Annotated in this window: 97 protein-coding genes, 1 tRNA gene, 1 other RNA gene and 1 pseudogene (2 of these 100 cut by a window edge); 33 read left to right on the top strand and 67 right to left on the bottom strand. The window is 68.5% G+C overall.

Annotation, left to right across the window (positions count from 1 at the left end):
* Positions 1–127, top strand: partial view of a carboxylate-amine ligase gene (locus AHIS1636_RS06530; RefSeq protein ID WP_264795012.1) — the 3' portion only. Its footprint begins 974 nt before the window's first position; 127 of the gene's 1,101 nt are visible here — the last part of the coding sequence; its start codon lies beyond the left edge, outside the window; its stop codon occupies positions 125–127.
* A 90-nt stretch (positions 128–217) separates the two neighbouring features.
* On the opposite strand, the gene AHIS1636_RS06535 is transcribed toward AHIS1636_RS06530, so the two are convergent.
* Together AHIS1636_RS06535 and ssrA are read right to left on the bottom strand one after the other, a co-directional pair.
* Positions 218–946 (bottom strand): AfsR/SARP family transcriptional regulator, encoded by a 729-nt coding sequence (locus AHIS1636_RS06535; RefSeq protein ID WP_264795013.1) that lies wholly within the window; start codon positions 944–946, stop codon positions 218–220.
* A gap of 260 nt (positions 947–1,206) precedes the next feature.
* Positions 1,207–1,576: a transfer-messenger RNA gene (gene ssrA / locus AHIS1636_RS06540) on the bottom strand.
* A gap of 199 nt (positions 1,577–1,775) precedes the next feature.
* Between ssrA and AHIS1636_RS06545 the strand changes: the two genes are divergently transcribed.
* Entirely contained in the window at positions 1,776–2,879 is a 1,104-nt protein-coding gene (locus tag AHIS1636_RS06545) for a carboxylate-amine ligase (protein WP_264795014.1), read from the top strand.
* Between the two features lie 12 nt (positions 2,880–2,891).
* Here the strand turns inward: AHIS1636_RS06545 and smpB are convergent, their stop codons facing one another.
* The 13 genes from smpB to prfB form a co-directional block, all read right to left on the bottom strand.
* Positions 2,892–3,359, bottom strand: coding sequence for an SsrA-binding protein SmpB (gene smpB, locus AHIS1636_RS06550; RefSeq protein WP_262105409.1), 468 nt, complete (start codon positions 3,357–3,359; stop codon positions 2,892–2,894).
* Positions 3,360–3,408: 49 nt separating this feature from the next.
* Positions 3,409–4,875: a M23 family metallopeptidase gene (locus tag AHIS1636_RS06555; protein WP_264795015.1), complete on the bottom strand. Its 1,467-nt coding sequence runs from the start codon at positions 4,873–4,875 to the stop codon at positions 3,409–3,411.
* Positions 4,876–4,879: 4 nt separating this feature from the next.
* Positions 4,880–5,794: a permease-like cell division protein FtsX gene (gene ftsX, locus AHIS1636_RS06560; protein ID WP_264795016.1), complete on the bottom strand. Its 915-nt coding sequence runs from the start codon at positions 5,792–5,794 to the stop codon at positions 4,880–4,882.
* Positions 5,791–6,492, bottom strand: coding sequence for a cell division ATP-binding protein FtsE (ftsE, locus tag AHIS1636_RS06565; RefSeq protein ID WP_264795017.1), 702 nt, complete (start codon positions 6,490–6,492; stop codon positions 5,791–5,793). The genes ftsX and ftsE overlap by 4 nt, the downstream gene beginning before the upstream one ends.
* 281 nt (positions 6,493–6,773) lie before the next feature.
* On the bottom strand, positions 6,774–7,730 hold the full coding sequence (locus AHIS1636_RS06570; protein ID WP_264795018.1) for an alpha/beta fold hydrolase: 957 nt from the start codon (positions 7,728–7,730) through the stop codon (positions 6,774–6,776).
* Positions 7,723–8,373, bottom strand: a complete 651-nt coding sequence (locus AHIS1636_RS06575) for a TetR/AcrR family transcriptional regulator (protein ID WP_264795019.1) — start codon at positions 8,371–8,373, stop codon at positions 7,723–7,725. Before AHIS1636_RS06575 ends, AHIS1636_RS06570 begins: the two co-directional genes overlap by 8 nt.
* Positions 8,370–9,938 (bottom strand): class I adenylate-forming enzyme family protein, encoded by a 1,569-nt coding sequence (locus AHIS1636_RS06580; protein WP_264795020.1) that lies wholly within the window; start codon positions 9,936–9,938, stop codon positions 8,370–8,372. Before AHIS1636_RS06580 ends, AHIS1636_RS06575 begins: the two co-directional genes overlap by 4 nt.
* Positions 9,935–11,155 (bottom strand): branched-chain amino acid ABC transporter permease, encoded by a 1,221-nt coding sequence (locus AHIS1636_RS06585; RefSeq protein WP_264795021.1) that lies wholly within the window; start codon positions 11,153–11,155, stop codon positions 9,935–9,937. Before AHIS1636_RS06585 ends, AHIS1636_RS06580 begins: the two co-directional genes overlap by 4 nt.
* Positions 11,152–12,027, bottom strand: a complete 876-nt coding sequence (locus AHIS1636_RS06590) for a branched-chain amino acid ABC transporter permease (protein ID WP_264795022.1) — start codon at positions 12,025–12,027, stop codon at positions 11,152–11,154. Before AHIS1636_RS06590 ends, AHIS1636_RS06585 begins: the two co-directional genes overlap by 4 nt.
* Positions 12,024–12,881 (bottom strand): ABC transporter ATP-binding protein, encoded by an 858-nt coding sequence (locus tag AHIS1636_RS06595; RefSeq protein ID WP_309298580.1) that lies wholly within the window; start codon positions 12,879–12,881, stop codon positions 12,024–12,026. Before AHIS1636_RS06595 ends, AHIS1636_RS06590 begins: the two co-directional genes overlap by 4 nt.
* Complete coding sequence (locus AHIS1636_RS06600; protein WP_264795023.1) at positions 12,881–13,645, bottom strand: ABC transporter ATP-binding protein; 765 nt, start codon at positions 13,643–13,645, stop codon at positions 12,881–12,883. Before AHIS1636_RS06600 ends, AHIS1636_RS06595 begins: the two co-directional genes overlap by 1 nt.
* A gap of 89 nt (positions 13,646–13,734) precedes the next feature.
* A complete protein-coding gene (locus AHIS1636_RS06605; protein ID WP_373875794.1) occupies positions 13,735–14,934 on the bottom strand; it encodes a substrate-binding domain-containing protein in 1,200 nt (399 codons plus the stop codon).
* Positions 14,935–15,472: 538 nt separating this feature from the next.
* Complete coding sequence (gene prfB, locus AHIS1636_RS06610; RefSeq protein ID WP_264795025.1) at positions 15,473–16,588, bottom strand: peptide chain release factor 2; 1,116 nt, start codon at positions 16,586–16,588, stop codon at positions 15,473–15,475.
* Between the two features lie 108 nt (positions 16,589–16,696).
* On the opposite strand from prfB, the gene AHIS1636_RS06615 reads away from it, so the two are divergent.
* Positions 16,697–17,428, top strand: coding sequence for a DUF72 domain-containing protein (locus AHIS1636_RS06615; protein ID WP_264795026.1), 732 nt, complete (start codon positions 16,697–16,699; stop codon positions 17,426–17,428).
* Between the two features lie 132 nt (positions 17,429–17,560).
* Here AHIS1636_RS06615 and AHIS1636_RS06620 read toward each other — a convergent pair whose 3' ends face one another.
* From AHIS1636_RS06620 to AHIS1636_RS06650, 7 genes are all read right to left on the bottom strand, one after another.
* Positions 17,561–18,067, bottom strand: coding sequence for a pilus assembly protein TadG-related protein (locus tag AHIS1636_RS06620; RefSeq protein ID WP_264795027.1), 507 nt, complete (start codon positions 18,065–18,067; stop codon positions 17,561–17,563).
* Complete coding sequence (locus AHIS1636_RS06625) at positions 18,064–18,555, bottom strand: hypothetical protein (protein ID WP_264795028.1); 492 nt, start codon at positions 18,553–18,555, stop codon at positions 18,064–18,066. Before AHIS1636_RS06625 ends, AHIS1636_RS06620 begins: the two co-directional genes overlap by 4 nt.
* Positions 18,536–18,946, bottom strand: a complete 411-nt coding sequence (locus tag AHIS1636_RS06630; RefSeq protein ID WP_264795029.1) for a TadE family protein — start codon at positions 18,944–18,946, stop codon at positions 18,536–18,538. The genes AHIS1636_RS06625 and AHIS1636_RS06630 overlap by 20 nt, the downstream gene beginning before the upstream one ends.
* Positions 18,946–19,131 carry a hypothetical protein gene (locus tag AHIS1636_RS06635; RefSeq protein WP_264795280.1) on the bottom strand — a complete coding sequence of 62 codons (186 nt, stop codon included), beginning with the start codon at positions 19,129–19,131 and terminating at the stop codon, positions 18,946–18,948. The genes AHIS1636_RS06630 and AHIS1636_RS06635 overlap by 1 nt, the downstream gene beginning before the upstream one ends.
* A 105-nt stretch (positions 19,132–19,236) precedes the next feature.
* Positions 19,237–20,178, bottom strand: a complete 942-nt coding sequence (locus tag AHIS1636_RS06640; protein WP_264795030.1) for a type II secretion system F family protein — start codon at positions 20,176–20,178, stop codon at positions 19,237–19,239.
* On the bottom strand, positions 20,175–21,038 hold the full coding sequence (locus AHIS1636_RS06645; protein WP_264795031.1) for a type II secretion system F family protein: 864 nt from the start codon (positions 21,036–21,038) through the stop codon (positions 20,175–20,177). Before AHIS1636_RS06645 ends, AHIS1636_RS06640 begins: the two co-directional genes overlap by 4 nt.
* Positions 21,035–22,261 (bottom strand): TadA family conjugal transfer-associated ATPase, encoded by a 1,227-nt coding sequence (locus AHIS1636_RS06650; RefSeq protein WP_264795032.1) that lies wholly within the window; start codon positions 22,259–22,261, stop codon positions 21,035–21,037. The genes AHIS1636_RS06645 and AHIS1636_RS06650 overlap by 4 nt, the downstream gene beginning before the upstream one ends.
* A 162-nt stretch (positions 22,262–22,423) precedes the next feature.
* Between AHIS1636_RS06650 and AHIS1636_RS06655 the strand changes: the two genes are divergently transcribed.
* Complete coding sequence (locus tag AHIS1636_RS06655; protein WP_264795033.1) at positions 22,424–24,238, top strand: ABC transporter ATP-binding protein; 1,815 nt, start codon at positions 22,424–22,426, stop codon at positions 24,236–24,238.
* A gap of 19 nt (positions 24,239–24,257) precedes the next feature.
* Here the strand turns inward: AHIS1636_RS06655 and AHIS1636_RS06660 are convergent, their stop codons facing one another.
* The 6 genes from AHIS1636_RS06660 to AHIS1636_RS06685 form a co-directional block, all read right to left on the bottom strand.
* Entirely contained in the window at positions 24,258–25,265 is a 1,008-nt protein-coding gene (locus tag AHIS1636_RS06660; protein WP_264795034.1) for a glycosyltransferase, read from the bottom strand.
* Positions 25,262–26,410 carry a glycosyltransferase gene (locus tag AHIS1636_RS06665; protein ID WP_264795035.1) on the bottom strand — a complete coding sequence of 383 codons (1,149 nt, stop codon included), beginning with the start codon at positions 26,408–26,410 and terminating at the stop codon, positions 25,262–25,264. Before AHIS1636_RS06665 ends, AHIS1636_RS06660 begins: the two co-directional genes overlap by 4 nt.
* Positions 26,407–27,585, bottom strand: a complete 1,179-nt coding sequence (locus tag AHIS1636_RS06670) for a glycosyltransferase (protein ID WP_264795036.1) — start codon at positions 27,583–27,585, stop codon at positions 26,407–26,409. Before AHIS1636_RS06670 ends, AHIS1636_RS06665 begins: the two co-directional genes overlap by 4 nt.
* Positions 27,578–27,943, bottom strand: coding sequence for a DUF2304 domain-containing protein (locus AHIS1636_RS06675; RefSeq protein WP_264795037.1), 366 nt, complete (start codon positions 27,941–27,943; stop codon positions 27,578–27,580). Before AHIS1636_RS06675 ends, AHIS1636_RS06670 begins: the two co-directional genes overlap by 8 nt.
* Positions 27,944–27,947: 4 nt before the next feature.
* Positions 27,948–28,586 carry a glycosyltransferase family 2 protein gene (locus AHIS1636_RS06680; RefSeq protein WP_264795281.1) on the bottom strand — a complete coding sequence of 213 codons (639 nt, stop codon included), beginning with the start codon at positions 28,584–28,586 and terminating at the stop codon, positions 27,948–27,950.
* Between the two features lie 68 nt (positions 28,587–28,654).
* Positions 28,655–29,773 carry a glycosyltransferase gene (locus tag AHIS1636_RS06685; RefSeq protein ID WP_264795038.1) on the bottom strand — a complete coding sequence of 373 codons (1,119 nt, stop codon included), beginning with the start codon at positions 29,771–29,773 and terminating at the stop codon, positions 28,655–28,657.
* A 175-nt stretch (positions 29,774–29,948) separates the two neighbouring features.
* Here AHIS1636_RS06685 and AHIS1636_RS06690 point away from each other — a divergent pair, with 175 nt between their 5' ends.
* The gene (locus tag AHIS1636_RS06690; RefSeq protein ID WP_264795039.1) at positions 29,949–31,091 is read left to right on the top strand and encodes a glycosyltransferase; all 1,143 of its coding nucleotides are present in this window, start codon (positions 29,949–29,951) and stop codon (positions 31,089–31,091) included.
* A gap of 102 nt (positions 31,092–31,193) precedes the next feature.
* Here the strand turns inward: AHIS1636_RS06690 and AHIS1636_RS06695 are convergent, their stop codons facing one another.
* From AHIS1636_RS06695 to AHIS1636_RS06715, 5 genes are read right to left on the bottom strand one after another with little or no spacing between them, the layout of a single operon-like run.
* On the bottom strand, positions 31,194–32,354 hold the full coding sequence (locus tag AHIS1636_RS06695; RefSeq protein ID WP_264795040.1) for a glycosyltransferase: 1,161 nt from the start codon (positions 32,352–32,354) through the stop codon (positions 31,194–31,196).
* Positions 32,355–32,358: 4 nt separating this feature from the next.
* Positions 32,359–33,381 carry a Gfo/Idh/MocA family protein gene (locus tag AHIS1636_RS06700; protein ID WP_264795041.1) on the bottom strand — a complete coding sequence of 341 codons (1,023 nt, stop codon included), beginning with the start codon at positions 33,379–33,381 and terminating at the stop codon, positions 32,359–32,361.
* Between the two features lie 3 nt (positions 33,382–33,384).
* Positions 33,385–34,479: a DegT/DnrJ/EryC1/StrS family aminotransferase gene (locus AHIS1636_RS06705; RefSeq protein WP_264795042.1), complete on the bottom strand. Its 1,095-nt coding sequence runs from the start codon at positions 34,477–34,479 to the stop codon at positions 33,385–33,387.
* The gene (locus tag AHIS1636_RS06710; RefSeq protein ID WP_264795043.1) at positions 34,480–35,115 is read right to left on the bottom strand and encodes an acyltransferase; all 636 of its coding nucleotides are present in this window, start codon (positions 35,113–35,115) and stop codon (positions 34,480–34,482) included.
* A gap of 58 nt (positions 35,116–35,173) precedes the next feature.
* Positions 35,174–36,463 carry a nucleotide sugar dehydrogenase gene (locus AHIS1636_RS06715; protein WP_264795044.1) on the bottom strand — a complete coding sequence of 430 codons (1,290 nt, stop codon included), beginning with the start codon at positions 36,461–36,463 and terminating at the stop codon, positions 35,174–35,176.
* Positions 36,464–36,651: 188 nt separating this feature from the next.
* Between AHIS1636_RS06715 and AHIS1636_RS06720 the strand changes: the two genes are divergently transcribed.
* Complete coding sequence (locus AHIS1636_RS06720; RefSeq protein ID WP_264795045.1) at positions 36,652–40,557, top strand: FtsK/SpoIIIE domain-containing protein; 3,906 nt, start codon at positions 36,652–36,654, stop codon at positions 40,555–40,557.
* Between the two features lie 14 nt (positions 40,558–40,571).
* Here AHIS1636_RS06720 and AHIS1636_RS06725 read toward each other — a convergent pair whose 3' ends face one another.
* A complete protein-coding gene (locus AHIS1636_RS06725) occupies positions 40,572–40,994 on the bottom strand; it encodes a hypothetical protein (RefSeq protein ID WP_309298581.1) in 423 nt (140 codons plus the stop codon).
* Positions 40,995–41,254: 260 nt separating this feature from the next.
* On the opposite strand from AHIS1636_RS06725, the gene AHIS1636_RS06730 reads away from it, so the two are divergent.
* Complete coding sequence (locus AHIS1636_RS06730; RefSeq protein ID WP_005267230.1) at positions 41,255–41,503, top strand: WhiB family transcriptional regulator; 249 nt, start codon at positions 41,255–41,257, stop codon at positions 41,501–41,503.
* 55 nt (positions 41,504–41,558) lie between these two features.
* Here AHIS1636_RS06730 and AHIS1636_RS06735 read toward each other — a convergent pair whose 3' ends face one another.
* From AHIS1636_RS06735 to AHIS1636_RS06750, 4 genes are all read right to left on the bottom strand, one after another.
* Positions 41,559–43,037 carry a sensor histidine kinase gene (locus AHIS1636_RS06735; protein ID WP_264795046.1) on the bottom strand — a complete coding sequence of 493 codons (1,479 nt, stop codon included), beginning with the start codon at positions 43,035–43,037 and terminating at the stop codon, positions 41,559–41,561.
* 6 nt (positions 43,038–43,043) lie between these two features.
* Complete coding sequence (locus tag AHIS1636_RS06740) at positions 43,044–47,876, bottom strand: NAD-glutamate dehydrogenase (RefSeq protein ID WP_264795047.1); 4,833 nt, start codon at positions 47,874–47,876, stop codon at positions 43,044–43,046.
* A 72-nt stretch (positions 47,877–47,948) separates the two neighbouring features.
* Positions 47,949–49,235, bottom strand: coding sequence for a CpaE/TadZ family protein (locus AHIS1636_RS06745; protein ID WP_264795048.1), 1,287 nt, complete (start codon positions 49,233–49,235; stop codon positions 47,949–47,951).
* The gene (locus AHIS1636_RS06750; protein ID WP_264795049.1) at positions 49,232–49,807 is read right to left on the bottom strand and encodes a CpaB family protein; all 576 of its coding nucleotides are present in this window, start codon (positions 49,805–49,807) and stop codon (positions 49,232–49,234) included. The genes AHIS1636_RS06745 and AHIS1636_RS06750 overlap by 4 nt, the downstream gene beginning before the upstream one ends.
* Before the next feature lie 328 nt (positions 49,808–50,135).
* Between AHIS1636_RS06750 and AHIS1636_RS06755 the strand changes: the two genes are divergently transcribed.
* Positions 50,136–50,354, top strand: a complete 219-nt coding sequence (locus tag AHIS1636_RS06755) for a helix-turn-helix domain-containing protein (RefSeq protein WP_264795050.1) — start codon at positions 50,136–50,138, stop codon at positions 50,352–50,354.
* A gap of 31 nt (positions 50,355–50,385) precedes the next feature.
* Here AHIS1636_RS06755 and AHIS1636_RS06760 read toward each other — a convergent pair whose 3' ends face one another.
* Positions 50,386–50,952, bottom strand: a complete 567-nt coding sequence (locus AHIS1636_RS06760) for a hypothetical protein (RefSeq protein ID WP_264795051.1) — start codon at positions 50,950–50,952, stop codon at positions 50,386–50,388.
* A gap of 151 nt (positions 50,953–51,103) precedes the next feature.
* Between AHIS1636_RS06760 and AHIS1636_RS06765 the strand changes: the two genes are divergently transcribed.
* Positions 51,104–51,859: a LysM peptidoglycan-binding domain-containing protein gene (locus AHIS1636_RS06765; protein WP_264795052.1), complete on the top strand. Its 756-nt coding sequence runs from the start codon at positions 51,104–51,106 to the stop codon at positions 51,857–51,859.
* Positions 51,860–51,886: 27 nt separating this feature from the next.
* Positions 51,887–52,519, top strand: a complete 633-nt coding sequence (locus AHIS1636_RS06770; RefSeq protein ID WP_264795053.1) for an Rv3235 family protein — start codon at positions 51,887–51,889, stop codon at positions 52,517–52,519.
* Positions 52,520–52,532: 13 nt separating this feature from the next.
* Here AHIS1636_RS06770 and secA read toward each other — a convergent pair whose 3' ends face one another.
* The 3 genes from secA to hpf all read right to left on the bottom strand — a co-directional run bounded on the left by secA (position 52,533) and on the right by hpf (position 57,351).
* Positions 52,533–55,277 carry a preprotein translocase subunit SecA gene (gene secA / locus AHIS1636_RS06775; RefSeq protein WP_264795054.1) on the bottom strand — a complete coding sequence of 915 codons (2,745 nt, stop codon included), beginning with the start codon at positions 55,275–55,277 and terminating at the stop codon, positions 52,533–52,535.
* 93 nt (positions 55,278–55,370) lie between these two features.
* A complete protein-coding gene (locus AHIS1636_RS06780; RefSeq protein WP_264795055.1) occupies positions 55,371–56,585 on the bottom strand; it encodes a winged helix-turn-helix domain-containing protein in 1,215 nt (404 codons plus the stop codon).
* 34 nt (positions 56,586–56,619) lie between these two features.
* Positions 56,620–57,351, bottom strand: coding sequence for a ribosome hibernation-promoting factor, HPF/YfiA family (gene hpf / locus AHIS1636_RS06785; protein ID WP_264795056.1), 732 nt, complete (start codon positions 57,349–57,351; stop codon positions 56,620–56,622).
* Between the two features lie 981 nt (positions 57,352–58,332).
* Here hpf and AHIS1636_RS20425 point away from each other — a divergent pair.
* Positions 58,333–58,410: pseudogene (locus tag AHIS1636_RS20425) on the top strand (hypothetical protein); the annotation flags it as partial.
* A 51-nt stretch (positions 58,411–58,461) separates the two neighbouring features.
* On the opposite strand, the gene AHIS1636_RS06795 reads toward AHIS1636_RS20425, so the two are convergent.
* Genes AHIS1636_RS06795 through mtrA form a run of 3 tightly spaced genes read right to left on the bottom strand, consistent with a single transcriptional unit; the run spans position 58,462 to position 62,545 of the window.
* A complete protein-coding gene (locus AHIS1636_RS06795; RefSeq protein WP_264795058.1) occupies positions 58,462–60,192 on the bottom strand; it encodes an LpqB family beta-propeller domain-containing protein in 1,731 nt (576 codons plus the stop codon).
* Positions 60,173–61,867, bottom strand: a complete 1,695-nt coding sequence (mtrB, locus tag AHIS1636_RS06800) for an MtrAB system histidine kinase MtrB (RefSeq protein ID WP_264795059.1) — start codon at positions 61,865–61,867, stop codon at positions 60,173–60,175. Before mtrB ends, AHIS1636_RS06795 begins: the two co-directional genes overlap by 20 nt.
* Positions 61,868–62,545 carry an MtrAB system response regulator MtrA gene (gene mtrA / locus AHIS1636_RS06805; protein ID WP_262105501.1) on the bottom strand — a complete coding sequence of 226 codons (678 nt, stop codon included), beginning with the start codon at positions 62,543–62,545 and terminating at the stop codon, positions 61,868–61,870.
* Between the two features lie 253 nt (positions 62,546–62,798).
* On the opposite strand from mtrA, the gene AHIS1636_RS06810 reads away from it, so the two are divergent.
* Genes AHIS1636_RS06810 through AHIS1636_RS06835 form a run of 6 tightly spaced genes read left to right on the top strand, consistent with a single transcriptional unit; the run spans position 62,799 to position 69,046 of the window.
* A complete protein-coding gene (locus AHIS1636_RS06810; RefSeq protein WP_264795060.1) occupies positions 62,799–64,085 on the top strand; it encodes a DUF7847 domain-containing protein in 1,287 nt (428 codons plus the stop codon).
* Positions 64,082–64,726 carry a DUF4129 domain-containing protein gene (locus tag AHIS1636_RS06815; RefSeq protein ID WP_264795061.1) on the top strand — a complete coding sequence of 215 codons (645 nt, stop codon included), beginning with the start codon at positions 64,082–64,084 and terminating at the stop codon, positions 64,724–64,726. Before AHIS1636_RS06810 ends, AHIS1636_RS06815 begins: the two co-directional genes overlap by 4 nt.
* Positions 64,723–65,940 carry a DUF4350 domain-containing protein gene (locus tag AHIS1636_RS06820; RefSeq protein WP_264795062.1) on the top strand — a complete coding sequence of 406 codons (1,218 nt, stop codon included), beginning with the start codon at positions 64,723–64,725 and terminating at the stop codon, positions 65,938–65,940. The genes AHIS1636_RS06815 and AHIS1636_RS06820 overlap by 4 nt, the downstream gene beginning before the upstream one ends.
* On the top strand, positions 65,937–67,013 hold the full coding sequence (locus AHIS1636_RS06825) for an AAA family ATPase (protein ID WP_264795063.1): 1,077 nt from the start codon (positions 65,937–65,939) through the stop codon (positions 67,011–67,013). Before AHIS1636_RS06820 ends, AHIS1636_RS06825 begins: the two co-directional genes overlap by 4 nt.
* 13 nt (positions 67,014–67,026) lie before the next feature.
* Positions 67,027–68,319: a DUF58 domain-containing protein gene (locus tag AHIS1636_RS06830; protein WP_264795064.1), complete on the top strand. Its 1,293-nt coding sequence runs from the start codon at positions 67,027–67,029 to the stop codon at positions 68,317–68,319.
* Positions 68,320–68,335: 16 nt separating this feature from the next.
* Complete coding sequence (locus AHIS1636_RS06835) at positions 68,336–69,046, top strand: DUF4166 domain-containing protein (RefSeq protein WP_264795065.1); 711 nt, start codon at positions 68,336–68,338, stop codon at positions 69,044–69,046.
* On the opposite strand, the gene AHIS1636_RS06840 is transcribed toward AHIS1636_RS06835, so the two are convergent.
* From AHIS1636_RS06840 to AHIS1636_RS06860, 5 genes are read right to left on the bottom strand one after another with little or no spacing between them, the layout of a single operon-like run.
* Positions 69,021–70,106, bottom strand: coding sequence for a uroporphyrinogen decarboxylase/cobalamine-independent methonine synthase family protein (locus AHIS1636_RS06840; protein ID WP_264795066.1), 1,086 nt, complete (start codon positions 70,104–70,106; stop codon positions 69,021–69,023). The two genes, AHIS1636_RS06835 and AHIS1636_RS06840, sit on opposite strands and share 26 nt — an antisense overlap.
* The gene (locus AHIS1636_RS06845) at positions 70,103–70,504 is read right to left on the bottom strand and encodes a chorismate mutase (protein ID WP_264795067.1); all 402 of its coding nucleotides are present in this window, start codon (positions 70,502–70,504) and stop codon (positions 70,103–70,105) included. The genes AHIS1636_RS06840 and AHIS1636_RS06845 overlap by 4 nt, the downstream gene beginning before the upstream one ends.
* Positions 70,505–70,513: 9 nt before the next feature.
* Positions 70,514–71,455 (bottom strand): CPBP family intramembrane glutamic endopeptidase, encoded by a 942-nt coding sequence (locus AHIS1636_RS06850; protein WP_264795068.1) that lies wholly within the window; start codon positions 71,453–71,455, stop codon positions 70,514–70,516.
* Between the two features lie 48 nt (positions 71,456–71,503).
* Complete coding sequence (gene mnmA, locus AHIS1636_RS06855; protein ID WP_264795069.1) at positions 71,504–72,640, bottom strand: tRNA 2-thiouridine(34) synthase MnmA; 1,137 nt, start codon at positions 72,638–72,640, stop codon at positions 71,504–71,506.
* Between the two features lie 55 nt (positions 72,641–72,695).
* On the bottom strand, positions 72,696–73,919 hold the full coding sequence (locus AHIS1636_RS06860; protein ID WP_264795070.1) for a cysteine desulfurase family protein: 1,224 nt from the start codon (positions 73,917–73,919) through the stop codon (positions 72,696–72,698).
* 179 nt (positions 73,920–74,098) lie between these two features.
* Between AHIS1636_RS06860 and AHIS1636_RS06865 the strand changes: the two genes are divergently transcribed.
* The 6 genes from AHIS1636_RS06865 to AHIS1636_RS06890 all read left to right on the top strand — a co-directional run bounded on the left by AHIS1636_RS06865 (position 74,099) and on the right by AHIS1636_RS06890 (position 79,244).
* Positions 74,099–75,325, top strand: a complete 1,227-nt coding sequence (locus AHIS1636_RS06865) for an NAD(P)/FAD-dependent oxidoreductase (RefSeq protein WP_264795071.1) — start codon at positions 74,099–74,101, stop codon at positions 75,323–75,325.
* Positions 75,322–76,254, top strand: coding sequence for a dihydropteroate synthase (gene folP / locus AHIS1636_RS06870; protein ID WP_264795072.1), 933 nt, complete (start codon positions 75,322–75,324; stop codon positions 76,252–76,254). Before AHIS1636_RS06865 ends, folP begins: the two co-directional genes overlap by 4 nt.
* Positions 76,255–76,269: 15 nt before the next feature.
* Positions 76,270–77,073, top strand: a complete 804-nt coding sequence (locus AHIS1636_RS06875) for a pyrimidine reductase family protein (RefSeq protein ID WP_264795073.1) — start codon at positions 76,270–76,272, stop codon at positions 77,071–77,073.
* Between the two features lie 30 nt (positions 77,074–77,103).
* Positions 77,104–78,036, top strand: a complete 933-nt coding sequence (locus AHIS1636_RS06880) for a J domain-containing protein (protein WP_264795074.1) — start codon at positions 77,104–77,106, stop codon at positions 78,034–78,036.
* 77 nt (positions 78,037–78,113) lie between these two features.
* Positions 78,114–78,581 carry a tRNA (cytidine(34)-2'-O)-methyltransferase gene (locus AHIS1636_RS06885; protein WP_264795075.1) on the top strand — a complete coding sequence of 156 codons (468 nt, stop codon included), beginning with the start codon at positions 78,114–78,116 and terminating at the stop codon, positions 78,579–78,581.
* Positions 78,582–78,638: 57 nt separating this feature from the next.
* A complete protein-coding gene (locus AHIS1636_RS06890; protein ID WP_264795076.1) occupies positions 78,639–79,244 on the top strand; it encodes an anti-sigma factor in 606 nt (201 codons plus the stop codon).
* Between the two features lie 66 nt (positions 79,245–79,310).
* Here AHIS1636_RS06890 and AHIS1636_RS06895 read toward each other — a convergent pair whose 3' ends face one another.
* The 4 genes from AHIS1636_RS06895 to AHIS1636_RS06910 form a co-directional block, all read right to left on the bottom strand.
* The gene (locus AHIS1636_RS06895) at positions 79,311–80,072 is read right to left on the bottom strand and encodes a PIG-L deacetylase family protein (RefSeq protein ID WP_264795077.1); all 762 of its coding nucleotides are present in this window, start codon (positions 80,070–80,072) and stop codon (positions 79,311–79,313) included.
* A gap of 8 nt (positions 80,073–80,080) precedes the next feature.
* Positions 80,081–81,028 (bottom strand): electron transfer flavoprotein subunit alpha/FixB family protein, encoded by a 948-nt coding sequence (locus AHIS1636_RS06900; RefSeq protein WP_264795078.1) that lies wholly within the window; start codon positions 81,026–81,028, stop codon positions 80,081–80,083.
* 30 nt (positions 81,029–81,058) lie between these two features.
* Entirely contained in the window at positions 81,059–81,865 is an 807-nt protein-coding gene (locus AHIS1636_RS06905; protein ID WP_264795079.1) for an electron transfer flavoprotein subunit beta/FixA family protein, read from the bottom strand.
* A gap of 155 nt (positions 81,866–82,020) precedes the next feature.
* Positions 82,021–83,574 carry a S1C family serine protease gene (locus tag AHIS1636_RS06910; protein ID WP_264795080.1) on the bottom strand — a complete coding sequence of 518 codons (1,554 nt, stop codon included), beginning with the start codon at positions 83,572–83,574 and terminating at the stop codon, positions 82,021–82,023.
* Between AHIS1636_RS06910 and AHIS1636_RS06915 the strand changes: the two genes are divergently transcribed.
* The 3 genes from AHIS1636_RS06915 to AHIS1636_RS06925 all read left to right on the top strand — a co-directional run bounded on the left by AHIS1636_RS06915 (position 83,573) and on the right by AHIS1636_RS06925 (position 86,720).
* Positions 83,573–83,704: a hypothetical protein gene (locus AHIS1636_RS06915; protein WP_264795081.1), complete on the top strand. Its 132-nt coding sequence runs from the start codon at positions 83,573–83,575 to the stop codon at positions 83,702–83,704. The two genes, AHIS1636_RS06910 and AHIS1636_RS06915, sit on opposite strands and share 2 nt — an antisense overlap.
* A 143-nt stretch (positions 83,705–83,847) precedes the next feature.
* On the top strand, positions 83,848–85,911 hold the full coding sequence (locus tag AHIS1636_RS06920; protein WP_373875795.1) for a TPM domain-containing protein: 2,064 nt from the start codon (positions 83,848–83,850) through the stop codon (positions 85,909–85,911).
* A 68-nt stretch (positions 85,912–85,979) separates the two neighbouring features.
* Positions 85,980–86,720, top strand: coding sequence for a PspA/IM30 family protein (locus AHIS1636_RS06925; RefSeq protein WP_264795083.1), 741 nt, complete (start codon positions 85,980–85,982; stop codon positions 86,718–86,720).
* Between the two features lie 90 nt (positions 86,721–86,810).
* On the opposite strand, the gene AHIS1636_RS06930 is transcribed toward AHIS1636_RS06925, so the two are convergent.
* The 4 genes from AHIS1636_RS06930 to AHIS1636_RS06945 all read right to left on the bottom strand — a co-directional run bounded on the left by AHIS1636_RS06930 (position 86,811) and on the right by AHIS1636_RS06945 (position 91,845).
* Positions 86,811–87,347 carry a DUF6328 family protein gene (locus tag AHIS1636_RS06930; RefSeq protein ID WP_264795084.1) on the bottom strand — a complete coding sequence of 179 codons (537 nt, stop codon included), beginning with the start codon at positions 87,345–87,347 and terminating at the stop codon, positions 86,811–86,813.
* Between the two features lie 96 nt (positions 87,348–87,443).
* Positions 87,444–87,517, bottom strand: a tRNA-Met gene (locus AHIS1636_RS06935).
* Between the two features lie 48 nt (positions 87,518–87,565).
* Positions 87,566–90,562, bottom strand: coding sequence for a UPF0182 family membrane protein (locus tag AHIS1636_RS06940; RefSeq protein ID WP_373875796.1), 2,997 nt, complete (start codon positions 90,560–90,562; stop codon positions 87,566–87,568).
* A 179-nt stretch (positions 90,563–90,741) separates the two neighbouring features.
* Positions 90,742–91,845: a YlbL family protein gene (locus tag AHIS1636_RS06945; protein WP_264795085.1), complete on the bottom strand. Its 1,104-nt coding sequence runs from the start codon at positions 91,843–91,845 to the stop codon at positions 90,742–90,744.
* A 285-nt stretch (positions 91,846–92,130) separates the two neighbouring features.
* Here AHIS1636_RS06945 and AHIS1636_RS06950 point away from each other — a divergent pair, with 285 nt between their 5' ends.
* Positions 92,131–93,555 carry a zinc-dependent metalloprotease gene (locus tag AHIS1636_RS06950; RefSeq protein WP_264795086.1) on the top strand — a complete coding sequence of 475 codons (1,425 nt, stop codon included), beginning with the start codon at positions 92,131–92,133 and terminating at the stop codon, positions 93,553–93,555.
* On the opposite strand, the gene AHIS1636_RS06955 is transcribed toward AHIS1636_RS06950, so the two are convergent.
* A complete protein-coding gene (locus AHIS1636_RS06955) occupies positions 93,552–94,178 on the bottom strand; it encodes a M48 metallopeptidase family protein (RefSeq protein ID WP_264795087.1) in 627 nt (208 codons plus the stop codon). The two genes, AHIS1636_RS06950 and AHIS1636_RS06955, sit on opposite strands and share 4 nt — an antisense overlap.
* A gap of 132 nt (positions 94,179–94,310) precedes the next feature.
* On the opposite strand from AHIS1636_RS06955, the gene AHIS1636_RS06960 reads away from it, so the two are divergent.
* A complete protein-coding gene (locus tag AHIS1636_RS06960) occupies positions 94,311–95,390 on the top strand; it encodes a TOMM precursor leader peptide-binding protein (protein ID WP_264795088.1) in 1,080 nt (359 codons plus the stop codon).
* On the opposite strand, the gene AHIS1636_RS06965 is transcribed toward AHIS1636_RS06960, so the two are convergent.
* Positions 95,387–97,495 (bottom strand): ATP-dependent DNA helicase UvrD2, encoded by a 2,109-nt coding sequence (locus AHIS1636_RS06965; RefSeq protein WP_264795284.1) that lies wholly within the window; start codon positions 97,493–97,495, stop codon positions 95,387–95,389. The genes AHIS1636_RS06960 and AHIS1636_RS06965 overlap by 4 nt on opposite strands.
* A gap of 17 nt (positions 97,496–97,512) precedes the next feature.
* Complete coding sequence (nudC, locus tag AHIS1636_RS06970) at positions 97,513–98,463, bottom strand: NAD(+) diphosphatase (protein WP_264795089.1); 951 nt, start codon at positions 98,461–98,463, stop codon at positions 97,513–97,515.
* Positions 98,464–98,633: 170 nt separating this feature from the next.
* On the opposite strand from nudC, the gene AHIS1636_RS20385 reads away from it, so the two are divergent.
* Positions 98,634–100,130 carry a phosphotransferase gene (locus tag AHIS1636_RS20385; protein ID WP_309298583.1) on the top strand — a complete coding sequence of 499 codons (1,497 nt, stop codon included), beginning with the start codon at positions 98,634–98,636 and terminating at the stop codon, positions 100,128–100,130.
* Here AHIS1636_RS20385 and AHIS1636_RS06980 read toward each other — a convergent pair whose 3' ends face one another.
* From AHIS1636_RS06980 to AHIS1636_RS06990, 3 genes are read right to left on the bottom strand one after another with little or no spacing between them, the layout of a single operon-like run.
* Positions 100,131–103,499, bottom strand: a complete 3,369-nt coding sequence (locus AHIS1636_RS06980; RefSeq protein WP_264795090.1) for an ATP-dependent helicase — start codon at positions 103,497–103,499, stop codon at positions 100,131–100,133.
* On the bottom strand, positions 103,496–106,729 hold the full coding sequence (locus AHIS1636_RS06985; protein WP_264795091.1) for an ATP-dependent helicase: 3,234 nt from the start codon (positions 106,727–106,729) through the stop codon (positions 103,496–103,498). The genes AHIS1636_RS06980 and AHIS1636_RS06985 overlap by 4 nt, the downstream gene beginning before the upstream one ends.
* A complete protein-coding gene (locus AHIS1636_RS06990; RefSeq protein ID WP_264795092.1) occupies positions 106,726–107,100 on the bottom strand; it encodes an MGMT family protein in 375 nt (124 codons plus the stop codon). Before AHIS1636_RS06990 ends, AHIS1636_RS06985 begins: the two co-directional genes overlap by 4 nt.
* Positions 107,101–107,217: 117 nt before the next feature.
* Between AHIS1636_RS06990 and AHIS1636_RS06995 the strand changes: the two genes are divergently transcribed.
* The 4 genes from AHIS1636_RS06995 to AHIS1636_RS07010 all read left to right on the top strand — a co-directional run bounded on the left by AHIS1636_RS06995 (position 107,218) and on the right by AHIS1636_RS07010 (position 110,754).
* A complete protein-coding gene (locus tag AHIS1636_RS06995; RefSeq protein ID WP_264795093.1) occupies positions 107,218–107,937 on the top strand; it encodes a 3'-5' exonuclease in 720 nt (239 codons plus the stop codon).
* 102 nt (positions 107,938–108,039) lie between these two features.
* Positions 108,040–109,032 carry a methionine ABC transporter ATP-binding protein gene (locus AHIS1636_RS07000; protein WP_264795094.1) on the top strand — a complete coding sequence of 331 codons (993 nt, stop codon included), beginning with the start codon at positions 108,040–108,042 and terminating at the stop codon, positions 109,030–109,032.
* The gene (locus AHIS1636_RS07005; protein ID WP_264795095.1) at positions 109,029–109,769 is read left to right on the top strand and encodes a methionine ABC transporter permease; all 741 of its coding nucleotides are present in this window, start codon (positions 109,029–109,031) and stop codon (positions 109,767–109,769) included. Before AHIS1636_RS07000 ends, AHIS1636_RS07005 begins: the two co-directional genes overlap by 4 nt.
* A gap of 151 nt (positions 109,770–109,920) precedes the next feature.
* Positions 109,921–110,754 (top strand): MetQ/NlpA family ABC transporter substrate-binding protein, encoded by an 834-nt coding sequence (locus AHIS1636_RS07010; protein WP_264795096.1) that lies wholly within the window; start codon positions 109,921–109,923, stop codon positions 110,752–110,754.
* Positions 110,755–110,871: 117 nt separating this feature from the next.
* On the opposite strand, the gene AHIS1636_RS07015 is transcribed toward AHIS1636_RS07010, so the two are convergent.
* The 3 genes in view from AHIS1636_RS07015 to hemB are tightly spaced (at most 9 nt apart) and all read right to left on the bottom strand, a layout consistent with a single transcriptional unit that may run on beyond the window.
* A complete protein-coding gene (locus AHIS1636_RS07015) occupies positions 110,872–112,020 on the bottom strand; it encodes an AI-2E family transporter (RefSeq protein WP_264795097.1) in 1,149 nt (382 codons plus the stop codon).
* 9 nt (positions 112,021–112,029) lie between these two features.
* Positions 112,030–113,355, bottom strand: a complete 1,326-nt coding sequence (gene hemL / locus AHIS1636_RS07020; RefSeq protein WP_264795098.1) for a glutamate-1-semialdehyde 2,1-aminomutase — start codon at positions 113,353–113,355, stop codon at positions 112,030–112,032.
* Positions 113,356–113,358: 3 nt separating this feature from the next.
* A protein-coding gene (gene hemB / locus AHIS1636_RS07025) for a porphobilinogen synthase (RefSeq protein ID WP_264795099.1) crosses the window boundary here: on the bottom strand, positions 113,359–113,516 show its end. The gene runs 826 nt beyond the window's last position; only the last 158 of its 984 coding nucleotides appear in the window; its start codon lies beyond the right edge, outside the window — the gene reads right to left on this strand; its stop codon occupies positions 113,359–113,361.

Raw genomic sequence — 113,516 nt, forward strand, 5'->3', positions numbered from 1 at the left:
GGACGCTTCGCTCCAGCGGATCTGGACCGAGGGCACCGGTGCGGACCGGCAGCGGCACGCAATGCAAAGCGGCGGCCAGCCCGCGCTGATGGACCTTTACGCACGCTCCCTCACCGCGGAGGCATAGCAAGCCTGCCTCGGACGGGAACCAGCGGCAGCAGTACGACGGCGGCCCGCGGCCGGGCGCTTCGCCCCGGTCGTTTCGGTCGCGCCCCGGCTACCGGACCTTGCGCTCGCTTCCCGCGTCGTCCATCAGGAGCGGCCCGATCAGGTCGGCGATAATCGCCGACGGGGCCACCCCGAATTCGCGGCGGAGCCGGACCCGGAAGCTTTGGTAGAGGCGCAGCGCCTCGGCGTGGTTGCCCTCCGCCAGGCAGGCCTGCATCAGGAGGCGCTGCGCGCTCTCCCTTAGCGGTTCGATCATTGTCGCCGCCCTGGCAGCCTCCATCGCCTGCTCAGTGTTCCCCTGGTCCAGGTACTGCCGTGCCAGCCGTTCCAGCACCGTCAGCCGCAGGCGCTGCCAGCGTTCCTGCTCGGCGACAACCCAGTCCTCGTACCAGCCCGGGAGCAGGTCTGCGTCCTCGACCAGGTGCAGCAACCCGCGGTTGAGCCCCGGATGGTCCTGCAGGCGGGACGCCCGCATCCGCACGTCCAGCACATCCACGCTGACTGCGCGGGAAAGATCCAGCGGATCCGCCGTCTGTCCGAGCAGGCCCGGCAAATGCTTGTTGATCAGGAAGATGCTCTCGCGCAGGCTGCCGGCGGCCTGGCTCTCCGAGCTGTCCGGCCAGAGCAGGCCGGCCAGGAAGGCGCGCGACTGCCTGCCGTACAGCGCGAGGGCAGCAACCAGCCGCTGCTGGCGCATGGCGACCTTGACCGGCACATGGTCCCGGCGAAGCTGCCAGCCTCCTATCAGCTGAAGTTCCCAACGGCCCTCAGATCCCATTGCGGCCCCCAAGTCGTTACGGATCGCATTGGCTGCCCGCCGCCTGCCTTCCCCAAGGCTGGCCCCCCCCGGCTGCATCCTATGTTTTCAGCATTGCCGACGGCGCTGGCAGTGTCAAACACCAGCCCCGGCCGGTTCAAGGTTCCTGCAAGAACACCACGGGAGCTGCAGCCGCCGGCAACACCCCGCAGGGGAAACCGCCACGGGGCCCGCAGGCGCACAAAAGAGGGGAAGCGCCGGCCGGCGCTTCCCCTCTTCATGAGTGGAGATGGGGGGAATTGAACCCCCGTCCGATGTTGTGTTGCCAGGACTTCTCCGGGCGCAGTTTGCGTCGGGTTTTCTTGGCCCCAGCCATCCTGCAAACAGGTGGCTGACCCGGGCCCAGCCGTCTAAAAGTCCCGGACACTCCGACGGCGAAAGTGTCCAGCAGTGGCCCCCTAAATGACGCCAGCATCCGGGGCGGGAGCGTCCCCGGGCTGACGGACTCGGTCTACTGCTTAGGCAGCGAGAGCGAAGTCAGTGCGCTTAGATTCGGCACTTATTGTTTTGCAGAGGGCGTTTCCGAGATAACTCTGCATCCTCGGCCCGCTTCCCCTGGCGCGACTAACATCGTCGAAACCTGTCATCCCCGTATTGAGTTACCAAACCGCACCATCGATGCGGACTACCATTGTAACCACATTCCGCGCGAATCCATTCCCGGTCCATTCCCGGCCGATAATTCCGCCCGGGCGGCAGCGGGACGCCGGCGCGGCGGCGGCCGCACTGAACTAGTCTCTAGACAGGAGCCGGAGGCAAGGAAGCCTCCCCTCACAGCCAGGAGGTGCCCGTGGTGCTGTTCGGAATCGAGGAAGAATTCCTCCTGGTCGATCCGGTGAGCAGCGAGCCGCAGCCGATGGGGCCCGCGCTGAGGGCCAGGCTGGGGCAACAGGACCATCCGCTCTTCCAGGTCTCCGCCGAATTGCTCGACTGCCAGATCGAGCTGGCCACCTTTCCCTGCGCCGGCCGCGCCGAGGCGGCGACCGCCCTCGTGGCCATGCGCCGCGCCCTCGCCCGCGCAGCGGAGGAAGCAGGCACGCAGCCCGCAGGCATCGGCGTCGTCTACAACGCCTCACAGGTGCCCGCGAAGGTGACCGACACCCCACGGTACCGGCGGGTTGCCAGCAACGCTCCCGCCGTCGTCGCCGATGAGTACGTCACGGGCCTGCACGTCCACGCGGAGATCAAGGACCCGGAGCTGCGTATCCAGGTAATGAACCGGTGCCGGCCGTGGATCCCCACGCTCACCGCGGTCGCCGCGAATTCACCGTTCTGGTACGGCCGCGACAGCGGCTTCGCGAGCTGGCGCACCATCCTGTACCGCCGGTGGCCGATCCAAGGCTGTCCACCGGTGTTCGCGGACGACGCGGACTACCGTCGCCGGCTGCAGCAACTGCTCGATTCCGGCGTGGCGGCCGATCCGGGATACGTCTCGTGGCTCATGCGGCCTTCGGCCAACTACCCCACGGTCGAGTGGCGCGGCGCGGACAGCCAGCTCTCGGCGCGGCACACGCTGCTGGCTGCTTGCCTGTTTCGGGCCCTGGCCGCTACGGAACTGCCCGCGGCGGCGGCCGGCGAGCCGCCGGTGCGGCAGCCGCAGCCGGAGCACCTGGACATCGCTCTCTGGCAGGCGGCACGCTACGGCATGGCCGGAGAGCTGATCGACCTGGAGACCGCGCGGCTCGTCCCCGCGCATGACCAGCTGGGCAGGTTGCTGGAGCACGTTGCCGGCGCACTCTCGGCGCACGGCGACGAGGAGTTCGTCCGTTGCGGCCTGGATCGCATCAGGCGCGAGGGCAACGGCGCGGAGCGCCAGCGGCGGGCCCACGAGGAGGGCGGATTCGCAGGATGGCAGCAGCTGCTGCGCGAGGAGTTGACCGCCGGCGCGGACTAGGTCCGGTGCGGATCAGCGGTTGCGTTCGCGCATGGCGCGCAGGGCCTCGCGCTTGTCCTGCTGTTCGCGCAGCGTCTGGCGCTTGTCGTAGTCTTTCTTGCCGCGTGCGACGGCGATTTCCACCTTCGCGCGCCCGTCCAGGAAGTAAAGCTGGAGCGGCACCAGGGTAAAGCCGGATTCGCGTGTCTTCTGCGAGATCTTGTTGAGTTCTTCGCGGTGCAGCAGCAGCTTGCGGCGGCGCCGCGCACTGTGGTTGGTCCAGCTGCCGTTCAGGTACTCGGGAATGTAGACGTTCTCGAGGTACAGCTCGTCGTTGTAGAACGTCGCGAAGCCGTCCACCAATGAGGCGCGTCCCTCGCGCAGGGATTTCACCTCGGTTCCCATCAGCGCCATGCCGGCTTCGTAGGTATCGAGGACGAGGTAGTCATGCCGGGCCTTGCGGTTGGTGGCCACTACCTTACGGCCACTTTCTTTGGGCACGACGGCGACTCCTTCCGGGGTATCGAAAGAACCAGTATAGCTGGGGGTGCTACAGCAGCCCCATCGGATTGACCAGGGAGCCGTTCAGGGTGGTCTCGAAGTGCAGGTGGCAGCCGGTGGAATTGCCGGTCGTGCCGACGTAGCCGAGGACCTGGCCCTGGCCCACCGACTGGCCGGCGGAAACGACCGACCGTGTCAGGTGGAAGTAGCTGGTGTCCAGCGCATTCCCGCCGACCACGCCGTGGCTGATGATCACCATGTTGCCGGCGGCACCGCCCCAGCCCGCCGTCGCGACGGTTCCGCTGGCAGGAGCGGTCACGGGGGTGCCGCAGGCGGAACCGAAGTCGATGCCGGTGTGCATGTAGCCGCCGCTGCCGCCGAAGTCGATCGTACCGGCCGGTGTCGCACGCCAGCCGTAGCCGGAGGTCACGCTGCCGGCCACGGGATACACCAGGCCGAACGACGAGGGCTCGGGGGCCGCGGGGGCAGGCGGCTCTACCGTGGGAACGATCTGCGGCACGGGCCGGCCGGCCGAGGCGGCGGATTGGCGGGCTGCCTTGATTCTGGCCTGTTCCCTCTCCCAGGCGGCCTGGGCGGCCCTGCGCTCGGCCTCCTCCTTGCGCTTCCGCTCGGCAGCCTCCCGGCGGAGCCGCTCCTGGCGTTCGGCGATTGCGCCCTGGACCTGCTGCTGCTCCTCCTGGACCTGCGCCAGCTGCTTCTGGATCTGCGGCTTGCGGGCCTGCAGCTCGTCGGAGAGCGCCGAGGTCTCCGCAATCAGGGTGTCGACCTTTTCTTTTTCCGCCGCCGCTGCGTCACGGGCATCCTGCTCCGCGGCCAGTGCATCCTCCGCCTGGGCTTTAAGGTCCCGGATTTCCTGCTCAACGGCTTCCAGCCGCGCCTCGGAGTTCACGTTCGTTGCGTTCTGCTGCGAGAGCTTGTCCAGCGCGGCGTTCTGGCTCCGCAGGGCCTGGTTGGCCAGGCCGAAGTCGCTCAGGCCCGAGCTGCCCTCCGAACCGAGGAACAGCTGGAGGTTCGACGGGACGCCGCCCTGCTTGTAAGCCTGGGTGGCAATCTGCCCGATGACCTTCTTCGTGTCCTTGAGTTCGGCCGCGTCGGTCTCCATTTGCCGCGTGATGCTGTCCTTGGTCTGCAGGGCCATGTCCACGCGCTGCGCCAAGGCGGCTACTTTTCCGGTTGCCTCTTCGACGCGCCCCTGGGCTGCGGCGAGCTTCTCCTGGGCCGCAGGAAGCTTGCCCTGGTACTCCTTGAGCCGGGTGACCGTCTTAATGATGTCCGCGTCAAGGAACTCGAGGGACTCCTCGACCTGGGCGACCTCCTGCTTGAGGTCCGCCGCCCGGTCGTCGAGTTCGTCTGCCTGCGCCGGACCTGCCGCCCCCAGGGAGAACGCGAGGAACGCGGCCAGGGCCGCGCTGATGACCCCCTGCGGGAGGCATGTTCGCCGGCCCCTGCGCTCCACGATCCGGTTCCCCAACCTGTTGTTGTGCTCGAGTGACATGATTTTAGACCTTCAGGTAACGACGTAGGGTCAGGAGAGAGGAGACGCCGGCCAGCACCGCTCCCAGCAGGATCAGCATGGGGGCAATCAGCAGTACCGAAGACTCGGAGATGAAGGCAGTGTCCGGATATTCGCGGGCCAGCCAGTCGCCGATGAAGAACCGGGCGACCGCCCACAGCGTCACCGAAGCCAACACGGCTCCGATCACCGCCGCGATGACGCCCTCCAGGATGAACGGCAGCTGGATGACGGCCTTGGACGCCCCGACGAGGCGCATGATGCCGGTTTCCCGGCGCCGGCTGAACGCCGAGAGCCGGATGGTGGTGGCAATCAGCAGAATGGCGCAGACGATCATGATCGCGGCGATGCCTACGGCCACCAGCGACGCCGCATTCATGACGTTGAAGACCCGTTCGAGGATTTCCCGCTGGTCGACCACGACCTCCACGCCGGGCAGCGACGAGAAGATCTCGTTGATGACCTCGTACTTCTCCGGGTCCACCAGGCTGACCCGGAACGACTCCGGCAGCTGGTCCGCGGTTACGGAGTCAACAATCGGCGAGTTGGCAAACTGCTCCTTGAAGTGCCCCAGCGCGTCATCCTGCGACTCGTAGACATAGCTGTCCACGTACTGCGTGACCGCCGGGCTCTTCAGGGTGCTCTCGATCTCTGTACGCTGCTCGTCGGTGACCGGACCGGAGGCGCAGGTCGCCGCCGTCGACGTGTCCACGCAGAGGAACACCGCCACCTGGACCTTGTCGTACCAGAAACCCTTCATCTGGTTGATCTGCAGCTGCAGCATGCCCGCCGCGCCCACGAAGGTCAGCGAAATGAAGGTCACCAGGATGACCGAGGTGACCATCGCCAGGTTCCGCCGCAAGCCAGAACCGATCTCGCCGAGGATGAAGGCCAGTCTCATTTGGCTTCCCCCTGCGCTCCGGCGTAGATGCCCTCGGCTTCGTCCCGGACCACCCTGCCGTCCTTGAGCTCAATGACCCGTTTGCGCCAGTCGTTCACGATGACGTTGTCGTGGGTGGCCATGACGACCGTGGTTCCGTTCTGGTTGATCCGGTCCAGGACCTTCATGATGCCCATGGACGTCGCCGGGTCCAGGTTTCCGGTGGGCTCGTCAGCCAGCAGGATGCCCGGCTTGTTGACTACGGCGCGGGCAATGGCGACGCGCTGCTGCTCACCGCCGGAAAGTTCGTGCGGCATCCGGTGGTCCTTGCCGTCCAGGCCCACGGTCTTGAGGACCTCCGGCACGGTTTCCCGGATCACGGCCCTGCTCTTCCCGATGACCTGCATGGCGAACGCGACGTTTGCCGCGACGGTCTTGTTCGGCAGCAGCCGGAAGTCCTGGAAGACGACGCCGATCCCGCGGCGCAGCTTGGGCACCCGCCAGCTCGGGATGTTGGCGACGTTCTGGCCGGCCACGTAGACGGAGCCGCGGGTGGCCCGATCCTCTTTGAGGACCAGCCGGATGAACGTGGATTTACCCGATCCCGAAGGACCGACCAGGAAGACGAAGTCCCCGCGGTCGACTTCCAGCGACACCCTGTCCAGAGCCGGACGGGAGTTCTGGTCGTAGACCTTGGTGACGTTGTCGAATCGGATCATGACTACTTCTGCCCACTGTGTACCGAAGGATGGGCTTCTGCTCGGGGGAAGAACCATCGGCTTTTTGACTATATGCGCGATTTCTTGGGATTTGCCTGCAGATCAGGGCCGGGCGTGTCGTTTAACCAAACCGCGCAGCAAGACGCCCGGGCCGGTTCCGGTAACTGCCCGGAACCGGCCCGGACGCACGAGACCGTCCCTCAAGGCCGGCTGCCACAGGGTCAGGATAACCAGTGGCCGATGCCGTGGGAAGGCGCGGAGGGCCCGGCAGGAGGAGCCCGTTATCGAGGCGCCGTCGGCGCCGCAACTGCCGAAGGTCCTCCGGGCTCCGCGGGTGCGTCCGGCACGAGCGCCGCGGCAACCGCTTCCGCCACAACGCCGGCTCCCGGGGCGTCCATCACGATCGTGTAGTGGTTGACGTCCGGAACGTCCCGGACGGTGAGCCGTTCCAGTTGCCCCTCCCAGCAACGCGCGTGGGCCTGGGTGTAAAGGCCGGCCGGCTCGTCCATCAGTCCGCGGGGAGCCCGCAGCAGCAAGGTCGGGACGGCCAGCGCCGCCAGCGCCGCCCTCAGGTCCGGGCCGCGGTTCAGGTCCGCCGTGTCTTCCCGCATCGCTTCGAAACGGGTGGCCGGCCGGAGTCCGGACTCCTCCCCAGCGAGATCGTAATCGACGTACTCCTCCACCAGCGGGTTCCAGTTCCGGGCGAACGCCGGATGCTGCCTCCAGAAGCTGCGGTACGCTTCCCGGCTCGCATAGCGTGTGCCGAGCCGCTCCGCTGCCGGTCCGAGGACGGCCTCAATGACCTCGTCGTCGCTCAGGCCCGGCGGAACCTGCAGCGGCAGGCCGCCGTCGATGAGGACCAGCGAGCGCACCAGGCGCGGATACCGGTGTGCCAGCACCACGGAAACGAACGCCCCCATGGAATGGCCGGCCACCACGGCCGACTCCACCTCGAACGCGCCCAGGACGGCCGCCAGGTCTTCCGCGTGGGCGGCCATGCCGTACGGACCGGGCAGGCCGTTGCTCCGGCCGCGGCCCCGCAGGTCCGGCGCGATGATCCGCACGTGCGGCAGCCGGGCGGCCACCAGTCCCCAGGTCTTGTGCGACGCGGTCACCCCATGGACCGCCAGGAGGACCGGAGCGGCCGGATCTTCCGGACCCCAGAGCCCGCAGCGGAGCGCCCCGCCGTGCACGGGGACATCCGCAGTCCGGTAGCCGCCGGTGTTGTGCTCACTCATTCGCCGTTCCTTCCGTCCGCGGACCGGGCTCCGGCGCCAGGGCACGCTCGATGAACTGCATCATTTCCTCGAAGACTTCTTCCGGCACGTCGGGGCGGGGCGCCTTCCCCGGCCCGGGGGTCTCCTCTTCCCACAGGACCCAGCGCATCCCGATCAGTTCGCCGATGCCCATCAGCGCCCACGCCGCTACCGTCGGATCCATCGGCCGCACCTCGCCCTCGGCCTGGGCGTGCTTGAGCCCCTCGATGTAGCCGTTGACGATCCGGGTGTAGTGCATCCGCAGCGCCCCGGGCGAGACGAATTCCGCCTGCCGGACGATCCGGTACAGCGCCGGGTGTTCGGCGGTGAAGCGGAAGAAGGCGCGGAAGCCGGCGCGCTCGGCCTGCAGCCGGTTTCCTGCCTCGCGGGCCGCCTCGGTCATGGCGTGGCGGACGCGCCGGTTGAGGTCCTCGACCACTTCGTCGAATATCTCCTGCTTCCCGGAGAAATACAGGTAGAAGGTGCCCAGTCCGACGTCGGCCTCTTCCGTGATCTTCACGATCGAGGCGTCATGGTATCCCACCGACGCGAAGACCGTTTCCGCGGCCTGCAGCAGCTTCCCCCGGGTGCGCGTGCCCCGGGCCGTCCTGGGTGCCGTGCTCATGTGCGGACCTCCGATCCTTCCAGCGCCTGCCCCGCGGCCCGTTGCCGCAATCGACTGCGCGCTACCTTGTTCAGTGCGGTCCGGGGCAGCCGGGAGACGAATTCGATGCGTCCGGGCACCTTGAACCGCGCCAGGTGTTGCCCACAATGTTCCAGCAATTCCTCTTCGTCGGTCACCCTCCCGTGCCGGACCACGACGTAGGCCGCTCCGGTTTCGCCCCAGCGTTCGTGCGGCTCTCCGACGACGGCGGCCTCCGCGACGGCCGGGTGCTCCAGCAGCACGGCTTCGACTTGGGCCGGCGCCACGTTCTCGCCGCCCGAGATGTAGATGTCCTTGAGCCGGTCGACCACGCGGATGAAACCGTCGGCGTTGCGTTCGACCAGGTCTCCGGTGTGCAGCCAGCCTCCGGCGAGCGCGGCCGCGGTGGCCTGCGGGTCGCGGAAGTAGCCTGCGAAGACGCCCGGCCCGCAGACCCGGAGTTCTCCGGTGGCGGCGCCCTCGAGCAGCCGCCCGGTGGCCGGATCGGCCACGGCGACATCGACATGAGGATATGGCTTGCCCGCGTACCCGAGCATCGAGGCGGCGTCCTCATTGGGCAGGCAGAGCACGTTCGGCGACGCCTCGGTCAGCCCGTAGCCCTGGCTCAGCGCCACTCCCCTGCGGTGCCAGACCCGCAGCAGCGCCGCCGGCATGGACGCGCCGCCCACGATCGCGTGGGACAGGCTGGACAGATCGGCGGCGGCGAAGTCGGGGTGCTCGGCCAGCATCAGGTAGTGCGTCGGCACACCCATCAGCGTGGTCACGCGCCGTTCCGTGATCAGCTGCAGGACCCGTCCGGCATCGAAGGAGCGCTCGAGCACGACCGTGGCGCCTGTCCACCAGGCCAGCAGCGGCTGGATGTTCCACCCGCCCACGTGGAACTGCGGCAGGACGGAGAGTACGACGTCGTTGCTGTTCAGTTCCGCGGTGCGCGAGAGGGAGAGGTTCGTCCAGAAGCAGTTGGCGTGCGTCAGCACGGCCGCCTTGCTGCGCCCCTCCGTACCGGAAGTGAACACCATGAGCAGGGCGTCGGCGTCGTGCACTTCCCGCTGTTCCAGGGCTTGGGCGCCGCGCCGGGTCGGCGGCGGAACGTGCGCCTCCACCCCGGCCGGACCGAGCGGCGCCGTCCGCGCCGCCTCAGGCAGCCGGGCCAGGGCGGCCGCCGCCAGGGCATCGAATTCGTGCTCCACCAGGACAAGCGCCGGGTCGGCATGCTCCAGCTGGTCCGCCAGCTCCGGCGGCGAGAGCCGCCACGACAGCGGGACGAGCACCAGCCCCGCCTTGGCGCAGGCGAAGAACAGGACCACATGGTCCGCCGAATTGCCTGTCACCGTAGCGACCCGGTCGCCGATGCCGTAGCCCGCGGCACGGAATGCGGCGGCGAGCGCTGCCGCCCGGCGGTCCAGGTCCCGGTAGGCCAAGGTCACGCCGCGGTCGTCGATGGCCACGCGGCCCGGCGTCGAGGAAGCCCGGTCCGACGTCCAGCGGCCCAGCGTGTGCAGTCCGTCCTCGGGCCGGGCTGTCACGCGGCATCCTCCAGCACGGCGCGGGCCTTTTCCGTCTGGCCGGCCCTGGCCCTGCGGCCGCGGCCGAGCCGGCCGGCGGCTCCGGTGAGGCCGCCCGGCAGGAAGAGCACCACGAGGATGAACAGGGTTCCCAGGATGAACAGCGGTTCCGAGAGCGGGATCCGCAGGAAGTCCGGCAGGCCCTCGATGGCATCGGAGTTCGCGAGCGAGGTCAGCCGCTGGTCCAGCAGGGTGTAGAAGACGCCGCCCACGATGGCGCCCCAGCGGGAGCCGACACCGCCCAGGACCACCATGACCAGGAGCGTGATGGTGAAATCCGCCGACACGCTCCGCGGGACCGCCCCGGACTGCAGCAGGAGGTAGACCATGCCCACGAGCGAGGCAAGCACGCCGCCGACGACGAAGACCAGCAGCTTGATCAGGTACGGCTGCAGTCCGATCACCCGCACCCGCAGTTCGTTCTCGCGCACGGCGGCGGCGACGTGGCCGGCGCGGCTGTACTGCACCCAGGTGACGATGGCGAAGACGAGCACCAGCACGACCAGGGCCAGCCAATAGAGGTTGCGCGTATTGACCACGCCGACGAGGAAGTCCGGGAGGCTGTCCGTGGCCAGCGCCAATCCCTCCTCGCCGCCGCTCGCCCCGCCCGGGTTGCGGCCGACGAGCACCGAACCTGCTTCGGCGAAGGCCAGCGTCACCATCGCGAAGGGAATCCCCGCGACGCGGAGGCTGACCGCGCCGACGACGTGGGCGAGCACGATCACGACCAGCAGGGTCAGGCCCATCGCCGGCAGCAGCGGGATGTCCAGGTTGTCGAGGATGATGGCCAGCCCGTAGACGCCGGCGCCGAAGTACAGGGCATGGCCGAAGGAGAGCAAACCCGCGACGCCGAGGAGCATGTGGTAGCTCAGCGCGGCAGCCGCCATCAGCATGCACATCGCCATCAGGTGCAGCGATCCCGGCGTGTACGTCGGACCGGGAAGCACGCCCGGCAGCGACAGGTTCAGCAGCGGCAGCAGGCCGAGCAGGGCCACCGCAGCCCCGCCGGCCCCCCACTTCGCCAAGGCCTTCGCACCGCCCCGCCTGCCTCCGCGGTCCGCCGCGGAGGTGTCCCCCGGGCGGGAGGAGGCACCGCCGTCGTTCGCGGACACTGCCTGAGCCTCGGCGTCTCCCGTTTCCGGAGCCGGGTGCTGGGTATCGGTCTCGCTCGTGGTCATGATTTTCTCCCAAGGAGTCCGGAGGGACGGAAGAGCAGGACAAGGGCCAGGGCAATAACGACGACGAAATCGCCGGTTCCGAAGAGGTAGAAGTTCGCGAACTGCTGCAGCAGGGCCACGGCGACGGAGGCCACCGCGGCTCCGGTGAGCGACCCCAGCCCGCCGATCACCGTGACGATGAACGCGAAGATCAGCAGCGAGCCGCCGAGCAGCGGCGAGACGTAGCCGAAGTAGTGCGATGCCAGGACACCGCCCAGGCCGGCCGCCGCGCCGCCGATGGTGAAGACCAGGGTGAAGGCCTTGCGCACGTCGATGCCGAGGGCCGTCACCATGGACCGGTTCTCGACGCCGGCGCGGATGATCATGCCGTAGCGGGTGCGCTTGAGGAAGAGCACCATGCCCAGCAGCACCAGGGCGGCGGCGATGATGGAGATGAATCGGTCGTTCGGGATCTGCGCGCCGAGCAGGTTGGTCGTCTGGCTGAACCATGCCGGGCCGTCGATGAAGACCGGGTCCGTTCCCCAGATGCCCTCGAACAGCGCCACGGTGGCCAGCGACAGGCCGACGGTGATGAGGACCTGTTCGATGTGCCGCTCGTACAGCCGGCGGATAAGGACCAGTTCCGTGAAGGCCGCGAAGAGCGCTCCCACGGCGGCGCCGATCAGGATGGAGACCAGGAAGGAGAACCAGCTGTCGGCTCCAGTGCGGCGGGCGACCTCCCAGCCCGCGAAGGCACCCACCGTCAGGAAGGACCCGTGGGCGAAGTTCAGCACGCCCATCAGCCCGTAGATGAGGGACAGCCCGGAGGCGACCAGGAAGTACAGCGCGCCGAGGCCGAGCCCGGTCACGAGCAGAAGGATCACGGTGCTCACAGCCCTGCTCCCTTCCGTGCCGGGTCGGCTGCCGCCGGGGCGGGCGCCGCTGCCTGTGTGGAGGACGCCGCTACCGAGGAGGAAACCGCCGTCGCGCCCGCCGCCACCGGCGCTTCCGCCTCCTGCGCTTCCTGTTCAGCGTCGGCGTGGACGCCGAGAAGCCGCCGGGTGAGGTCCTCGTCGTCGAGGAAGTCGAGGGCGTTTCCGGTGTGGACCACCCGTCCGCCGGACAGGACCACCGCATCGCCGGCCAGGCGGCGGACCACCTGCAGGTTCTGCTCCACCAGCAGGATCGGCACGGTGGCTGCGGCCTGTTCCAGCGCTTCCGCCACCTCCTGCACGATCTTGGGAGCCAGGCCCTTGGTCGGTTCGTCGATCAGCAGCACCTTATTGTCGTTGAGCAGCGCACGCGCCAGCGACACCATTTGCTGCTGCCCGCCGGAGAGCGTACCGGCCATCTGTCCGGAGCGCTTGACCAAGTCCGGAAAGAGTTGCTCCACGAGTTCGCGCCGCGGGTGCGCGTCCCGTTCGGCCAGCCGCAGGTTCTCGGCCACCGTTAGCTTGCCGAAGACCTCGCGGTCCTCGGGTACGTAGCCCACGCCCCGGCGGATGAGTTTCCAAGTCGGATCCTTGTCGATCCGCTGGCCGTCGAGCTCGACCCTGCCGGTGCGGTCGATCAGGCCGATCAGGGCTTTGATGGTGCTGGTCTTGCCCACCCCGTTGCGCCCCAGCAGCGCGGTGATGCCGCTGGCCGGAACGGTGAAGGAGACGTCCTCGACGACCTGCTGGCCGCCGATCCGCGCGTTCAGCCCGGCGACGTCGAGGATAGGTCTGGCTGTGGTGTGGCTGGTCATCAGACGGGCTCCCCCAAGTAGGCGCTCTGGACGGTCGGATCGGCCATCACGGCCTCGGGCGTGTCGATGGCCAGCAGGCTGCCGTGGTGCATCACTGCTACCCGGTCCACGAGTCCCAGCACCACGTCCATGTGGTGCTCGACCATCATGACGGTGCAGCCCCGGTCCCGGTGCATCCGGCGGATAATGGCGCTCAGTGCCGGAACGTCGCCGGAAGCGACGCCGGCCATCGGCTCGTCGAGCAGGATCAGCGCCGGATCCGCCGCCAGCAGCATGGCAATTTCCACCTTGCGCTTGTCGCCGTGGGAGAGGTCACCGGCGGCGGCCGAGCTCTTGGCACCCAGGCCGACCTCGTCGACATTTTCCTTCGCTGCCCTGGTGGCCGCATCCGAAGCCCCGGGAAACCGCAGGACCGAAAGGCTGCGGCCAATCCGAGCCTGGGCGGCCAATCGGACATTCTCCAGCACGGTAAGCCCCGGGAAGAGGCTCGAGGTCTGGAAGGTGCGGCCCAGGCCCGCTTTCGCCCGGCGGTGGACGGGCAACTGGGTGACATCCTGTCCGTTGATGGCGATCGTGCCGGCCATGGGCCTTAGGACCCCGGAGATCAGGTTGAACAGGGTGGTCTTGCCGGCGCCGTTGGGGCCGATCACGCCCACCATTTCGCCGCGCGGTACCGAGAATCCGACGCCCTCAAGAATTCGGGCGCCGCCAATCTGCAGGCCGACGTTGTCGACGGCGAGCGCAGGCTGGGCGGGGTTGCTCATGGAAATCCTTCGCTAGGTCCTGGCGTCATGGCCGGCGGACCGCGGCTGTCGAGGACGCGGTCCGCCGCACCGGGACGGATGGTGGCCGGTTACTTCTTTTCCGGCGGCGCTACCTCGCCGGCGGGGACGACCTTGATCAGCTCCGGAACCCAGGCGCCGTCCTTTTCTACGAGCTTGGCCTGGTACATGTCCTGGACGAGCGCGTGGTCCGAGGCCCGTACCGTTGTCTCGCCCTTGGGACCTTCGAAAGTGAAGCCCTCCAACGCGGTGACCATGGCGTCGACGTCGTTGCCGCCCTGCTCCACCGCGCGCACGATCATCTGGCCGGCGACGAAACCGTCCGGAGTGAACAGGTCCGGCTTGGCTCCCGCCGCCTCGACCGAGGAGACCATTTCCTTCTCCACGTCGTTGCCGGCCGCGCCGGGGAAGTAGTGGTTCAGGAAGCGGATCTTGTCCGAAGCCGCTCCGTAAGCGCCGAAGGTGGCGGCGTCGCCGAGCCCGGTGACGATGGGGGCGGCATCGAAGGCGCCCTGCTGGCTGAGCGCCTCCCACATTGAGCCGGACGTGGCGCCCGCCCAGGCGGCGAAGACCAGGTCGGGCTTGGCGTCGATCAGCTGGCGGGCGAACGGCGTGAATTCGGTGGCGTCCTCGGGAACCAGAACCTTCTCGACCGTGGCGCCCTGGCCACCGAGTACGGCTTCGACGGCGGCGAGGTTGCCCTGGCCGAAGGCGTTGTCCTGCGCGAAGACGAGGACCTTCTTGCCCTTGAGGTCGTCGACGAAGGTGCCCGCCGTGGCGACGTCCTGCAGGCTCTGCCGGCCGGAGCGGAAGGTGTAGTCATTGATGCCTTGGATGGCATCGGTGGCCGCGGGGCCCGAGATGTACAGGACCTTGTTCTGCTCGGCCTGCTCCGCGAGCTTGAGGGCGATGCCCGAGACGACCGTGCCGGCGAGGATCTTGTAGTCCTGGCCAATCAAGTCCTTGGCGACTGTCACCGCCTTGTCCGGATCCCCGCCGTCGTCATGGTAGGTCAGGTTGAGCTTGGTGCCGTTGACTTCGCCGCTCCCCTCGGTGGCGTAGTCGATGCCGGCCTGCAGGCCCTCGTAGTACGCCTCGCCATAGGCCGCGAGGGGACCCGTCTTGGAATAGACGATGCCGACATTGATGCTTTCGGGACCGCCGGCCGCACCGGCGGCGTCGCCTTCCCCGCCGGGACTGGGCGCGCAGGAGGTGACTGCCAAACCGGTGGCGAGCGCCGCAGCCATAAGGAACTTCTTCGTAGCCTTCACGGGATGCCTTTCGTCGTGGATCCGCTGAGTCGCTGGAGACTGAACCACCCAAGGGCAACCACTCGTCTCCCCCAAAACCTGAAAGGTGATTCAGATTACAGAGAATCTATGACGCGGATCACTCGGCTGTCAATGGCCGGGTGCCGCCACGGGGGTTACGTTCCGGTCACGGATGCTCTGGTAGCACCAGGGAGACGCAGCGGGCAGTCCCTCGCCGCCGGAGTAGCCGGGCTCCTGCGGCTCCGGCATTCCCGAGGGCTATGCCTCCTGCCGCACTCGATTACCCTCGTGCGAAGGCTCTTCCTATCCCCCGGCGGAGCCGGGGCCAGCCCTTCTGCGGGTCGCCCGGTACGGCAAGACCCCGCCCGCCTGGATTGGCGGACGGGGTCCCGTCACTAACTGGAAGGCCTGTCCCTCGCACGTGCCCGGCTGTCCGCATGTCGCGGGAAACAACCTGCCGCGGCTGGGCGCTGGCGGACATTCACACCTGTCGGAGCTGTGCTGTCCTGTTCTCCGCAGGTCCTGCTCGCGGCAGTTCCTATTCGGCCGCGTTCCGGTTGTTGGCACGCCACCGGATACCGGCGTCGATAAAATCGTCGATCTCGCCGTCGAACACCGCGCCGGTGTTGCCCACTTCGTGTTCAGTCCGTAGGTCCTTGACCATCTGGTACGGGTTGAGCACGTAGGAGCGCATTTGGTCGCCCCAGGATGCCTTCACGTCACCCGCGAGCGCCTTCTTCTCGGCGTCTTCCTGCTCCTTCTTGAGCAACAGCAGCCGGGACTGCAGCACGCGCATGGCGGCGGCGCGGTTCTGGATCTGGGACTTCTCGTTCTGCATGGAAACCACGATGCCCGTCGGCAGGTGGGTCAGGCGCACGGCCGAGTCGGTCGTGTTCACGGACTGCCCGCCCGGGCCCGAAGAGCGGAAAACGTCCACCTTGATCTCGTTGTCCGGGATTTCTATGGAGTCCGTCTGCTCGATCAGCGGGATGACTTCCACCGCGGCGAAGGACGTCTGGCGGCGGCCCTGGTTGTCGAAGGGGCTGATCCGTACCAGACGGTGGGTGCCGGCTTCCACCGACAGCGTTCCGAAGGCGTAGGGCGCCTTCACTTCGAACGTGGCCGACTTCAGTCCGGCCTCTTCGGCGTAGGAAGTGTCGAGCACCGCCGTCGGATAGCCGTGCCGCTCGGCCCACCGCAGGTACATGCGCATCAGCATCTCCGCAAAGTCCGCGGCGTCAACGCCGCCTGCGCCGGAACGGATGGTCACGACGGCTTCGCGCTCGTCATATTCTCCGGCCAGGAGGGTAACCACCTCCAGCTGGGACAGGTCCTTCTTCAAAGACTGCAGTTCCCCGGCAGCCTCGGCCATGGAGTCCTCGTCGCCAGCGTCCTGGCCGAGTTCCACGAGAACCTCAAGGTCGTCGATCCGCGAGGAGAGCCTCTCGAGGCGCTCCAGTTCCGACTGGCGGTGCGAGAGCTTCGATGTGATCTTCTGCGCCGCTGCCGGATCGTCCCAGAGGTCGGGGACGCCGGCCTGCTCGCTGAGCACGGCGATGTCTTTCCGGATGCTCTCCACGTCCGAAACAGCTTCAATGGATTCGTACGTCGCGCGGAGGGCACGGATTTCTGCGGGAAAGTCGATCTCAGCCATGGTCCCTCAAGACTACGCCATGCAACCAGAGCTTCCCGTGTCCTGCATACTGGTCCTGCTCGGATGACTGCGAAACGGGGATGAACGCGTGGCTGATGGTGGCGGAAGGTGAGTGTCCACATCGGCACCTCGGGCTGGAGCTACGACCATTGGGATAATGTCCTCTACTCCGCCGGGACGGCGCCCCGCGACCGGCTCGCGTCCTACTGCAGGAAATTCGGCACCGTCGAGCTGAATGCCAGCTTCTACCGTTGGCCCCGCGACGCGACTTTTGCCGGCTGGCGGCGCCGGCTGCCCGAGGGCTTCGCCCTCTCCGTTAAGGCGTCGCGCGGGCTGACCCACGCCAAAAAGCTCTACGCACCCGAGGCGTGGATCGAACGCATCAGGCATTCCTGGCATGAGCTCGGCGACAAGCGAGCCGTCCTGCTGATCCAGTTGCCGCCCGGGATGGAACGCGACGACGCGAGGCTTGATTACTTCCTGGCACGGCTGCCCGACTGGATTAGGGTCGCCGTGGAGTTCCGCCACCCGAGCTGGCATCATCCGGACGTCTACCGCCTGCTCGAACATCATGGGGCCGCCTACTGCGTCATGAGCGGCGCCAACCTGCCGTGCGTGCTGGCGGCGACGGCTCCCTTCGTATACATCCGGATGCACGGCCCCGACCACGAGCATCTCTATGCCGGCTCCTATTCGGAGCAGGACCTGCACTGGTGGGCGGACAGGATCCGCGATTGGCAGGGATCCGGAAGGGATGTCTACGTCTACTTCAACAACGACGGCTTTGGCCATGCCGTTCGAAATGCCGAGACCCTCCGCGGCATCGTCGGTGCTGGCTAACGCAGCCGGGAACGCGCACACCGCCGCTCCCCGAGGCGGGTACGGCATGACTTTAGGAGAACGACGACGGGGCGGTCCGGAAGTCCGCAGTTGCGCAATCCCACAAACCCGCAGATCCGCCGGGGGCTCATTTCATCGCCGCAGTTCAGAGCGGGCGTCGCTGAAGACGGTGATAGGAACGCCGTCCGGGACCAGGAAATTCACCATCGGCGGATGGACGACGGCGGACAACTCCACATGCGCCGTGCGGCTTTCCGGAGATCCCGTGCCGCCGCTGATCGCCAGCCCGCTGAATCGGCCGGCGGCCCCGGTTTCCGCCAAATAGCGCTGGACCGCGCTGTGGACGGCGCCATCGCTGAGCCGCGGAACCGGCCCCCCTTCGCCAGTCTCGACGTCGGCCAAGGTAAACGTGTCTGCGGCGGCCACGGCAGCTCCGTCCGCGACGGACAGGAGCTTCTTCCGCTCGATGTAGACCGAGGAGGCGGCCATGACGACCGTCAGGATCAGCAGGCTGATGGCGACAAACCCGATGATCAGGACCGCGACCTGCCCCTCTTCGTCCCCTCGGCCGGCGGGCGAGGCACCAGTATGCGCGGTGCCGCCCCGCCCGCGCGGCCGGGACAGCGAAAAAGGGCTCATCCGTACTGCTCGACAATCTGGGTGGCCGAGGAGTTGACCCGAGCGAATGACATCCCGAGCCCGGACATCAACGGCAGCGGCACATCGAGCGCGACCTCGACGGTCACTGTCGAACCTGGTTCCAGGCATGCCCCGGACCCGCACCCGATCGAGACCGTGAGGTCTCCGGCATCGAACCCGAAATCCTGGACCGACACGAGGGCGGCCTCCGCTGCCTGGCTGTGGGCTGCGCCCGGCTCTTCCGTCGCGGCGAAGACTTTCGCCGCGTGGTCGGCCGCGCTCACAACGGCGAAAGATCCGCCCTGCACCTGTCCGACGGCGATCACAAAGTACACGACCGGCACAAGCAGGAGGGTGCCCAGGAAAACGAACTCGACGACGGCACTGCCGGATTCGTCGCGCGCTTTGGCTGCTGTCCTCCCCGCGGCCGTCCGGCACGCCCGCACCACGGCTGTCAGCCCGGTCCTGTCAGCGAGGTAATGGCGCATGGCCTTCCACCTCCAGGAGGCCCGCAGGCCCAAGGAGGCCTAGCGCGGGGAACGGAGCCTTGACCGACACCCGCAGGGTCCGCAGGCCGGCCCGGTTGATCTCGTCGACCCGGACATCCCGGGAATAGGCAGGGCTGAGCGTGCCGTCGATCAACGCCTCCGCCCGGGCGAGAGCGTCTGCGGCGCTCCGGTCGGCCAACGACCCGTACCGGGCTCCGGCTCCGGCGGCGTCAATCAGTGTGTTCCGCACATGCAGCACCAGGGCAAGCTGCATGATGGAGACGAAGATGAGTGCCAGCATGCCGCCGACCAGGACGAAATCCACTGCCGCCGAGCCCTTGTCCTGGGTGAGGACGAGCCGGGCACCCGAACGTTGCCTGCCCGCCCGCATCAGGGCTGGCTGACCCGTCCCATGGCGTCGTTGAACAGCCCCTCGAGGGCCGGCTTCGCGATCGCCAGTATCCCGGCCACCAGGACCGCCGACATCAACGTGATCATCACCCACCCGGGGACGTCTCCGCGTTCCGGGTCATCGTCGGTGAATGTGGTCCGCAGCCGGATTGCCGCCTGCGACATTGTTATCGACAACACGGCTGCGATCCGCAGGAAGAACGATTGGTTGCTCATGTCTGGCCTTCTCTCGTTGGGCTTGTCGTGCTGTTGGAACCGTGGACCATGCCCTCACCAACCGAGGTCGATCAGGGCGAGGCCCGGGTAGACGGCAAATAGGACGGTCAGGGGGAGGACGCCGAATACCAGCGGGACCATCATGGCGATCTCTTTCTTGCCGGCCGCTTCCATCAGGTCCCGCTTGGCCATGTCCCGCACGTCCTGGGCCTGTGCACGCAGCACATCGGCCAGGGGCGTCCCTCTTTCGACGGCAACGGTTATGCCGTCGACGAACCGGATCAAGGCGGCCAGCCGGCTGCGGTGCGAGAATTCCTGGAGGGCGGCGAGCAAGGGAGTCCCGGCCCGGGTCGCGGCCAGGACGGAGGCGAATTCGCCGGCGAGCTCGCCCTTGGAGGTGCGGCAAATCCGTTCCAGCGCCCCGGTTGCACTCTCACCGGCGCTGACCGCGAGGGCCATCAGTTCGGCCAGGCTGGGAAACTCCGCCAGCATCTTGGTTTCCCTGCGCTGGATCTGCATGGTGAGCAGGTAGTCGCGGAGCAGGAATCCTCCGGCCGCCAGCCCCACGGTGAATACGACTGCGGCGACCGGATCGAAGCCACCGCTGGCCGCTGAGATGACAGCGAGGGCCACGCCCAGGGCAAGGCCGCCCACCGCCCACACGAGCTGTTCGGCCCGGAAGTCGAGGGGGCTCTGCTTCCGGCCCGCCTGTGCCAGGCGTTTGGTCAATACCGTCGTGCCGTAGTTGAACCGGCCGAACCATGACATCAGGTCCGAGACCACGGGGCGAACGATGCGCTCCAGCGCACCGAAGGGGGTTACGGTACCCGGGCCCGCCGCCAGCAGCCGGGACTGCACGTCAACAGACTTCAACTGCGGCGAGATCCGATCGACGAAACGTGTCCGGCGCATAACCGGCAGGCGGACGAACACCAGCCACAGTCCGCTTCCCAGCACGGCGCCGACCAGGATCCCGAGAGTAAGCGGGTGGCTCATTGCAGCACCCTCTCGTCTTCCGGGAGGGCCCCGAGCCTGAGCATCAGCCGATAACAGACCACCGAGACCACGAGTCCGCCCAGGAGCACCATGGCGCCGGCGGCGGAGTTGTACGCGGCGACGGCCTCCGGCCGGGTCGCCATCAGCATCAGGATGATCCACGGCGCCGCCACCGCCAGGCGTGCGGCGTTGACAGTCCACGATTGGCGGGCCTCGAGTTCGCTGCGCGTCCGGGCGCTGTCCCGGAGGAAGTCGGCCAAGGTTCCCAGGAGCTTTCCCAGGTCCGTTCCGCCCACCTCCCGCGTCATCTTGAGCGCCTCGAAGATGCGGTCCGCCACCGGATCGGCCAGCCGTTCCTTCAGTCGCTCCAAAGACTGGTCGAACCGGCTGCCCGCACGATAATCGGCGCCGAACTCGAGGAAAGCTCCCCGCAGTTCCACGGGTCCGCGGGTACCCAGCTGGACCAATGCCTCCGGCAGGGAGAGCCCCGCCCGGATGGCCGAGCGGAGGTGGTCCACCGCGTCCGGCCAGATTTCCCGCATCGCCGCCACCCGCCGTCGTGCGCGCCACCGGACCAGCAGATAAGGCAGCCACCCGCCGAAAAGGGCGAAGCAGGCGGCAATAGGGGGCGACTGGGTGATGACCAGAATGAGCAGGGCAGTGAACACCCCGGTACCGGCGCAACTGGCCAGAAGGCCCCGGGCACTGACCCTCTGGATGCCAGCCTGCCTGATCATCTCCTGCAGCCGGCTGGGCCTGGTCCGGCGCACGGGCCGCTGGCGCGGGCCGGGAACCTCCCAGCATGACCACCAGATCAGGAAGAGGCCGATCCCGCCCGCCAGCCCGGCGGCGGCCGTCATGGCGTGCTGCCGATCAGCTGCATCACGTTATAGCCGGCCCGGGCGAACTTCTCCTCGCTGGGGCTGGCCGACTCGCTGGCCACCAGGTCCCCGTCCCTCCGGCTGAACAGCGTCGAGGTCTCGATAATCCCGTTCTCCACGCGGCGGCCGAGGGAAACGATTTCGGCGACCTGCCGCTTGCCCGAGGCGGCGCGGGTACAGTGCACGACCAGGTCGATGCAGGACGCCACCGTCGGCAGCACGAAAGCTGAGGAGATGTTCTCGCCGGCCAGCAGCGGTAGCGTGCAAATCTTCGTGATCGCGTCGTGCGCACTATTCGCGTGGACCGTGCACATGCCTGGCAGGCCGCTATTGAGCGCGATCAGCATGTCGAGGCTTTCGGCTTCGCGCACCTCGCCGACAATCAGCCGGTCCGGGCGCATGCGCAAAGCCTCCTTGACCAGCCGGCGCAGCGGGATCTCGCCCCCGCCCTCGAGATTCGCCTGGCGGCACTGCAGGCCCACGACGTCTCGGAGCGGCAGGCGGAGCTCGAAGATCTCCTCCACCGTGACGACCCGTTCACGGCTGCCGATGCTGGCGGCGAGGCAGTTGAGCATGGTGGTCTTGCCCGCCTGGGTGGCCCCCGAGACCAGGATGTTGAGGCCGCTGGCCACGGCCGCGGCCAGGAACCGTGCGGCTTCGGGCGAGAGCGAGCCGAGCTCCACCAGATGCTCAAGCCGCGAAGCCTTGGCGATGAATTTGCGGATGTTGACGGCCCAGTGCTTGCGGGTGATGTCGGGAATCACGACATGGAGCCGCGAACCGTCCGGCAGGGCGGCGTCGACGAAGGGCGACGAGAGGTCCAGCCGGCGCCCGGACGATTTGAGCATGCGTTCCACCAGGTCGCGCACCTGCTGCTGGCTCAGGGTCACCGAGGTCAGCTCGGACTCGCCGCCCCTGGCCACGAACACCTCGGACGGCGAGTTGATCCAAATTTCCTCGATCAGCGGATCATCCAGCAGGGGCTGCAGCGGCCCGAAGCCGGCGACGGCGTCGAAGACGTACTTGCGCGCGTACTCCAGCTGGCCCAGGGGCGGCAGCGTCCCGAGCATGGAACGCTCGTCATAGTCATCGACCGCCGCGTCGACCAGGCGCCGCACCTCGGCGGCTTGCTGGGCAGGATCGATCCCGCGGCGGCGGATCAGCTCGCGCACCTCGTCTTCGACAATCCGGATGCCGTCCATGCCATCCCCCTGGGCGCAGAGCGCCGTGTGCTGGCGGCGGGCCTGTTTGAGACTGTGCCCGCCGTCGGTCTGCTATTTCCGTTCCGACCCTAGGTGAAACGTGCATATCGGAGAAGAGCCGGGACGCGGATTGTGGATAAGACGTCTAATGTTGGTGCAAGTATGAACAGCATCTTCAAAATCATCGGCCCGTTGCTCAAGACCCTCCCGGACGGCAGTCGGCGATTCCTCACCGGTTACGCGGCCGCCTCGGCAGCGTTGGCTTTGCTCGATGTCGTCGCCCTGGGCTTGGTGGCGGCGCTGCTGCCCGGGCTGGTCGGCGGTGAAGATGTCACCTTCCCGGTGCTGGGCAACCTGACCGAGCAGGGCCTGGTGCTGCCGCTACTGATCGTGATCTGCCTGCTGATCGTCCTCAAGGGAGTGCTGGCGGTGCTGCTCCTGCGCTTCGCCACCAAGCGCTTCGCCCGGCACGAGGTGGCGATCGGCGACCGTCTGTTCGCGGCGTACCTCGCCTCCCCGTGGGAGAAACGGCTGGGACGGAACTCCGCGGAGATCGTGCGGTCGGTGGATGTCGGCGTCGGAATCACCGTTTCCGGCGTGCTGATGCCGGCGATGTCCCTGTTCGGTGAGCTCGGCACCTTGGCCGCGGTCGTCGTCGTACTCTTTGTGGCGCAGCCGGTGATCGCCGTTGTCACAATGGTCTACCTGGGGCTGGTGGCACTGCTGCTGGCCAAGGTGATTTCCCCGCGCGCGGTGGCCATCGGCCGCGAGAACCGGGAATGGTCCAACCGGACCGCGAAGACCCTGTACGAGGCGCTCGGCGCGCTGAAGGAGATCACGCTGGCCGACCGGGCGGGCGAGGTGCAGGAGCAGGTCCACGCGACGCGTACCCGGTCCTCCTACGCCCGCGCCGGCGCCATCCAGATTTCGCAGATCCCGCGCTACGTGCTGGAGACCGCCCTGGTCATAGGCTTCGCGCTGCTCGGCGGCGTCGGGTACCTGACCGGCGGTCCGGCCGGGGCCGTCAGCGCCGTCGGTCTGTTCGCCGTGGCCGGTTTCCGGCTGATCCCGTCGCTGACGCGCATGCAGGCGGTGCAGTCCTCCGTCAACACCAGCGGCTCCTTCGCCCGCCAGATCGTGCAGGACATCCGCGACGGCGAGGCCGAGATGGCCCGGCAGACGGCGGAGCGGCCGCAGCACGAGCTGCCCGACCGGGCCGCCGACATTGTGCTGCGCGACGTGAGCTTCAGCTACCCCGATGCCCGCTCCCCCGCGCTCGATTCGGTGAGCATCCGCATCCCGGCCGGCAGCCACGTGGCCTTCGTCGGCTCGTCGGGGGCCGGCAAGTCCACCATGGTGGACCTGCTGCTCGGTCTCCTCGAGCCGAGCCATGGCCGCATCGAGGTGGCCGGCGAGCCACTGGGGTCCGTGCTCAAGTCCTGGCGGCGGCGGATCGGCTACGTGCCGCAGGAGGTCTCGCTGTTCGACGCCTCCGTCGCGCAGAACGTGGCCCTGGCATGGGATCCGGACAAGGTCGACCGGGAGCGCGTGCGCACGGCGCTGGCCCGGGCCCAGCTGCTTGAGACGCTCAACGCCCGCGAGGGCGGCATCGACGCCCTGGTCGGCGAGCGCGGCCTGGCCCTCTCCGGCGGCCAGCGGCAGCGGCTCGGCATCGCCCGGGCGCTCTACGACAACCCGCGCGTGCTGGTGATGGACGAGGCGACTTCGGCGCTGGACACGGCCACGGAGGCGGCGGTGACGACGGCGATCGGCCAGCTGCACGGCGACGTCACCGTCATCACGGTGGCGCACCGGTTGTCGACCATCCGCCACGCGGACGTGGTGTTCTTCATGCGGGACGGCGCCGTGGCGGCCTACGGCACGTTCGACGAGGTCGTGGCCGAGGTTCCCGACTTTGCGCAGCAGGCGGCCCTGGCCGGGCTGGCGGGCACGACGGAAGGCAGTGTCCAGCAATAAGCCGCCGGCGGCGAACGCGTCAGAGCGCGGCGTAGATCCCGGCGAGCTGCTGGACGATCCGCTCGGGGCCGTGGTTGGCGCGGACCCAGCCCGGTCCGTCGAGCTGAGCCGAGACGCCCTGCGGGTCTTCGATCGCGTTGCGGACGTGCTCGCCGAATTCTTCGGCCCGCTCGGGCTGCAGGACCGGCGACGGTCCGGGGTAGTATCCGGCGGCCGGGCGCATCACCACGGGCACGCCGATCCCCACGGCCTGCAGCTCGCTCATCGCCATGATTCCACCGCTCTGCCCGACCACGCAGTGCGCGGAGGCCAGCCAGCGCAGGTACGCCGGCTTCGGCATCTTGGGCTGCAGCTGCACCCCGAGCGCGGCGGCCTGCGCCGCCCCGTTGCCCCAGTCCAGTCCCTGCACGTCGGTTTCCGGCCCGACGGCGGCCATCACCGACCGCGCTGCCTCCAGTTGTGCGCTGCCTCCCTTGGAATCGTCCCAGCGTGACGCGAACACGACGCGCGGCCGGGACGCCGGGGTCCATGCGGGCAGCTCTTCGGTGTCCAGCGGATTGGGGAGGTAGACGGCATCCGCGCGTGCCTCGGCAGCATGTTCCGCCAGGTCCGGCGTGGAGTAGAGGACGACGGCGGCGTGGTCGGCTCCCCACTGGAGCGCCGGGCGCCGGGCTGATTCGTAGAACTGGGTGCGGATGTCGGTGCCGTGGAAGTGCAGCACGAAGGGGCGGTAGGGACGCGAGCGGACCACCCCAAGCCGCGAGCCGGAATGCAGGTGCAGCAGGTCGGCCCGGAGGATGCCCGCGGCCCGTGCCGCCTGCCAGGCCAGTTCCGCGGCTATGCGCGCGGGGCGGGACCCGGCGGTCGGGCCGTGGGCGGTATCCGAAGGGGGAAGGCGGTTGAAGTGCTTCCACGGCAGCCCCTCCCGGCGCCCGTACTTCACCAGCGTGGCCCCGACGTCCGCGGCGTCATACAGGTGCAGGACCTTCGGGGCGGCCGTGGCCCGAGCTGCCGCCTGGCCGGTCACCGCGGCCTCCGCTGGCCGCCGTCGAACAGGGCGTCGATGGCGCGCTCCCACCCCCGGTTCTGGTATTCGGACGAGAGCTCCTCGGCAGCCTGATGGGCGTTCTTCTTCCATTGGTCCACCTGCTCCGGGGTCAGCCCGAGCAGGACCTTCCGCAGGGCGGCGGCGGAGAAGTCCTCCGTTACGGCACCGAGGCCGTGCCGTTCCAGCAGGTCCTGCATCGCCGGAGACGGCCCAATGATCAATGCAGTGCGGGCCTGGACCGCCTCGAAGAACTTGTTCGGCAGGGCGTTCGCCAGGTTGAAGTTGGTCGGCGGGATGACGGAGATGGAGACGTCGTAGTCGCTGATGGTGCGCACCAGCTCGCTGTACGGTACGGGCTCGCGGAAGCGGACGTTGGCCAGGGGCTCGGCCTGGCGCCGCAGTTCGTCCACGTAGGCCGGCTCGTTGGGCATCACTATCAGGTCCAGTTCCAGGCCCTCCGGCGCCCCGTCCATCGCCGAGATGATGTCCTCGATCCGCCGGTAGCGCTGGCCCGCCGAGCTGTAGATCAGGCGGATCGGACGGCTCGTCGGCTTCGGCGCCAGGTCAGCATAAGGCGCCGCATTGGTCACGACAGCGGCCTCGACCCCGAAGTCATGGCCGTACTGCCTGGCGATCCCGTCCGACACGGTGGTCACGGATTTGGCCTCCGGGAGGAAGGTCCGGCAGACCCAGCGCACGTACGGCGCGACCAGCAGCCGCCAGGCAGGCTTATTGAAGTGTTCCTTGGGCGCGAACTCGTGCAGGTCCGCATGCACGCCGTGGGCGCTATCGAGGCTCAGCGCCAGCGGCAGGGTGTTGGCATCGTTGGCCAGCACCGCGTCGAAACGCCTGCCGCGGAGCAGCCTGCTGGCCTCGGCCACGGCCGCTATGTTCCAGTACACCTGCCGGTACCGGCGCTTGAGCAGCCCCTTCGGGTCCCGTGGCCAGCTCGGCAGGCCGGCCGCCAACTTTACGTGGTCCTCGACGCCATCGGGGGCCGCCCCGAAACCGCAAGTGACGACGTCGTACTTGTCCCGGAACAGGTTGACCTGCTTGAGCACCCGGGGATCGCTGCGCAGCGGTGACAGGGACAGGATCAGCAGCTTTCCGGCTTTCGAACTCATGTGGCGTCCTTCCGCCCCTGCGGGCTGTTGGCGGCGGGGACGGCACGCGGCAAACGGCGGGCCTTCCCCAAGACCGAGGCGAGCAGTGAACTTGCGTTGCTGCGCAGCGGAGCTTCCCTGCGCAGGTTGTCGGCTAAATGCCTGGTCAGGCTCCTCCGCAGCGGGCCGGCGGCCTCCCGCCGCTGCAGGGCCCGGCGCACGTCCGCCGGGCTGCCGGTGGCGCGCAGGGCCGCGAGCAGGTCTGCGTCCGGTCCGCTCAATGCTCGGGCGGCGCCGGGCGCTAAGACGGCGATTTCGGCGGTCAGTGCCGAAAGCTCCTGGCAGTCCGCGGGATCCCAGGCGAAACCGGATCCGCGGCGCAGTGCGGCGCTGAGGACGTGGCCTCGCAGCAGCTTCACGGCAATGGCGTCCCGCACGGACGGACGAAGGCCGGCGAACCATTCTCCTTCGACCAGGTGCCTGACGTCGCGGAACTGCTCCTTCAGCGCAAGGACGGCGGACGTCACCCGGACCTCGGCGTCCTCGCCCACGAGGTAGGCGGGAAGGCCGGGCCGATAGGCGACGGGGGCGCCGGAGAACCACAGCTTCAGCCCGAATTCGAGGTCCTCGCCGGTCTGCAGGCCCTCGGTCAGCGACAGCTGGTGCGCCTCCAGCAGGCGGCGGCGGAACAGCCCCAGCGGCGCGGTCCGGTAGGCCAGCCGGTCCTTGAGCGGGTCCACCAGTGCGCTGCGCAGGATGCGGGCGCGCGGTGTCAGGATCGGGCGTCCCGATCGGGTGCGCAGCGGCGCGATGACCGCGTCGGCGCCGGTGGACGCTGCGAGGTCCAGCCAGGCCGCGACGGCACCGGGCTCCAGCGCGTCGTCCGAGCCCATGATCCCGACGAATTCCGCCGTAGCGCACCTGAGGCCGAAGTTGAACGGACCGGCCGGGGAGGCGATGCCGTCGTTGAGCTCCACGACCTCGGCAGCGGACACGTCCAGTCCCGCGAGGGCCTTCCGGACGGGCGCCGGATCCATGTTGTGGCAAACGACGACGGCGGCCGCCCTGCCTTGGCCCGCCGCTGCGACGGATTCGACCGCCCGCCGGATGGGCCGGTCAGCAGTGTGGACCGCGATGACGATCTGCGCTTCCGGCCCCAAGGCCGCGCCGCGACTGTGGCCGGCGGCTTCACCCATCCCGCTGCTCCTTGGCGGCCGCGTCGGGCCGCGGTGCCTCATCGAGCGCGATCCGGCGCGCGAGCTTGGTGATCCGGGCCTCCAGTTGGCGTGCGCGCTGGAAAGAGCTCGCCATGAACACCATGAACGCGACGATCAGCGCGTACAGCACCAGGTCGGTGCCGCGGCCGATACCGAGCAGGTTCGCCACCCGGGTCAGCAGTCCCGGAACGAACACGGAGAGCACCGCCACGGCGGCGAAGGCCACCAGCAGGATCCGGCGCACGGCCTGGTGCTTGGCATTGCCGCCGCCGCGCATGAGAGCCAGGGCCCCGACGATGACGGCCAGGACCAGGACGATTTGGACGAGAATGATCATGTGCTCACCTGAAGAAGAGGTCCGCGAGGATATTGACGCCGTTCAGCAGGGACTGCCCCTTGGCCTTGGAGTACTCGGTGTAGACGATCTCGACGGGATGTTCCACCAGGACCGGCTTCAGCTCGGCCAGCTGGTGGATCAGCTCCGAAGCGTGCGCCATCCGGTTCTGGGTCAAGTGGATTTTCGCGGCGATGGGGGCCGCGATGACCCGCAGCCCGTTGTGCGCGTCGGTCAGCTGCAGCCCGGTGGACATCCGCGACTGCAGGGCGGCGGTGCGCAGGACGAGCCGCTTGAGCCGGGACACGTCCGCCCTGCCTTCAAGGAAGCGCGATCCCAGAACAACGTCCGCTTCGCCGGCACGGACCCTGGCGAGCATCACGGCGGCGTCGGCGACTCTATGCTGCCCGTCCGCGTCGAAAGTGATGACGGCCTCAAGCTCCGGGTCCTGCAGTGCGTACTCGAAGCCCGTCTGGAGCGCCGCGCCTTGTCCCAGGTTGACGGGATGCTGCACCACCACGGCCCCCGCCGCACGGGCAATCTCCGCGGATCCGTCAGAGCTGCCGTCGTCGACGCACACCACATGGCTGAACTCTTCGAGCAAGCCGGTAACAACCGAGCCGATGACGGTAGCCTCGTTGAACATCGGCACGACTACCCAGGAACGACTCACCAGCCCAGTATTCCATAGGGGACATAGGTCCACGGAACCGGTCAGGCGCGGGCCCCCACCATCCGGTAGTGGGCATCCAGCTGCTCCGCGCTGACGGCCAGCGAGCGGTTTTCGACGACGAACCGCCGCGCCGCGCCGCGCATGTCCTGGTAGCCCGCGTCGCCGAGGCTCAGCAGCTCCAGCAGGCCGTCGCGCAGCTGGGAGTAGTCCGCTTCGCCTGCGAGCAGGCCGGTAGTACCGTCGTCGAGCATCTCCGGGATGCCGCCGCTGCGGTACGCAAGCACCGGGGTCCCGCAGGCCTGGGCCTCCAGCACCACGAGGCCCGCCGCCTCCCTCGCTCCCCCTGCCTCCTGGCTCGGTGCCACCAGCACGTGGGCCTTCTGCATCCAGCCGCGGATCGCCTCGCGGTCCAACCGGCCGAGGAAATCTATGTGGGGATGGCTCGCGGCCTGCTCCTTGACGGCGTCGCGCAGCGGGCCGTCGCCGATGACCACGAGCCGGTGGCGGGCCTTGCGCCAGACCGCCAGGGAGGCATCGATCAGGTCCCGGATCCCCTTCTGGGTGTTCAGCGTGCCCACGAACAGCACGATCGGCGTTTCCCGTTCCTCCCGCGCGCCCGGCGCGAAGTAGTCCGTGTCGACCCCCTGATAGTGCACCTCGATCTTGTCTGCGTCCATTCCCAGCGCGGTGGCCCGCCCGGCCAGGTAGTTGCTGACGGCGAGAAGCCGCTGGCTCTGCGCGGATGCGGCCAGCACGTTGCGGTGGTGCCACTTGGCCATCATGGTGTCCGCAGGGTTAGCCAGTGACACGACGTCGGAGCCGTGGAGGGTGGTGATCAGCGGCGTCCCGGAGAGGCGGGCCGCTTCGACGGCGGGGCGGGACCAGGTCCCGAAGTGCTGGTGGACGATGTCCGGCTTGTAGCGGCGCACCGCCAAGGTCATCGCGGGCATGAAGGCCGGCATCACCAGCTCGCGGCGGCGGAAGCCGAGCAGCTGCCCGGGCACGAAGTCAGTGATGGGGACAGTAATGGACTTGTCCTGGATCTCGGCCACGAGCGTGAAGACCCGGAAGTCGTGGCTGCCCTTGAGGTGCTCCGCGTGGGCCACGGCGAAGTAGGTCGGCGGGATCCGCAAGGTGCTCTTGGTGATCGCTATCTTCACGTGCATCCTGACGGGTTCTCGGCGGGCGCGGCTGTCCGGCCGCGGTGGACACAGCAATCCTAGCCGGGCCACCTTGGGTTTTCCGTTGGTGCCCGGACGGTAGGCTTGTCCTGGCTCCACCGCGTCCCTGCCGCCGGAGCCAGGCAGTTGGCCTGAGCCGCGACAGACAAAGGACATGATGGCAGCCCCCCGGATCTTGTGCATCTCTTTCTCCGATATCGAGGCCGATTCCCGGGTCCTGCGGCAGGTTCGGCTGCTGGCCGAAGCCGGCGAGGTCACCACGCTCTGCTACGGCAACCGGCCGCCGGGAGCCACCCACCATCTGGAAGTCGACTCCGCGCTGCCGTCCCTGCCCCAGACCCCGGCGGGCGTGCTCAAGCTGGCCCTGCGGCGCTTTGCCGCCGTCGAGTTGTCCGCGCCGGCCCTCAAACAGGCCCGGGAACTGGTCGGCGGCCGGACCTTCGACCTGGTCGTGGCCAATGAGGCCCGTGCGCTCCCCCTCGCGCACGCGGTTGCCCACGGCGCCCCGGTGTGGGGCGACATGCACGAATGGGCGCCTGAGGAACGTGCCCATGTCCTGCCCTGGCGGCTGCTCGTCAAGCCCTACATGTACAGCATCTGCGCCAAGTATTTGCCGAGAACGACGGCGGTGACTGCGGTTAATGCCTCAATCGCGGCCCTGTACACGGAACAGTTCGGCTGCCCCACCGAGGTGGTCCGCAACGCCGGACCCTTCCGCGACCTGGAACCTTCGCCGCCGGTGCCCGGCAGGATCCGCCTCGTCCATAGCGGCGCGGCGGTACCGGGCCGGAACCTTGAGGGGACCATCGAAGCCGTCAAGGCACTCGACGACCGCTTCACCCTGGACCTCTACTTGGTGAAGGCCCGTGACGGAGGCCGGTACTGGCAGCAGCTCAAGGACCTGGCCGCCGGGGATCCGCGCATCACCTTCCACGATGCCGTCACGCCGGAGGAACTGCCGGCGACGCTCAACCGGTACGACGTCGGCGTCTTCAGCCTCCCGCCGCAGACCACCAACCACCGGCTGATGCTCCCGAACAAGTTCTTCGATTTCGTCCAGGCGCGGCTGGCCCTGGTCTTCAGCCCCTCGCCCGAGACGGCGAAGCTTATGCAGGAGCACGATCTAGGCGTCATCACCGAGGATTTCAGCAATGCCGCGCTGACCCGGGCGGTGGCGTCCCTGACGAACGCCGACGTGGAGCGGTACAAGGCCAACACCCACCGGGCGGCGCGTGCCCTGAGCTCGGCAGAGGACGAATCGGTGACCCGTGCGCTACTGGCCCGGCTGCTCGGCTGACAGGCCAACGCCCGGCCCCGGGGCAGCACGCGCGGCCGGCGCCCGGCCCGGACGCGCCGAGCGGGGCGTGGTGGCCGGGCGCGCGGACGGGGCCGCCTGTCGTCAGGCCCGGCGGACCGCTGCGGCGACGGCCTCCGCGGCCTTCGAACCCACGCGGCGGAGTGAATAGTTCTCCCTGACCCAGCCGGCCAGTCTGGCGCGCTCTGCGGGTGCCGCCGGACTTTCCAGCACCGTGGCCATGGCCTCGGCAACCTCCCCGCCATCCCAGTCCACGCTGTGCCCGAGGTTGTCCCGCTTTACGATCTCCCGCAACGGACCGACCCCGGCGTAGATCACCGGCGCACCGCAGGCCAGGCTGGCGAAGGCCTTCGTCGCAAAGGCGAAATCGTAGCCCCGTCCCGGACGCACCGAGGCGAGGCCGGCGGCGGCCTCCCGCAGAGCCGCGGCCGTTTCGGAGCCGCCGGCCACGCCCATGAACCGGATACGGTTGCCGGCAGGAGCAGCGCGTTCGGCCAGTTCGGCCAGTTCCACGCCCTGGCCATACATCAGCAGTTCGGCGTCAGGGAAGCGGTCCATGACCTTCAGGAATCCGTCCACGAAGACACCGGCGCCCTGGATCTCCGACATCGTGCCGGCATAGACAAAGGTCCGCTTCGATCCGGTCGGCACGGCTGCCTCCGCCCCTGCCCCCGATACTGCCGGGGTGAACGTGTCGGTGTCGATCCCGGTGCCGACCTCCGCGACCTTGGCCCGCCCGCGGGTCAGGCTCCGCACGGCGCCGCTCACGCCCGAGGAAACACTGAGGACGCCGGCGGCGCCGTTCAGGACCCACCGTTCGACGGTCCGCAGCACCGCCACGACCAGGGGGTGGACCCCGATGCCGGCGGCCGCATCGGAACTGACGTCGGCGGCGAAATAGACGTACGGCCGTCGCCGTAGCCGGCTGGCGACCCGGACCACCACGCCGGTGGTCGGCGGCGGCTCGACCAGCACGGCATCGAACCGCGGCGCGGCCAGCAGCCGGAAGAACAGCGGGATATCGAAGCTCGCATACTGGACGTAGCCGCGGACGGCGCCGGTCCGGTCCCGCAGCACGGGCCACCGCCGGATTCCGCGGGTGGACCTTGCCGCCCCAGGGGCACGGCTGGTCAGCACCGTCACCGTGTGCCCGGCCTCCTCGAGCCCCTTGACGGTGGCGGCGAGGCGATAAGCCGCGGCGCCGGCTTCAGGAGCGAAAATGCGGCTGGCAACCAGGATGTGCATGCAGTCAGTCCTGCAGCCGGATGGTCCTGGCCTCGCGGCCGGACGCGGCCATGGCCTCGGCCACCCGCAGCGTGTTGAGGCCTTCCCGCATTGACACGATCCCGGCACCGGCCCCGCTGTCCGCCGGCGCCTCCCCGCGGACGGACAGGATGGCGTCGCGGAATGCCTCGTGCTCGACCTTCAGCGGCTCCCGCTTGGCGATCGCCAGGCGGGTCACGTCGCCCTCGCTGACTCCCCGGAAATTGGCCACGGAGTCCCACTCGGTGCTGATGGTCCCGTTCTCGTAGTAGGTCAGGTCCGCCGTCAGCGTGTCGGCTACGAAGGAACCGCGCTCCCCCGTCACCACGGTCATCCGTTCCTTCATCGGCGAGAGCCAGTTGACCAGATGGCTGGTGATGATGCCGTTGGCGAGCTGGCCGTTCGCCGCCAGCATGTCCTCATGTTCGCGTCCGGAGCGGGTCGTGGTCCGGGCGCTGACGGACTCGTACTGGCTCTCTGCCAGCCAGGCGGTCAGGTCGATGTCGTGCGTTCCCAGATCCTTGATCACCCCGACGTCGGCGATCCGCGACGGGAACGGCCCCTGCCGGCGCGTCGCAATCTGGTAAACCTCGCCCAGGTCGCCATTCTGCAGGCGCGCACGCAGCGACTGCAGGGCCGGGTTATAGCGCTCGATGTGCCCGACGGCACCCACCAGGCCGCGGCTCTCGAATGCGTCGGCGAGCCGCTCGCCGCCCTCGATCGTGGAGGCGATCGGCTTCTCGACCATGGTGTGGATGCCGGCCTCTGCCAGGGCGAGGCCGACTTCCTCGTGCAGGCCGGTGGGCACGGCGCACATCACCATGTCCAGCCCGTGCTCGATCAGCTGTTCAACCCTGTTGTAGAAGGGCAGGTCACCGGCGACGCCGTGCGGGTCGCCGTAGGCATCCGCAACGGCCACCAGTTCCACGCCCTCGGTCTCCTGCAGCACCCTGGCGTGGTGGCGGCCCATCATACCCAGCCCGATCAGGCCGGCGCGCAGCTTACCCATGGCTCAGGCACCTGCCTTCGCCAGCGCGTTGACCGCGGTCGCAATGCGGTCCAGGTCCTCCTGGTCCAGGGAGGGATGGACCGGCAGCGACAGCACCTGCCGCGCGGCGGCTTCCGTCACCGGCAGGTCGGCCGGCCGGCTGAAGGACGGCAGGCGATGGTTCGGGATCGGATAGTACACGCCCGAGCCGATCCGGTATTCCTCTTTCAGGGCCGCGGCAAAGCGGTCGCGCTCATTCTCCGGCACGCGGATCGTGTATTGGTGGTAGACGTGGGTCGCCCCGTCCGCGACCGCCGGCGTTCCGACGCCCTCGAGGCTGGAGGTCAGGAACGCCGCGTTGGCCTGCCGTTGCTCGGTCCAGCGCCGGATCTTGGTCAGCTGGACCCGGCCGATCGCCGCATGGAGGTTGGTCATCCGGGCATTGAAACCGACGAGTTCATTCTCGTACTGCCGTTCCATCCCCTGGTTACGCAGCAACCGCAGCCGGCGTTCGACGTCGTGGTCCCCCGTGGAGACCATGCCGCCCTCTCCCGAGGTCATGTTCTTCGTCGGGTAGAGGCTGAACATGGCGAAGGTACCGAAGGTGCCGACCCGCTTGCCGTTCAGCGCGCCGCCGTGTGCCTGCGCCGCGTCCTCGAAGAGGGCCAGGCCTTGCTCGGCCGCCAGGGCGCCCAGCGCGTCCATGTTCGCCGGGTGGCCGTAGAGATGGACCGGCATGATGGCCTTGGTGCGCTCGGTGATGAGCGGCTCGACAGCGGCGGCGTCAAGGCAGTAATGGTCCGGCTCGATGTCCGCGAACACGGGGGTGGCGCCCGTCAGCGCCACCGAGTTCGCCGTCGCGGCGAACGTGAAGGACGGGACGATGACCTCGTCACCCGGGCCGATACCGGCCGCGAGCAGGCCCAGGTGCAGGCCGGACGTGCCCGAGTTGACGGCCACCGCCGCCCGCCCGTCAAGCAGGACTTCGGAGAACTCCTGTTCGAAGGAAGCCACTTCGGCCCCCTGCGCCAGCATGCCCGAAACCAGCACCGCGTCCACCGCGGCCCGTTCCTCGTCCCCGATGATCGGCTTCGCGGCCGGGATAAAGTCCTTGCTCACTCAGTTCTGCCCTTCTTCCGTATTGGCCGTCGGGTCCGCCGCGGCTTCGCGCAGCAGCCCGTTCTCCTCCGTGTAGGCGTCGCCGCTTTCCGGACACACCCACCGGTGCGCCGGGGCCCCGTCCTCCTGGCGCAGGGGGTGGCCGGATTTGCCGACCCAGCCGATCCTCCGCGCCGGGACCCCGGCCATCAGCGCGAAGTCAGGCACGTCCTTGGTCACCACGGCGCCGGCGGCGATCGTGGCCCAGCGGCCGATCCGCACCGGCGCCACACAGACCGCCCGTGCCCCGACCGAGGCGCCCTCCGCGATGCTCACGCCCACGGGAATCCAGTCGTGCGCGCTCTTGAGCGTGCCGTCCGGGTTGATCGAGCGCGGATAGGTGTCATTGGTCAGGACCGCGGCCGGCCCGATGAAGACCCCGCGGCCGAGCTCGGCCGGCTCGTAGACCAGCGCATAATTCTGGATCTTGGTGTTGTCTCCGATCCGGACCCCGGTGCCCACATAGGCGCCCCTGCCGACGATGCAGTCGGCGCCCAGGACCGCGTCCTCGCGGACCTGCGCGAGATGCCAGATCTTGGTGCCCTCGCCCAGCCGGGCGCGTTCGGAGACATCGGCTGTCTCAGCGATAAATCCCACCGTTATAGCTCCCTTTCGTGCGAAACTGCGTGCCGCCGTCGTACTTGCCGCGGTGCCCTCAGGCCTTGCCGATCACCCGGTAGGTGACCCCCTGCCACTGCTCCGGGCTGCTGACCCTGCGGCCGTCGATGAAGACCTTGATGCCCGGCAGGTCGTCCGGCCCCAGCTTCTTGTACTCGGCGTGGTCCGCCTGTACGACGGCGGCGTCCGCCGGCTCGCTCAGGTGGTACGGGGCGAAGCCGAGCTTCTCGAGCTCAGCGTCGCTGTACAGCGGGTCGTGGACGAGCGCCGTGCCTCCGCGGGACTTCAGCGCTTCGACCGCGCCGAAGACGCCGGAGAAGGCGGTCTCCTTCACTCCCCCGCGGTAAGCGGCGCCGAGGACGACGACGCGTGCCCCGGCCAGGTCGCCGAAGGCGCCTTCGAGCAGGCCGATCGTGTAGTCCGGCATACCGGCGTTGGCTTCGCGCGCCGCGCGGACCACGGAGGCCTCCGGGTCATTCCAGAGGTAGAGCCGCGGATAGACCGGGATGCAGTGGCCGCCGACGGCGATGCCGGGCTGGTGGATGTGGCTGTAGGGCTGGGAGTTGGACGCTTCGATCACCTGGTAGATGTCGATGCCGGCGGTCGCGGCGTAGCGCGCGAACTGGTTGGCCAGGCCGATGTTGACATCCCGGTAGGTGGTCTCGGCAAGCTTGGCCAGCTCGGAGGCCTCGGCGGATCCGAGGTCCCAGACGCCGTTGGGCCGGGCCAGGTCGGGGCGGTCGTCGAAGTCCAGCACGGCTTCGTAGAAGTCCTTCGCGGCCGCGGCTCCGGCCTCGGAGAGCCCGCCGATGAGCTTGGGATATTTGCGCAGGTCCTCGAAGACGCGCCCCGTGAGGACCCGTTCGGGCGAGAAGACCAGGTGGAAGTCCTTGCCCTCGGTCAGGCCGGAGCCGGACTCGAGCATCGGCTTCCAGCGGGTGCGGGTTGTTCCTACCGGCAAGGTCGTCTCATAGGAGACCAGCGTGCCGGGCGTCAGGTGGCGGGCCAGTTCCTCGGTCGCCGCATCCATCCAGGCGAAGTCCGGCCGCGCCTCGGCATCCACGAACAGCGGGACGACCAGGACCACGGCATCCGCGCCCGGCACGGCCTCGGCGTAGCTGGTGGTGGCCTTCAGCCGTCCGGCCGGCACCAGCTCGCTCAGCTTCTCCTGCAGCCGGGCTTCCCCCGGGAACGGTTCGGAGGCCTCGTTGACCTGCGCGACAACGCCTTCGTTGACGTCGACGCCGATCACGTCGTGCCCCTTGGATGCAAACTGCGCCGCGAGCGGCAGGCCGATCTTTCCCAGAGCAATGACGGCAATCTTCACCGGGTGGATACCTCTTCTACATTGTGCTGCGCTGCTGACAGGCGGACCGGGAGGTCCCTGACAAGGTTACCGCTACTGTGTGCCGCCGTTTGCCGCCTCCGGTTTATCCACAGGCGCCGGCCACGGGCAGCGCGCGCCCGGCGGCCGCGGCTAGGGTGCAGGAAAAGCCGCTCCGTCCAAGGATCCGCATGCCGCTGCACCTGTCCGTCGCCGCCTCCGACAACCTGCCGCCGTCCTATGCCCGGCGGGCCGCTGAGCTGCGGGAAATCGTCGCCGACGACGAGTCCGCCGATGCCTCCGCCCTGGCGCAGTGGCTTCTGCTGCAGCTCGGCGCCTCGGCCGATGACGTGTCGCTGACCGTGGCCGGCAGCAGGCTCCAGGACCTCGTTCCGCACCAGTCCCCGCTGGTTAACGGGGCCGTCATTATCTGCGGGCTGCCGGTGCGGCACCCGGAGGGCCCCACAACGACGACGGAGGCAGACGCCGGCGTGCCCGTGCTGACATTGGCAGTGACGGGCGGCCCGGACGCCGGCAAGCTCCTCGAACTGGCCCGCGGCGAGCATGTCCTTGGCCGGGACGGCGCTACGTTGGTCGTAGAGGACCCGCAGCTGTCCCGGCAGCATGCCCGGATCACGGTAGACAACCGGACCATCAGGGTTACGGACCTCGGATCTGCCAACGGGCTATGGGCGCGGGGGCGCCGGGTCCCGGCCGCCGACCTGACCTCGGCCTCCGGGATCACCGCGGGGAGCAGCCCGATGGCACTCTTGCTGGCCGTCGAGCCCGTGCAGGCCCTCACGCCGGACGAGGACCTTGGCACGCCCGTGCAGGTGGCGGCCCCCGCACCCGATCCGCGCGGCAAACTCACCCTTCTGCTGGGCGGCCTGCCGCTGGTGGCCGGCGTGGCACTCGCCGTGCTCACCGGGATGTGGTTTTTCCTGGCCTTCAGCGCGGTCTCCCTGCTGACCGCCGCCATTCCCTACGCGGCCGGCAGCCGGAAGCGGCGCGCCTTCGCAGCTGCGGTGGCGGCTGCCGCGGCCGCGGATGCCCGCAGGCGCATGCGGGCGGCACCGGACCCTGCCACGCTCTTGTACGGCCGGCTCCGGGACGGGCCGTCCGATCCCGTCGCGGCTGCTCCGGAGCACGTGTGGCTGCGCCTCGGCACGGCCGGCCAGGAAGCCAACATTGCATCCGGCGGTGGAGCAGACACAATGCGGAAACCGCACCTGCCCGATGCTCCGCTGGCTGTCGACGTGCTCGCCGATCGCCGGATCAGCTGCACCGGTCCCGAGTCCGCGGTGCGCCGCCTGCTGAACTCCTGCCTCCTGCAGCTCGGCGCCCGGACACTGCAATCCGACCTGGCGGTCATCTGTTATGGGGACGCCGCCGCGCTGCCGGCCGAGGCGCGGTTCCTGCGGGGCGTGGTGCTCGTCTCCAGACCCGAGGTCCTAGCCACGGAACTGCGGAACACCCGGGCGCCAACGGTCCTGCTGGTCTCAGGCAGGCATGACGAGGCCGAGGCTGAGCTCCAGGACTGCGCGATGGCCCCTAGCGTCGTGCGCTTCTTCGCCCCGCGGACCGATGATGGTGTCCAGATCCGGCTCGGCTCCGGGCAGGGATGGCTGCACCGGGACGCTGCCAGCACCCCTTTTCGTCCGGATCTGGTCAGCGCCGCCACCCTGGATCGGTTCGCCCGGCTGGCTGCCCGCAGCCCGGGTGCGGCACCGCGGAAACCACGCGGCGGCGTCCCCGCAGCCTGCGGACTGCGTGCGCTGCTGCCCGGGGAGCCGTCCGCACGCTGGATCATCAACGCCGCTACGCCCGGCATCCGCGCCGTTATCGGCACCGGCGCCGAGGGTCCCCTGATGCTTGATTTGGCAGCTGACGGTCCGCATTTGCTGGTCGCCGGCACGACGGGCGCCGGCAAGTCGGAGCTGCTTCGCTCGCTCGTGCTGGGCCTTGCCTGCGAGCATGCGCCGGACAAGGTCAACTTCCTGCTGATCGACTTCAAGGGCGGATCCGGCCTGGGAATCCTGGCCGATCTGCCGCACAGCAGCGGCCTGCTGACGGATCTGACCCCGTCCAACGTGGCACGGGCCCTCAGCTGGCTGCGGGCGGAAGCCCGGCGGCGCGAGCTCGAATTCGCCCGTCTCGGGGTGTCGGACATCCGCGACTGCCTGCCGGGCCAGCTTGCCCGGCTGATCGTCGTCGTCGATGAGTTCCGCATGCTGGCCGACGAGGTGCCTCTGGCCATCCCCGAGCTGATGCGGATCGCCGCACTCGGCCGTGCCCTGGGACTCCACCTCGTCATGGCTACTCAACGGCCGCAGGGAGCGATCTCCGCCGACATCCGCGCCAACGTCACGTCGTCGATCGCCCTGCGCGTGCAGACTGCCTTGGAATCGTCCGATCTCGTCGGCTCGGGCAAGGCGGCCGCAATCGCGGTCGATACGCCGGGCAGGGCCTATCTGCGCATCGGTCCGACCGAAGCCCGGGAATTCCAGTCAGCGTCTGCCTCGATCATGCCGGAGGCAGCCGCAGCGGCGGCCGCCACGCTCCGGGACTGGCTGAGTCCTCCCGTCTCCGGGCGCCGCAGCCAACCTGCTGCTGCGGCGGACGGCACTGGCCCGGACCCGCTAAGCGGACTGGTCGCCGAAATCAAACAGGCAGCAGCTGCAGCCGGCAGCGCGGTCCCGCTGAAGATTCCTCCGCCGTTGCCCGACCTGCTGGCCCTCGAGTCGCTTCCGCCCTCGTCCAGGAGGGACAGCCTGCCGCTCGGGCTGCTCGACCTGCCGACCGAGCAGCGGCAGCTTCCGCTTGAATGGTCTCCCGAGGAGGACGGCCACCTTGCCGCGCTCGGAGCAAGCGGCAGCGGGACCCGGTTTGTCGTTCAGGCAGTCGCCGCGGGGGTCCTCTCTTCGTCCGCCGAGCGGCATCTTTACGTCCTCGACGGCGATGGGGCACTGGCCTTCACCGCCGGGGCTGCCCGCACGGGCGCCTACGCCGGTCCCCTCGAGACCGATCGTGCGGCCAGGATCCTGAAACGCCTCGCACAGGAGGCAGCCTGCCGGATCGCGGCGGGCGGGACAGGGTCACCCCTCGCCGGCCGTGCCGCCGTCCCCTTGGTTGTCCTGCTGTCCGGCTGGGGCCGCTGGGCCTCTGCCTTCCGCGATGGACGGCTGGGCTCGGCGGAGGAGTCCCTGCAGCACCTGGCACGGGACGGAGCAGCGGCCGCCATTACCCTATGCCTTTCCGGTGACCGGGAGCTCGCCGCCGGACGGCTGCTGGGCATGGCGCCCAACCGCCTGTTCTTCCCGGCGTTCGCCGGCCCGGATGCCCTCATGGCCTGGCCCAGGCTGCCCGCCATGGAAATGATCCCCGGCCGCGCGCTGGTCCATGGCCCCCTCGTTCCCGGCGCCGAAGCCGTCGCCCAGCTGGCCGATGTTCCGGCACCTTCCCGGCCCGCAGCGGCTCGTGAAGGGTCAAGACCTGCAGGACGGCGTCCCTTCCGGATCGAACCGCTGCCGACGGAAGTCCGGGCGGAAGACCTCCCCTCGGCCCCCGGCGGTGGGCTGGTCATCGGCGTCGAGGGAGATGAACTGGGCCCGTCCGTGCTCCGCGTCGATCCCGGCGGCCCCCTCATGGTCCTCGGACCCGCCGGCAGCGGCAAGACAAATCTATTGGCACTGCTGGCCCGGCAGGCCCAACAGCTGTACCGCTGCTTCCGCGTGCCGCCGGACACAGATCCCGGCGCCTACTGGTCCTCGCTCGAGGTGCAGGGACGGGACGTCCTGCTGCTAGTCGATGATGCGCACCGGCTGGGTCCGCCGGCCCACCAGCAACTAAGCCGGCTGGTGGACGCCGGAGCCTCTGCCGTGCTGGCGGCAAGAACGGGTCCCGGCCTGCTCCAGCAGGTGCCGCTCGCCGTGGCGGCCCGCGGCAGCGGGCGCGGCTACGTACTTTCCCCGGCTTCGCCGGCCGACGGCGATTTCTTCGGCCTTCGGCTGGACAGCCGGGCCGCTCCGGCAGGCCGCGCGTACCGGATTGAGCATGGCGGGGCCGTTCCCCTGCAGACCGGCCTTGTGCTCGGCTGACCGGAGAGATGCGGCTATACGGCGCCCGGCGCAGAGCCCTTCGTCAAATAGTCCGTCACAGGCCGGGTGAAGATGAGCAGGAGGACAACAGCCGCCGGCAGCAACAGGAGCAGCCCCGGCAGTACGAGCCCGCTGGTGAAGGTGGGAAAGGCGATGACGATCACGAAGAGCTGCCAGACCAGGGCCGCAGCGCGGGTCCAGCGGTAGCCGCGGAAGAAGAAGTGTGCGGCCGCGAGCAGCCAGCCGGAGAGCAGCAGCAGAAGGACCAGCTGGAAGATGGCTCCCCCCATGGACAGCGGGGTCTGCGTCATGAGGCCGTAGACGAACCAGGCCGCGGCCCCCAGCAACGCCAAAGCCTCCAGCACCAGCACCAGTGAAATGACGACGACGGCGACGGGGCGCGTGCCGGGCGTGGGGTTGGCGGAAGGTATTGACACATTGGCACAGTACCTTAGATAGTCGGTAAGGAACCGAAACCCACGATGCTACACCTGTTTCCGGCAAGGCCGTGTGATGAATGACTCAGGGTTTCAAAGCGATTAAGTCTGGGAACACCCTTGTTTACACAGATTTAACGTGAAACGCTTTAAGCGAAGCGAATGGGGGGCCATGAGAGCCCCCTTTACTGTGAGTCCATTCGTGAAAGATTTCACAAAGAATTTTCAGCTGGACCTGTCTAAAGGAGTATGTGATCAGCATGGATTGGCGTAGCCGCGCGGCATGCCTGGACAAAGATCCGGAACTGTTCTTCCCCGTCGGAAACACAGGGCCGGCTTTGCTGCAGATCGAAGAAGCCAAGAGCGTTTGCCGGCGCTGCCCCGTCATCGACACTTGCCTGCAGTGGGCCCTCGAATCCGGCCAGGATGCCGGCGTTTGGGGCGGCATGAGCGAGGACGAGCGCCGTGCCATGAAGCGCCGCGCTGCACGCGCCCGCCGCGCCTCCTAACGAGCTGCCGCTTCGTCGAAAGGCCGTCGCCCCGAGGGCGGCGGCCTTTCGCGCGCTACCGGAGCCGCTGCGGGTCCAGGTTCAGCTCGATCCCGACGCGGGTTCCGCCCCCTTCGCGGGACGTCCACTCGATGGTTCCGCCGAGTTCGCTCGTCACCAGGGTCCGCACAATCTGGAGGCCGAGTCCCTCTCCGCCCTGGGTGTCGGCCAGCCCGACCCCGTCGTCTTCGACGGTGACCCGCAGCTGCTCCCGGCCGTTCCCGCCATTCCCGCGCCGGGCCGTCAGCCAGACGTTCCCCTTTCGGCCTTTGAGTCCGTGCTCGACGGCGTTGGTTACGAGTTCGTTGATCACCAGGGCCAGCGGGGTGGCGAATTCGCTGGGCAATTCTCCGAATTCGCCGCTTCGCTGGGTGGCCACCGTTTGTGATTCGGAGGCCACTTCGGCCGACAGCCGGAACTGCCGTCCGATCAGCTCGTCGAAGTCGACGTTCTGGGCCAGCCCCTGGGAGAGCGTCTCGTGGACCATGGCGATAGTGGCGACGCGGCGCATAGCCTGCTCCAGCCCCTGCTTCGCCTCCTCGCTGACCATCCTGCGCGACTGCATGCGGAGCAACGCCGCGACGGTCTGGAGATTGTTCTTCACCCGGTGGTGGATCTCCCGGATCGTCGCGTCTTTGGTGACCAGCTCCATCTCACGGCGCCGCAGTTCCGACACATCCCGGCAGAGCACGAGCGCGCCGAACCGCTCGTGCTGATTGCGCAGCGGTATGGCCCGCAGCGACAGGGTGACGCCGCGCGACTCGAGTTCAGTGCGCCAAGGCATCCGCCCCGTGACGACCAGGGGCAGGGTTTCGTCAACCATGCGCCGGTCTTTCAGCAGCGCGGTGGTGATCTCGGCCAGGGACCGGCCCTCGAGGGACTCCACGTCCCCGAGCCGTCGGAAAGCCGAGACGCCGTTGGGGCTGGCGTACTCGACGATCCCCTCGGCATCCAGCCTGATCAGACCGTCACCGACCCGCGGTGCGCCGCGACGGGACCCGGTCGGCGAGGCGAAGTCGGGCCACAGGCCCAGGGTTCCCATGTGCAGCAGATCGTAGGCGCATTGGCGGTAGGTCAACTCCAGGCGCGACGGCATCCTGGAGCTCGAGAGGTCCATATGCGACGTCAGGACGGCCAAGGTCCGTCCGTTGCGGACCATGGGAACCGCTTCCACCCGCATCGCCATCTCCGTCGTCCAGTCGCTCTCGCTTGAGCGCTCGATGACCTGTGAACGCCGCGCGGCGTCGGCCAGCGGCAGCAGATCCGCCCGGATCCGCTCCCCCACGAAATCGGAGTGGAAGACCGTGTGCGTCGTCGAGGGCCGCACATGGGCCAAAGCCACATAGCTGCCGTCCGGCGTCGGCAGCCACAGCGCAAGGTCGGCGAACGCGAGGTCTGCGATCAGCTGCCAGTCCCCTACCAGCAGATGCAGCCATTCGGCATCACCCGGAGCAAAGTCGGCATATTCGTTGATCGGGTCGGTGAAAATTGCCAAGGTCGGCTAGCTCCGTACTGTAGAACGCAACAGGCGCAGGGCCACTGACAGCGAGGCCATGTCGTCCCGGTCAAGCTGGTTGACTTCCTCGAACATTACCCGGGCACGTTCGATGCTCTCGGCATTGCTGCCCTCCCACTCCTCAAGCCGCCGCACCGGCTCGAGGTCGGGATCCGTCGTCGTCATGATCGCCAGAGTGATGTCGGTGATCGTCGAATAGAGGTCGTCGCGCATCGCGGCCCGGGCCAGCGCCTGCCACCGGTCCTCGCGCGGCAGGTTGGTAATCCGGATCAGCAACGCATCGACGTCGAACCGGTCATACACCGCGTAGTAGACGTGCGCGACTGACTCGACCGGTTCGTCGACCCGGCCGGCGATGCGCGCAATGTCGAGCAGCCCGAAACTCTCGAACTGCTCCGCCCAGTGGTGCGCGATGGTTTCCGGCAGGTTCCACTGGTCCGCCTGTTCGCGCCACTCACGGACCCGTTCGAGGTCCTTGCCGCGCAAATAGTTCACCAACCGGCTGCGCAGCGGGTCCATCAGGGGCTTGAAGGTGCTGATCCCCTGGTCGACCGCCGTCCCGCTCTCCACGTGGTTGACGTACCACCGCACCGCCCGGTCGAGGAGCCGGCGCATATCGAGATGGATTGTGGACCAGATCTCCGTCGGGAAACTGGCCGGCAGCGCGTTGAGCCCCTCCACGAACTCGTCCAGGTCGTAGATCTCACGCAGGGCAGAGAAGGCCCGGGCCACCCCCGCCTCGTCCACGGACGTTTCTTCCATCACGCGGAACGCGAAGGTAATGCCGCCCATGTTGATCATGTCGTTGGCCACCACCGTGGCGATGATTTCCCGGCGCAGCGGGTGCATCCCCAGGTCGTCGCCGAACCGCTCCACAAGCTGCCGCGGGAAATACCGCCTCAGAACCTTGTCGAAGTACGGGTCGTCGGCCAGGTTGCTCGACGCCAGCGCCCGTGACAGCTCGATCTTGGCGTAGGCCGCCAGGACCGACAGCTCAGGCGAGGTCAGTCCCTGGCCGCCCTCGATGCGCTCGTGCAGCTCGGCTGTCGTTGGCAGGAACTCGAGCCCGCGGTCCAGTTCCGCATGGCGCTCCAGCCAGTCCATGAGGCGTTCGAAGCTGGGGCTCCAGTCCAGCACCCGCTGGCGGTCGTTGAGCAGCAGGACGTTCTGGTCGATGTTGTCTTCCAGCACCAGGGCGGCTACTTCGTCCGTCATGGAATGCAGCAGCTCGGCACGCTCGCGGGCCGGAAGCTTGCCCGCCGCTACCAGCTGGTCGACGAAGATCTTGATGTTGACCTCATGGTCGGAGCAATCGACGCCGGCGGAATTGTCGATGGCATCCGTATTGAGAATGGTCCCGTTCAGGGCCGCCTCGATGCGCCCGCGCTGCGTCATGCCGAGGTTGCCGCCCTCGCCGATCACCTTGGCCCGGATGTCCCGGCCGTCGACCCGGATGCTGTCATTGGCCTTGTCGCCGACCTCGGCGTTCGATTCGCTCGACGCCTTGATATAGGTGCCGATGCCGCCGTTGTACAGCAGATCGACCGGAGCCTGGAGGATCGCCTTGAGCAGGTCCGGCGGGCTCATCGCGGTCAGCCCCTCATCCAGGCCGAGCACCTGCCGCACTTCCGGCGAGAGGGGAATGGACTTGACCGTTCGGGAGTAGACCCCGCCGCCGGCACTGATCAGGTCGGTGTCATAGTCCGCCCAGGAAGAGCGGGGTAGATCGAAGAGCCGGCGCCTCTCGGCGAACGACCTCGCCGCGTCCGGCGCCGGATCCAGGAAGATGTGGCGGTGGTCGAAGGCGGCCACCAGACGGATGTGCTCCGACAGCAGCATGCCGTTGCCGAAGACGTCGCCGCTCATGTCGCCGATGCCGACAACGGTGAAGTCCTCCTGCTGGGTATCGACTCCGAGCTCGCTGAAGTGCCGCTTAACGGATTCCCATGCCCCGCGCGCAGTGATCCCCATGGCCTTGTGGTCGTAGCCGACGGACCCGCCGGAGGCAAAGGCGTCGCCGAGCCAGTGGCCGTACTCGCGGGAAATGTCGTTCGCGAGGTCCGAGAAGCTCGCCGTGCCTTTGTCGGCCGCCACCACGAGGTAGGAATCGTCGCCGTCGTGCCTGACCACCCGTTCCGGAGGCACTGTGGCTTGGCCCTCGGGCGTCCGCACGAGGTTGTCGGTGATGTCCAGCAGGCCGCGGATGAAAGTCCGGTAGCTGGCCTGGCCCTCGGCCATCCACGCCGCCCGGGCCTCCGCCGGATCGGGCAGTTGCTTGGCGAAGAAGCCGCCCTTGGCACCGGTCGGCACAATCACCGCATTCTTCACGGTCTGGGCCTTGACCAGCCCAAGGACCTCCGTGCGGAAGTCCTCCCGGCGGTCGGACCAGCGCAGGCCGCCGCGGGCCACCTCGCCGAACCGCAGGTGGACGCCTTCGACCTGCGGGGAATACACCCAGATCTCGTATTTCGGCCGGGGGAACGGCGCGCCTTCGATACGGGAGGGGCTGAGCTTGAAGCTGAGGTACGGCTTGTCCTGGAAATAGTTGGTCCGCAGCGTCGCATCCACGACGTTGGCCAGGGTGCGCAGCACACGGTCCGCGTCCAGTGTGGGGACGGCCTGCAGGCCCTCGTCGAGGTCGGCCCGGGCCTCTTCCACGGCCTTGCCCCGGGTTTCCTCCGGCAGATCCGGATCGAACCGGGCCTGGAACAGCCGTGTGAGGCCGTGAGCCACCTTCGGATTGGCCAGCAGAGTGTCTGCGGTGAAACCGAACGACGCCGGGAAACCGAGTTGGCGGATGTACCTCGCGTAGGCGCGCAGCATGGCCACCTGGCGCCACGGTATCCGTTCCTGCAGCACCAGCCGGTCGAAGCGGTCGGACTCGCTGTAGCCGGTAACGACGGCGGCGAAGGCTTCCTGGACCAGGTTTCCGGTTTCCAGGGGATTGACTCCGGCAGGGTATTTCAGCCCGAAATCGTAGAGGAAGAAGTCTTCGCCGTCGGCGGTCATGATCTCAAACGGACGCTCGTCCAGGACGTCCAGCCCGAGGTTCTGCAGCACCGGCATGATCCGGCTCAACGACCTGGGTTCGGGCAGGTACAGCTTGAGCCGCGCATCCTCGTCGCTGCGGGCCTTCGTCTCGGGCAAGTACACATGCATTAGCGGGCTGACATCGCTGTCGGCGCCGTAAGTCTCGAACCGGGCGATGTCTTCCAGCGCGTCTTCAACTTCGTAGTCCACCCGGTAACTGGCGGGGAACGCGTCGGCCCAACGTCGCGACAGGCGGTCGGTCTCCTTACCTTCGGCCCTGCTCCGCAGCGCCTGGTCAATCGCCTCGGGCCACGACCGGGCGGCGGCCGCGAGCCGCTGCTCAAGCACGCCGGCATCTACCTGCGGCACCGCCGAGCCATGCTTCAGGCGGATCCGGAAGAACAGCCGCGCCAAAGCCGACTCGGTCATTCGCGCTTCGTAGTCGATGCTATGGGGATCGAAGGTACGCCGCAGTTCGTCCTCGATGCGCAGCCTGACGGCGGTGGTGTACCGGTCCCTCGGCAAGTACACCAGCGCCGATACGAACCGGCCGTAAATGTCCTCCCGCAGGAAAAGCCGGGTGCGGCGGCGTTCCTGGAGCCGCAGGATGCCCATCGCGATTTCGGCCAGCTCTTCCGATTCCATTTGGAAGATTTCGTCGCGCGGATACGACTCCAGAATGGAGAGCAGGTCCTTGCCCGAATGCGAATCCGGCGGGAAGCCGCACAGTTTCAGGACGCCGTCGACCTTCTCCCGTACGATCGGCACGCTGCGCACCGAACTGTTGTAGGCGCTGCTGGCGAACAGGCCGATAAAGCGCTGCTCGCCGTCGACGTTGCCTTGGGCATCGAAACTCTTGACGCCGATGTAGTCCAGGTAGGCAGGGCGGTGGACGCTTGACCTTGAGTTCGCCTTGGTGATGACCAGCGCGCGCTTCTCGCGGGCGCGTGCCCGGCCTTCCTCGGTGAGGTGCTGCACGTGCCGTCCGGCGGCGACATCGTGCATGATACCGAGCCCGGTTCCCTCGCGGACCAGCAGGACGTCCTCGCCGTTCTGGTTCGCCAGGTCGTATTCGCGGTAGCCGAGGAATGTGAAATTCCCGTCGTCGAGCCAGGACAGCAGGGCCCGGGCCTCGTCCAGATCCGGAATCCGGGCCGCGTCCTTGACGGAATCGAGCGAAGCGGCGATTTCCCGGACGCGCCGGCGCATGGCACCCCAGTCCTGCACGGCAGTCCGCACGTCGCGCAGCACCCGCTGGATTCCGGCGACCAACTCGTCCGACTGCTGCTCGTCCGGGATCCGAGCCGTTTCCACGGCTATCCAGGACTCGATGTAGGAAGCGTTGTCACCCGTTCCGATGATGTCGGAAAGGTTCTGCATTGCGGCCGTGTCGCCGCTGGAAACGCCGGCGTTGGACTGCACCCGGTTCAGTTTGACGAGTTCGTGGGTGCTGCGGTTGCGCGTGGCGACGAAGATGGGGTGCGTCAGCATGCGGATCGCAATGCCCTGGCGGACGATCTCGGCGGTTACCGAATCCACGAGGAAGGGCATGTCGTCCGTGACTATCATGACGATGCTGGCGTTGGCCTCGTGGCGGATCGATACCAGCGGCTGGCCCGGCGCCCGGGCGCCCGCGAGCTCCCGGTGCGCCGTAGCCCTGGCCTCGAGGACGTCAGCGCTGTAGCTACGAGCGTCTTCGTCTGCCAGATGCTCGTAATAGTTCTCGATGTAGGCCGCAGGGTAGTTGTCTGAACTTGGCAGATCCGTGAGATTGGATCCAGACGACATCAAAACGCCTCCCGTTAGGTGGTCCTCGGCCGCACCATTGCGGCCCATGACTGCAAGCCTAACGCCGGTGGGTTAAAACTTCACTTTGGCTCTCCCCCGCCCCCTCCGCGCCGGGACCTCCCTCCCCGCCAACCGGGCAATGGCCAGCCGCAGCGCCGACTCAGGGGCGCTCTCAAGCAGCACGGAGCCGGTCAGCAGCGCCGCATCGGCTGCCGCGAAGTCGGCCGGAAGGAAGGCCTTGACTTCCGTGGAGGGGCCGAAACGCTCCCATGCCTGACCCAGCTGGTCCTCCGGCGCGGGCCCGACCGACGACGCCCGCACCTTGTTCAGGATGATCTGCGGCGAGGCAGTCGGCACGGCCTGCTCCAGGTCGTTCAACGCGCGGACCAGCCGGGGCACGCCGACGGCGTCCGCCGTTCCTATGGCGTAGACGGTGTCGGCCAGCTCCAGGCAGCGCAGCGCGGCGCCATTGCGGCGGGGCGCCATCGTGTCGAAGCTAAGCTCTTCGTCCGACTCCAGGCAGAAGCCGCAATCGATCACTACGTGGTCCGCGTGCTTCCGGGCCAAGTCGAGGACGTTTCCGAGAGCTCCGGGCCGCAGCTCCGTCCACCGCTCAGTCCGGGTAATACCGGTCAGGACCAGCAGAGGCGCACCCTGGACCGCGAGTTTGACGCTGATCCGTTCGAGCGACGCATCGTCGAGCAGCCCCTGGTCGGCCAGGCGGCAGGCTTGGGCCAGCGCCGCGGATTCATCCATGAGACCCAGGAACACGGCCACGCTGGCTCCATAGGTATCCGCATCGACGAGCGTCACCCGCTTTCCCGCTGCCGCCATTTCGGCGGCCAGGTTGACGGCCAGGGTCGTTCGTCCGGGTGCTCCCGCTGGTCCCCAGACTGCAGTGACGGCTCCGGCCGGAGCCGCAGGTTCGTCGGGCTCGCTGACCTCTGCCGGCGGAGCGAGGGAAACCGCCGGATCCGCGTAACTGGCGGCCAGGTTCCGCCGTCCCGGATCGCCCAGCGAAACCACGGCAGCTCCGACCAGATCGGCGATCCGTTCCGGCTCCAGCAACAATGCCCCGTGCGCCACGCCCAAGGCATCAAGCCGGTGCTGTTCGGCGTCGTCGTCGGTCAAGACTACGACGGCAACATCGGCGCTGTGGAGCCGTTCGAGCAGGCTGATGCCGAGGACGGAGCTGCCGCCGGCGATAATCACGGCGCGGGCCAGACCGGTCTGGGCCGTCGCCAGCAGCTCGGCCATGTCGGTGCACCGCCGGACGACGGTCACGGGGCCGTGAAGTCTTTCCAGGCCGCCGACGATGTCCTGCTCTGGCTCCCCGAAGGCGATGACCGGGATCGTCATGAGGAACGACCCGGGTTGAGTACCACGTTGATCTTGGCCCCATTGGACAGGGCATTGAGCAGGCCGGGCATCTTCTCGTCCGTGACCAGCACATGCAGCCGTTCCGATTCAGCCGCTCCAAGGGCCGACGACGCCTCGCTGAGCTCCGAAACCTCGGCCGCCTCCAAGTGCAGTTCCGGCTGGCTGAACCCGTTGCGGCCGTCCGGCATTGCTACCCACACGTCCACGCGGGAGCCCGCCCGGGCCCCTTCAGGTAGCGGACTGTCGATCGTGAGGCTCACAGGCTTGCGGCCCAGCAGGTCAGGGGAACCGAGTGCCGACGCCGGGATCAGCTCACCCCTCCGGAGCAAGGCAGTTGCGATGGCGCCTTGCGGAAGTTCGTCCTGGGCACGCAGATATGCCCTTTCCACGTTTCCGAGCCGTACCTCGACAACCGACAGGTCCTCCATGCGGACCGGTTCCCCGACTCCTATGTCGTCCCTGGCCGCCAGCATGGGCACGGTCTTGTCTGCGCTGCCAAGCAGTGCCGTGACTGCAGCCACGGAGACCAGCACCAGCAGGATTCCCACCATGAGCCGGGGATCCTTCCAGGAAGGCCGCTTTAGCCGCGGTGCAGGCGCGGGCGCATCACCCGGATTACTCATACTTCCCCCTGTTGGAATGGCGCAACGCCCTCTGGCCGGGACGTTTTTCCCGACCGGAGACTTATGGGCGTTCGTGTCTCGGATTGAATCCCATTCTTGTGGCGGCCGGCGCAAAAGCAAGATGCCGGCTCCGGAACCGGGCCCGGTGTGGAAAACTTCCACCACAGGCAATCCACAACACCGCGCCCCAACCGGGACCAAACCGCCGCAAGATGCCATAATTGGGCTGTCCGACTGTCCACCGGGAAGAGTTGTAATGTCGCGGTTCCTGACCTTGACCGATATCGCCGAGATTCTCCAGATCTCGTCTTCGCAGGCGTATGCGCTGGTGCGAAGCGGCGAACTGCCCGCCATCCAGATTGGCGGCCGGGGTCAGTGGCGCGTCGAGCAGTCCATGCTGGACGAGTACATCAAGGAAAAGTACGCGGAAACGCGCCGGCTTGTCGAGGAATCCAAGGCCGAGCACAAACGATAATGCCGAAGGTCCGGCGGCAATCGGTACCGGACTAGGCGTCGTTCCTCGCCGAGGCCAAAGCTGCAACGGCGGTGAAAGGCACAGCATGGACCGATCGGACACTCGAAGCACGGCGCGCCTCTCCGGAGGGAACGGACGCCAGCTCCAGGAAGTCGTTGCCGACCCGGTCAATGTAACCCGTCGCTACTGACGACGCAGGGCCCGCCGCGAAGTACAGCACGACCTCGGCACGGTCCCTCGCCAGGGCACGGAATGCCGAGCCGAGGCCGAGGCGCCGAGCCCCCGCCGAGGTCTCCGGGGCTGCGCGGCGCCCCAGCCCCTCCACGAGTTGAATCCCTGGCAACGGGACCAGAATGCTCCGGACGCGTTCGTGCAGGACGAGCCAGGAAGATCCGACATGGCCGATTGAGCCGCTGAAGGAATGGCCGGACATGGTCGCGACGCGGACTTCTGCACCGGCCTGCCCCCGCAGCCGGTCCGTCAGGAGGACTTCCGCTTGGGCGGCCCTGGCCAGTTCGTTGGCACCCGCCTCCAGCTCCAGCTGTCCGGCTGCATGGAGCTGCGCCTCCATGTCCTCGAATAAGGAATCCCATCGCACGGCATCAGCATAGAACCGCAACCAAACGTAATCAAACGTGCTTAAACGTCTTTACACAGCCAAACCCATATGCCAGTATCGGGCACTATAGCAACTCAAAAACGGTCAAACTGCATCAAACACAGCAATAGCAAAGCTGAGAGGGACGGCCATGAAGCGGATTAGTACCGACGTAATTCTGGCCGCGGCCGTTCTGGGATGCGCATCCCTGCTGCTCTGGTCGGGACTGCGGCTGGACATCGGCAGCCCCCAGCTTGCCCTGCGGAGCTATCCGGACCTGCTGGCAACAGGCGCAGTCGTCCTGGGGCTGCTCCTCGTGCTGTGGTGGCTCTTCGCAATGGCCAGCGCGTTCGTAGGAATCGTGCTGCAAAAATCAGGTCACGCCAAGCTTGCGGCAGCTCCGCTGGCGGTAAGTCCGGCATTCATGAAGCGGCTCGCGGCGGCAGCTTTGGGCATGAACCTGCTGGCCGTGCCGGCCGTGGCCCAGGCCGCCGACGCGGGCCGCTCCCCTGCGGCGGCCTCTTCCTGCGCCGCGGAGGTCATCCCGCCCTATTTCTCTCCCGAAGCTGCCGGTGGACCGGGCAGCGGCCCGAGCCAGCCGCGTTCCGCCTGCCCCAAGGACCAGGCCGTTGATCCTTCCTGGAAGCCATCGGCGCCGCCGGCCAGTCCCGGCCTCATCGCCCGTCAGGTTTCCGGCCCCGCACAACCCGGCGCCGAGGAGCGGACCGTGACAGTGGTTGCGGGAGACAGCCTCTGGCGCATCGCCGCACGGGACTTGGGCACCTTCGCCACTGATGCCGAAATCGCGGGCCACTGGCCGAAATGGTACGCAGCCAACAAGGACACGATTGGCGGCGATCCGCAGCGGCTCCTGCCCGGACAGGTCCTGATCGCCCCCATTGACTAGCACCGCCCCATTCGAGGAAGGCAAGCCATGACCAACGTAACCCGACTCCGCCATGCAGAACCCATTCCGGCTCCGGAAGCCGACTCAGGCCTGCCTGTCCTGGCGCCGGCCAGCGGCGCACCACGCCCTCTCACGGTGCGCCCCGTACGTCCCGTGGACCCGGAAAGCTATTTCGCGCCCATCGTCAGGCTGGAGCCCCGCGTACGTGCACGGCGACAGGCCGAAGAGCAGCACAGCGAGACCGCCCGAGGGGTTCCCGCAGATCCTGCCGCCGGGAAGGAGGATGCAACCGCACCGGCCGAAGAGCTGCGCCAGGTCACTGCCACCGCGAGGTCGGTGGCACAGGCCGCCATGGAAGTCATCGCCGGAACCCGCCCCGTCCAGCAGTTGGCCCGCTGGCTTGAACCGGATTGCTACGAGAAGCTCGTCCAGCGGGCCGCGCTGGTCCAGGCCGGGCAGGAACGGCGGCGGCCGGCGCGCGCCCCGGAGCCGAGGATGCATCGGAGCGCCGTCGTCCGCTCTTCGAGGGTGTGCCCGGTCTCCGCAAACGCCTACGAAGCCTCCCTGGTGATCGTGGAGACGACCAGAGTCCGCGCCGTGGCACTCCGTCTGGAGTTTCGACGCGGACTCTGGAAGGTCGCCGCCCTCGAGATGGGCTAGGGCAAGCCGGCTGCTACTTTCGGCGCTTTCCGTTCCTGCCCGCCCCCGCGCGGTTGCCCTTGGCCTGCGAAGCGGAATCGCCGGCTTTTCCCGACGCCTGCCGCTCCACCCGTGTTTCGGCATCGCCGGAGACCGACGGTGCGGTGAACTGCAGGGCGGCCGGGCGCTGCGGCGCCTCCAGTCCTGCCGCAGTGATCTGCGGGCCTTGAACCGCGCCCCGGGCGTCTGCCGCCACGCCAGGCAGGGACGTGGCCGGCTGATTCACCTTCACCTCGAGATTGAAGAGGTAGCCGATGCTTTCCTCCCGGATGGCTTCCATCATGGCCTGGAACATGATGAACCCCTCCCGCTGGTACTCGACCAGCGGATCACGCTGTGCCATGGCCCGCAGCCCGATACCTTCCTTGAGGTAGTCCATCTCGTAGAGATGCTCCTGCCACTTCCGTCCGATGACGGACAGCACCACCCGGCGCTCGAGTTCGCGCATCGTGGCGGAACCGAGTGCCTCCTCGCGCGCCGCGTAGGCGACCTTCGCGTCCGAAATGATTTCCTCGCGCAGGAAATCGGCCGTGATCTTCGACGTTCCGCCGGCCTCCTCGAGGACCTCGTCGATGGTCAGCTGGATCGGGTAGAGCTGCTTGAGGTTGGTCCAGAGCTGCTCGTAGTCCCAGTCGTCGCCATGGCCCTCCATCGTGGCTTCGTTCACCATCGCGGTAACGACGTCCTCGAGGAAGAACCCGACCTTCTCGTGCAGGTCGTCCCCTTCAAGGATGCGTCGGCGGTCCCCGTAGATCGCCTCGCGCTGCCGGTTCAGGACGTCGTCGTACTTCAGGACGTTCTTGCGCTGTTCGGCGTTCCGCCCCTCGACCTGCCCCTGGGCGTTCTCGATGGCCTTGGAAACCATCTTGGACTCGAGCGCCACGTCGTCGGGCATGCGCGAGGAGTTCATGATGCGCTCGGCGGCGCCGGAGTTGAACAACCGCATCAGATCGTCCGTGAGCGATAGGTAGAAGCGGGACTCGCCGGGATCGCCCTGGCGCCCGGAACGGCCGCGCAGCTGATTGTCGATACGCCGGGATTCGTGCCGCTCGGTGCCCAGGACATACAGGCCGCCAAGGCCCAGGACTTCCTCGTGTTCGGCCTTCACGGCATTTTGGGCTGCTTCCAGGGCCGCAGGCCACGCCGCTTCGTATTCTTCCGCGTTGTCGGCCGGATCGAGGCCCCGCCGTTCGAGTTCGGCCACCGCGTTGAACTCGGCGTTGCCGCCGAGCATGATGTCCGTACCGCGGCCGGCCATGTTGGTCGCAACCGTGACCGCGCCCTTGCGCCCTGCCTGCGCGACGATCGACGCTTCACGGGCGTGGTTCTTCGCGTTCAGCACTTCATGCCGGATGCCCTGCTTGGCCAGCTGCTTCGAGAGGTACTCGCTCTTCTCCACGCTTGTGGTGCCGACCAGCACCGGCTGGCCTGTTTCGTGCCGCGAGGCAATGTCCTTGACCACGGCGTCGAACTTGGCCAGTTCGTTCTTGTAGATCAGGTCCGGCTGGTCGATGCGGGCCATGGGCTTGTTAGTGGGGATTGGCACGACGCCGAGCTTGTAAGTGCTCATGAACTCGGCCGCTTCGGTCTCGGCGGTGCCTGTCATGCCCGAGAGTTTGCTGTAGAGGCGGAAGTAGTTCTGCAGCGTCACGGTTGCCATAGTCTGGTTTTCCGCTTTGATCTCGACGCCTTCTTTGGCCTCGATCGCCTGGTGCATGCCCTCGTTGTAGCGGCGGCCGGCGAGGATTCGCCCCGTGTGCTCGTCCACGATCAGGACCTCGCCCTTGAGGATGACGTAGTCCTTGTCCCGCTTGAACAGTTCCTTCGCCTTGATCGCGTTGTTCAGGAAGCCGATCAGCGGCGTATTGGCCGATTCGTAGAGGTTGTCGATGCCCAGGTAGTCCTCGACCTTTTCGATCCCGGCCTCCAGGACGCCGACGGTGCGCTTCTTCTCGTCGACTTCGTAGTCCTTGCCGTCGTCGAGCCGCTGGACGACCCGGGCGAACTCGGTGTACCACCGGTTCACGTCGCCGGAAGCCTGGCCCGAGATGATCAGCGGCGTCCTTGCCTCGTCGATCAGGATTGAGTCGACCTCGTCCACAATCGCGAAGTTGTGTCCGCGCTGGACCAGTTCCTCTTTGCTCCAGGCCATGTTGTCGCGGAGGTAATCGAAGCCGAACTCGTTGTTGGTGCCGTAGGTGATGTCAGCGTTGTACTGTTCCCGGCGCTCCGCAGGTGTCTGTCCGGAGAGGATGCACCCGCTGGTGAGGCCCAGGAACCGGTACACGCGGCCCATGAGATCGGACTGGTATTCGGCCAGGTAGTCGTTGACGGTCACCACGTGGACGCCCTTGCCGGTGAGCGCGTTCAGGTAGGCCGGGGCGGTCGCCACCAGGGTCTTGCCTTCACCGGTCTTCATCTCGGAGATGTTGCCCAGGTGCAGGGCCGCCCCGCCCATCAGCTGGACGTCGAAGTGGCGCAGGCCGAGGGTGCGTCCGGCTGCCTCCCGGACGGCGGCAAATGCCTCCGGCAGCAGGTCGTCGAGGTTCTCGCCGTCCTGGTAGCGCTGTTTGAGCGTATCCGTCTCGCCCCGCAGCTCAGCGTCGGTGAGTGCGGAGAAGTCCTCTTCGAGAATGTTGATGGCATCCGCGTAGGTGCGAAGCCTCTTCAGCGTCCTCTTGTCGCCGGTTCTAAGGACTCGTTCGAGAATCGATGGCACTACATTGCTCCCAGTCGTTTGCACAGAGGTCTGGCTTGTTCAGTCTACGGGAGAGACGCGTCAACCAGTGCTTTGGTTCCCGGGGCCGCCGTCCTAACCCTGCCTGGCCACGCTGAGGGCCAGGGCGGGAGCCAGGTCGCCGCGGTCCGCCACGCGGACTCCCCCGAGCCCGAGCCACCGGGCCATCAGGACGAGCTCCGCGGCAAGCGCTTCCGACGTGTCCGGCGGGGCGCCGGCTTCGCTGAAGGCGGAACGGACCTCAAGGTATCCGGCGGACCGGTGTGCTTTCAGGTCGACTCTCGCGCAGAGCTCTTCGCGCAGGAGGAATGGCAGCACGTAATACCCGTACCGTCGCTTCTCCGCCGGTGTGTAGATTTCGATCCTGTAGCGGAAGCCGAACAGCTTCTCGAGCCGCTCCCTTTCAAAGACCAACGAGTCGAAGGGGCCGAGGAGGGCCTGTCCTTTCGCCCGCCTGGGCCTCGCTGCCGCAGGATGCAGGTAGTGCGTGCCCTGCCATCCCTCGACCTCGACTTCCTCCAGCGCTCCTTCGGCGACCAGGACCCGGAGTGCGTCCCGGGCCGCCCGCACCGGCACCCGGAAATAGTCCGCCAGGCAGCGGGCCGTTCCCACGCCGTGCGCGCGGGCCGCCGCGTCCATCAGCCTGACCATTGCTTCGTCCTTGTCGACCGGGCGGTCCGCTCCGGCGTCCTTGGGCATGACCTTGGCTGTCGGGGCGTAGAGCCGCTCGAACTGCGCATTCCGCCCGGCCGCACTGATGTCTCCCAGCTCAAAGAGGACCTCCAGGACACGTTTGACGGCATTCCAGTTCCAGCCCCAGTTCGCCGCGTCCTTGTCCTCCCGGTGACCGATGCGGAAAGCCACTTCCCTCGCCGTGAGCGGGCGGGATCCGTCCAGGATTCGAACGATACGCTCCGGGAGATCCCGGCGGAGGTCTGCGTCCAGCCCGTGGCCGCCGATCCACCGGCGCTTCTGCCAGACCTTCAAGTCGGCGAAGAGCGCGGGCCGGATGTAGCTGGCCTCATGCGCCCAATATTCCACTATCCTGCGCGGAGCCCGGCCCGAAAAGCGCTGGAGGATCCCGACGTCGTAATTCCCCAGCCGCGAAAACATCGGCAGGTAGTGGGCCCGGGCCAGGACGTTGACGGAATCGATCTGCAGCAACTGCAGCCGGTCAAAGGTCCGGCCCACCTGCCTTGCCGTGGCAACGCCGGTGGGCCGTTCCTGGTGAAGCAGTTGCGCGGCAAGTGCTATTCGCCGTGCCTGCGAAAGCGGTATGCGGGCGGCCATCTACCCATCGTAGGCAGTCGCGCCGCGAATGGGGCTAGACGCCGGCTTCCTGTGCGGCGCGGTATGCAAGGAGTTCTTCCTTGGCCGCGGCCGTTTCTTCGGTGCAATCGGCGTCGAGGGTGATCACGCCGTAGGTCCAGCCGCGCCGCCGGTAGACGACGCTGGGGGCATTGGTGGCGGAGTCGATGAAGACGTAGAAGTCGTGTCCGACGAGCTCCATATTGTCGACAGCATCGTCGAGGGTCATCGGCTGGGCCGGGAAGACCTTGCGGCGGATCAGCACCGGGGAGTCCCCTGCGGGTACATCGTTTTCGATTTCGTAGCCTGTGGTCTCCGGGGCGGAAGCGGACGGTGTGGCTCCGCTCCTGGCTCCTTCGGTTTCCACATGCAGGGGTACGGACGTGCTGGCCGGTTCCAGTGCCGCGGTGGCCTCGTGGACGCCCTTGGGGTTGTGGCGGCCGTGGTGGACCTTCCGGCGATCCCGGGCACGGCGCAGGCGTTCCATCAGTTTGCCGTAGGCGAGGTCGAATGCCGCGAACTTGTCTGCGGCGGAGGCTTCGGCACGGACCACGGGGCCGCGCCCCATAACGGTGAGTTCAACGGTCATGGAACTGTCAGCCTGGCGGGCGTTGACTGCCTTGGTAATTTTCGCGTCGAGGCGCTGGACTTTGTCGCCGAGCTGCTCGATCTTGGATACCTTCTCTTCGGCGTATTCGCGGAACCTGTCTGAGACTGCCAGGTTGCGACCGTTGATGTTGAATTCCATGGTGCCCTCCATGTTGCTAGATGACACAACAGCGGCTGAAAGAGATTGATCCTCCCAGCCGCTGAAGACGGGTCTTGCTCGAGCCCATACTTCACGTTAGTCCACGGTCATGCTTTATTCACCCCCTCGCTGCAAATTTGGCCATCCGTTTAGCTTCGGGGCGAACGGCCGCCGTATGACGCATCCGCACAGCGGGATGACGCCCTCGGCTAGGGCCGGGAGCAGACGGTTGTGTCGCCCGCGGGCGCGGTGGTGGCAGCAAGAACGACGCCGGCCTCGACCCGTCCGCCCGCCGCCGCCAGGACCCGCGTCAGTTCCGCCAGCGTCGCCCCGGTCGTCAGGACATCGTCCACTACGATGCATACACTGCCGGACACGGCCCCGGCCGCGCCGCGCTTGAGCCGCATCGAGAAGGCGACATTCCGGCGCCTGCCGCTCCGACCCAGCGACTTCTGCGAGGAGCCGCCAGGCACGCCGCGCAACTGCCCCCGCCAGGGTGTCCGGACAGCGGCCAGCCGCCGCACCATCACTCCCGGCGGCAATAATCGCCGGCGCTGCAGTCCCCGCAGCAGCAAATCCAGCGGATCGTAGCCCCTGCGGCGCCGCGAAGACGGCCGGCTCGGCACCGGGACCAGGAGCATGGGCCGGCCGCCCGCGAGCGCCGCCGCGGCCTGGATCGCCGCTGCGAGCGCGGGTACCAGCACGGGGGCCAGGTCCGTGCGTCCGTGGTTCTTGAAGGCCAGCACCGCCTGCGACAGCTCCCGCCTGTACCGGCCCGCCGCCACGACAGGCAGGACCTCCTCGAGGCTGCCCCCGATCAGCGGAAGCGATTCCGCGCCTGCCTCGGCGCGGTAGGGCCGCACCGTTGCCGCACGGAGTGCCGTGCGGCAACGCGGGCACAGGACCTGGTCCTCGGCCCCGCAGCCAACGCAGTCACTGGGCAGGACCAGGTGGCTGAATTCCGCGAACCAGCTGCGGAGGGTGCAGGCCACCGGCCCGAAATACAGTGAGTCGAGCCAAGCAGCGCTCCGCGTCCACATGCCGCCACACTGGCAGCGCCTGCCGCCTGCCCGCAATCGGAGCGGGACCGCATGTGGAGAACTTCGGGACCTAGCCGGGGAAGGTCGGGTCCTGCACCACCGGCTGCGACTGCGGGGCCCAGCTGTTGCCGACCCTGATGTAGAGCGTGCGCGGCGTCTGCGCGTACACATCCTGGTCGCCGTTGCCCGCGCTGATCTGCAGCATGCCGTCCAGCGGTGCCATCCGGTGCGATGTTCCGTTGAACTGCAGGATCTCGGCGGTCACCGGCTCCTTGTCGGACGCCTCCATCACGATCACCGTTGATTCCCCTGCCCAGACGCCCGAGTCGACCGGGACCGAGGGGTGCAGCGCAACGGGGGTGTTGATGCTGCGCGGCTGGCCGTTCTGGTCTCGAACGACGCCGGCGATATAGGCCCTGGAGGTATCCCCCGTCCTCGCGATAATCAGTGCCCGGGCACCTTCCCTGGAGATTTTCAACTCAGTCACGGTGCGTTCGGACAGCCATTCCGCGCTGATGCTGATGCGGGACGCTTCCTCGCCCGCCGCGGCGGCATACACTGCGCCGCTGCCGTCGCCGGCCGCCGTCCAGGCCCAGCCGAAGGGGTCCATGCTCGGGTGCGTCAACGCCGGCCCTGATGCGGCCTGACGCACCCGCCGGTCGGCGCCGATGACGTACAGGCGGTTCCGGTCTCCGTTAAGGAAGGCGAACCGCTGCTGGTCCAGCGACATCGCCGGAGCACGCGGAGAGAACTCGGCGACGGACGGCAGGCCCTTCGGCTCGACGGGGCGGGAGCCTTCGTAGAAGACCAGTTCGTCATCCAGCACGGCCACCTGCGTGCTGCCCACGGCCGGACCTGCAACCGCGGGCTTGAACGCCGGATCCGGCGCCGGACCCAGGTCCACTTCCCTCTGGTCGACCGTCATATTGACCGTGCTGACGGTGTTGAGCTCCCCCAGGGTCAGCTCCAACTGCTGCTGCATCTGCTGCCGCCGCAGGAAGGTCGTCCCCGCCAGGACCTCCGAGGAGAGGTCCACCGTCGCGGCACCGCTCTCCACCGGCACGGCCCGCCGGACCAGGGTCGAGCCCTCCGGGAAAGCACTGATGACCGCGCCGTTCAGGAACGGTGCCGGTCCCTCCAGCAAGGCCGCGACGATTGCCGCGGAGACGCCCTGCCGGCTGGCGAACCAGCGGACATCAGGCACCGCGTAGGTGTACGTGGCGTCGTAGAAATAGAGATCGTGCGGGGAAAACAGGGTCTGGAAGTCCACCGCGGAGATCATCGTGCCGTCGGGGATTTCCGAAATCCGCCACTGGCCGTCCACCTCGGTGAGCACCACCGGAATTGATTCGGTGGCTCCCGCTTCTGCCTCCTGGCGCACTCCGAACTCGTCGATCACGGCGGCAACTTCCAGCTGCAGCACGAACTCCGTCTCCGACGGCGAGCCGACGACATTGACTTCGTTGCGGTAGACAACGGTGCGTTCCACCGGCTGCCACTCCCCCGCCAGCGACGGCGCCAGGAACTCCCGCGCAATCCGGTAGTCGTCCTGGGTGGCAGGGCTGGCCAGCAGGAATCCGTTGACGACCTCCTTCGGGGAGGCGCCCGGTGCCGGGCCCGGCGGATTGAAGGTGTAGGCCGGCGCCTCCGTTTCCTCCTGCTCCGCCTGGCTGGTGCCGACCGGTCCGGCGAGCGGAATCGAGGAGCATCCGGTCAGCGCCAGGATCGCCAGGACAAGTACGACGACGGCGCGCATCAAGGTGCCCGGCCGCGCGTGGGTTTCAACTCTGGTCGGCGCCACTCGGTTCCTCCTTTTTCGTACGCATCGTTTCCGGTTCCGGTTCCGGCTCATCCGCCATCGCGGACATCCGCGGCGGCAGGGGCAGCGGCGAGTTGGTCAGGGCCGAGTCCCGGCGGCGGGGCAGCGTCAGGCGGAAACATGAACCCGCACCCGGCTCCCCCCATGCCTGGAGCCAGCCATCGTGCAGCCGGGCGTCCTCGGTGGCGATCGAAAGGCCGAGCCCGCTGCCGCCCGTGGTGCGGGCCCGCGCCGGATCGGCGCGCCAGAACCGGTCGAATACCCGGGAGGCCTCCATCGCCGTCATGCCGATTCCGTGGTCGCGGACCGCGACGGCCACCGCGTCGTCGTCGGCCGCCACCAGCACCTCCACCGGTTTGCCCTCGCCATGCTCGAGGGCGTTGACGATCAGGTTCCGCAGGATCCGGTCGATCCGGCGGGGGTCCATGTCCACCACGCATTCGGACACCTCGGTGTGCAGTTCGAGGCTGGAACCATACGTCACGGCCAGCGGCGCGGCCCCGTCCATGGCGTGCCGGACCACGTCCAGGATCTCGGTCGGCTCCGCGTCGAGGACCGCCGCTCCGGCATCGAAGCGCGAAATCTCGAGCAGGTCCGCCAGCAGCGCCTGGAAGCGCTCCACCTGGTTGTACAGCAGCTCCGCCGAGCGGGCGTTGATGGGGTCGAATTCGTCCCTGGCATCGTAGAGAACCTCCGCCGCCATCCGCACGGTCGTCAGCGGAGTCCGCAGCTCGTGCGAGACATCGGAGACGAAGCGCTGCTGCATCTCGGACAACGTCGCCAGCTGGGTGATCTGCTCCTGCAGGCTGCCGGCCATCTTGTTGAACGACGAGCCCAGGCGGGCCAGTTCGTCGTCGCCCCTTACCTGCAACCGCTCCTCCAGCTGCCCCGCCGCGAGTTTCTCTGCCGCGGTCGCCGCCTGGCTCACCGGGTGGACCACCGCCCGGGTCAGCAGCCAGACGATGCCGCCGGTGAGCGCCAGCAGCAGCAGTCCGCCGATCCACAGGACCCGGTGGATGTAGTCGAGGGTGTCCTGGACAGACGAGAGGTCGTAGATGAGGTACAGCGCGTAGGTATTGCCCGGAGGCAGGTTGACCTGGGTCCCAAAGGCGATCGCGGGTACGTCCCTGTCCCCCACCGGCAGGGACATCGGCTGCCGGTACTGGCCCGTCCCCGAAATGACCGCTTGGCTCAGCCCTTCGGGAATGACGTTGGCCGTGATGCTGGTGTTCGACTGGGTCGCCACGTAGAGGTTCTGCGCGTTCCGCATGGGCGTCAGCAGGTAATAGCGCGGGGTGCCCGAGGCCGTTCCCTCCAGCAGCTTCAGCGTGTCCGAGACCATCGTGGTCACGGTGGCGCGGTCGCTGGCCGAGGAGCTCTCGAAAATGCCCTGGACCTGGTTCAGCGACTGGCGGGACTCGGCCTCGGCCTGCTGCACGCGGTCCTGGTAGAGGCCGGCAGCGATCTGGCTGGACAGGAATGCGCCGACACCCATGAACGCGAAGGCGGTCAGCAGCACGGTTGCCGTCACGGTCCGGAACTGCAGCGAGCGGCGCCAGCGCGCGACGACGTGGTGCCAGCCGCGCCCCAGCGCACGCCAGAAGCGGGCGGCTGCCGCCTTCAGCCCCTTAATCCACTTCGCGGAGGCAGATTTCAACTAGCTCTGGCCGGCTTTATAACCCACACCGCGGACGGTCAGCACGACCTCCGGCGCCTCGGGATCGCGTTCAATCTTCGAGCGCAGCCGCTGGACATGGACGTTGACCAGGCGCGTGTCTGCGGCGTGGCGGTAGCCCCAGACCTGCTCCAGGAGTAGTTCGCGGGTGAAAACCTGCCAGGGCTTGCGGGCCAGCGCAACCAACAGGTCGAATTCGAGCGGGGTCAGCGAGATCCGCTCATCCCCGCGGTGAACGACGTGGCCGGCGACGTCGATAACGACGTCGGCGATCCGCAACGTCTCCGGGGCGCGCTGGTCGCCGGGACGAAGGCGGGCGCGGACCCGGGCAACCAGTTCGGCGGGCTTGAACGGCTTCGGCACGTAGTCGTCGGCGCCGGACTCCAGGCCACGGACGACGTCGGAGGTATCCGACTTCGCGGTCAGCATCACGATCGGCACGTCCGACTCACCGCGGATCTGCCGGCACACTTCGATCCCGTCCATGCCGGGCAGCATGAGGTCGAGCAGCACAAGGTCAGGCTTGCTGTTGCGGAACACGTCGAGGGCCTGGCCGCCGTCCGCGCAGAAGACGGGTTCGAATCCGTCATTGCGCAGCACGATGCCGATCATCTCGGCCAGTGCCTCATCATCGTCTACAACGAGTATGCGTGCCTTCATGACTCCATAATCCCCTATCACCCGGCGCAGTGCCGATTCCAGCGCACCGTTATCGTGTCTGCGGGCAACCAGAGACGCCGGTCGGCTGCGTGAAGTTGGCAGACTGAAACTATAGGCTGTTGTCAGGCCGGGAATTGCCGGCCACTCAGGATTCTGCCACAAGGACGACGGCGGCCCGCAGTTTACGCGCCAGCAGTCCCTCACGCGGCAGGCAGTCATTGGGTTCAGACGCGGCCAGCAAGGGGAAACGGTCATGGGGCAGCCATCGGACGACGACGGCAGGATGCCGCAGCCACCAGTCGGCGGCTGGCAGGCGCCCGGGCAGCCGGCACAGTGGGGCCAGCCCGCCCAACAACCTCCCGCACCGCAATGGGGCCAACAGCCGCAATGGGGCCAGCCCGCCCAACAACCTCCCGCACCCCAGTGGGGCCAGCAGCCGCAGTGGGGCGGGCCCTACCAGGCCTGGGGCGCGCCGCAGAATCCGTACGGCGGTTACCCCGGCTACGTCGCCCCGCCGAAGCCGGGCGTCATCCCGCTTAGGCCGCTGGGCGTAGGCGAGATCCTCGACGGCGCCTTCCAGGCTGCGCGCAAGAACGCGGCCGCCGTTTTCGGCAGCGCCATCCTGCTGCAGATCGTCATCAGCGTCCTGGCATGGGCCGCGGGCGGCCTCATCATCTCGCTGTTGGGCGGGCTGCAACTCGTCACCGCGGAAGAATTGTCGGACGAATCAGCCGCGGCCCTCGGGGCCTCGGTCATCCTCTCGTCGCTGGTGCTGGGCCTGCTCTCGAGCGTCGGTGTGCTGCTCCTCCAAGGGGTCCTGGCCATTCCGACGGCGCGGGCTGCAGTGAACCAGAAGACAGGCTTCGCGCTCATGTGGTCGCTGGCCAAGGGACGTGTCTGGACCCTCGTCGGTATGGGCCTGCTCTACCTCCTGGCCACCGTCGTCGCCCTGGTGGCCATTGTCGCCGGGTCCTTCTTCCTCGCGGACCAGCTCGGCATCACCTCGGTCTGGATCATCGTGCTGGTCATCCTTGGGCTGGCCGCGGTGTCCGTCTGGCTCGGTGTGAAGCTCATGCTCGCGCCCGCCGTGATCGTGATGGAGCGCGCCGGCCTGGTCCAGTCCCTGGTCCGGTCGTGGCAGCTGACCAACCGAAGCTGGTGGCGGACGTTCGGCATCATCCTGCTGTGCACCATCATCGTGGGCGTGATTACCTCCGTCATCAGCACGCCGATTTCCTTCTTCATCGGGCTGGCGGCGCCGGCCATGGGAGATCCGAGCGACCCCGAGGCGATGCTGGCCGCCATGGGCCCCCTGACCCTTATATCCATGCTGGTCTCTTCGCTGTTCGCCGCCATCGGTTACGCCTTCCAGGCCGCCGTCATCGCCCTCGTCTACCTCGACCTGCGAATCCGCCGGGAGGGGTTCGACGTGGTGCTCATGCGGGAGCACGAAGAGGCAGCCGGCCAACCCACGCGGTCGATCCCGGGGCTCGCTGCGGCTCCGGGCTCCGTGCCGCCCGGAGGCCCGGACTACCGATGACGGCTTTGGGCATGCTGGGCGAGGACGAAGCACGGGAACTGCTGATCCGCGAGCTGGCCAAGGACGAATACCAGCAGGCCAAGCCGGGACTGCTGGACGAGATCCTGCGGCGCATCACTGACTGGTTCACGGACCTGGTCAACTCGCTGCAGGGCGCCAGCCCCAACCTGGGGACGCTGTTCATCGTCGTTGCGGTGCTGCTCGTGATCGGAGCCGCCATCTGGCTGGTGCGGCCGCGGCGCAACGCGCGGGCGGCGGAGGCGGGGCAGGTCTTCGATGCCGACCAGGTCCTTTCCGCCGAGGAACACCGCCGCCGGGCCGACGCGGCCGCGGCCCGGGGCGACTGGGACGAATCGTGCACGGAGCGCTTTCGTGCCGTGGTCCGGTCGATGGAGGAACGGGTCGTGCTGGCGCGCCAGCCCGGCCAGACGGCGGACGAGGCCGCGAGGCGCATCGGCCCGGCCTTCCCCGCCCTCTCGGCCGACCTGGTGCAGGCGGCGACGGTCTTCGACGCCGTGCGCTACGGCAAACTGCCCGCGTCGGAGGCCGATTCCCGTGCGGCGGCCCGGCTGGACGGGCAGCTGCAGGCCACCCGTCCTGTGCTGAACGCCGAGGCACCCGCCCTGGCGGTTCCGCGGTGAGCGCCGGGGTGCGGCCGGAGGCCACCGAGCAGCCCGGAACGTATTCCGGCTCCGCGTGGGATGCCACCCGGCGCCGCTTCCGCCGGTGGCGTTTCTGGATCATCGTCGTCCTCCTGCTCGCAGCCGCCGTCCTGATCCGGCTGCTCGCTACGCCCCCTTCCGACCGGAACGACTTGTCCCCGGAGAATCCGGCGCCGAATGGAGCCAAGGCCGTGGCCGAGGTCCTGCGGCAACAGGGCACGGACGTGGTCGAGACAGGGACCTTGGACGCCACGATTGCGGCCTTGGACGACGGCGGCACGCTGCTGTTCCACGATGCGAACGCATACCTGGACGAGGACCAGCTGGGCGAGGTCGCGGGCGCAGCCGGACGGCTGATCCTGGTCGAGCCGGACTTCCGCCAGCTTCGTGCGCTCGCCCCCGGCTTCTCCGCCGCCGGCGTCGTCCCCGAAGACGGCGGTCCGCTGGCGGCCGAGTGCCGGAGCGAAGACGGCGGGACGCCGCCCGCCGCGGCCGTTCCGGAGGGGGCCGGCACCATCACCCGCGGCGGCCTCGCCTACCGCGGACCGGTCATGTGCTTCGGCTTCGAGACCGGTGACCGGCCGGCCGCCGCCTACGCGGCCGCTGCCGACGGCTCCACGGTCGTCCTCGGTGCAGGGCAGGTGCTCTCCAACGACGCGACCGTCCGTGAGGGCAACGCGGCCCTTGCGCTGAACACCCTGGGACGGGACGACCGGCTGGTCTGGTACCGCCCGTCGCTGGCGGACATCAGCATCTCGGACGAGCCGCAGAGCCCGATGGAACTGCTCCCGGCCTGGGTCACCCCCGTGCTCCTGTGGCTGCTGGCCGTCGGCGTACTGGCCATGATCTGGAAGGGACGCCGCCTCGGCCCCCTCGTGGAGGAGCCGCTGCCCGTCGTCGTACGTTCGGCCGAAACCGCCGCCGGCCGCGCCCGCCTGTACCAGGACTCGAAGTCGCTGGACCGGGCCGCGGCAAACCTCCGGGCGGCTACCCTCACCCGGCTGGCCGCGGAGCTGCGCCTCGGGACCGGGGCGGACGCCGCCGCTGTGGTCGAGGCCACCGCCCGCCACCTGGGCCGCCCGGTACCGGACCTGGACGGGCTGCTCCGCATCTTCGTCCCCCGCACCGAGTCCCAACTGGTGGACTGGGCACAGAACCTGCAACAGCTAGAGGAAGAGGTTACCGACCGATGAGTGAGCATCCGCAGCACGCGGCCGGGATGACGGCGCAGCAGCCGCCGCTGGATGAACCGGCGGGCTCCGGCTGGAGCGGGACGCGGGATTCCCGCGCGGACATCCCTGCCGGCGCGCCGTCCGATGAACGGCTCCGGCAGGCCCTGCTGGACGTCCGGGCGGAAGTGGCCAAGTCGGTCGTCGGCCAGGACGGCACCGTCACGGGCCTGCTGATCGCGCTGCTTTCGCACGGGCATGTGCTCCTCGAGGGCGTTCCCGGCGTCGCCAAGACGCTGCTGATCCGCACCCTGTCGGCCGCGCTGAGCCTGGACACCAAACGCGTCCAATTCACCCCGGACCTTATGCCCGGCGACGTCACGGGCTCGCTGATCTACGACTCCCACACCGCGGAGTTCGTCTTCCGCGAGGGGCCGGTGTTCACCAACATCCTGCTGGCCGACGAGATCAACCGCACTCCCCCGAAGACGCAGGCCTCGCTGCTGGAGGCGATGGAGGAGCGGCAGGTCTCGGTGGACGGCAAGCCGCGCAGGCTGCCGGAGCCGTTCATCGTGGCCGCGACCCAGAATCCGATCGAGTACGAGGGAACCTACCCGCTGCCGGAGGCGCAGCTCGATCGCTTCCTGCTGAAGCTGACCATGGAGCTGCCCGACCGGGAGGCCGAGATCGAAATCATCCGGCGGCACAGCCTCGGCTTCGACCCCCGGAACCTGAAGGCGGCCGGGGTGCGCCCGGTGGCGTCCGCCGAGGACCTGGCGCAGGCCCGCGCCGCCGTGTCCCGCGTGAGCATCGCCCCGGAGGTACTCGGCTACATCGTGGACCTGGTCCGCGCCACCCGCTCCGCACCGAGCTTCCAGCTGGGCGTCTCGCCGCGCGGGGCAACGGCCCTGCTGAACACCTCGAAGGCGTGGGCCTGGCTCAACGGCCGCAGCTTCGTGACGCCGGACGATGTGAAGGCGCTGACCCTGCCCGCCCTGCGCCACCGCGTGGGGCTGCGCCCGGAGGCAGAGATGGACGGCGTCCGCATCGACGACGTGCTGCACAGCATCCTGGCCACCGTGCCGGTTCCGCGCTGAGCGGCGTGCCCGCATGGCTCTGACCGGTCGATTCGTGCTCGTGTCCCTCGCGGGGGCCGTGGCCCTGCTGCTGTTCCCGTCCGGACTGACGGCGCTGTGGGCTGCCTGCCTGCTCGCCGCGGCGGCCGCGGCGGACCTTGCCCTGGCAGCCTCCATCAGGCAGCTGCGGCTCGAACGCCGGGTGCCCGGGAGCGTCCGGCTCACCGAAAGCTGCACCTCCGAGCTCCTCGTCACCAACAACGGGCGCCGGCGGCTGTCCGCGCAGGTGCGGGACGGCTGGCAGCCGTCCGCGGGCGCCGTGGACCCCACCCGGCACGTCGACGTACCTCCGGGCGAACGCCGGCTGGTTCCCGTCCGCCTGGTCCCCCGGCGCCGCGGCGACCTGCGCACCGAACACGTCACCGTGCGGTCCCTCGGGCCGCTGGGGCTGGCGGCCCGCCAGCTGACCCTGCCGTTGCCCGGCCGGCTGCGGGTGCTGCCGCCCTTCCACTCCAAGCGGCATCTGCCGTCCAAGCTGCGCCGGCTGCGCGAACTGGACGGCAAGGCGGCGGTGCAGATCCGCGGCGCGGGCACGGAGTTCGATTCGCTGCGCGACTACGTGCACGGCGACGACGTCCGCTCCATTGACTGGCGCGCCACCGCGAGGCGGCAGGCCGTCGTCGTACGCACCTGGCGTCCGGAACGGGACCGCCGCGTCATCCTGGTGCTGGACACCTCCCGCACCGCGGCCGCGCGGATCGACGACGAGCCGCGCATGGACACCGGCATCGAAGCGGCGCTGCTGCTGGCCGCCCTGGCCGAGCGCGGCGGGGACCGGGTGGACTTCCTCGCGTTCGACCGGCGGGCCCGGGCCACGGTCAAATCCGCCGGGAAGGGCAACATGCTTCACCAGCTGGTCAACGCCATGGCCCCGCTGGAGCCGGAGCTCATCGAGGCGGACTGGTCGCAGATACCGGGCCAGCTGGACGCCATCTCCTCGCACCGCTCGCTGGTCGTGCTGCTCACCGCCCTGGATTCCGGCTCGGCCGAGGAGTCCCTGCTGCCCACGCTGGCCCGGCTCACTGCCGAGCACGTGGTCGTCGTGGCCTCGGTCCGCGATCCGCTGCTGGACGAGCTGCGGGCCGCCCGCGCCACGGCGTCGGAGACGTTCCGCGCCTCCGCCGCCGAACGGGCGCTGCTGGACCGTGCCGCGCTGACCGCGCAGATCAAGCAGCTCGGGGCCGAAGTGGTCGACGCGACGCCGCACGAACTGCCGCCCGCGCTGGCGGACCTGTACATCCGGCTGAAGGCGGCCGGCCGGCTATGACCGCAAGGAGCGAGGCATGAGGGATCCGAACCATTCGGCGGGACAGTCCGTGTACCAGCTGGCGATGGGACCTGGATTTGGACGCCTGCAGCCCGAGCTGCAGGACTACTTCAGCCTGGGGGCGGGAAACAACGACGGCGGCGCGCGGGTCGGAGTCGGCACCGGCGTCTTCGACGTGGCGGGCTGCCCGCGCCGCAGCCTGCGCCCGCTGCTGCGGCTCGCCAGCCTCGACCGCTCGCTCTTTCCGGAATACGGCCATCACGTGCCGATCCGGATCGAAAACCGCCCGGGAACGGATCCCCAGGGGCGGCCCTTCCTGGCCGCGGTCCGGACCCTGGAATTCGGCGGGGTTACCCGCGTCATGCAGGACGACACCACGTGGTGGGAGCACACGGGCGACGCCGGGGCCCGGAGCGGCCAACTAGTGGATTCGCTCGGCCGGAGCGGCCTGGTACGGACCCGGCTGGACTGCAGCGCCGGCCAGGACGGGCGGATGCGGCTGATCTCGCGAGGCACGGCGCTGGCGGCGGGACGGCTGAGGATACCGCTCCCGCGCCTGCTGGATGCCGCGGCCTTCACCGAACAGTGGTGGGACGCTGCCGCCGGGCTGTTCAGGATCCGTACCAAGGTGCTCCAGCGCCAGTTCGGCACCGTCCTCGAATACGAGGGTGCCTTCGAGTACCGTCTGGAACCTGCGGCGCCTACGCCTCCGCCACCGTCTGGTTAAGCGCGTCCGCGGCCTGGCTGAGCCGGGCCAGGACCTGCCGGGCATGTTCGGGCGACAGGCCGGCGAGTCCGCCCGCGGGCACCAGCCGGACCTGGTGCAGCCGGGCGAGCGGGAGGCCCAGCTGCTGCCACGGCCGCAGCACGGAATCGACAATGGCCTTCACCTGCGGAACGTCCCCGGCCGCCGGGTCCGTGCCGATGACGCCCAGCCACACGGTACGCTCTGCCTCGGCCGCGGCGGCGATGTCTTCCCACTGGCCGGTCGACAGCCCGGCGACCGGCACGGCGAAACCGTCGAGCCTGGCGCTGTCCGCCACGGAAAACGGAACCTCCTCCGAGGACGGCAGCGAAACAACGGTCTGGGCCGCTCCCCCGGCGGCAGCCGCTTCCGCCAGCTCCCGCCACAACTGGGCCGCCTCCTGCCCGGCCACGGCCCGCAGCGTGCGGTAGCCGCTCGCCGTCGGTATGGTCCCCGCCATTACCCGGGCAGCTTCGGGCTCGTCGAGCTGCAGGATCAGGCCCGCTCCCGGGGCCGCGGTGCGGACCTGCGCCAGGTGTTCCACGATCCCGGCGGCCAGCGACTGGGCAACGTCGCGGCGTGCTCCGGGATCGCGCAGTACACGTTCGCCATTGTGCAGGTAGAGGCCGGCGGCGAGCGAGAGCGGACCGACGCACTGCACCTTCAGCCAGCGCCCGGGACGTTCCTCTCCGCCGATGATGTCGGCGAGGACGTTGATGTCCGTGCTGAGCGCCGAGGCGGCGCGCCGGTGGTCCAGCCCGGGCCGGTCCACGATCCGCCAGCCGTGCGGCTGCAGGTCGACCGGCAGCTCGACGAGCATGGCGGCGGTCCGGCCCACGGCATCCGAGCCGACGCCCCGGCCCGGCAGCTCGGCCAGATGGGGCAGGTTCGGCTCGCCCAGCTCGCCGCGGATGATCCGGGCAGCCTCCGCCGGATCGGTGCCCGGCCAGCTGCCCAGCGCCGTCGCCGTGACGGCTCCCGGGTCCGGGCGGGCTGCCGCCGGTTCGGGCGCCTGGGTGCCGTCGTTCCGTTCCGTGCTCATTCTCCCGACGGCTCGTCCGGCGTGGCCGGAGTCCTGATGCCGCCGTTGTGCTCGTCGGAAATCGCCTGGTGGTGCCTTATTACCTCGGAAATGATGAAATTCAGGAACTTCTCGGCGAAGGCCGGATCCAGGTGGGCGTCCTCGGCCAGCTGGCGCAGCCGGGCAATCTGCGCGGTCTCGCGGTCAGGGTCGGCGGGCGGCAGCTGGTGGCGCGCCTTGAGGTACCCCACCCGCTGGGTCGCCTTGAATCGTTCCGCCAGCAGATAGACCAGGGTCGCGTCGATGTTGTCGATGCTCCCGCGCACGGACAGCAGCTCCGTCATCACGTCCGGATCCACCCGCCCGGAGAGCGAGCTGGCGGCAGGGTCGAAGTCGTCGGCTGGGCGCGGTTCAGTCATGTCCCCAGTCTAAGGTTTGCCCGCCGGAGGGTGCGCAGCGGCCACGGTGTGTGAAGCTGCGGGACGGAATTGTCCGGTGGCGATGAGCCCGGCAACCAGCAGCAGCGGCACGATCCAGCCGGACCAGCCCAGCACCGAGGCGTGGAAGGTGGAGAACTGCCCGCCCGCCGCCACGAACAGGAACATGAGTCCGGCCGAGGCGTTCAGCGCTCCGTGCGCCAGCGCCGCCGGCCAGACGGAGCCCGAGCGGAGCCGCAGCCAGCCGAAGACGCCGCCGAAGGCCGTGCACATCCCGCACATGGCCAGGACGCCAAGCCAGCCCGGCCCGTCCGGATAGTTGTAGCCGAGCAGGATCAGCGGCGCATGCCAGGCGCCCCACACGACTCCGGATACGACGACGGCGGCCGGGGCCCCGAGCGGCATCAGCCGGGGCAGCAGCCAGCCGCGCCAGCCGAGCTCCTCGCCCAGCGCCGGGATGGTATTGATGACGGCCGCGAGCGCGATATTGATGGACTGGGCGGCCACCAGGACTCCGATCGGCAGGTCCGGAACGGCCAGTCCGACCGCCTGAGATTGCTGGGCCAGCAGCAGCCGGTAGCCGGAGAAGCCCACGAAGTCCGCCGGGTAGACGCCCAGCAGCGCGCCGATCGCCAGCGCCGCCAGCGCGAGCAGCACGGGCAGCACCAAACCCGCGGCGAGGAACAGCACGAACCTGCCCGCGGGACGGAACTGCACCAGCCCCAGTTCGCGCGGAATGGAGGGAGGCCGGTCAACGAACCGGCTGGTGGCCAGTGCGGCGGCCGCGGGGGCCGCCATCATCAGCACCGCATAGAGCGGGAACAGCGGCTCCCGCAGCCCGTCCCCGAGCCAGAGCGGCAGCGCCGCGAGCCAGGCCAGCGCGTAGGCCAGCAGGACGAAGACAATCACGGGCCGCCACTTCACCGCAGTCATGGGTTCACCCTAGCCGCGCCGGAAGCCGTGGCTCGAGTGGCGGCAGGGTCAGGAAACGCCGGCCGGGTCCCAGCTCAGCGAGCGTGCCGAGTCGATGGTCGCCTGCCCCAGGACGCGGCTGCCCTGGTAGAGCACCATCGTCTGTCCCGGCGCCACGCCGCGCATCGGGTCGACGAGGGTCACGAGCAGCTGCTGCCGCCCGTCCTCGTCCAGCTCGATCCGGCCGCGGGCCGGCACCGGGTCGCCGTGCGCCCGGACCTGGACCATGCAGTCGAACTCGGTCCGCGCCTCGACCTCGGCGATCGGCAGCCCGGCCCAGGAAACCTTGATGCCGCGCATCTGGTCCACCGCGAGCAGCGCCTCCGGGCCCACCACGACCTTGTTCTCCTTGGGCCGGACTTCCAGCACGAAGCGAGGCTTGCCGTCCGAGGCGGGCCGGCCCAGCTTGAGCCCGCGCCGCTGCCCCACCGTGAACGCGTTGGCGCCCTCGTGCTCGCCGACCACGGTGCCGGTCTGGTCCACGATCTGGCCCGGTTCCATTTCGATCTTCTCGGCCAGCCAGCCGCGGGTGTCGCCGTCGGAAATGAAGCAGATGTCGTGGCTGTCCGGCTTGTTCGCCACGGACAGGCCGCGGCGCGCCGCTTCCGCCCGCACCTCGGCCTTGGACGGAGTGTCCGCCAGCGGGAACATCGAGTGCTTGAGCTGCTCGTGCGTGAGGACGCCCAGCACGTAGGACTGGTCCTTCGCCCAGTCCGCCGCGCGGTGCAGCTCCCGGTTGCCGTGTTCGTCCTCGATGACCTTGGCGTAGTGGCCGGTGCAGACGGCGTCGAAGCCCAGCGCGAGCGCCTTCTCCAGCAGCGCGGCGAACTTGATCCGCTCGTTGCAGCGCATGCACGGGTTGGGCGTGCGGCCGGCCGCGTACTCGGCGATGAAGTCGTCCACCACGTCTTCCTTGAACCGCTCGGAGAAGTCCCAGACGTAGTACGGAATGCCCAGGATGTCGCAGGCCCGCCACGCGTCGCGGGAGTCTTCGATGGTGCAGCAGCCGCGGCTGCCGGTGCGCAGGGTGCCCGGCATCCGGCTCAGCGCCAGGTGGACGCCGACGACGTCGTGTCCCGCCTCCACGGCGCGTGCCGCCGCCACGGCCGAGTCCACGCCGCCGCTCATCGCTGCCAATACCTTCATGAAGTCATCCTCTTGTTGCTCAAAATCGTTGGTCCTGCCGCGGCCGGTCCCGTCGCTACCAGGGCTGGGTGCCGGCCGTCCGGATGCTGGACACGTGTCCGGCCATGCCGGCCTTCCTGGCCCGCGCGTACGCCTCCGGCAGTGCGGCCACCAATGCGTCAACGTCCGCGTCCGTCGATGTATGCCCGAGCGTGAAGCGCTGCGCCCCGCGGGCCTCCTCCTCGGTCAGCCCCATGGCCAGCAGGACGTGGGACGGCCGTGGCACTCCTGCCGTGCAGGCCGAGCCCGTGGACGACTCCACGCCGGCCAGGTCCAGCAGGAAGAGCAGGGAGTCCCCCTCGCAGCCCGGGAACGTGAAGTGCGCGTTGCCGGGCAGGCGCCGGCCCTCCAGGTGGGGATCCGGCGCGCCCCGCAGCACCGCCTCCGGGACGGCGGCAACGACGCCGGCAATCAGCTTCTCCCGCAGGCGCGCCAGCCGCGGGGCTTCTTCTGCCAGTTGGCCGGCGGCCTCCTCCGCCGCCGCGGCGAAGGCCGCGATCGCCGGGGTGTCCAGGGTGCCGGAGCGGATGTCGCGTTCCTGTCCGCCGCCATGCTGGACGGGCGTCAGCTTCACCGAGCGGCCGACCAGCAGCGCGCCCACGCCCACCGGTCCGCCGATCTTGTGGCCGCTGATGGCCATCGTGTCCAGGCCGGAATCCGTGAACGACACCGGCAGGTGCCCGAACGCCTGCACCGCGTCGGAATGCACCGGAATGCCGTGCGGCCGGGCCGCCGCCACGATCTCGGCGACCGGCTGCACGGTGCCCACCTCGTTGTTGGCCCACATCACCGTCACGAGTGCCACGGAACCAGGGTCGGCTTCGATTTCCCGCCGCAGCGCCTCGACGGAGACCACGCCGTCAGCGTCGACCGGCAGCCAGACGGCCTCGGCGCCCTCGTGCCGTTCCAGCCATTCCACCGTGTCCAGCACGGCATGGTGTTCCACCGGGGAGCACAGGATCCGGCGCCGCTTCGGGTCTTCGTCCCGGCGGGCCCAGTACAGGCCCTTGACCGCAAGGTTGTCGGCTTCGGTGCCGCCCGAGGTGAAGATGACTTCACTGGGGTGGGCCCCGGCCGCCGCGGCCAGCGTTTCCCGGGCGTCCTCGACCACGCGGCGGGCGCGCCGGCCGGAGCCGTGCAGCGAGGACGGATTGCCGCTGCGGCTAAGTTCATGGGTGAGTGCGGCCAAGGCCTGCGCCGAAATGGGCGTGGTCGCCGCGTGGTCAAGGTACACGGGCACACCAGAATCTTACCGTCCGGTCCCCGGCTTTCACGAACCGGCCGGGCGCGCAAGCCATTGACTTGCCCGGCGGCGCTTTCTAAAGTCAGGAGCATCGGTTTTAGAAAGTTCCGCAGACCGTGCCGGATTTTCTTGCAGCGCAGCACCGGCAGGGGCGAAGGAACCGAGCTGCAGGAGCCATGATGGAAAACCAGCCGTTCGTGATCGCCGGAGCAGGACTCGCCGGGGCAACCGCCGCCCGCACACTGCGCGAAGAGGGTTACGGCGGTCCACTGGTCCTCCTCGGCGCGGAGAAGCACGAACCGTACATCCGGCCGCCGCTGTCGAAGGCCTACCTGGCCGGCAAGGAAGAGGCCTCCGCGGCCCTGGTGCAGGAACCGGGCTGGTACGCGGACAACAACATCGACCTGCGGACCGGCGTCTCGGCCGCGTCGCTGCACCCCGGCGAGCACTCCCTTCGGCTCTCCGACGGCAGGTCCCTACAGTACAGCCGGCTCCTGCTGGCGACCGGCGCGGCCCCGCGGCGGCTGGACCTGCCCGGATCGGACTTCGCCGGCATCCACTACCTGCGCTCGGTCGAGGACAGCACCGGACTGAAATCCGCCCTGGCGGCCGGCGGCCGGCGGCTGGTCGTCATCGGGACGGGCTGGATCGGCATGGAGGTTGCCGCCACCGCGCGGACCCTGGGCAACGAGGTCACCATGGTCGGCCGGGACCAGGTGCCTCTGCGTGCCGCCCTCGGCTCCGTGATCGGCAACCGGTTCGCGGACAAACACCGCTCCGAAGGCGTCATCATCCGCACCGGCGCGCGCCCGATGGAACTGGCCGGCGAGGACGGACAGGTATCCGAGGTCGTGCTGGACAACGGCGAGCGCCTGCCCGCCGACCTGGTCCTGATTGCCGCTGGGGCTGTGCCCAATACGGCGCTGGCCGAGGCTGCCGGGCTCGCCGTTTCCAACGGGATCGACGCGGACGGCGGCCTGCGCACCTCCGCTGCCGACGTCTTTGCCGCCGGCGACGTCGCCAACGCCTACCACCCGGTCCTCGACGCGCCGCTGCGCAGCGAGCACTGGGCCAACGCGATCGAGCAGGGCAAGACGGCGGCCAAGGCGATGCTCGGGCGGGATGCGGTAAATGACGCGATCCCGTATTTCTACACCGACCAGTTCGATATCGGCATGGAATACTCCGGCTACTTCCCCTGGGCCACGGCTGACCCGGTCATCCGCGGCAGCATCGATTCCCTCGAATTCATCGCCTTCTGGCTGCGTGAGGGAACGGTGGTTGCTGGTATGAATGTAAACATCTGGGATGTCCAGGAACCCATCCAGGACCTGATCCGCTCCCGCCGCCCGGTGGCCGCCGAGGATCTGGCCGATACCGACAAGGAGTTGACCAGCCTGTGAGCCAAGCGGCCCTGCACGGCACGTACCTGCCGGCGCTGGAACACCCGGTGCATACATTCGGCACCCGCCGGATCGACTTCAGCCGGCAGGTCGCCCTGATGGCCATCGTCAACCGGACGCCTGATTCCTTTTACGACGCCGGCAGGACCTTTGCGCTCGACGCGGCGGTGGACGCGGCACTGGATGCCGTGGACGACGGGGCGGACTGGGTGGACATCGGCGGCGTCCCGTTTGCCCCCGGACCGGCACTGTCCGCCGCCGAGGAGGCGGACCGGATCGTCCCGGTGATCGAAGCGGTACGATCCCGGTCCGACGTCGTTATTTCCGCTGATACCTTCCTGCCCGAGGTGGCGCAGGCGAGCATCGCGGCCGGCGCCGATGTCATCAACGACACCACCGGGCTGCGCAACAAGGACCTTGCCGCAGTCGTCGCGGAAAGCGGGGTGCACATCGTCATCACCCACTCGCTCGCGGCGCCCCGCACCGTTTACCCCCGCCCGGAATACGCCGATGTGGTCGCCGAGGTCGGGGACTTCCTCCGCCGCAGGGTGGACGCGGCGCTGGACCTGGGCATCGCCGCGGACAAGATCATCATCGACCCTGGGCATGACCTGAACAAGAACACGCTGCATTCGCTGGAAATCACCAGGCGCTTCCGGGAGATCGCGGATCTCGGGTTCCCCGCCCTGGCCGCAGTCTCGAACAAGGACTTCATCGGCGAGACGCTCGGACAGGAGAAGAAGGACCGTCTGGCCGGCTCGCTGGCGGCTGCGGTGATGTGCATCATGAACGGCGCCCGGATAGTCCGCATGCACAACGTCGGCGAGGCCCGTTCCGCGGTGCGGCTGGTCGAGGCCGCCTTCGGCTGGCGCGAACCGGCATACCTGAGGCACAACATGGGCGACGTCAACGAGCCGGCCCGCGGCTGATACGGAAGGCAGCACATGGCATCGATGGCCGACGGCCTGGCCCCGATCAACCGGATTTTTCCCGAGCCTGTTTCCGCAGTCACGGACGAACAGCTGCTGCGGTGGTACGGCGACGTGCCGGACAAGCGGAACTGGGTCCGCTTCAATTTCGTCTCCAGCCTGGACGGTGCCGCCACGCTGGAGGGTCGGTCCGGCGGGCTGGGCAACGCCGTGGACCAGCATGTGTTCCAGCTGCTGCGGCGGCTGGCCGACGTCATCCTTGTCGGCGCCGGAACCGTGCGCGCCGAAGGATACGGCGGCGACCTGCTGGGGGCCGAGGCCCGGCGGTGGCGTGCCGACCGCGGCATGGCCGAGCACCCCGCCGTCGCCGTCGTCTCCGGCTCGCTGGACCTGGACCCGTCCGGCGCGTTTTTCGGCAAGGCTCCGGTGCGCCCCCTGCTGTTCACCTCGGCCGGGTCCGACCCGGCCCGCAGGAAGGAGCTCGAGGCCGTCGCCGACGTCATCGAATCGGGGCAGGAACGAGTGGAACCGGCCGGGATCGTCCGGGCGTTGGCCGAGCGCGGCCTGCAGCAGATCCACTGCGAGGGCGGGCCGGCGCTGCTGGGCTCCTTCGAAGATGCCGGCCTGGTGGACGAACTCTGCCTGACCGTCAGCCCGCTGCTCGTCGGCGGAACAGGGACGCGGATCGCCAGGTCAGAGGGCGGGCACCGGCCGCAGCCGCTCCGGTTGCAGCACGTCCTCGAATCGGACTCGATGCTGCTCCTGCGCTATGCCTCACACCGTCCCGCGCCCGCGGGCACCCCGGCTGAATTAGGCTAGGATCCCGGGCACGAAGACGGAAAGGCGGCCGTGACTCCACCATCGCATTATGAGACCCTTGGGCTGCCCACCAGCGCCTCGGCCAAACAGATCAAGGCCGCCTACCGCAGGGCCGCGCGCGCAACCCACCCGGACCACGGCGGAGACCCGGCCGCGTTCCGGCAGGTGACGCTGGCCTACGAAGTGCTGAGCAACCCGGACGCCCGCGCCACGTACGACCGGTCCTACGGGGCGGCGGGGGCGCCCGCGCCGGCCAGCGACACCGAGTCCTTCGCGGCCGGGCCGAACTTCACTACCGCCCCGCACCGGGCGCCGGACGGCCGCAACGCGGCCAAGGCCGCGGCGGTGTTCGTTCCGGCCTACGACTCACCCGATGCGTCGGCGGCCGTCCCCCTGGCGCTGGCGCGCCAGCAGATCCACGGCGTACCCCGCAAGCGCGGCATTTTCGGCGCGGCGTCGCGCCTGCAGCGCGAGGCGCGCACGGTGCGCCTGCTCTCCCAGCAGATCCTGCCCGAAATTCCGTCCGCACGGCTGGTGAACGGCCTGCACTCGCCGGACGGGCGCGGCTATATCGACCATGCCCTCCTGGCCGGATACCGCCTGGCCCTGATCGATTCCATGCTGCTGCCCCGCGGCATCTTCCAGTGGAACGGCACCACGCTGCGCAAGGACGGGCGCATCATCGAGCCGCCCCGGCTGGCTCCCGCGGTCCGGCGGATGCAGGATCTGTTCCCCGAGCTGAACGTCCAGGGCTGGACCGTCATTCACGCCCCCGACGGCAACCTGCACGAGCCCGTGATCGACTATGCCCGCGGCTATGATCCGCATTCACATTCCCCGGTGGACGTGGTCAACGCCGCGCGGCTGGTGCGGGAGCTGAAGTTCTTCCTCGCCTCAGGCCCCGCGCCGAATACCGTTCTGGTGCCGGCGCTCGGGAAGCTGCTGGCCGGCATGCACAGGTAGCCGCTCGCGGAGCAGCTGCCCCGGCGGACCGCCCGGCCCCGCCGGCAGGCTGAGCCGGAACGTCTAGGATGAAACCTGTGTTCCGCATTCTCTTCTACACCCCCGAAATCCCCGGCAATACCGGCAATGCCATCCGGCTCGCGGCCATCACCGGCAGCGAACTTCACCTGGTGGAGCCGCTCGGCTTCAGCTTCGAAGACTCCAAGCTCCGCCGGGCCGGACTGGACTACCACGACCTGGCCGTCGTCCACGTACACAAGTCGCTCGAGGAAGCCTGGGAGGCCCTGCAGCCGGAGCGCGTCTTTGCCTTCACGTCCGACGGCGAGCGGTCCTACGTCGACGTGGAGTACCGTCCCGGGGATGTGCTGATGTTCGGCCCGGAGTCGGTCGGCCTGCCCGTTGAGGTCAAGCAGGATCCGCACGTCACCGCGCGGCTGCGGCTCCCGATGCTGCCCTCGCTGCGGTCGCTGAACCTGGCCAACTCCGCTTCCATCGCCGTCTATGAAGCGTGGCGGCAGCACGGATTCGCCGGCGCCAAGCTCTAAGCCGCCGCCGCGTGCCGCCCGGGATTCGCGCAGGTTCCGCGGCTATGCTGGAAACCTATGGACACGCCACTGCCCCGCGACAAAGCATCCGCCAACGCCGACGACTTCGAACCCGGTTCCTACGCTGAGCAGGAGCCCGCGGCAGAGGCGTCCGATGATTCCTCGGTTCTGCATGCGGACCAGCTGACGGTGGAGGACGAAATTCCGGAGCGGCGCCCGATGCCGCGGCGCACGAAGCTGGTGCTGCTGGTGGTCGCCGCCGTGGTGCTGATCGTCGGAGCGTTTGCCGCGGTGCAGACCCTGGGCCGTTCCCCCGGCGACGCGGTCCTCGGGGCGGGAGACGTGGTGAAGACCAGCGTCGAGGGCGAGAACGGAGCCGCCGCGGATGTGGCCGTGTCCGCGGACCGCAACGCCGCCGTCGTTACTTTCCGCAACCTCCCCGCGCCCGGCAACGGACAGGTCTACCAGCTATGGAAGATACCGGCCAGCGGTTCGGCGCCGGTCTCCGTCGGCTCGCTGAGCAGCGAAAACATCAGCGGCGAAGAGCCGGCGGTGGTGGAGAATATCTCGGGCTACAAGGCGGCGGCCCTGACCCTCGAGGCCCGCGGCGGAGCCCAGTCCCCGACCCCGCCGTTCACCCTTGAAATGAAACTCGCCGAGTAGGCCCGGCGCGGGACCGGCGGCCCTCAGGAACCCGCCGGTCCCGGAAGGCGCCATCGTCCCGCCAGGTCAGAAGCCGGCGATCGTGGACGGCGTGTTGATGCCGACCACGTGGAAGGCCTCCGCGCTGGAGCCCTCCGGAAGGCCGCCGCGCCGCGCGTTCTCCTGCATCATCGCCTTGACCCGGCTTTCCATTTCCGTGACGTCCGGGTGCTGGCTGGCATGGACCCGGATGGCCGCGATCTTGACGTCGACCAGGTCCGTCACGTCCACGTAGTGGTTCTCCCGCTCCCGCGGAGCCCCGTAGAACCAGAGGTACGGAAGTTTGTAGGCCGGCAGCCCGCCGGCCGCCAGCTCCGGATAGGCGTAGGGGTTTTCGACCGCCGGGTAGACCGCCCTGGTGACGGCCTCGCCGCAGGCCAGATGGTCCGGGTGGCTCTTCTGGATCCGGTCCCAGGCGCGTTCCGGGTGCATGGCAAGCACGATCTCGGGCCGGATGCGGCGTATCAGTTCTACGGTCTTGCCGATGACCTCATAGCTGGGTTCGAGGAAGCCGTCGCGCTCGTGGAAATAGTGGATGCCGCGCGCGCCGGTGATCCGCGCTGCCTCTTCCTGCTCCGCCGTCCGCCGCGCCACGATGTCCGGGCGGTGGGCCTCATCGAAGCCTCCGGCATCGCCGTCGGTCATGATGCAGTAGCTGACGTCGCTGCCGGCGGCAGCCCAGCGGGCGATCGTCCCCGCCGCCCCGAAATCGAGGTCGTCCGGGTGGGCGGCAAAAACCAGGACGCGCGCCGGCGCCAGCGGGGCGCCGGCTTCTTCCGGTTCGACCACGGCCGCCGCTAGCTCTTCCGCTTGCGGATCTCGGCCGCAGCCTGCGGCAGGACCTTGAACAGGTCGCCCACGATGCCGAAGTCCGCGATCTCGAAGACCGGGGAGTCCGGATCCTTGTTCACTGCCACGATCACCTTGGACGTCTGCATGCCGGCCTTCTGCTGGATGGCGCCCGAGATGCCGGCGGAGATGTAAAGCTGCGGCGAAACCGTCTGGCCGGTCTGGCCCACCTGCGCCGAGTGCTCGATCCAGCCTGCATCCGTAGCCGCGCGGGAGGCACCGACCGCTCCGCCGAGGGCGTCCGCCAGGTCCTCGACCGCGGAGAAGTCCCCGTTCACGCCGCGGCCGCCGGCGACGACGACGCGTGCCTCGGAAAGTTCCGGACGCCCGCTGGAGGCCTTTTCCGACCGGCCGGTGATCCGGGCCGCGGGCGCGCCGGCGGGCACCGGGACCGTCTCGGTCCGGGGCGACGTGGCCTGCGGGACCGTTTCGGCCTCGATGCTGTTGGCCTTGAACGTGATGATGGGCGTCCCGGTCCGGACCTGCGCGTCTACCGTGTAGGCGCCGGCCAGCACGCTCTTGGTAGCCGTGAAGTCATTGGCAACCGCAATGGCATCGGTAACGACACCGCTGCGGCGCTTGATGGACAGCCGGCCGGCGATCTCCTTGCCGTCGAAGGTGTTGGGCAGGAGGACCGCCTGCGGCTGCGTCCGGTCCATGGCCGCCGCGAGGAAGTCCGCCTTGCGGACGGCGAGGACATCGTCCAGGTCCGCGGAGTCCGCGTGGACGACGGCGGCGGTGCCGTACTCGCCGAGGGCCGCAACCAGGCCGTCACTGACCGGCCCGGGGACCGCAGCCACGGGCTCGCCGAGGCTGCGCGCGAGCGTCAGCAGTTCCCGGTGGCTCTTATGCAGGGCGCCGTCCGGAGTGTCGATGAAGACAAGAATGTTGGTCATGTTCGTGGAATCCTTTCCGGTCCGCCGCCGCTACAGCAATTTCTGGCCGGCAAGGAAGTCGGCCAGGCGGATGCCGGCATCGCCCTCATCGGTGATGATGGTTCCTTGCGCACGCGCCGGGCGGGGCTTGGCCTCGACGACGGACGTCCAGGCGCCCGCGGCGCCGACCTCCGCCGCATCCAGGCCGAGGTCCGCAAGGGAAAGCTGCGTGATGGACTTCTTCTTGGCCGCCAGGATGCCCTTGAAGTTCGGGTAGCGCGGCTCGTTGATCTGGTCGGTCACGGACACCAGCGCGGGCAGCGGCGCCTCTAGGGTGGCCGAGTGGCTGTCCGACTCCCGCCGGGCCGTCACGGTGTTCCCCGCGACCGCCAGTTCCGAGGCGAACGTGATTTGGGCCAGACCGAGGCGCTCCGCCAGCTGGGCGGGGACCAGCGAGGTCTCGCCGTCCGTGGAAGCCATGCCGGTCAGGACCAGGTCCACGTTGCCCAGCGTGCGGATCGCCGCCGCCAGCGCCAGGGAGGTTCCGGCCGCGTCGGAGCCGGACAGGGCATCGTCGCAGACGTGGAGGCCCTGCGTCGCACCGATCTGCAGCGATTTCTTGACAGCGTTGACCGCCGCCGCGGGGCCCATGGTCAGGGCGGTGACGACGTTGCCGGCCTTGGGGCCGCCGCGGGCTTCCGAAAGCTGCAGCGCGGCTTCGAGGGCGTACTCATCAAGCTCGGAGAGGATGCTCTCGTCCCGTTCCAGGGTGTAATCGTCGTCGGACAAATGGCGGTCGAACTGGGCGTCCGGTACGTGCTTAACCAGAACCACAATGTTCAGGGCAGGATCCTGCATCGTTGCTTCGTCTTCCTTCCGCGGTGCCCCGCAATGCTCTGCCGGTACAACTTACCTAACCATACCGGCAGCGGGGCGGACGAACGGGCCCGGCCCCGAACCGGAACGGCCGCGTCCCCCGATGCGGGGAACGCGGCCGTACTCAACCGGTGGGGTCACTTGCCGGGATTTTCGCCGATCTTCACGTCCACGGTCTGCTCATTGCCTCCGCGCAGGACCTTCAGGGCTACGGTGCTGCCGACTGCATGTTCGCGGATGGCCGCGGTCAGGGAGACGCTGTCCTCGATAACCCGGTCTTCGACGGCAGTGATGACATCGCCCTTGCGCAGGCCGGCTTCGTCAGCCGGAGATCCATTGACCACGTCCGCGACCTCCGCCCCGACGGAGAACTGGGTTCCGCCGCTGGAGTTGTCGGAGGCCTTGGCCGTGACGCTCACGCCCAGATAGCCGTGCGTGGCCTTCCCGTTCTTGATCAGCTCGTCGGCGATCCGCTGGGCGTAGTTGCCCGGGATCGCGAAGCCGACGCCGATGCTGCCGCTGTCCTGGCTGGCCGAAGCGATCGCGACGTTGACGCCGATGACGTCGCCCTTGGTGTCCACGAGGGCGCCGCCGGAGTTTCCGTGGTTGATGGCGGCGTCCGTCTGGATGACGTTGAGGTAGATGCTGCCGCCGGACGAGGAGGAGGAATTGCCGTTGGAGTTCTCGTCCGGGAACTGGAAGTTCCACTGGTCGTTCGGGGCGGGGCTCTGTTCTTCCTTCGGGGCTTCGGAGGACGAGACGCTGATGGTGCGGCTCAGCGTCGAAATGATGCCGTCCGTCACCGTGCCGCTGAGCCCCAGCGGGGCGCCGATGGCGATGGCCGTATCTCCGACGTTGAGCTTGTCCGAGTCGGCGAACGACGCCGGCGTCAGCCCGTCTGCCTCGATTTTGATCACGGCCAGGTCCGAGAGCGGGTCGGTCCCGACGACCTTGGCCTCGTGGACCTGGCCATCGCTCGTGCGCACCTCGAGGGTGGGGTTCGAGGCTTGGCCGCCAAGGGTGACCACGTGGGTGTTCGTCAGGATGTGGCCCTCGCCGTCGAGGATGATGCCGGAGCCGGAGCCGCCGGAGTTCCCCGACGCGACCGAGATCGTGACCACGCTCGGCGACGCCTTGGCTGCGGCCGCGGTGATTTCGTTGACGGAGTCGGTGTTGTTGACGATCAACTGCTGGGCCGACGCGCCCGCCACGGATGCGACCGAGCCGCCCGCCAGGGATTGTGCCCCGACGGCCACGCCGCCGCCGGCCAGGCCCGCCAGCAGCATGCCCGCCACCAGGGTCCCGCTGCCGAAACGTTTCTTCGCCGATGGTTTCGCGGCCGGCGCCGGACCCGCCCCGAAGGCCTGCGGCTGCCCGAAGGACTGTCCCGGATACTGGCCGTAGGACGGCGCGGAGTGGGGATACTGCCCTTGGCTCCCGCCCTGTCCGTACGACGGCAGGCCGTATGACCGCTGGCCCGAACCGTCCGGCCGCTGCCAGCCGGAGATCGGCTGGGTGGCCTGTGCCGACGTTGGGATGGACTGGGTATCGGCGGAGGCGGACGCCCCCGGTGCCTGGTCGGCCGACGATGACCGGTCGGTATGGCCCTGGCCGGACGCAGGAGGAGTCTGCGGCTGCGGCGGCACTGCCGGGTTGTACCGGGGGTCGCCATCCCGATTGTGCTCAGACATGGTCTTCCTTTCTCGAAGCTGTTTCCACTATGCCTCGCTGCGCTGGGACTACGGCGCACGTTGGCTGGAAGTTATCTGGGAAGATGCCGAACGCCACACCGCCTTGCCCACCGGCGGAACCCTCTTCTGACCTTGGGCGTTGGTTCGGTAGACGCTCCCGCGGACGCACCATAGAATCGCAAGTGGGGGCGGGACGGAGGGTCTGCCTCTGGCAGCCGACACCATATCAGGCCGCCGTCCATGACTGCACCACCAGGTGCTGAAGGGTTCTTGATGCGACCATTGCTCGCGCGGTTAGGGGCCGCTCTCGGCCTGTCGATAGTGCTCATGTCCCCTGCCGCAGCCATGGCCGAGCCTCCGGTCGACATTCCGCCCGGCGAGTTCGTGGTGGACCAGGCGAACGTCCTGGGTGCGGACAAGGCCGAGGTGGAAAACGCGGTCGAGGATTTGCGGCAGGAGCACGGGCTCGGCCTCTTCGTGGTCTACGTGGACACTTTCGAGGACCCGGCCGATCCGCACGACTGGCTCGTGGCGACGGCGCGAAACAAGGGCTTGGGCAGCTCGGACAGCATGCTCGCGGTGGCCGTCGAGTCCCGCAAGGCGTGGTTCCAGTCGGCCGAAGGCAGCGCGATCCGGCCGTACGACCAGCAGATTTTCCAGTCCATCAGCCCGGCCCTGTCCCGCGGCGATTGGGCCGAGGCCGGCGTGCTGGCCGCCCAGGCCGTCTCCGATGTCGCGTCCGGCGGCAGCGGGGACGTGGGCTCTGCATCTTCCGGAGGCTCGCTGGCGCCCGTGCTGCTGCTCGGCGGCGTCGTCGCTGCCGGCGGCGTGGGCACCTACCTCTACGTGAAGAACAAGCGCCGGCGGGGTCCCGGACAACGGCAGCAGCACATCCAGGTCGGCCCTGACGGCCGTCCGCTGGACCCGCACCAGGCCATGAGCGTCGAGGACCTGAGGAAAAAGGCAGGCAGCCTGCTCATTGCCGCGGATGATGCCATCAAGTCGAGCGAGCAGGAGCTGGGCTTTGCCATGGCCCAGTACGGCGAGGACGCCGTCAAGCCGTTCTCCGATGACATCGCTGCGGCCAAGACCCACATGATGGAATCCTTCAAACTCCAGCAGCAGCTCGACGACCATATTCCGGACACCGAGGACCAGCAGCGGGCCTGGCTCGGGGACATCATCCGGCGCTGCGAGGCAGTCAGCGCGTCCCTCCAGGAGCACAAAGAGGACTTCGACGCGCTGCGCGAGCTGGAGAAGAATGCGCCCGCGGCGCTGGCCGACGCACGCAGCTCCGCGGAGGCGGCCCGGGGCCGGCTTCAAGCCGGCCGGGGCACCCTGGACCAGCTGCGCTCGCGCTACGCGGACTCGGCCCTGCAGCAGGTTGCCGACAACATCGACCAGGCCCAGGAACGCCTCGACTTCGTCGCGAACGCCGGAGCAACCGCGGAGGAGAAGCTGGCCGCCGGGGACCGGAGCGCCGCCGTCGTTGCCGTTCGGGCCGCGGAGGAGAGCGTCCACCAAGCCAATGTGCTGCTGGACGCGATCGACAAGACCGCCAGGGACCTCGACGGAGCCAGGGACACGCTGGAACGCACTGTGGCGGACACGGCCCAGGACCTCGCCCAGGCCCGGGCGCTGATCGCCAACGGCCAGCACCCGGAACTCGCCGGGCCGGCCGCGCAGGTCGAGACTGCCCTGGACACGGTGAAGCGCGAAATCGCGGGCGGCCGGACCGATCCGATTGCCCTGGTCCAGCGGCTCGAAGCGGCCAACTCGGAGCTGGACCAGGCACTCGCCGGTGTACGGGACGCGCAGGACCGGGCGCGCCGCGCCCGGGAGGCCCTCCAGCATGCCATCATGTCCGCCCAGGCGCAGATCTCCGGCACCTCGGACTACATCCGGGCGCGGCGCGGCGGCGTCGGCAGCGAAGCCAGGACCCGCCTTGCGGAAGCCGAGCGGAACCTCGACTACGCCATCCAGATCGCCGACTCGGATCCGGAGCAGGCCCTCAACTACGCCCAGCAGGCCAGTGCCCTTGCGCAGCAGGCCAGCCAGATGGCCCAGCAGGATGTCGACGGCTTCGGCGGCATGGGCGGTTTCGGCGGAGGAGGCATGTTCGGCGGACGCGGCGGCGGCCTAGGCGGCGCCATCCTCGGCGGCATCCTGATCGACTCCATTCTCCACGGCGGCCACCACGGCGGCGGCGGCTTCGGCGGCGACGGCGGCGGCTTCGGCGGCGGCGACGTCTTCGGGGGCGGCGGCTTCGGCGGCTTCGGCGGAGGATTCGGAGGTGGCGGATTCGGCGACGGCGGAGGTGCCGGCGGCAACTTCTAACAAGAGATGGACTCGACCAGCCTGACGGCTGTCACGGAAACCAGATAGCAGATCGAAAGGTAATCCCTGTGGTAAAGCAATCAATTTTCGGCCGTATCTCCCAGCTGGCCAAAGCCAACGTCAATGCCCTGCTCGACCAGGCCGAGGATCCGCAGAAAATGCTGGACCAGATGGTCCGGGACTACTCGAACAACATCGCAGAGGCCGAAAGCGCCGTCGCCCAGACCATCGGCAACCTGCGGATGCTCCAGGACGACCATAACGAGGACATGGAGAACGCCCGCAGCTGGGGCAACAAGGCGCTGGCCGCCAGCCGGAAGGCGGACGAGTACCGGGCCTCCGGCGACACCGTCGATGCCGAGAAATTCGACAGCCTCGCCAAGGTCGCCATCCAGCGGCAGATTGCCGCCGAGAACGAGGCGCGGGGCGTCGAACCGACCATCGCGTCGCAGACCGAAGTCGTCGAGAAGCTCAAGACGGGCCTCAACCAGATGAAGGGCAAGCTGACCGAGCTGCAGAACAAGCGCAATGAGCTGGTTGCCCGCTCGCGCACCGCTGCCGCCCAGTCGCAGGTCCACGACGCGCTCAAGAGCATCGACATCATGGATCCGACGAGCGAGGTCAGCCGCTTCGAGGAGAAGGTCCGCCGGGAAGAGGCCCGCGTCCGCGGAGCCAACGAACTCGCGGCGTCCAGCCTCGACGCCCAGTTCGAAAGCCTGGAAGATCTGGGCGAGCAGACCGAAATCGAAGCACGTCTGGCCGCGCTGAAGTCCGGCACGGCGCCGGCCTCGCTCGAGTCGGGGCAGTAACCGCAGCCGCACAGGGGCGGGGCGGCGGATCAACCGATCTGCCGCCCCGCTTTGCTGCCTCAAGCGCCGGTGTCCCCGCCGCCGGACCCCTCACTGCCCGGCCGGCTGCTCCGTCCCGCGGCCGGAGTGGTCCGCGTATTTGCGCCGAACGGCCAGCGGCAGGACCACCCACATCAGCACCAGCAGCAGGACCAGCACGGCCGCTGTGATGGTGGCAGCCGTCCGGCCCAGCACCATGTCGAAAATGAGCCATGTCGTACCGATCAGGATGAGTCCGGCGAACAGCATGGCTCCGCGAATGATCCGATCGCTGTTTTCCACCAAGGCCAGCCGGATGTGCCGCCGAAAGAAGACCCGGTGCATGTTCACGGCCGTCAGCAGCAGCGCCGTGATGCTCGCGGAAACGAAGACCAGGGCCAGGTAGACGGCGACCTGCAGGCCGTCCAGCTCGGCAAACTTCGCCTGGAAGGGCAATGTGAGCAGGAATCCCGCCAGGATCTGGATGCCTGTCTGCATCACCCGCACTTCCTGCAGGAGCTCGTACCAGTTCCGGTCCAGCTTCTCCGCAGGTGTTTCATTACGTCCGCGCGGAGGCTCCTCGAGTTCGTCGCGGGAATCAGTGCCCATGAGCCGACACTAGCGCGGACCGGCGGATCCGGTGCGGATTTTGCGGGAAATGCAGGAAGGCCCCGGCCGGATTCCTCCGGTCGGGACCTTCATTCGTTGCGGGGAGAGGATTTGAACCTCTGACCTCTGGGTTATGAGCCCAGCGAGCTACCGAACTGCTCCACCCCGCGGCGCTCTAAATACCTTACAGGCCGCGGGGTGGCTGGGCAAATCGGCCGCTACGGCGCCGGCGTTTCCGTCGGAGCCGGGGTGGCCTGGCCTTCGGCCGGCGGGGTCTCGCCGGTGATCTTGCCTTCGGCTTCTATGGCCTTGCGCAGCGCCGCCTGCAGCTTCTCCTGCGCCTTGCCATACGCCGCGAAGTCGCCCTCGGCCAGTGCCGCCTGGCCTTCCTGGATGGCGGCCGAAGCAGCCTGGAGCGCATCCTGCAGCGTCTTCTGGTTGTCCACCTCTGCAGGAGGGCCGCCGGCGTCCTCCGGAGTCTCCCCTACGTTCCCCTGGTCTCCCGTGGTCGCGCCGGAGTCACCTTGGAAGACCTGGTCGAGGGCCTCGGACAGGGTCGGGGCGAAGCCGACTTCCTCGCCGAAGCTGACCAGCACCCGGCGCAGGGTCGGGTAGGAAGAGGCTCCGGAGGACTGCACGTAGACCGGCTGCACATACAGGATGCCGCCGCCGACGGGCAGCGTCAGCAGGTTGCCGTTGATGACCTCGGAGGCGCCCTGCCGCAGCAGGTTCAGTGCCTGCGAGACCGTCGTGTCCGAGTTGAACAGGTTCTGGGCCTGTCCCGGGCCCGGGACGGTGATCTCGCGCGGCAATTCAAGCAGCCTGAGCTTGCCGTAGTCTTCCGATTTCACGCCGTCCTTGCCGGTACCCGCGTCGGCCTCCGCGGACAGGAAGCCGTAGAGCACGTTGCGCGGCTCGCCGCCCGGCGCCACGAATGGAATGAACGGGGTCGTCAGCGAGAACGCCGCCGTGTCCTGGCCCGGCATCTTGAGCGACAGGTAGTACGCGGGCTGTTTGACGTCCGTATTGGCGCCCAGCGTGGGATCGGTCGGGACGCTCCAGGCGTCGCTGTTCTCGTAGAAGCGGCCGACGTCCGTCACGTGGTAGCGGGCGAGCAGTTCGCGCTGCACCTTGAACAGGTCCTCCGGATAGCGCACGTGCGCCATCAGTTCGGCGGACATCTCCTTGTACGGCTTCAGCGTGGTCGGGAAGACCTTCTGCCAGGCCTGGAGCAGCGGGTCCTGGTCATCCCAGGCGTAGAGATCCACCGAGCCGTCGTAGGCATCCACGGTCGCCTTGACGGCGTTCCGGATGTAGTTGATGTCCTCCGGCGGCAGCGCGACCGCACGGCCTTCGGCGGTCTGGGTGTCCTGCGTGGCCCGTTCCAGCTGCTGCGGGGTCGAGTACGGGAAGTGTTCGCTGGTGGTGTAGGCATCCACGATCCACTTGACCCGGCCGTCCACGATTGCGGGATAGGGGTTGCCGTCCACGGTCAGGTAGGGCGCGACCTTTTCCACACGCTCGCGGGGATTGCGGTCGTAAAGGATCTGCGACTCGGAGTTGACCGTGTCGGAGAGCATCAGGTCCGTGGACTGGAACTTCAGCGCGTAGACGAGCCGGTTGAACCAGTTGCCGATGCTCGGACCGCCCTCGCCCGTGAACGTGTTGCGCGATTCGGTGTCCGCTCCGGCGCTCTGCGGGCGGTCGATTTCCACGGGCGACGCGCCCTCCGGGGCACCGACGACCGAATAGTCCGGCGAGGACTCGCCGAAGTAGATGCGCGGCTCGTAGGTCGAGTCGTCCCCCAGCTTGCCGGTCGAGGGAATTCCGCTCAGCAGGAACGACGGCTTGCCGTCCGCCTGCACCTGGGAACCTGCGGCGGCCACGACTCCGTAGCCGTGCGTGTAGAGGACGTGCTCGTTGACCCAGCCGGACGGGATGCCGCCGGTGTTCAGTTCGCGGACCGCGATGACGGTGTCCTGCACCTTGCCGTCGATGTTGTAGCGGTCCACGTTGAGCGTGTCGGAGAACTGGTAGTACTGGCGGAACTGCTCGAGCTGGGCGAATGCATTGGACACCAGGTTCGGGTCCAGCAGGCGGATGTTCGCCGTCGTTTCGGCATCCTGGCGCAGGGCGCCGGCTTCGGCGTTCACGGTGGCGTCGTAGGACGTGACCTCCGTGTCCTCGAGCCCATAGGCCAGGCGGGTCAGGCCGATGTTGCGTTCAATGTAGTCGGCTTCGAGGTTGCGCTCGTTAGGCGTGACCTGGAAGCGCTGGACCACCCACGGGTAGACGCCGCCCGCGAGGATCGCCGTCACCACCAGCATGGCCGTGCCGACCAGCGGGAGCCGCCAGCGGTTCATCACGGCGGCCACGACGAACAGGATCGCGACGATGATCGCGGCGACGGAGAGGATCGCCTTGGTCGGAATGACCGCGTGCACGTCCGTGTAGAGGGCGCCGGTCCAGCTGCCCGAGTTGGACTGCACTGTGCTGTAGCGGTCCAGCCAGTAGTTCACGCCCTGGAGGACCAGGAACAGCGCCGCGAAAACGGCGACGTGGATGCGTGCTGCGTTAGAGGCGAAAAAGCCCTTTTCCTCCAGCCGGATTCCGCCGTAGAGGTAATGGGTGAGCAGGCCGGCGATGCCGGCGATCAGCACGACGCTGACCAGGAAACCCGTGATGAAGCCGAGGAACGGCAGGGTATTGAGGTAGAAGCTGTAGTCCAGGCCGAACTGGGGGTCCTGCTGGCCGAACGGCACCTGGTTGAAGAACAGCAGGACTGTCTGCCATGCGGACGCCGCGGCGGTGCCGGCAAAGCCGCCGAGCACGATCGGGATGCCGACCATCAGCAGCTTGCGCACCGGTTCGAGCTGTTCCTGGTACCGGTTGAGGTTGTCCTGCATGGCATTGTCAGGCGCGTACACCGGACGGGAACGGTAGGCCACGCGGAGGCTCAGGTAGACCGACACCGCCATCACGAGGAACGCGACGACGAAGATCGCGATCCGGGTGCCGTTTTCCTTGAGGAAGACTTCCAGATACCCCAGCTGGTCGTACCACAGGATATCCGCGTAAACCTGCGAAAAGAACACGAAGGCGACCACGAGGACGGCCACCACAATCAGGGTGGGTACCAGGGGCGAACGCTTCTTCTTCAGCGGACTTGGTGCTGTTGGCCGGTCGTCAAAGGGCCGGTCTGATCCGAAAGTCACTCTCTACCTCATTGTCTGCATGCATCGAGCATTACGGCGTGCCGGGGGCACAAAACCCTCCGGTTGTTCCACGATTGCGCAGGCCTGGAGGTTCCGCTGCCCTCCATTCTGCCTTGCGGCACTGACCGGCGCGAAGCCGAGCGGAGGCAGTGCCGGAATCCGACACCCGATTGTGACTTTCAGCCGCAGGACGGCAACCCGGCCGTGCTGCCGCTCCCGATCCGTTCGACGGCCTTGACCGCCCCGTCCAGGTTCTCGACCTTGACCACCTGCATGCCGTCCGGGACATGTCCCGCGACTTCGCCGCAGTTACCGGCCGGCGCCAGGAAGACAGTGGCGCCCTGGTCCCTTGCACCGTCCATCTTCTGGACGATGCCGCCAATAGGGCCGACCTTCCCCTCGGCGTCGATGGTCCCAGTTCCGGCGAAGTGCTTGCCGCCCGTCATTTCTCCCGGCGTCAGCTTGTCGACGATGCCCAAAGCGAACATGAGGCCGGCACTCGGGCCACCGACGTTGTCGAGCTGGATCTTGACGTCGTAGGGGAAATCGAAGTCGGTGCCCAGCAGGACACCGAGCTGGAATTCGCCGTCGTCGTTCGCTTTAGGAGTGACTTCCACGTCCAGTCGCTTCCCGTCCCGGACCACACCGAGCTCAACCGGCTTGCCGTGCCCGGCGTTGAGCTCGGCGCGCAGCACCTCGATCCCGGTGATCGGCTTGCCGTTGACCGTGGCGACGACATCGTCCATCTTCAGCAGGCCCTCGGCGGCCGCATTGTCGGCAAAGCCGACGACGGTCATCCGCTGGTCGAACTTCACGCCCAGGTGCGCCAGCGCCGCGGCGACCGAGGTCTCCTGGGAGGACGTCATGGCTTCCGCGTTCTGGTTCTGGATTTCCTCCCCGGTCACTCCCGGAGGATAGACAAGTTCCTCCGGGGCCACGGTCTGCCGCGGATCGAGCCACGCCGCGGCGACCTCGAACAGGCGGACAGGGTTCCGCGGCCCGCCGCTCATGTAGACGGTGGTCAGGTCCAGGTTGCCGGAGGTGGGGTAGGTCTTCTCCCCCGGTATTTCGATCAGCGTCCGGCTGTCCACGGCACCAATGGTGTTGAACGACGGCCCCGGTGTCTCGATGACGTAGGGGGCCGGCAGCAACAGTCCGGCAAGTCCCAGGCCTGCCCCGACGATCCCCGCGGCCATCATGACCGGCCGGCGCCGGTTCTTCGGCGGGTTCGGCACCGCCGGCGGCTGCTGGCCGCCGGCCGCCGTCTGCGTCGGCTCGATCAATGGTTGTCCTTCCGGAAGCGGGCACGTCGGTGGAGAATGTCCTGCCCAAAGCCTACGCGCTCGGCGGGATCCGGCCGGTCGTCCCGCAGTGCGCGGCCAGCCCCGCCGTGGATTCCCGTACCGGCCGCCGCGCGGATTTGCCCTCAGCGAACCGCCGCGATGCCGCGCGACAGGCCGGGAAAGCTACCGGTAACGTGGAACCAGCAGCAGCAAGGAGCGCCCGTGGCCCGCGCTGCTGCCCAGGCCCTGTATCCGCGGCAACCCCCACAAGGACCGGTGGTAGTGATGACGTCCAATCCAGCCAACAATGGCGATGATCCCCAGGATCCGCTCTCCGAGATGTTTGCCAAGTTCTTCGGCGGCGGAGAAGGCATGGATCCGGCGGAGATGGCCAAGGCGGCCGGCCTGCCCTCGGACCCCAACATGCTCGCGCAGATGTTCCAGCAGGTCCAGGCCATGATGAGCGCGGGCGGCGACGGGCCGGTCAACTGGAAGCTGGCGCACGAGAGCGCCCGCCAGGTCGCGGCTTCCGACAATGACCCCTCGATCGGCGCGAACCAGGCCCGCGAGGTGGACGAGGCCCTGCGGCTCGCCGAGCTGTGGCTGGATCCCGTGACCGATTTCGAGGGTACCGGCCTCATTGGCCGGGCCTGGTCCCGTGCCGAATGGGTCGAAGCCACGCTTGGCACCTGGAAGCGCCTGACCGAGCCTGTGGCCAACAGCATCGCGTTTGCGCTGACCTCCGCCATGACCGAGCAGGTTCCCGAAGAGATGAAGGAAATGCTGGGCGGCGCCCGGTCGATGCTGCAGAACATGGGCGGCGCCCTCTTCGGGATGCAGCTGGGCCAGGCCGTGGGCGCCCTTGCCAAGGACGTGGTCAGCTCCACCGACATCGGCCTGCCGCTGGCCGAGGGGAAGATGGCGCTGCTGCCGACCAACATGAAGGCATTCGGCGAGGGACTGGACATTCCCGAATCGGAGATCCGGCTGTTCCTGGCCGTCCGCGAAGCCGCCCACGCACGCCTCTTCATGCACGTGCCGTGGCTTGCCGGGCACCTGCTGGGCGCGATCGAGAGCTACGCCCGCGGCATCCACATCGATATGTCCCGGATCGAGGAAGTGGCCCGGGACATCGACCCCACGAATCCCGAAAGCATGCAGAACGCATTCTCGCAGGGCGTGTTCATGCCGCAGCGGACGCCCGAACAGGAAGCGGCACTGCTCAAGCTCGAAACCACGCTCGCCCTGGTGGAGGGGTGGGTGGACGAGCTCAGCGCCGCCGCCACCGCCAACCTGCCGTCCTCGGGCGCCTTGCGCGAAGTGGTCCGCCGCCGCCGCGCCACCGGCGGCCCTTCGGAACATGCCTTCGCCGCACTGGTCGGACTGGAGCTCCGGCCGCGCCGGCTGCGCGATGCCGCCGCGCTGTGGGCCGCGCTGAAGGAAGAGCGCGGCCTCGCCGGCAGGGACGCCATCTGGCACCACCCGGACCTGCTGCCGACGGCCGAGGACCTGGACGATCCCGCCGGCTTCAGCTCGCGGCGCCAGCTGCTCGATGCCTCGGACGCCGAAGTGGACGAGGCGCTCCAGAAGCTTCTCTCGGGCGGCTTCGATGAGCCGCAGGCGGGGAAGGATTCCGCGAGTGGCGGCGAGTCCGGCGACGACGGCGAACCCGGGACCCCGGGCAGGGACCCCAAAGCACCCGACGCTTAGTCCGCGTCCGCAGATCCGCCCTCGGCGCCGCCGTCGTTCCTGAGGCCCTTGGCCGTGGCGAAGTCGACGCCGTGCAGGAATCCCTTGGCGCGGTCCAGATCGGGGTAGGACCGCAGCAGCCGCCAGAAGGCGGCGCTGTGGTCCGCCTCGATCAGGTGCGCCAGCTCGTGCAGGATGACGTAGTCCACCACCCAGGCAGGCATGTCCGCCAGCTTGTCCGAGATGCGGATGCTCCTGCTCGCCGGCGTCGCCGAGCCCCACCGGCCGTTCTGGTTCGAAACCCAGCGGATGCGGCTCGGCCTGGGCGCACCGTCGATGTACCGCTCCGAAAGCGCCACCGCCCGCGCCATCAGCTCGCCGTCACCGGCCGCGAGCCGCTTCTGGCCCGCACTCTGGCGCGCCTCCAGCTTCGAGATCATGCGCGGCACCCATTCGCGTTCCTCGCGGGCCGTGAAATGGCCCGGCAGGGAGACGACCATGGTGTCGCCGCTCCAGGTGGCCGAGACCGTCCGCCGGCGGCGGTGCGAGCGCTTGATCCGCACCGGTTTGCCGTCCGCGGTGGTCCATTCCATCCCGGCACTGCCGGCGGCCAGCAAGGCCGGACCGCTGTCTGAATTCTGCATGCCATTGACGGTATCGTGCTCCGATCCCCCGCCGCACCATCCCGGTCCTCCGGGGCCGCCAGCTGTGGATAACTCGGGCGCCGGCAGCCGGCCGTGCCAGCATGGGAGTTCCGATTCCGGCAGGAGGAACTCATGGCGGCCTACAGGATCAACCCGGGCCTGCGCCTGGTCGAACGCGCGGACACCGTCCAGATCGGCTACGGCTCCCGAGGCATGGTGCTCAGCGGCATCGACGCCGGGGACCGGCGGTTCCTGCAGCTGCTGCGCCGCGGTCTGCCGGAGGACGAACTGGCGGCGGCAGCAGGCCGGTGCGGCATCAGTCCGGAACGCGGCCGAGGCCTGCTGGCCGCGCTGGCGCCGGTGCTGGTCGATTCTTCCGCGCCTGGCCCCACCGGCCTGCGCGCCGACCGGCTGGCGCCCGACGCGGCCCATTGGTCCGCCGTCTACGGGTGCGACTCTTCCGAGTTGCTGGGGCGCCGGGCCGACGCGGCGGTCCACCTGATCGGCCTGGGGCGCACGGGAGGCGCGATCGCCTGCGCGCTGGCGGCGGCAGGAGTGGGCACCTTGCTGCTCGAGGACGGGGCCACGGTGGGCCCGGCCGACGTCGGGTCCGGCGCCTACAGGCTGGGGGACGTCGGACTAAACCGGGCCCAGGCGGCGCGGAAGATGATTGCGCACATCGATCCGACGGCGTCGACGCACATCATGCCGAATACGACCGCGCCCGGAACGGCCGCGAGCAGGCCGCGTTTCCTGGATTTGGTGGTCTACACCGACCGGGACGTGCCCTCAGCCGACGCGGCCCGGGCCTTGGCAGAGTGCGGCAATCCGCACCTGCCCGTCCTGCTCCGCGAATCCGATGCACTGGTGGGGCCGCTGGTGGTCCCTGGCGAGACCGCCTGCCTGGACTGCGTGGACCGGCATCAGGCAGGGCAGGACCCCGACTGGAACGAGATCTCGGCTCTCCTGCGCCAGGAGTCCGCCACCGGCCTGACGTCCGTGGACGAGGCCGCGCAGTCCGTGGCGGCGGCGGGACTGGCCGCACTCCAGGTCCTGCTCTTCCTCGACGGCAGGAACCGGCCGGCCGCCTGGTCCGCCGTCCTGCAGCTTCGCAGCGGGGACGGCACGGTCGGCAGGCACGAGTACAGCCCCCACGGAGGCTGCGTCTGCCAGCTGCAGCCCGGACTCCGCCCGTCGCGGCAGGCGTCCTAGTTCCCCGCCAGGATGCGCAGCACGTCTTCGCCGTAGCGTTCCAGCTTGGTCCGCCCCACGCCGGCCAGGCGGGAGAGCTCCTGCAACGACTGGGGGCGGGCCTCCGCGATGGCGGTCAGGGTGGCGTCGGTGAAGATCACGAAGGCCGGCATGGCCGTTTCCTGGGCTACGTCCTTGCGCCACTCCCGGAGCGCCTCGAACGTGGCCTCCTCGTACGTGGGCGGGCAGTTGTCGCAGCGTCCCACCTTGCGCTCGGCGCCGCTGGCCAGCAGGATGCCGCACACCCGGCACTTCGCCGGGGCGGCCCGCTTCTTCCGCGTGGCGGCGGTGGCCGGGCGTGCAGGAGCGGACGATGACGACCTAGGGCGGAGGCCGTCCAGGAAACGCGAGGGCCGGCGGTGCGCCCGGCCCCCCGGTGTCCGGGCCAGCGACCAGGACAGGGCCAGATGCTGCCGGGCGCGCGTGATGCCGACGTACAGCAGCCGGCGTTCCTCGTCCACGCCGTCCTCCGTGTCGGCGAAGCTGATCGGCATCAGCCCTTCGCTCAGGCCGACGAGGAAGACCGCTTCCCATTCCAGCCCCTTGGCCGAGTGCAGGGACGCCAGCGTGACGCCTTGGACGGTCGGCGCATGCTGGGACGCGGCGCGTTCCTCCAGCTCCATGACCAGGTCGTGCAGGGTGAAGACCCCGCCCGCGGCCTCGCCGCGGGCGGTGTTGAGTTCGTCCGCGAGCGCGACCAGCGCGGCCAGGGATTCCCAGCGCTCACGCACCGCGCCGCCGGACTGGGGCGCCTCGTCGGTGTAGCCGAGGTTGCCAAGCACGTCGCGGACCAGCTGGGGCACCGGATCCGTTCCGGCGGCCCGGGCGCTCGCCCGCAGCTGGAGCATCGCGTCGCGGACCTCGCGGCGGGCGAAGAACCGCTCGGCTCCGCGCAGCTGGTAGCCGATGCCCGCGCCGGCCAGGGCCTGCTCGTAGGCTTCGGACTGGCCGTTGGTCCGGTACAGCACGGCGATCTCGCTGGCCGGGATGCCCTCCGCCAGCAGGGTCTTGATCCGCCCGGCAACCTGCGCCGCCTCGGCCTCGTCGTCGGGACACTCGGTGAATGACGGTTCCGGTCCGGCGGCACGCTGTGCAATGAGCTCCAGCGGCTCCGGCCACGGATCGTTGCCGCCCCGCCGTGGATGCCGGGTTCGTTCGGTCAGCAGCGAGTTCGCAAGATGCACCACCTGCGGCGTCGACCGGTAGTCCCGCACCAGCTTGACCACTTGCGCGGACGGGAACTTCCGCGTGAACCCGAGCAAGTGGCGTGAGGTAGCGCCAGTGAAGGAGTAGATGGTCTGGCTCGCGTCCCCGACGACGCACAGTTCCTGGCGGTCTCCGAGCCAGAGGTCCAGCATCCGCTGCTGCAGCGGCGACACGTCCTGGTACTCGTCGACCACGAAATGGCGGTACTGGTTGCGGACCTCGGCCGCAATCCGGGCATCCTCCTGCAGGATGCCGACGGTGATCAGCAGCACGTCCTCGAAGTCGATGATGTTGCGGTCCGTCTTGACGTCCTCGTACGCCTGGAAGAGCCGGGCGACCGTCGTCAGGTCGAATCCGGCAGGTTCCGCCCGTCCCGCCGCCGCCCGCACGTAGCCGTCCGGCGTGAGCATGGAGACCTTGGCCCATTCGATTTCCGACGCGAGGTCGCGGATCGCGGCCCGGTCGGCGGACAGCCGGAGCCGGCGCGTCGCCTCGGCGATGATCTGCGCCTTGTGGTCCAGCAGCGCCGGCAGCTGTCCCCCGACCGCCTGCGGCCAGAAGTACTGGAGCTGGCGCAGGGCCGCGGCGTGGAAGGTGCGGGCCTGCACACCGCCCGCACCGAGGTCCCGCAGGCGGGAACGCATCTCCGCGGCGGCGCGGGCGGTGAACGTCACGGCCAGGACCTGCTGCGGCTTGTACACCCCCGAGTGCACGCCGTACGCAATGCGGTGGGTAATTGCCCTGGTCTTGCCCGTGCCTGCGCCCGCCAGCACGCACATGGGGCCGGTCAGCGTCGAGGCGACCGTGCGCTGTTCGTCGTCGAGTCCGCCCAGGATCCTGTCTTCCAGGCCCGCGGCCATGCCCGGCAGCGCCACGCTCAGCGTCCTTCCTTCGACTCCGGCAGCGGACCGCCGTACCAGCGCTCGATCAGCGCCCGCGCGATGGAGATGCCGCCGGCCACCTGGACCTGCCCGTTCTCGATTGCCGACGCCAGTTCCTCGCGCGTAAACCACTGGACGTCCAGGATCTCCACCCCGTCCGGCCGGGTTGCCGTGCCCGTAGCGGTTGCGGTGAACCCCAGCATGAGGGAGGACGGGAAGGGCCACGGCTGCGAACCAAGATACTGCGGGGAGCGCACGACAACGCCGGACTCCTCTTCGACTTCGCGGATCACGGCCGCCTCAAGCGATTCGCCCGGTTCCACGAAGCCGGCCAGTGTCGAGTACCGCCCGGCCGGCCACGCCGCGGAATGGCCCAGCAGCAGACGGTCCTGTTCATCGACCACGGAGACGATGATCGCCGGGTCCGTGCGCGGATAGTGTTCGCTGCCGTCCTCGGGACAGCGCCGGACCCATCCGCCGGACTCGACTTCGGTGGGGGCGCCGCAGCGCGGGCAGTGCGTATGGGTGGCGTGCCAATTGGAAACCGCCGCAGCCTCGACAAAAAGACCCGCATCCTGGACCGAAAGCGTGGTGGCCACGTCACGGAGCCCCAGCCACTCGCCGTCGTACGTTCCCTGGTCCTGGGGCGCAACGGTTTCCAGGACGATGTCCGTGCCGGCTGGCACCTCCGACCCTTCTTCGGCCCGGCCCAGGTAGATCGAAGCCGGGGGCAGCACGCGTCCGGCAGAGGGCAGGAGCACGATCTTTCCGTCACGGATCAGCGTTTTGCCGGCTGACATAAGCATCACGGCGGTGCTCTCCGCACCCCCGATTTTGTCCAGGAGCCCCGGGTCGCTGCGCCGCTCGCAGCCGCGGTCCATGGTGCTCTGGGCGAGGGTCAGCCCGCCCAACGGGGGAAATCCGGCTTCATGCGTCGCGGTGCTCATACCCTCTACCGTACTAAGAGCGGAGCCGTGGCCGATATTCGCGCCGGTCGGCTGGGGAGAAGCGGCACCGCCCATCCTCCCCCGATTCGCGCGGTCTGCGACTCGCCGCCGGGACCGCCCCACTGCGGCTCGGTTCTGCCTTTACGGTGGAAGATGTGAGAAGGACACCTATGGAACTGGCTGCTTTGGCCAGCGCGGCCGTACCCGGGCTTTCCCCCGCCGGGATAGTGAGTGCGCCCGACGATGCGGCAGATTTCACTTCGGCCGTGGTCATCGACGACGCCGGAAAGCAGTGGCGGGTCCGCTCACCGAAGCATGCGGAGGCGAGCATGCGGCTGGAGACCGAGCTGCTGGTGCTGCGCTCCTTCTCGCCCGGTATTCGGGCCGAGCTCTCCTTCCAGGTACCCTCCATCGCCGGCACGGTGCAGCGCGGCGAGCTGCGAACCTTTGTCTACAACCATGTTCCCGGGACGACCCTGGACCTTGAGGCCCTGGTCGCGGAGGGCGGCGGTCTCCCGATGGAGATCGGCCGGGCGATGGCGGGGATCCACGACCTGCCGCAGTCAATGGTGGACCGGGCCGACCTGCCCAGCTACACGGCGGACGAATTCCGTACCCGGCGGCTGAACGAACTGGACCAGGCTGCCACCACCGGCAAGATACCCTCGGCACTGCTGCGCCGCTGGGAGCATGCGCTCGAGGACGTCACGCTTTGGAAGTTCAATCCCTGCGTGGTGCACGGTGACCTGCACGAAGACAACCTCCAGATTTCCGAGGGCTTGGTCACGTCCGTGACGGGCTGGACGGATCTGCGCATCGGGGACCCCGCGGACGACTTCGCCTGGCTGATCGCAGTCCACGAGCAGTCTTTCGCGGACGTGGTCCTGGAAACGTACAACAAGTACCGCACGGAAGCCGTGGATCCGCATCTCATGCGCCGCGCTGCCCTGGCCGCCGAGTTCGCGCTGGCCCAGTGGCTGGTGCGCGGCGTTGCCGCCGACGATCCGGAAATGATCGCGGAGGCCGAGGACATGCTGAAGGAACTCGAGGCCGACATCCGCGAGTACGGCGGCCAGCCGATCAGCGTGGAACTGCCCCCTGCGCCGGTCGTCCTGTCGCCGGTTCCGGCCGCTGACCGGCCTGCCGCACCAGGGGCGGGCCGGGCGGGCGCGCTGCCCGCTCCCCCGGCGGGGCTGCCCGGCGCCGGGCAGGCCGCGGGCGGCCGTTCGGACGAAAACGATGCGCCGGGCGGCGGGGATGAAGCAAACCGGCGTGGCGCCGGAGGCGGGGCCTCCGTCGTCCTGATCCGCGATGCCGCTGGCGACGCCGAATCCCGGCCGCCCGTGGTGGTCGGCGGCGCGGCCGGCAGCGGCCCGGACGGCTCCGTCGTTGTGGTCGAGGGCTCCATCGCCGCGGCCTCCACCCCGGCTGACGGCGACGGCTCCGGCCGGGACGATGCCGGGCGTGCCGATCGGAAGCGGGACGGCATCGTCAGCGGAGCCGGCGGCTCCGAAAACGCACGTGCGGACGACGAGCCCGCGGACGACGGCGACGAACCACGCCTGCCGTCCCACGGCGCCCGGGTAACCGCGGATCCGGAGGCGGCGGCGGGCCCGGAAGCGACGACCACGGCGATTCCCGTCATCGAGCCGCGCCCCCGGACCTGACTATCCTCCTGAGGGGGTGCAGGCCGCGCGGACAATCGCCTCCAGCGCCTCTTCCCCTGCCAGGTCGTGCGGCCTGACGGTCGTGTCCGCCGAGACGTAGTAGAAGGCCGCTTTGACCTGCGACGGGTCGATCTCCTGCAGGCGGGCCCAAGCCAGCCGGTAGACGGCGAGCTGCACCGACCGCACCGCCAGTTTCCCCGGCGCGGGCGGGGGACCCGTCTTCCAGTCCACGAGGTCCCAGGTGCCGTCGGCGTTTCGGAAGACGGCGTCGATCCTGCCCCGGACCACCACGTCGTCCACCTTCGTTTCGACCGGGACCTCGATGGCGGCCGGCGTTCGTTCGGCCCATTCGGAGTTCTTGAAGGTCTGCATCATCGACGCCAGGTCGTAGCCCTCGTCGACGTGCCGGTCCGCGGGGGGCACAACTTCGTCCAGGTCCAGCATGCCGGTGGTGCCGAAAAATTCTTCCACCCAGCTGTGGAAGGCGGTTCCCTTGCGCGCTGCTATTCCCGGCTTCCGCGGAACAGGGCGGCGCAACGAGCGGATAACGTCTTGCGGATTGTCCTTCAGCTCCACGAGCAGCGACGCGGAAATGTGGGCCGGCAGCTCAACCAGGTTCGCGGTGCGAGGCGCGTTGTGTTCCTGGAGCAGCAGCCGTGCCTCGCGCGTCCACGGGGTGTCCTCCGACAGCGTGCGGCCCTCGGCCAGGGCTTCGAGCACGGCGGCCGCGGCGCGTTCCACTGCTTCCCGGCGACCGGTCCTGGCCGGTTCCTCCCGCCCGCCGCGGAAGCGGCGTGGCCCTGCGAGCGGGTCGTAGGGCCAGTAGGCCGATTCGACTTCCATGCGCGCAGGATTGGCGTCGCCAAGTTCCTCGTCCGTGATCCAGCCGGCCACCGCCGCAACGTCCGGTTCCTCCGCGGCGAGTTCCGCCAGCTCCGCCAGGAACAGGGACGGAGCCGACGGTTTGGCCCTGCTCCCGCACCAGGCTGCCGAACTGCACACCAGCAGATGCTTGGCCCGCGTGTAGGCGACATAGGCGAGCCGGCGTTCCTCTTCCTCGTGGTGCTGCTCTGCGTCCGCCTTGTAGTCGGCCTCGGCATTGAGCCACGACAGCTGGTCGGGCTGGTCCGTGTCCCACTGGGGCAGGTCCGCGGCGTCCCCGCGCAGCGGCCAGGGCAGCGCCTCGTTGCCACTGGTCCAGCGGCTGTTCGAGGGGCCGGGGAAGTCCCCCGCGTTCAGTCCGGGCACAAACACGGCGTCCCACTCGAGTCCCTTGGAGGCGTGCACGGTCAGCAACTGAACGGCGTCAGGACTCACTTCGACCTGGGCCACATCGAGGCCGCCCTCCTGGTCCGCGGCCACCTCCAGCCAGGCCAGGAATGCGAGCAGATCGACCCGGGGCGCGGTCTGGATGAACGCCGCCGCGGCATCCTGGAAACCGTCCAGGTTCCGCCGTGCCTGGTGGATCGACACCCCGGGTTTGGAGGCTACCTCCAGGTCGAGCAGCATCGATCGCTCGACTTCGCCCAAGAGGAGCAGCAGGTCATCGCCCGCGAAGGTGCGCAGCTGCCGGATCTCTTCGGCGAGCCGCTGCAACCGGGACAGCGCGACGTCCGACAGGCTCCGCCCGTGCCGCGAAGTCCAGCCGGGCTTCGGCAGCCGATCCAAGGCTTCGACGAGGGAGGCCGCTTCCACGAGATCCTGCTGCACAACCTCGCCCGCCGCCGCAGTCTGTTCATCCTCGTCCAGATCCACCGTGGCCTCCCCGGCACGGCGCCGCTGGCTCTCCAGGAACCTCGACCAGTCCGCGAAGGCCATCAGGTCTGCGGGACCGATGCGCCAGCGGGCCCCCGCCAGCAGGCGCATGAGCGCATCGGAGCGCCCGGGGTCGGCCAGCACTTGCAAGGTCGCGACCAGGTCGACGATCTCCGGCTGGCCCAACAGCCCGGATAGTCCCACGATCTCGAAGGGAATCCCCCGGGCGTCGAGCGCCCGGGCGATTGCCGGAATCTGCGCGCGGCGACGACAAAGAACCGCCGTGGACACCGGCTCCGCGGCGCCCGATTCGGGATCGCGGGAGTAGACGGTCCGTCGTGCCGAGGCGACGCCGTCCGCCACGTGCTCGGCCTCCTCGGTATCCGTCCCGAACCGGGCCAGGAGGACTTTGCCATTGCCGGCACCGGGCCGGGGCCGAAGCGGGGGCACCTCGATCCGACCCGGCTTCGGACGGTTGGGGTCCACCGAGTTCAGCGGTGCTGCCACGCGATTGGCCATTTCGAGGACGTTGACGCTGTTCCGCCACGCTATTGTCAGGAAGTTCGCGGGTGCAGGCAGCCGGCTGCCGTCCTCGAGCACAACCGGGAAGTGTTGCCGGAAGGCGAACAGCTGCCCTGCCGAGGCGCCCCGGAATCCATAGATGGATTGGTTGGGGTCACCTACGGCGGTCACGGCATGGCCGTCTCCGTACAGCTCGGAAAACAGCACCATTTGGGCATGCGACGTGTCCTGGAACTCGTCCAGCAGGACAACCTTGTAGCGCGACCGCTCCAGGTCCCGCGCCTGCGGCACCTCGCGGGCGATGGCGGCGGCCAAGGAGACCAGGTCGCCGTAATCCAACACGCCGCGTTGCCGCTTCGCTGTGCTGTAGTCCCGGGCCAGCCCGGCGACCGTGATCCGGGTTTTGAGCCGGTTGAGAAGCTTCCTGACCTCCGCCTTCGGCCGTCGCGTGCTGCCCGCTACGTACGGGAGCTCCTCGATGCGCCCGATCTCCCCGCGAAGGAAATCGATTGCGTCCTCGGGCGCAGCCAGGTGTTCCGAACACTCACCGGCGAATTGCATCACGGCCTTGACCAGCGTTGCTTTCCCGCCGGTCAGGTGACCGATATCCCCTTCGTAGGCTTCGACAATCTGGCTGGCCAGCTGCCATGACTGCGCGCTGCCGAGCAGCACGACATCCCGTTCGATGCCGAGCCTCAGGCCATAGTCGGACACCAGCCCGTTGGCATACGAATGGTAGGTGGAGACCTTAGGCTCGAGCAGGCCTGCAGCATCCCCGCTGTCGCCCGGCAACAGCCCGTGGCGGTCGAGCTTGGCCAACTGTGCGCGGATCCTCGCCGCCAGTTCCCCCGCTGCCTTCCTGGTGAAGGTGACACCGAGGATCTCGTCAGGCCTGACCAGCCCGTTCGCCACGAGCCATACGACGCGGTCAGCCATGGTGGCTGTCTTACCCGAGCCTGCCCCGGCGATCACGAGCAGCGGCTGCAGCGGCGAGCTGATGATGCCTGACTGCTCCGGCGTCGGCTGGTGCTGGCCAAGTTTGGTCGCCAATTCCTCCGGCGTGAACGTCGTTGTCGAATGCTCCACGCTCATTCCGTCACCTGCTTTCCTTCGGCGCATAGCGGACAGACTCCCGGAAGCCGGCAGCCGTGCGACCCGTTCCCGGCCTTCAGCGGATCGTGCCGTGCCTCGAACCGGTTTCCGGACATCAACCGGGCCGCTTCGTGGATCGTCGGGGTGGCCCAGTCATCCGCCGCGGCCAAGGGCTCCTGCTGCTGGACGCCAACGCTCTTGACGTCCTTGCCCAGCTGCACCAGCGCCGCCCCGCCGGACGGCGCGCCATCCGGGGCCCCGGCCAATGCACCCTCGAAGGCGCCGGCGAGGACCGCAGCCTGATAGCTGCCCAGCTGGGGATGCCGTTCGACGTCTGCCGCCGTGGGCGCAGACTTGCCTGTCTTGAGGTCGACGATGACCAGCCGACCATCGGAATCGATCTCCAGCCTGTCGACCTGCCCGCGCAGCCGTGCGACCCGTTCGGCTCCCGGGAGGTCGACCGAGAAATCCTGCTCGACGGCGACCAGGCGGCGCCCTGACGAACGCATCAGAATGACGTACTCGGCGAGCTTGCGGACCATCTTCTCCGCACGTTCGAAGTCCAGCCGTCCCTCCCAGTTTTCCTTCATGCCAAGGCTCGGCCACCGGCGCGCCAGCTCCTCGACGTACTCCGTACCGGTCGCCTCCGGCATATCCTGGGCGATCCCGTGCACCAGGGTCCCCAGGCTGCGGGCAAAATCCGTAGCGGCCTCTCCTCCCGCCGCCTGGACGAACCAGTCCAGCGGCGACTTGTGGACGGCCTCGACGCGGGACGGCGAAACCGGCACGGGCTGGCCGTCCGGTACCACGGGACCGTCACTGCTGAGTGGAAGCATCCCCCACCAATCCGAAGGATGGGCTCCCGGCACCGGGACCGGGCTCGCCGCCAGCATGGCGAGTCCCGCGGCTGCCTCCTCAGCGAGCTCATGCGACGTGGGGTGCTGTGCCCATTGCCGAAGCTCCGCGGCCAGCGCACGGAGCGTCCGCGGCCGCATGACCTTGGTGAGCGGCCGCGGACGCTCCGAGTCCAGCCAGGGGTCGACAAGATCGATGAATCCGGACGGCTGTGCTTCCTCCGACTGGACTGCCGTGCAGACCAGGATGCGTTCCGCCCGTGAGACCGCCGTGGAGAAGCTGCGGAGTTCGTCGTACCGCGTCTCCCGGAGCCGGGCGGCAGGATCGATCCGGCGGGCCTGTTCGATGCCGCCTTCCAGGGCGTCAACGAACTGTGAACTGCCCAGCAGTTCCCCGCGCAGCCGGGTATTGGGCCAGATACCGTCCTGGATCCCGGCCACAATGACCATGGGCCAGCTCCTGCCGGCGGCAGAGGCCGGGGTCAGCAGCTCAACCGCATCCTGGACCTGGGCCCGCGGAGCCAGGTTGTCCATGGGCAGTTCCTGGTTCAGCATGTGGTCCAGGAACTGGGCCGGGCTTGAGCCCGGCATCTGGTCTACGTACCGTTCGGCCGTGTGGAACAGCGCCATCATGGCGTCCAGGTCCCGGTCTGCGCGGGTGCCGGCCGGCCCGCCTTGGAGCGCTTGCGCGCTCCACCTCTCCGCGAGCCCGGAGCCGGCCCAGAGCGCCCAGAGCACCGTTTCGGCATTGGCACCTGGTTGCTGGACCGCCTCGCGGCCGGCTGCCAGCATCCGTCCGATACGCCGCGCCGGAGCCGCCTCCCGTCCCAGCCCCGCCAGGGAGTCCGGGTAACCGAGCGCCTCAACCAGCAGATCGTCGCTGCGGCGGCCTCCGCCGCCCAGGAGTTCCTCCCGCCGCAACGACTGGCGAAGCCTGCGCAGGTCAATCGCCGTGGCACCCCCGATCCGCGAGGTCAACAGGCCCACAGCGCGGTCGGGGGTAAGCTCGTCGTCCTCCAGCACGATGGCCATAGCCTCCAGCAGCGGACGGACCGCGGGCTCGTCGCGGACCGCCGTTTCCGCCACCGGTACCTTGACGGGAATGCCCTGCCCGGTGAGGTAGCGGGCGAGTTGGGACAGTTGGCCGCCGGTCCTGACGATGACCGCAATCCCGCCGAGCCCCAGTCCCTCGAAGAGCTTTGCCTCCATGATCCGCTGGGCGACGTACCGCTGCTCGTGGACCGGCGAGTCAACCAGATGGGCCCCGACCCGCGCAGCCGACACTGTGGCAGAAGCCGGAGGCACCGCAGTCCGCGCGCCCTGGGCGCCGGGGACAAGGGAAATGCGCGAGGCAACCCGCTGCCAAGCTTCTGCCACCGGGGCCGCCATGCGGTGGCCCCGGCTCAGTTCCATGACCCGCAGGCCCGCGCTGCCCGGCGACAGCAGGTCGCGCAGCCGCACGAGCAGGTCGGGCCGCGCGCCGCGGAAGCCCTGGACGACGGTATCCGGCGATGCCGTCACGACGACGTCCTTGCCCTCCGCCAGCACGGAAAGGAATTCGTAGACCGCCGGATTGGCTTCCTGCAGGTCATCGACCAGGATGAGGTCGAGCCGTTCGCGCTCCCGCTCGAGGAACTCCGGATCATCGAGCAGCAGCTGGCGGGCCGCCGTGATGATTCCCGCCGGGTCGAAGGCCTCGGGCATGCGCAGGTCGATGAGGTCCCGGTACTCGCGGAAGAGGGCCGCCGCCGCGCGCCAGTCCTCCCGGCCAAGGCTGGCGCCGAGCGAATCCAGCTGTTCGGATGTGGCACCGTATTCGATCACGCGGTCGAACAGCTGGCGTATTTCCTGCCGGAAGCCACGGGTCTTCAGCGCCTCTCCCAGGTCTGCCGGCCACCGCGTTCCTGCCCCCAAGCCTGCGCGGTGCCCTTGCAGCAGTTCGGCAATGATCTGGTCCTGTTCGGGGCCCGACAGCAGGCGCGGGGTCCGCCCGATCAGCGGGAGCCGGCCCTCTGCCCGGGCCCTGCGGATCAGGTCGAAGGCATAGGCCGCCCACGTCCTGGACGGAGAAGTGCTGAGGCTGCGGTCCAGGCGGGCGGTCAGCGCATCACGCAGCCTTGCGGCGTGAAGCCGGGACGGTCCGAGCATCAGGATACGTGCCGGGTCCAGCCCGGACGCGTCCACCCGCCGGACGGCAAGCTCGACCAGGACCGTGGATTTGCCCGTGCCCGGAGCACCGTAAACCAGCACCGGACCGCTGCCGGCGGCAAGCCCGATCACGGCCTCCTGCTGCGGATCCGGCAAGGGTGCCGCAGCAAGCGTCCGGCCGGGGCGGACGAGCCGGAGCTGCTCAGGAAGATCAGTCGTTGTGCTCACTCGTCCATTCCAGCAGCCGGCTCCGACAACTTTCGGCTCAACACTTCGATGCGGGCAAGATCACTGTCCGACGGCAGCCATCGCGCCCGGCGCATGGCCACTCGCCGGCTGGAGCGGCCGAGGTCCGAAAGCGGAGTCCGTTCCTCCTCATAGTGCGGCAGGGCACGCTCCACGAGACCGCCCGGAAGGGTGCCGTCGGCCCGCACGATCCTCCACCAGGCGACCTCGGACCCGTAGTGCGACATGACCCGGCCCACGTGCCGCGGCCCGCCGGCGTCCAGCAGTTCCGCGACGTCGCCGTACGTGAGCACCTTGCCCGCCGGCACCATGGCCGCAAGCCCCAGGACGGCATCGACGAACTCCGGGCGCATGGCTTCCACTCTAGAGGTCCGGACGCACGGCTCCTCCACAGGACGCGCGGAGCCTGTTCAATCCACACGCGCCTCCGCCTCCCCGGAAATGTCGCAACCGGCCGGTAGCGTGGCCGCATGATGAGCTGGCATGAACTTCCCCGGGCGGCCTTCGACGTCGAGACAACCGGGCGCGACCCCCTGGAGGCCCGCATCGTCACTGCCTCCATCGTGCTGGTGGACGGGGCCGGCCGTCCGCTGCAACACCATGAGTGGCTGGTGGACCCCGGCATGGACATACCCGGGGAAGCCAGCGCCATCCACGGCGTGACGACGGCGCACGCCCGTTCGCAGGGGCGGAACGCGGCGGAGGCGGCTGCGGAAATCTCCTCCGTCCTCGCAGGCTTCTTCGCGGAGGCAATCCCGGTCATGGCGTTCAATGCCTCCTACGACTTCACCGTGCTGGCTGCCGAGTGCACCCGCCACGGGCTGCTCCCCTGCCGACCCCGGCCGGTCATCGACCCGTTCGTGCTGGACAAGCAGATGGACCGCTATCGGCGCGGCAAGCGGACGTTGACTGCCATGAGCGAGCACTATGGCGTGCGCCTCGAAGCCGCGCATACCTCTGCCGCGGATGCCCTGGCAACGATCGGGGTCGCCGACGCCCTCGCACGAAAATACCCGCAACTGGCCATCGACCCGCTGGATCTCCACGACGCGCAGATCACCTGGTGCGAACGCCAGGCGGCAAACTTCCAGGAATGGCTGCGCCGGACCAACCCCGACGCGCTCGTGGACGGGCTCTGGCCGTTGAGGGAGGCACGCGAGGCCATACCGGCCGGCATTTCTTCGGCCTAGTACCGGAAGGGGCGGATAGGGCATCACCGGCAGGGCTGTCATAATTATCGTGTCCGTTCCTGTGCCCGATGGCCAGGGCCGTCCCCTACTGCCAGAGGATCTATGATCACTGTTACAGACCTCCGCAAGGTCTACCGCCAAGGCGACCGGGAAGTTGTCGCCCTCGACGGTGTCAGCCTGCAGGTGCCGAAGGGCTCGATCCACGGGATTGTCGGTCATTCCGGCGCAGGCAAGTCCACACTCGTACGGTGCCTGACCCTGCTGGATGCGCCGACCTCCGGATCGGTCAGCATCAACGGAGCGGAGCTGAGTTCGGCGCACGATGCCGATCTCCGGGCGGCGCGGCGCAGGATCGGCATGATTTTCCAGCATGCCAACCTGATGGACTCGCGGACCGCGCTGGCGAATGTGGCGCATCCGCTGGAGATCGTGCGCAGTCCGAAGCGGCAGGCCCGGGCGAAGGCAGCCGAGCTGCTGAAGCTCGTTGGCCTGGAAGGCTTCGAGAACGCCTACCCGGCGCAGCTCTCCGGCGGACAGAAGCAGCGCGTGGGAATTGCGCGGGCCCTCGCCTCCGATCCGGATGTCCTGCTCTGCGACGAACCGACGTCCGCCTTGGATCCCAAGACGACGGATGAGATCCTCGTCCTGATCAAGGACCTGACCCGGCGGCTGCAGCTGACGGTGCTCGTGATCACCCACGAAATGCACGTCATCAAGCGGATCTGCGACTCGGTGTCGCTGCTGGAAGGCGGGAAGATCGTCGAACACGGTCCGCTGCGCACGGTGGCGGCGGACCTCGGCAGCAAGCTCTCCCGCACGCTCCTGCCGCTGCCCGCCGCCGAGCCGCTGGGTTCCGGCGTCGTCCTGGAGGTGCTCTTTTCCGGCGACACGGCGTCGGCCCCGGTGCTCAGCGCTGCGGCCCGGAAGTTCGACCTCGACCTGAACGTTCTTGCGGGCAGCGTCGAGTCCCTGGACAACGCGCAGTTCGGCCATCTCCGCATTCAATTGCCGGAGGGCGCCGACGCCGGTCCGGTGGTCGGCTACCTGCGTGACCAGGGCGTCTCAGTAAGCTTTGCCGGATCGGAGGCAGCATGAACCTGATTGAAGAACTCACCACTAATCCCGGAATAACCGACGCCCTGCCCGAGGCCATCGTCGAGACCTTGCTGATGGTTTCGGTCAGCGGGCTGTTCACGCTGCTGATCGGGCTCCCCCTGGGCATCTTCCTCTACACCAGCGCCCCGGGCGGGCTGCGCCCGATGCGGATCACCAACCACATCGTGTCCGACGTCATCGTGAACATCACGCGCTCTATTCCGTTTGCCATCCTGATGATCTCGCTGATCCCGCTGGCCCGTGTCATCACCGGTTCCTCGATCGGACCGCTGGCCGCCTGCGTTTCGCTGACCATCGGCACGGTGCCGTTCTTCGCGCGGCTGGTGGAGACCGCCCTTCGGGACGTCAGCTCCGGCAAGATCGACGCGGCCCTGGTACTCGGTTCCACGCGGATGCAGATCGTTTCCAAGGTCCTCGTTCCCGAAGCACTGCCGGGCCTGGTCGCGGCGCTGACCACAACGCTGGTCACCCTGGTCGGCTATTCCGCCATGGCAGGCCTCACCGGCGGCGGCGGACTGGGACAGCTCGCTTACAACTACGGGTTCCAGCGGTTCGACACGACGGTCATGCTGGTCACCATCGTCCTGATGGTCATCCTGGTCCAGGCCATCCAGTGGATTGGAGACGGCATGTCGCGGCGGGTCGACCACCGCAGCGCCGGCGGCGCTGGCAGGAAGGCCCGGCGCCACGAGCCCAAGGCCGCCGTCGGGCTCTGAGCCGGCGCCGTCCGGCAGGCCCGCCGCCAGCCAAGAACTTCCTGCACGGTCCCATGGCACGTGCAGAAGACTGCAGCCAGTAGCCGCTAGCTGCACCACGTCCGGTCCGGATGCCTCATCGGACCGGGATATTCGAAAGGAACGCACTCAGATGCGTAGAACACTCACTCTTCTGGGCACCGGCATTGCCGCGGCCTTGGCGTTGACGGCTTGCGGCGGATCCCAGTCCGCTTCCGACGCCACCCCCGACCCGGCCAACCCGGTGACGATCTCGGTCGGCGCCGGCCCGGTACCGCACGCCAAGATCCTCGAATTCGTCGACCAGAACCTGGCCAAGGACGCCGGCATCGACCTGGACATCCAGGAGATGACGGACTACCAGACGCCGAATATCGCCCTCAATGACGGGTCGATCGACGCCAACTACTTCCAGCATCTGGCGTTCCTTGAGCAGCAGATGAAGGACAAGGGCTACAAATTCGAACACGGCGCCGGCGTCCACATCGAGCCGTATGCAGGCTTCTCCTCCAAGCACAAGGACATCAAGGAAATCCCCGACGGCGGCACTATCGCGATCACCAACGATCCGGCCAACCAGCCCCGGGCCCTCAAGATGCTCGAAAAGGCCGGCCTGCTGAAGGACATCAAGGACGACAGCGCCGCCCTGACCCTCACGGACGCGCAGAACCCGAAGGGCCTGAAGTTCGAGGAAAACCAGCCGGAGATCCTGCTGCCGCTCATCGACGATCCCAAGGTCGACCTGGCCATCATCAACGGCAACTTCATCCTCGAAGCGGGAATGAGCACGGAGGACGCCCTGGTCGTCGAGTCCACTGAGGACAATCCCTACGCCAACTTCCTGGTGTGGCGCGCCGGCGAGGAAACACCTGCCATCGCCAAGCTGGAAGAGCTGCTCCATACCCCTGAGGTGAAGAGCTACATCGAAAAGACCTGGCCCAGCGGCGACGTCACCCCGGCGTTCTAGGACGGTCTGGACCTTCCGGATCTTCCTGTTTAGCGAAGCCCCGGCAACCTGCGCGGTTGCCGGGGCCTCACTCTTTCTCCGGAGGGCAGCCTGCCCGCTGAAGGGGCAGACGGAGGATCAGCCGACGGTAGTCTGGTCCGCGGGTTCGGCACCAGGACGGTCTTCGCCGTATCCGGACATGACCCGGATGACAACCCAGCCGACGGCTGCGATCGGCACAGCCAGGATGCCGCCGATGATGCCGCCCAGGATGGTTCCGGCGGCCAGGGCGAGCAGGATGACCAGCGAATGCAGGCTCACGGAACGGCCCATCACGACCGGCTGGAGCAGGTTGCCCTCGAGCTGGTTCACCAGGATCACGACGCCGATCACGACCAGCGCGGCGACCGGGCCGTTGGCCACCAGCGCCACGAGCGCCGAAAGGACTCCCGCGACGGTGGCGCCCACGATCGGGATGAAGCCGCCGATGAAGATCAGCACGGCCAGGGGCAGGGCCAGCGGAACCTGGAGGATGAAGAGTGCCAGCCCGATGACGACCGCATCGACGGCGGCCACGATGGCCGTTCCGCGGACGTAGTTGCCCAGCACGTCGACGGCCTTGGCACCTGCCAGCTCCATCTTGCCCCGCCGCCGGGCCGGGACCCAGCGCAGCAGGAAGGACCAAATCCGGTCGCCGTCCTTCAGGAAGTAGAACAGGACCACGGCCATGAGCACGGCCCCCGTGATCACTTCGGTCGCCGTCGACAAGCCACTCAGCGCGCTGCGGCGCGCCGCGGAACTCGTCAGGAACTCGCCGATCCCGGCGACCGCCTCGTCGATCTGGGCCTGGCTGACCGGTAGCGGGAAATTCGCCATGAAGGTCTGCAGCTGCTTGAAACCCCCGGTCGCCTGCTGGACCAGTTCCTCCGATTCGCTGCGGACCGCGAAGACAATCCCGGTAATGATGCCGCCGAGGACCACCAGCAGGCCGAAGAAGGTCGCCGAGGTGGCGAGGGTGCTCGGCCAGCCCCAGTCCCGCAGCTTCCGGACCAGCGGTGACACCGCGGCGGCGAGGATGAGCGCGATGAGTAGCGGGATCACGACGAGCTGCAGCTGCAGCATGACGTACACCGAGACCGTCACCAACGCCAGGGTCAGCAGGATCTGGGCCGACCGGGTCGCCGTCCGGCCCAGTCCGTCGGACCAGAGGCCCGGGTCGGAAGGCGTTGGCCGGCGCCGGCTTTGGTGCGCTTCCAGCAGCTGCCGCCGCCGCGTCGTCAGTGCCATGAGTGCTCCTTAGTTGGGCGGTGTCGCGGCCGCCGCGGCCTCGGCGGCCGCGGGCAGTGCTGCGTAGACCTTGTCCATGGCCCGGGTGTCGTGCGCCGCGGAAAGGAACCAGGCCTCGAAGACCGACGGCGGCAGGTACACGCCGTCGTTCAGCATCGAATGGAAGAACGGCGCGTAGCGGTACGCCTGCTGGCCCTGCGCGTCCTCGTAGTTGCGCACGCCGTGCTCCGACGTGCCGAAGGCAACGCTGAAGAGGTTGCCGGCCCGCTGGATGCTGTGGTCGACGCCGGCGGCGTCGAGCGCCGAGGACACGGCAGCGGACAGCTCCAGCGACGCCGCGTCGATCTGCGCGTAGACGTCCGGGGTGGCGGCGGTGAGCGTGGCGATGCCGGCCGCCATGGCGATCGGGTTTCCGGACAGGGTGCCGGCCTGGTAGACCGGGCCCACCGGGGCCAGGTAGTCCATGACCTCCGCCCGGCCGCCCAGCGCGGCCACCGGCAGCCCGCCGCCGATGACCTTGCCGAAGGTCATCAGGTCCGGCGTGAACGGCGCCGTGCTCTGCGCCGCTCCCCCGGTCAGGCCCCAGTAGCCGGCATAGCCGGTGCGGAAGCCGGTCAGCACTTCGTCGAAGATCAGTAGTGCGCCGTGCTCGGAGGTGATCCGGGACAGCCCCGCGTTGAAGCCTTCCGCGGGGGTCACCACGCCCATGTTGGCCGGCGCCGCCTCGGTGATCACCGCCGCAATGTCCTGGCCGTGCTTGGCGAAGGCCTCTTCCACCGCGGCCAGATCGTTGTACGGCAGCACCAGGGTTTCTGCGGCGGTGGCCTCCGTGACGCCGGCGGAACCGGGCAGCGCCAGTGTCGCGAGGCCCGATCCGGCGGAGGCCAGCAGGCCGTCCAGGTGGCCGTGGTAGCAGCCGGCGAACTTGATGACCAGGTTGCGTCCGGTGAAGCCCCGCGCCAGCCGCACGGCGGTCATCGTAGCCTCGGTGCCCGTGGAGACCATGCGGAGGCGTTCGACGGCGGCCACCCGGCCCATGACCAGCTCGGCCAGTTCCGCTTCGGCCGGGGTCGAGGCCCCGAAGGAGAGGCCTCGGTCCACGGCGGCATGGACCGCTTCCAGCACGGCCGGGTGCGCATGGCCGACGATGGCCGGGCCCCATGAGCAGACCAGGTCGACGTAGTCCCGGCCGTCGGCATCCGTGAGGTAGGGGCCGGACGCCGAGACCATCACCGGCGGGGTCCCGCCGACGGAACCGAACGCGCGCACCGGTGAATTCACGCCGCCGGGCATCAGTTTCAGGGCACGGTTGAACAGTTCTTCAGAGCGCGTCATTGCTTACTTGCTTTCCTTCAGCCAGCGGGCCATCTCGGCGGCCCAGTACGTCAACACCATATCGGCTCCGGCGCGGCGGATGCCCAGCACGGACTCAAGGATGGCGGGTTTGCGGTCGATCCAGCCGTTGGCCGCGGCGGCCTCGATCATGGCGTACTCGC

The sequence above is a fragment of the Arthrobacter mangrovi genome (genome assembly GCF_026011795.1).
Taxonomy (GTDB): Bacteria; Actinomycetota; Actinomycetes; order Actinomycetales; family Micrococcaceae; genus Crystallibacter; species Crystallibacter mangrovi.

Excerpts from the sequence above, each read along its gene's own strand:
- AHIS1636_RS06630 (WP_264795029.1), bottom strand. The coding sequence starts at position 18,946 with ATGCGGGCGGGCAGGCAACGTTCGGGTGCCCGGCTCGTCCTCACCCAG.
- AHIS1636_RS06990 (WP_264795092.1), bottom strand. The coding sequence starts at position 107,100 with ATGCGCCCGGAGTTCGTCGATGCCGTCCTGGGGCTTGCGGCCATGGTG.
- AHIS1636_RS06955 (WP_264795087.1), bottom strand. The coding sequence starts at position 94,178 with ATGCAGAATTCAGACAGCGGTCCGGCCTTGCTGGCCGCCGGCAGTGCC.
- AHIS1636_RS06765 (WP_264795052.1), top strand. The coding sequence starts at position 51,104 with ATGAAGCGGATTAGTACCGACGTAATTCTGGCCGCGGCCGTTCTGGGA.
- hemL (WP_264795098.1), bottom strand. The coding sequence starts at position 113,355 with ATGACGCGCTCTGAAGAACTGTTCAACCGTGCCCTGAAACTGATGCCC.
- AHIS1636_RS06780 (WP_264795055.1), bottom strand. The coding sequence starts at position 56,585 with ATGGCCGCCCGCATACCGCTTTCGCAGGCACGGCGAATAGCACTTGCC.
- AHIS1636_RS06755 (WP_264795050.1), top strand. The coding sequence starts at position 50,136 with ATGTCGCGGTTCCTGACCTTGACCGATATCGCCGAGATTCTCCAGATC.
- AHIS1636_RS06900 (WP_264795078.1), bottom strand. The coding sequence starts at position 81,028 with ATGACCAACATTCTTGTCTTCATCGACACTCCGGACGGCGCCCTGCAT.
- AHIS1636_RS06920 (WP_373875795.1), top strand. The coding sequence starts at position 83,848 with ATGCGACCATTGCTCGCGCGGTTAGGGGCCGCTCTCGGCCTGTCGATA.
- AHIS1636_RS06695 (WP_264795040.1), bottom strand. The coding sequence starts at position 32,354 with ATGCACATCCTGGTTGCCAGCCGCATTTTCGCTCCTGAAGCCGGCGCC.
- AHIS1636_RS06845 (WP_264795067.1), bottom strand. The coding sequence starts at position 70,504 with ATGACTGAACCGCGCCCAGCCGACGACTTCGACCCTGCCGCCAGCTCG.
- AHIS1636_RS06690 (WP_264795039.1), top strand. The coding sequence starts at position 29,949 with ATGATGGCAGCCCCCCGGATCTTGTGCATCTCTTTCTCCGATATCGAG.
- nudC (WP_264795089.1), bottom strand. The coding sequence starts at position 98,463 with ATGAGCACCGCGACGCATGAAGCCGGATTTCCCCCGTTGGGCGGGCTG.
- mnmA (WP_264795069.1), bottom strand. The coding sequence starts at position 72,640 with ATGAAGGTATTGGCAGCGATGAGCGGCGGCGTGGACTCGGCCGTGGCG.
- AHIS1636_RS06905 (WP_264795079.1), bottom strand. The coding sequence starts at position 81,865 with ATGCAGGATCCTGCCCTGAACATTGTGGTTCTGGTTAAGCACGTACCG.
- AHIS1636_RS06950 (WP_264795086.1), top strand. The coding sequence starts at position 92,131 with ATGACGTCCAATCCAGCCAACAATGGCGATGATCCCCAGGATCCGCTC.
- AHIS1636_RS07000 (WP_264795094.1), top strand. The coding sequence starts at position 108,040 with ATGATCACTGTTACAGACCTCCGCAAGGTCTACCGCCAAGGCGACCGG.
- AHIS1636_RS06595 (WP_309298580.1), bottom strand. The coding sequence starts at position 12,881 with ATGACCAGCCACACCACAGCCAGACCTATCCTCGACGTCGCCGGGCTG.
- AHIS1636_RS20385 (WP_309298583.1), top strand. The coding sequence starts at position 98,634 with ATGGAACTGGCTGCTTTGGCCAGCGCGGCCGTACCCGGGCTTTCCCCC.
- AHIS1636_RS06720 (WP_264795045.1), top strand. The coding sequence starts at position 36,652 with ATGCCGCTGCACCTGTCCGTCGCCGCCTCCGACAACCTGCCGCCGTCC.
- AHIS1636_RS06585 (WP_264795021.1), bottom strand. The coding sequence starts at position 11,155 with ATGACCACGAGCGAGACCGATACCCAGCACCCGGCTCCGGAAACGGGA.
- AHIS1636_RS06555 (WP_264795015.1), bottom strand. The coding sequence starts at position 4,875 with ATGTCACTCGAGCACAACAACAGGTTGGGGAACCGGATCGTGGAGCGC.
- AHIS1636_RS06835 (WP_264795065.1), top strand. The coding sequence starts at position 68,336 with ATGAGGGATCCGAACCATTCGGCGGGACAGTCCGTGTACCAGCTGGCG.
- prfB (WP_264795025.1), bottom strand. The coding sequence starts at position 16,588 with ATGGCTGAGATCGACTTTCCCGCAGAAATCCGTGCCCTCCGCGCGACG.
- AHIS1636_RS06840 (WP_264795066.1), bottom strand. The coding sequence starts at position 70,106 with ATGAGCACGGAACGGAACGACGGCACCCAGGCGCCCGAACCGGCGGCA.
- AHIS1636_RS06915 (WP_264795081.1), top strand. The coding sequence starts at position 83,573 with ATGGTCTTCCTTTCTCGAAGCTGTTTCCACTATGCCTCGCTGCGCTGG.
- AHIS1636_RS06670 (WP_264795036.1), bottom strand. The coding sequence starts at position 27,585 with ATGGGTGAAGCCGCCGGCCACAGTCGCGGCGCGGCCTTGGGGCCGGAA.
- AHIS1636_RS06810 (WP_264795060.1), top strand. The coding sequence starts at position 62,799 with ATGGGGCAGCCATCGGACGACGACGGCAGGATGCCGCAGCCACCAGTC.
- AHIS1636_RS06890 (WP_264795076.1), top strand. The coding sequence starts at position 78,639 with ATGGACACGCCACTGCCCCGCGACAAAGCATCCGCCAACGCCGACGAC.
- AHIS1636_RS06600 (WP_264795023.1), bottom strand. The coding sequence starts at position 13,645 with ATGAGCAACCCCGCCCAGCCTGCGCTCGCCGTCGACAACGTCGGCCTG.
- ftsX (WP_264795016.1), bottom strand. The coding sequence starts at position 5,794 with ATGAGACTGGCCTTCATCCTCGGCGAGATCGGTTCTGGCTTGCGGCGG.
- AHIS1636_RS06875 (WP_264795073.1), top strand. The coding sequence starts at position 76,270 with ATGGCATCGATGGCCGACGGCCTGGCCCCGATCAACCGGATTTTTCCC.
- AHIS1636_RS06655 (WP_264795033.1), top strand. The coding sequence starts at position 22,424 with ATGAACAGCATCTTCAAAATCATCGGCCCGTTGCTCAAGACCCTCCCG.
- hpf (WP_264795056.1), bottom strand. The coding sequence starts at position 57,351 with ATGGAATTCAACATCAACGGTCGCAACCTGGCAGTCTCAGACAGGTTC.
- AHIS1636_RS07015 (WP_264795097.1), bottom strand. The coding sequence starts at position 112,020 with ATGGCACTGACGACGCGGCGGCGGCAGCTGCTGGAAGCGCACCAAAGC.
- AHIS1636_RS06910 (WP_264795080.1), bottom strand. The coding sequence starts at position 83,574 with ATGTCTGAGCACAATCGGGATGGCGACCCCCGGTACAACCCGGCAGTG.
- AHIS1636_RS07005 (WP_264795095.1), top strand. The coding sequence starts at position 109,029 with ATGAACCTGATTGAAGAACTCACCACTAATCCCGGAATAACCGACGCC.
- mtrA (WP_262105501.1), bottom strand. The coding sequence starts at position 62,545 with ATGAAGGCACGCATACTCGTTGTAGACGATGATGAGGCACTGGCCGAG.
- AHIS1636_RS06980 (WP_264795090.1), bottom strand. The coding sequence starts at position 103,499 with ATGAGCGTGGAGCATTCGACAACGACGTTCACGCCGGAGGAATTGGCG.
- AHIS1636_RS06745 (WP_264795048.1), bottom strand. The coding sequence starts at position 49,235 with ATGACGATCCCGGTCATCGCCTTCGGGGAGCCAGAGCAGGACATCGTC.
- AHIS1636_RS06645 (WP_264795031.1), bottom strand. The coding sequence starts at position 21,038 with ATGACGGCCGCCGCCGGGCTGGCGGGCGGGATCGGCCTCTTCCTGATC.
- AHIS1636_RS06625 (WP_264795028.1), bottom strand. The coding sequence starts at position 18,555 with ATGCGCCATTACCTCGCTGACAGGACCGGGCTGACAGCCGTGGTGCGG.
- AHIS1636_RS06865 (WP_264795071.1), top strand. The coding sequence starts at position 74,099 with ATGATGGAAAACCAGCCGTTCGTGATCGCCGGAGCAGGACTCGCCGGG.
- AHIS1636_RS06535 (WP_264795013.1), bottom strand. The coding sequence starts at position 946 with ATGGGATCTGAGGGCCGTTGGGAACTTCAGCTGATAGGAGGCTGGCAG.
- AHIS1636_RS06665 (WP_264795035.1), bottom strand. The coding sequence starts at position 26,410 with ATGAGTTCGAAAGCCGGAAAGCTGCTGATCCTGTCCCTGTCACCGCTG.
- AHIS1636_RS06650 (WP_264795032.1), bottom strand. The coding sequence starts at position 22,261 with ATGGACGGCATCCGGATTGTCGAAGACGAGGTGCGCGAGCTGATCCGC.
- AHIS1636_RS06750 (WP_264795049.1), bottom strand. The coding sequence starts at position 49,807 with ATGGTGGGAATCCTGCTGGTGCTGGTCTCCGTGGCTGCAGTCACGGCA.
- AHIS1636_RS06740 (WP_264795047.1), bottom strand. The coding sequence starts at position 47,876 with ATGTCGTCTGGATCCAATCTCACGGATCTGCCAAGTTCAGACAACTAC.
- AHIS1636_RS06620 (WP_264795027.1), bottom strand. The coding sequence starts at position 18,067 with ATGAGCCCTTTTTCGCTGTCCCGGCCGCGCGGGCGGGGCGGCACCGCG.
- ftsE (WP_264795017.1), bottom strand. The coding sequence starts at position 6,492 with ATGATCCGATTCGACAACGTCACCAAGGTCTACGACCAGAACTCCCGT.
- AHIS1636_RS06850 (WP_264795068.1), bottom strand. The coding sequence starts at position 71,455 with ATGACTGCGGTGAAGTGGCGGCCCGTGATTGTCTTCGTCCTGCTGGCC.
- AHIS1636_RS06700 (WP_264795041.1), bottom strand. The coding sequence starts at position 33,381 with ATGGGTAAGCTGCGCGCCGGCCTGATCGGGCTGGGTATGATGGGCCGC.
- AHIS1636_RS06570 (WP_264795018.1), bottom strand. The coding sequence starts at position 7,730 with ATGAGTGAGCACAACACCGGCGGCTACCGGACTGCGGATGTCCCCGTG.
- AHIS1636_RS06965 (WP_264795284.1), bottom strand. The coding sequence starts at position 97,495 with ATGGCCGCGGGCCTGGAAGACAGGATCCTGGGCGGACTCGACGACGAA.
- AHIS1636_RS07010 (WP_264795096.1), top strand. The coding sequence starts at position 109,921 with ATGCGTAGAACACTCACTCTTCTGGGCACCGGCATTGCCGCGGCCTTG.
- AHIS1636_RS06930 (WP_264795084.1), bottom strand. The coding sequence starts at position 87,347 with ATGGGCACTGATTCCCGCGACGAACTCGAGGAGCCTCCGCGCGGACGT.
- AHIS1636_RS06575 (WP_264795019.1), bottom strand. The coding sequence starts at position 8,373 with ATGAGCACGGCACCCAGGACGGCCCGGGGCACGCGCACCCGGGGGAAG.
- AHIS1636_RS06770 (WP_264795053.1), top strand. The coding sequence starts at position 51,887 with ATGACCAACGTAACCCGACTCCGCCATGCAGAACCCATTCCGGCTCCG.
- AHIS1636_RS06640 (WP_264795030.1), bottom strand. The coding sequence starts at position 20,178 with ATGAGCCACCCGCTTACTCTCGGGATCCTGGTCGGCGCCGTGCTGGGA.
- AHIS1636_RS06825 (WP_264795063.1), top strand. The coding sequence starts at position 65,937 with ATGAGTGAGCATCCGCAGCACGCGGCCGGGATGACGGCGCAGCAGCCG.
- AHIS1636_RS06730 (WP_005267230.1), top strand. The coding sequence starts at position 41,255 with ATGGATTGGCGTAGCCGCGCGGCATGCCTGGACAAAGATCCGGAACTG.
- AHIS1636_RS06635 (WP_264795280.1), bottom strand. The coding sequence starts at position 19,131 with ATGTCGCAGGCGGCAATCCGGCTGCGGACCACATTCACCGACGATGAC.
- AHIS1636_RS06960 (WP_264795088.1), top strand. The coding sequence starts at position 94,311 with ATGGCGGCCTACAGGATCAACCCGGGCCTGCGCCTGGTCGAACGCGCG.
- AHIS1636_RS06830 (WP_264795064.1), top strand. The coding sequence starts at position 67,027 with ATGGCTCTGACCGGTCGATTCGTGCTCGTGTCCCTCGCGGGGGCCGTG.
- AHIS1636_RS06995 (WP_264795093.1), top strand. The coding sequence starts at position 107,218 with ATGATGAGCTGGCATGAACTTCCCCGGGCGGCCTTCGACGTCGAGACA.
- AHIS1636_RS06815 (WP_264795061.1), top strand. The coding sequence starts at position 64,082 with ATGACGGCTTTGGGCATGCTGGGCGAGGACGAAGCACGGGAACTGCTG.
- AHIS1636_RS06675 (WP_264795037.1), bottom strand. The coding sequence starts at position 27,943 with ATGATCATTCTCGTCCAAATCGTCCTGGTCCTGGCCGTCATCGTCGGG.
- AHIS1636_RS06680 (WP_264795281.1), bottom strand. The coding sequence starts at position 28,586 with ATGTTCAACGAGGCTACCGTCATCGGCTCGGTTGTTACCGGCTTGCTC.